We start from the raw sequence: 89588 nt of genomic DNA, 5'->3' as shown, positions 1-89588 counted from the left end.
AGAGCCACATCAAGAGCCGACTGCCGGTCGTTGTCTGGCGTCGGCTCCCTTGTAGGAGCGCACCATGTGCGCGACAGCCACACGGCGCGGTACGCCGCAACGCTGCGGTCGCGCACAAGGTGCGCTCCTACAAGGGTGCGCATGCCGTGGATTGCGACGGCGGGCCGCTCTTTGTAGGAGCGCACTTGTGCGCGACCACCTGACGAAGCGATACACCCACGCGCCGCGGTCGCGCACAGGGTGCGCTCCTACAAGGGAGGGCGCACGCTTGTGGCTTGCCGAGGGGCTATTTGTGGGAGCGCACCCTGTGCGCGACAAACCTACGGAGCGGGGTACCCATGCGCGGCGATTGCTGGAGATCAAAGCAATCGCCACTTCACAGCTCAAACCTCAATTAAGAAACAACCTCTCCGCCAACTTCGCCAGCGGCTTCTCCATCGCATTCTGCAAACGCGGCGGCAGTTCCAGCGGCTTGAGCAACATCTTCACCGTCATCTCCGCGGGAATATTCCGCCGCAGCAGATCCTGCGCGCGGCCGGTGACGCGCTTGAACTCGGCGTGGTTGCCCTGGTGCTGCGGATAGCACTGGTTGAACACATGGCGCAGGGCGATGTCGCTGTCTTCGCCGCGGATTTCGTTGAGGCGGCGCAGGATGACCCGAAAGATCTTGTAGCGTCCGAAGCCCTCGCGTTCGCGATACAGGCGGTAGTGCTGGTAGAAATTCTTGTAGTGGCGTACTTCGTCGCTCTTGATATGACCGGTGAGCTGCTTGAGCACGGGCTCGTCGGTGATGTCGTTGAGGGCGCGGTAGAGGCTGGCGGTGCCGGTTTCCACCACGCAGCGCGCGGCCAGTTCCAGGCCGCGGCAGGGTTCCAGTTCATCGGCCGTGCACACCGCGCCGTATTCGGCCCAGAACGAGGCGAAACCCTTGTCCCAGTCAAATTCCGGCCACACCGCTCTCACATAGGCGGCGAGGGCGCGGCCGTGTTGCAGTTCCTCGTGTTCCCAATGCTGGCTGAGCCAAGTCTGCAGGGTTTCGTCGCCGGCGAAGTGGTCGACCAGGTTGTGCGTATACAGGTCCGAACCGCTCTCGACGAAGGAGGCGCTGCACAGCAGGAAGAACAGGTCTTCGTTCTGGCGTACACGTGGGATGTCGATCCGGCTGAAGTCCAGGTTTTCGAGGGTCCAGGGCAACGATTGGGCATAGCTCACGCGGGCTTTCCTGTGCGGGGCCGAAGGGCTGGCTGGCCGCGGGGCGCGGCGCCAGCCTGGCATGACGAACGTGTGACAGCATACGACGAGACGACGACGCGGGATTAACGAGCGCCGACCCGCCGGGCCGTCGACGGGCTCAGCGCACCACGGTCACCGGCACGTGGGCGCGTTCCAGCACGTCGCTGGAGACCGAGCCGAGCAGCCAGCGCGCGAGCGCGCCGCGCTCGGTGTGGCCGATCACGATGTGATCGATGGCGTGGTTGCGTACCTGCTCGAGCAGGACGTCGCCGGGGCTGCCGCGCACCACTTCGGCATCGATCAGGGATGCCGTGCCGGGCACCAGCTCCTTCACTTCGTCGAGCAACTGGGAGCAACGCTTGCCGCCCTGGTCGGCGATCATCAGCGCGCAGGTGTCGGCGCTGCCTTCGGTCACCTGCAATACCGACACCACGCGGACGCGGCCGCCGGAAGCCTGCGCCAGTTGCACGGCAAAACGCAGCGCGCGTTGCGATGTGGCGGAGCCGTCATAGCCGACCAGCGAGTACTTGGGCATGCGCTACCTCGGGCACGGGCAGGCTCGCTGGGTCGGGCCGGGATGCCGGGCGGCCCGAAGCGCATTGGCCTGCGGTCTTCTGAATCCGGGACCAGCGTAATCCTCGCCGCGCGCCTGCGCTACGGCTGATGCGCGCCGTCGGGCAAACCGATGCAAGTGCATGTCCCGCGTACGCAACGTACGGGAGTGACACGCTTTTTTTAAGCTCCAAGACAGCGTTGCCGCGATGCCGTTAACGAAGCATCCAGCTATTTGCACACAGCGTTCACGGGAACTGCCGACCATGGAGGTGCTACGGCGGACAGGTGCAGGCACTGGGCTGACCACAGTGGCTGAGATCGTCCGAAGTCCTCATTCACTGCAAGGAGATGAAAATGATCAAGCGTTCAATGGGTATGGCGGCTCTCGTACTGGCCTGCGCCGGCGCCATGTCGATGGCACCGGTCAGCGCGGCCCGCGCGGCGGAAGCCGAAGTGAAGTGCGATCTCTCCTTCAGCATTTCCGGATGGTCGCTCATCTACAAGCATGCCTCGGGCAGCGGTACGGTGGTCTGCAGCAACGGCCAGAAGGCCAAGGTGAAGATCTCGGTCAATGGCGGCGGCATCACCGCCGGCAAATACCGCATCGACAACGGCAAGGGTGACATCACCCACGTGCGCAGCATCGACGATGTGTTCGGCAGCTATGCGCAGGCCGGTGCCGAGGCAGGCGTGGTCAAGAGCAGCGAGGCGCAGGTGTTGACCAAGGGCACGACGTCGCTGGCCCTGCATGGCACGGGCGAGGGCGTGAACCTCGGTGTTTCGGTGGGCGCGTTCGAGATCGAACGCGAGTAACCCGCCATCGCACGCGTTATCCAGAGGGCGCCGCATGGCGCCCTTTGTTTTGCAGCGCGTAAACTGGGCCTGAATTTCTTCGGAGTGTCCCGATGCGTCGCCTTTCGTTCCTGTTGATGTTGAGTCTGCTGCTGGGCCTGCTGGCTCCGGCCTACGCAGATGAGCCCGCCGCCACCGTGCCGCAGGTCGGTCAGAAAGCGCCTGATTTCCGCCTGCAGGACCAGAACGGCAAGTGGCACGCGCCGGCCGATCATCAGGGGCGCTGGGTCGTGCTGTATTTCTATCCGAAGGACTTCACGCCCGGTTGCACCACCGAGGTCTGCGCGTTCCGCGACGATGTCGCCAAGCTGCGCCAGCAGGGTGCCGATGTGTTGGGCGTGAGCCTGGACGATGTGAAGTCACACGCGGAATTTGCCGCCAAATACCACGTGCCGTTCCCCTTGCTGTCCGATGCCGACAGCAAGACGGCGCAGGCCTATGGCGTGCTCGCTTCCAAGATGGGCTTCAAGTACGCGCGCCGCACCACCTTCCTGATCGATCCGCAGGGCCGGATTGCCAAGGTCTATCAGGACGTCGATCCGGAGAAGAATTCGGCCCAGGTGCTGGCCGATCTGGCCACGCTCAAGGCGTCTTCCTGATGCCGCTGATGCTGCGCAGTGATAGCCGCCGCGACGGCTTCGCGCCGTGGCGCATCGTGGCCTGGCTGATCCTGTTGCTGGCGGCCTACGGTTGCCTGCAATACGCGCTGCACGCCACCCAGTTGTGGCGTGTACTGCAACCGCTGCCAGATTCCAACACGGGCGACATTCTCCAGCTGCACAAGATGCTGGCCTGGGATGTGCTGTATTTCGCCGCGTCGCTGGTGCTGGTGGTGATCTGCGCGGGCGCCATTCTTCGCCAGGGCTGGGCACGGCCGTCGCTGCAGCTGGCCAGCGTGCTGCTGGCGGTGGGTTGGGGCCTGGTCGGCGGCCTGATGCTGTTCTTGCAGTGGCGGGATTTCAGCCAGGCGGTGGCGCTGACCAACGCCCAGGACACGCTCGATACCGCCTCGCAAATGGCGATGGCACACATGCATCGCTCATTCCTGATCGCCGTGGGGATCAAGTTTGTCGGTGTGCCGGTGCTGCTGTGGCTGGCCTGGTGGCTGGGGCGCCCGTCGGTGCGCGCCCAGTTCCGCTCGCGGCGTTGAGCGCGTTCGGTTCAGGCCCGGTTGCCGCGGCACGGGTTATCGCTTCGGCAACGTTTGCTCCGGGGCTTCCCATGTACCTGCGCCGCCTGTCCCTTGTTGCCTCCCTGTCGCTGGCCAGCCTGGCCTTGCACGCACAGGATCTGGCGACCACCTGTCACGCCACCAGCAGTTACGACCTGACCATCGCACCCGATCGCCTGCTGTTTGATCGCCCGCAGCCGATGCCGCGCCAGGTGGAACTGCACGACGGCAGTCTGCGCACCGACGGCAGCAAGGTCGCCCTGCGCCCGGACGAGCAGGACCGCCTGGCCTTGTTCGAGCGTGAACTGCGAGCCCTGGCGCCCCGCGCCAAGGCGGTGGCGGCCAATGGCGTGGACATGCTGGCGGCAGCCATGCACGACGAAGGCGCCCGTCTCTCGCTGGACCCTGCGACGCGGTCAGAACTCGACCGCCGCGTGGCGTCCCGTGCGGCGGAGCTCAAGCAGCGCCTGGCGGCCAGCAACAGTACCCACGACTGGCAGGGCAATCTGGCCGACCAATACGCCAACCAGCTGGCTTCCGACCTGATGCCCCTGCTGGCCAATGATCTGGGCCAGCAGGCCATGAATGCTGCGATGACCGGCGACCTGCAGGCGGCGGCCAATCTGCGTGATACCGCCAGCGACCTCACCACCCAGCTGCGGCCCCGGCTGGAACAGCGTATGCAGGCCCTGGGGCCGCAGGTCCAGGCCTTGTGCCCGGCGGTCCAGCGGCTGGCTGAATTGCAGCAGGGTATCCGCGGCGCCGGCGGCCAGCCACTGAACCTGCTGGACGTGGGCCAGTAAAACCTCCGCTGAGCGAGCGTTTCGTCTGGACCCGAGATTAACCCTACGCTAAGTGGCGAAGGACGAGGATGGCGCCTGCATTCGTTTTCAGCTGAGCAGGAGGCGACCTCGTGTCGCGTGCACCGCATTACAACGCCCTCATCCGGCGTGGCATCGATGACCGGGACCTGTACCGCCGGGCCCTGGTCCAGGTTCGCGAACCCGGACTGCAGGCCTTGCTGGCCGAGAACCTGCACACCCTGGATGCGTTGATCGGCGACCTGCAGGCGCAGATGCATGCCGCTGGCCGAACGCCGGCCCGGCACGGCACTTTGGCTGGCTCGGTGCGTGGCGCGCTCGCCGACATGGTCACCGGCATGGCCTCCAACCGCGATTCGGCCTGGGTCCACTATTTGGCCCGCCATGAGTGCGCGCTGCTGAACAGTTTCGAGCAGCAGATGGCGCTGGCCTCGGATGAATCGGCGCGTGTGCTGAGAGTCCAGTTGTCGCGCCTGCACGGCATCCATAAGGATATGCACTGCCTGGCCGGTACCACCCACGGTTGACCGGTCGCCCATCCTGAGGAGCGCGCGTGCCGACCCCCACGGACGTGCTGGAGTTCTGGTTCGCCGGCGATTCCCAGACGCATTGGTATGAGCGCGACGACGCCTTCGATGCGGCGATTCGCGAGCGCTTTGCAGACACGCTGGACGCGGCCCGCCGCGGCGATCTCGATCATTGGGCGCAAACACCCCACGGCTGGCTGGCCCTGCTGATCGTGCTCGATCAGTTCAGCCGCAACCTCTACCGCGACGACGCCCGCGCGTGGTCGGCTGATCCCATGACGCAAGTGCTGGCGCTCAATGGCGTCGCCCGAGGCGACGACCAGCAGCTGACGCCGATGCAGCGCGTGTTTGCCTATATGCCGCTCGAACATGCCGAGAGCCCGGTGTTGCAGGGGCACTGCGTGCAGCTGTTCGAACGGCTGGTGGCTGGCCTGCTGGCGGATGAACGCCCGCGTTTCGAGAACTTCCTGGACTACGCCCGGCGCCATCACAATGTGGTCGAACGGTTCGGCAGGTTTCCCCATCGCAACGCGGTCCTCGGTCGTCTCGATACGCCTGAGGAGCGGGAGTATCTTGCGACGCCGGGATCGGGTTTCTGAGCGTCACCAACGACACGGAGTTCATCATGCGCCGCTATCTGTTCATCGCACTCTTGCTGTTGAGCGCCACCGCCACGGCAGCCGATACCTATCGGGTGGGCAGCGAAGTTCTGACCGTCGGCGACAGCGCAGCGCGCGCCATGCAGATGATGGGCAAGCCGGACTTCAAGGAGCCGGTGCAAAGCGACTTTGGCGGCTACCAGGGCGAGCGCTGGCAGTACATGCGCGATGACGGACGCGTCGTCATCATCACCATCCTCAATGGCAAGGTCTCGGACATCGCCGATCGCTCGCGATGAGCGTTTTGCATCCGCGTGAACGACGGCAGCAGACGATGCCTGCCGACAGCATGCCGCGGCTGTAAACCCATGCCCTGACCGGGTAGCGCATCGCTAAGGTGACTCTCCGCGCCAGCGCACAGGGAGAGGGCCGAGCGATGCGTCGAGCCATGGGGATGAGCATCTTGTTGTTCGCGTGCATGGCTCATGCAGGCAGCGGTACCTTGCGCGTGGGCAGCCAGGTGCTGGTCGTGGGCGACACAGCAACGCGCGTGCTGGAACTGCTGGGCAAGCCGGCGTACCGCACGCATGCCGCCGCCTCCAACGATCGTCATGGCGGTCGCCGAAAGAGCCACGGGAGCCGCGGCCGATCGGCATCGTCGGGCGGCGAGCAATGGCAGTACCGCCAGGGCCATCGCGTCGTCACCATCGTGATGGTCGACGGCAAGGTCAGCGCGATCCGCGACGAGGGTCGCTGAGCAAGATGGCGGCGCGGCCGCCGCTCATGCGATAACAGGCGCGAGGGTAGGGAGATCGCGTCATGTCCGAAATGACTGAATCGGCGGAACATCGTTCGCCAAGCCTGCTGCGTCCGCGTCAGCCGGGCATGCACGGCAAGGTCACCAATATCGAGCTGTTCTTCGATCTGGTGTTTGTCTACGCCGTCACGCAGCTGTCCCACACGCTGCTGCGCGACCTGAGCGTGCTGGGCGCCGTGCACGTCCTGCTGCTGTTCCTGTCGGTCTGGTGGGTGTGGATCTTCACCGGCTGGATCACCAACTGGCTCGACCCCGATCGCTTTGCCGTGCGCGTGCTGGTGCTGGCGCTGATGTTTGCGGGTCTGTTGTTGTCGGTGGCGCTTCCCGAGGCGTTCGACGGTCACGGCCTGATGTTCGCCAGCGCCTACGCCTCGATGCAGGTGGGGCGCTCGCTGTTCATGGTCTGGGCGTTGCGGGCGTCGACGCCGGCGGCACGCCTGAACTTCTATCGCATCACGCTGTGGTTCGCGGTGGCGGGCGTGTTGTGGGTGATGGGCGGCCTGGCGACGGACGCAGCGCGCCTGGCGTGGTGGACCATCGCCCTGGCCATCGAATACATGGGGCCGGCGGCGTACTTCTACGTGCCGGGCCTGGGTCGATCCAACACGCGCGAGTGGGACGTGGAGGGCGGCCATCTCGCCGAGCGCTGCAGCCTGTTCGTGATGATCGCGCTCGGTGAATCGGTGGTCGTGATGGGCAGCTCGTTTGCGGAAGGTACGCGCACAGCCGATCTGTGGTTTGCCTTCCTCATGGCCTTCGTCGGCTGTGTGGCGATGTGGTGGATTTACTTCGACCTGGGCGTGGAGCGCGGCAGCCGTTCGATCATCCAGTCGACCGATCCGGGTCGCACGGCACGGCTGGGCTATACCTATCTGCATCTGCTGATCGTGGCCGGCATCGTGGCCTGCGCGGTCGGCGACGAGTTGAGCCTGGCGCATCCGCTCGCGACGGCGCAAACGGCACAGATCGCTGTATTGCTGGGCGGACCGGCGCTTTACCTGCTGGGCAATGGGCTGTTCAAGATGACCGTCAACCACACCAATTTCCCGCTGTCCCATCTGGTGGGAGTGGGTTTGCTGGCGGCCCTGGCGTGGCCTGCGCATGCACTGCCGGTGGTGGCGCTGGCAACGGCGACGACGCTGCTGCTGGTCGGCGTCGCATTGTGGGAAACCATCTCGCTGCGCAATCTGCGACGCGAGCTTTACGCCGCGCAAGCACAGGAGTAACGACGCTTACGTCGCGGCGCGGCTGCGCAAATCGTCGAGCAGTTCCTGCGCCGTCCATGTGCGCCGCGCCTGTTCGACCTGGTGCACGAGTTCCACCAGTCGCGCATTGACCGGTGCGGCGACCTGATGCGCTGCGGCCAGACGCACGACTTCGCCGTTGATGGCCTCGACCTCGGTGGAGCGTCCGCGCTCCAGGTCTTCCCACATCGACGAACGCGCCACCGGATCGATCGCCAGCAGACGCGAGGCTAGCCGGCGGAACCAGCTGTCCGGCATCTCCAGCACCCGCGGCAGCCACGCCGGCGGCAGCGGCGTGAGCTTGGCCGGATGCATGCCTGCGGCATCGAACACCGCCAGCGCTTCGCGTTGCGCCAGGGCCAGGCAGCGACGCCAGTCGCGCTGCGAGAGTTGTTCCTTCAAGGGCAGGTTGGACAACGCGTTCAAGGCGTTGTTGAGGTTGAGCAGCAGCTTGGCCGACAACACCGCGGGCATGTCGTTGCGCGCCATCAGCGGCAACCCGGATGCTTCGAACACCGGCAGAAAGGCCGCCAGTGATTCGTGCGCCTCCACCATCAGCTCGCCACCGGAACCCTGGTGGAAATCGCCGGGGACGCGTTGCAGCACGTTGAACGGCACCATGCCGGCCAGCACCGGATGGCCGGGCAGGGCATCGCGCAGGATGGCGGCGTTGTGCAGCCCATTCTGGAAGCTCACCACGGGCACGCCAGGCGCAATCACTCCCGCCAGTTCACGCGCCACCGTTTCGGTGGCCGACGACTTCACGGTGACCAGCACCAGGTGCGCCTTGGCGGCGGCGAACGGATTGACCTGCAATTCCACCTCGCGTGCGGCGATGTGTTCGTGGCCGCCCAGCAGGTCGCTCCAGTCCAGGCCGTGGATGCGCCAGGCGTCGATGACGCGGCGGCGGCCAATGCAGGTGATGCGTGCATTGTCGTGCAGCCGGGCACCGAGGTAGCCGCCGACGCTGCCCGCGCCGTAGATGGCGATGCGCGGCAGGGCATGCACGCTCATGCGACGGCCTTGGCCGCGGCGCGACCGGCGATGCGGCCGGAGTACAGGCAGCCGCCGAGGAAACTGCCTTCCAGTGCGCGATAGCCGTGAAGACCGCCACCGCCAAAGCCCGCCGCTTCACCCACGGCATAAAGCCCCGGCATCGGCTGACCGTCGTGGCCGAGCACGCGCGCGTCCAGATCGGTTTCCAGGCCACCCAGCGTCTTGCGCGTGAGTATGTTCAAGCGCACCGCGATCAGCGGTCCGTTCGCCGGATCCAGCAGGCGATGCGGCTTGGCCACGCGCACCAGTTTGTCGCCGCGATAGCGACGCGCGTTGTGGATGGCCATGACCTGGCCGTCCTTCGTGTATGGGTTGTCGAACTGGCGGTCGCGCGCTTCGATCTCCTGGCGGATATGCGCGAGGTCGAGCAAGCTGTTGCCGGCAAGTGCATTCATGCCGGCCACCAGTTCTTCCAGCGTGTCGCGCACGATGAAGTCGCGGCCATGCTGCTTGAACGCTTCCACCGGTGCGGGTGCGCCCTTGCCGACGGCGCGTTTGGCCACCTGCCGCCAGCTCTTGCCGGTGAGGTCGGGATTCTGCTCCGAGCCGGACAAGGCGAACTCGCGGCGGATGATCTGCTGGTCGAGGATGAACCAGCTGTAGTCGTGACCGGTGCGGCGCAGATGTTCCAGCGTGCCCAGCGTGTCGAAGCCCGGCCACAGCGGTCCGGGCAGGCGGTTGCCGGCGGCATCGAACCAGAACGACGAAGGGCCCGGCAGGATGCGGATGGCATGCTTGGGCCAGATCGGATTCCAGTTTTCGATGCCTTCCACGTAGTGCCACATGCGATCGCGATTGATCAGGCGAGCACCGGCGCTTTCAGTGATGCCGAGCATGCGGCCATCCACGTGCGCCGGCACGCCGCACAGCATGTGCGCGGGCGGCGGCCCGAGCCGCTCCGGCCAGTTGCGGCGCACCAGCGCGTGATTGCCGCCGATGCCGCCGGAGGCCACGATCACTGCCTGCGCGCGTTGTTCGAAATCGTGCAGCACATCGCGCGAACTGGGCTTGCCGCGCGCCATGCCGTCGGCCGCGAGCACCTTGCCGCGCACGCCCACCACGGCGCCGGCTTCCACCATCAACTCATCCACGCGATGGCGGAAGCCGAAATGCAGCAAGCCTTTCGCCTGCGCTTCGCGGGCGCGACGCACAAACGGTTCGATCACGCCGGGGCCGGTGCCCCAGGTGACGTGGAAGCGCGGCACCGAATTGCCGTGACCGATGGAACCGTGCCCGCCGCGCTCGGCCCAGCCCACCACCGGAAACCAGCGCATACCCATGGCGTGCAGCCAGGCGCGCTTTTCGCCAGCGGCAAAGTCCACATAGGCCTCGGCCCAGCGACGCGGCCATTGGTCCTCGGGGCGATCGAACGCCGCCGTGCCCATCCAGTCGGCCAGTGCCAGCGCATGCGAGTCGCGCACGCCCATGCGCCGCTGTTCCGGCGAGTCGACGAAAAACAGTCCGCCGAAGGACCAGAACGCCTGTCCCCCCAGGCTTTGTTCCGGTTCCTGCTCGAGCACCAGCACGCGCTTGCCGGCATCGGCCAGCTCCGTGGCGGCCACCAGCCCGGCGAGGCCGGCTCCCACCACGACCACATCGCACCCTTCCCGCATCCCCCGCCTCCCCGTGGCGATTTGCGTCTTCGGAACTTAGCGTGCCTGTCGGCGCATTCCTATGCGCGCTGCGTCATAGCCCGGAAGTCCCGGGTGACTGGTGGCAGGGCATGACCTCAAGCCCATGCCTGGCGGCGGTGCGGTGCTGCATCGTGACTTTCGAAGCCCACGGCATGGGGCACACGGAAGGGGAACGACATGCGTACCACCATGATGGCTTGCGCGCTGGCAGCTGGACTGGCCTTGGGCGGCGCGGCGCACGCGCACGATCTGGAGGTGCATGACGGTCATTGCGGCTATTCGACGGCCTACGATGTGCAGGTGATGCCCAGCGGCATCGGTTTCCACCGCGACGACGGCAAGCCCGCCGACGTGTTCATGCATGACGGCCGCCTGCGTGTGGATGGCCGCGACGTGGCGGTGAGCAACGAGGATGCCGCACGCCTGCGCGACTACGAGCAACAGGTGCGGCTGCTATTGCCGGAAGTGGCCGGCATCGCGCGTGAAGGCGTCAACATCGGTTTTGCCGCCATGCGCACCGTGCTGCTGACCTTCGCCGAGAATGACGACGAGCGTCGCCGCATGGTGGGGCGTCTGGACGAAAACCATCGCCTGGCGTTGGCCCGCGTCGATGACGGGCTGGGCAAGGGCGTATGGAAATCGAACGACATGGAAGAGGTCGTCGAAAAGAGCGTCGAGAATTCCGTCTCCGATCTGGTTTCCAAGGTGGCCGGTGAGGCCGTCTCGGCGGCGCTTTCCGGCGACCAGAGTAAGGTGGCCGCGCTTGAAGCGCGCGCCGAGTCGCTGGACAAGAGCATCGACCGCGAAGTCAACAAACGCGCCGACGAACTGGACAAGCACGCCGATGCGCTGTGCCCGAAACTCAGTTCGCTGGACACCCTGCAACACCAGTTCCAATTCCGCCTGCAGGACGGTTCGCGCCTGCAACTGCTGGCGTACGACAAAGAACACAACAAGAAGCTGACCACAGCCACGGACAGTGCCCGCGCCGGCGGAGGCGAATCCGCGCACTGATCCATCGTCAGGGCTCCCCTGCCAGACACTGGACCGCGTCGGTGCTGTCGACGCGGTCATTTTTCGTGGGCGCAACGGAACCTTGATTGTTGCGCTGCTACCCTCGCGGGGTTTTTTCGTCGAGAGAACCGCGATCCATGCACGATCTTCTGGCCCGTCTGCCGCTTTCCGAAGCCACCATTGCGGTGCTTATCAATATCGGCCTGGCCGTCTTGCTGCTGCTGGTTGGCATATGGCTGGCCGCGCGCGTGGCCAATATCGCCCAGCGCGCGATGCATCGGGCGAACGTGGACGTGACGCTCAGCGGATTTCTGCGCAACCTCATTTATGGCGTGCTGATCGCCTTGCTGATCGTGATGGCGCTGCAGCAGGCCGGCGTGCCGTCGGCGCCGCTGGTGGCAGCGCTGGGCGCGGGCGGCCTGGCCATTGGCCTGGCCTTGCAGGGATCGCTGAGCAATCTGGCCTGGGGCGTGCTGTTGATCGTGTTTCGACCGTTCCGGGTGGGCGACTACATCCAGGCCGGCGGCGTGGAAGGCACGGTGGAAGCGGTGAGCCTGATGCACACCATGCTGACCATGCCCGACAACCGCGAGGCGGTCGTGCCCAATGCCAAGATCGGTTCGGACGCCATCATCAATTTCAACCGGCGCGGCACGCGTCGCTTCGAGGCGAAGGTGCGCGTGGGCTACAAGGACGATCTCGGCAAGGCGATGGAGTTGATCCGCGGCCTGTTCGACGCCGACGCGCGCATCCTGAAAGATCCTGCGCCGGGCGTGTGGACCGAGAGCCTCAGCGACAGCGGCGTGGTGCTGGTGCTGCGCGCCTATACCAAGAGCGCCGATACCTGGGGCGCGCAGACCGACCTGCTGCGCGCGCTCAAGGAGCGTTTCGAGGCGCAGGGCATCAGTCTCTCGCCGCCCCCGCAGTCCCTGGTGATGCTGCAGGGACGACCGTCGGAGCAGACCAGCTGACCAAGTGGAATGCTGCGGCCGGGATCGTGGTTGCGGCAGGCCCGGAATAGCTAGACCAAAGTCTTGCATACGTATGCGAATGGTGCCTTCAAACGATCCAAAAGCGTCCAGAACGGGGTCTCGTTCGCTATCATTGAAAACCTTACGCGGCCGTCATCCCCGCCGGCTCGCCATCGCCATCCGTAGGAGCAACCATGGCCGACCTTAAAGAAGCACGCGTTCCCGATATCGGCAGCGAGAACGTGCCGGTGATCGAAGTGCTGGTGAAACCCGGTGACAAGGTCGCCAAGGAACAGGGCCTGGTCACGCTGGAATCGGACAAGGCGACGATGGAAGTGCCGGCCCCGTTCGCGGGCACGGTGAAAGAACTCAAGCTGAAGGTGGGCGACGAGGTGTCCGAGGGCACGCTGATCGCCATCATCGAAGCCGATGGCGAGGCTGCCGCGCCTGCTCCCAAGCAGGCTGCCGCGCCGGCCAAGGCCGAGGCGCCCGCCAAGGCGGCGCCTGCGCCGGCTCCCGCACCGGCGGCTGCCGCACCGGCCCCCGCAGCCGCTCCGGCTGGCGGCGGTGGCGTGCAGGAAGTGAAGGTGCCCGATATCGGCAGCGAAGACGTGCCGGTGATCGAGATCCTGGTGAAGGTGGGCGACACCATCACCAAGGACCAGAGCCTGATCACGCTCGAATCGGACAAGGCCACCATGGAAGTGCCTGCCCCGTTCGCGGGCGTGGTGAAAGAGATCAAGGTCAAGATCGGCGACGAGCTGTCCGAAGGCAGCGTGATTGCGCTGGTGGAAGCTGCCGGTGGGGCCGCTGCGCCCGCACCGGCTCCCGCTCCCGCACCGGCAGCCGCCAAGGTCGCCGCGCCGACGGTCGAAGAAAAGCCTGAGCCCGTCGGTGGCCGCAGCGTGCTGCCGGGCAACGCGCCCGAAGGCGATGTGGCGCCCACCGCGCGTCCGCCGTTCGACGCCGGCATCGTGATGCCGGGCGATGCCCCGTACGCCAGCCCCGCCATCCGCGCCTTTGCGCGCGAGCTGGGCGTGGACGTGCGCCAGGTGAAGGGCACCGGTCGCAGCGGCCGCATCCAGCGTGAAGACATCACCGGCTACGTGAAGCACGCACTCGCCTCGGGCGCGCGTCCCACCGGCGCTCCCGTTGCTGCAGGCGGCGGCCTCAATCTGTTGCCGTGGCCGAAGGTCGACTTCAGCAAGTTCGGCGAGATCGAAGAGAAGCCGCTGTCGCGCATCCAGAAGATCTCCGGCGCCAACCTGGCGCGCAACTGGGCGATGATCCCGCACGTCACCCAGCACGAAGACGCTGACATCACCGAGCTGGAAGCCTTCCGCAAGAAGCTCGGCGAAGAAAACAAGGATCTGAAGATCACCCCGCTGGTGTTCCAGATCAAGGCCGTGGTCGCCGCACTGAAGAAATTCCCGCAGTTCAATTCCTCGCTGGACGTGAGCGGCGAGAAGCTGACCCTGAAGAAGTACTTCCACATCGGCATCGCGGTGGATACGCCCGATGGCCTGGTGGTGCCGGTGATCCGCGACTGCGACAAGAAGGGTCTGCTGGATCTGGCCACCGAACTGGGCGAGATCTCCAAGAAGGCGCGCGACAAGAAGCTCGGTCCGAACGACATGTCCGGCGGCTGCTTCTCGATCTCCTCGCTGGGCGGCATTGGCGGCACCTCGTTCACGCCGATCGTCAACGCCCCGGAAGTGGCCATTCTTGGCGTGTCCAAGGCTGCCATGAAGCCGGTGTGGAACGGCAAGGAATTTGCCCCGCGCCTGATCCTGCCGCTCTCGCTGAGCTACGACCACCGCGTGATCGACGGCGCGCTCGCCGCGCGCTTCGCCACCTACCTCGCACAGCAGCTGGGCGACATCCGCCGCCTGCTGCTCTGACGCGCTCTTAGCTCCCTCTCCCCTCCGGGGAGAGGGCTGGGGTGAGGGGCGGCTCTAGCGTCGCCCCACATGCGTAGCGAACAAGAACTAAGGATTCCCCATGGCAAGCACCATCGAAATCAAAGTCCCCGACATCGGCGGTCACGACAACGTGCCGGTGATCGAGGTGCTGGTGAAGGTCGGCGACACGGTCGCCAAGGAACAGAGCCTGATCACGCTCGAATCGGACAAGGCCACGATGGAAATTCCGTCGAGCGCCGCCGGCGTGATCAAGGAACTGAAGGTCAAGGTGGGCGACGAAGTATCCGAGGGCGCGCTGATTGCCGTCTTGGAGGCTGCGGAAGGCAGCACTTCTCCCTCTCCCCAGCGGGGAGAGGGCCGGGGTGAGGGGTCGGCCTCGCCTCAGTCGCCCGCTGGCAACGTTCCCGCGAGCACCCGCCCCTCACCCCAACCCTCTCCCCAGGGGGGAGAGGGGGCGAAAGCGCCGCAAGCTGCTGGCGCATCGGGCCGCACGCCCGACATCGAATGCAAACTGGTCGTGCTCGGCTCCGGCCCCGGCGGCTACACGGCGGCGTTCCGCGCGGCCGATCTGGACGTCGACACCGTGCTGGTCGAGCGCTATGCCTCGCTCGGCGGCGTCTGCCTCAACGTGGGCTGCATCCCGTCCAAGGCGCTGCTGCACGCGGCCGCCGTGATCGACGAAGCCGAGGCCATGGCTGCGCACGGCGTCACCTTTGGCGCGCCCAAGCTCGACCTGGACAAGCTGCGCGACTTCAAGACCAAGGTGGTCGGCAAGCTCACCGGCGGCCTGGCCAGCATGGCCAAGCAGCGCAAGGTGCGCACGGTGCAAGGCGTGGGCACCTTCGTGTCGCCCAACGAAATGGAAGTCCAGACGGCCGAAGGCACCAAGCTGCTGCGCTTCGAGCACGCCATCATCGCCGCCGGCTCGCAGGCCGTGCGCCTGCCGGCCTTCCCGTGGGATGACGAGCGCATCATCGATTCCACCGGCGCGCTTGAGCTCAAGGACGTGCCGAAAAAGCTGCTGGTCGTCGGCGGCGGCATCATCGGCCTGGAAATGGCCACGGTGTATTCCGCACTCGGCAGCGAAGTGACCGTGGTCGAGTTCATGGACCAGCTGATCCCCGGCGCCGATGCCGACCTGATCAAGCCGCTGGCCCAGCGTCTGGCCAAGAAGCTCAAGGGCGTGCACCTCAAGACCAAGGTGGTGGAGGCCAAGGCCGGCAAGAAGGGCATCGAGGTCAGCTACGAAGGCGAAAGCATTCCCGAGACCACCGTGTTCGATCGCGTGCTGGTCGCCGTGGGCCGCTCGCCCAACGGCAACAAGATTGGCGCCGACAAGGCCGGCGTGGCAGTGACCGATCGTGGCTTCATCAACGTCGACACGCAGATGCGCACCAACGTGCCGCACATCTATGCCATCGGCGACCTGGTGGGTCAGCCGATGCTGGCGCACAAGGCGACGCACGAAGCACGCGTGGCCGCGGAAGTCGTGGCCGGCATGAAGAGCTATTTCGATGCGCGCGTGATCCCGTCGGTCGCCTTCACCGATCCGGAAATTGCCTGGGTCGGCGTCACCGAGCGCGAGGCGAAGGAAAAGGGCCTGAAGATCGGCGTGGGCAAGTTCCCCTGGGCAGCCAGCGGACGCGCCATCGGCATCGACCGCACCGAGGGCTTCACCAAGCTGATCTTCGACGAAGAGACCCATCGCATTGTCGGTGCCGGCATCGTCGGCCCGCACGCGGGCGACCTGATCAGCGAGCTGTGCCTGGCCATCGAGATGGGCGCGGAAGCGGCCGATATCGGCCTCACCGTCCATCCGCATCCCACGCTGGGCGAGTCGGTGGGCATGGCGGCCGAAGTCTACGAAGGCACCATCACCGATCTGTATATTCCGAAGAAGAAAAAGTAAGCGACTGCTAGTGATGCAGACGAAGAGCCCGGGATATCCCGGGCTCTTCTTTTTTGGCCAGGCGATCAGTTCGATTCGGTGAACTGGATCGACGGCGTGGAGCCGCCGCTGGCGGTGCAGCTGCCGAGGTTGAGGTTGTTGCTCTCGCCGGTGGAGCCGGAGTTGGCCACGCAAGACGGCACGGCGGTCGAGCCGTCGGTGACCGCGAGCTTCACGGTGATGGATGAGCCGCTGTTGAACTGCGCTTCCGAACCGCCCGCATTGCCGACCACGTTGAACTCGCCGACCTTCCACACGCTGGCCAGCAACAGCACGCTGTCCTTGCCGCTGGAGCTATAGGCCGTGGTGCCATTGGTGAAGACCACGGTGTCGTTGCCGCCAGCGGTAACCGTGCCGGTGAGCTTCACGTTGCCCAGCTGCGTGGCCGGCACGTCGGGCGCCGACGCGGCGGCACTGTTCTTGTAGCAATCGCCTTCGCCGTCGCTGCCGAAGCCGCTCGGGCAACGCGAGCTGCCCCAGCCGATCAGCCAGTACTGCATGAAGACGGCGGCCGAGCCCTGCACCTCGTAGTCGGGCGCATAGACGAACTGCTGCCACACCGTGCAACCCGAATGGCTCTTGCAGACCGAGGTGGTGTCGTCGAAGCTCGAGTTGATCTGCAGCGAGTACTCGTTCGCGCCCAGGATGCCGCCGCCGCCATAAGCCGCCACGCCCACGCCCTTCTCCGAGGTAACGCCCGTCACCGACGGGAAGCTGCCCACGGCCTGCGTGATCAGGCTGCTGGTCTGGATGGTGTAGTCATTGCCGTTGCCCGCGGTCTGCGCGGCGCCGCTGTTGAACAGCTTGAAGCGCGGCACCGGCGCGACGCGCGGCTGCAGCGCGTGGCAGGCAGCCTGGTGCCAGATGACGCTGGGATAGGTGGCTTGGAAACAGCCTTCCGACGGCGTGGCGATATGCGCCATGCTCTCGCGCCAGCTGGCCTGGGCCTGTTCTTCCAGCGAACCGATGCGGTTCGCCGTTTGGGCGGAAACGACGGCAGGCAGGCAGGCGGCGGCAATCAGGCCGGCGAGAAGAGCGATCTTGGTTTGTGCACGCATGGATATCTCCCTGGTACGCGAATAGCTATTGGTTTCGGCCCCGGGGAATTCCGGTGGCCGATCACAGACAACAACTAACCCTCACGCCAGCAACGGAACGTTGCAGCGAGTCATACGGTTGCGTTGGTCCTTCCGGACGGAAGGAGTTGGAGCGATCACGTTTCGATCACGAACACTCGAAAACCCCGGTGATGGCGAGTGCTCTGCCGGGCTTGGTAACGCATAAAAATCGCTGTTGCAAATCGAAATAAAGTGCGTCTTTCGCTGTAAGCAATTCGACAGCGAGGCTTGCATCGATCAAAGCGATGCGAGCTGTTGAGTACAAACAAGTTCTTCCTGCGCGCATTAGGTGAACTTGCGCGTACTCATTTCGATGCCGTCGCAAAATTGCACGGGCACGAATGGCGTCATTGCGACGACCTGGGAAAGCCTGCCTCGACGTGCTTCGCACCCGTCGCAGAGTGCCTAAAACAAGCGGTTTTTGTGATGCGCGCAATGTCTGTGACGTGATGCGCACTTTGCGAACGACGATGTAGCGAGTTGTGACCGATGCGTGAAGTCTTTCGATGCGATGCATGCAACACGAGCCTTGCGGCATGCAGTGCGCAGTTTCGTCGCGTTGTATTGCAGGGTCACTGCGGTCAGGTGAAGCGATGCGGCGCCGCCGTGCGACGGCGCCTTGTATCGTCGAAGCGGATCAAGGCTCCGTCTTCGCCAAGGCCGCCTTGATCGGCTTGGACGCATCCTGCATGTACGCGATGGTCTCTTTGGAGCTGTTGATCATCTGCTGCGACACACTGAGGAATTCCACCGGGTCGACGTCCCTGCCCAGGTTGATGCGCGTCTGCAGGTTGATCATCCGCGGCGCGTCGAGTGCCACCGTCGCATTGTGCGTGGTCCAGCTGGCGGCATCGCGTACAGCGGCGTATGCGGCGGTGTATCGGTGCAGGCGCTCGACATTGATCCAGGTGGCCGACTGGTTGGCGACGGCGACGTCCCAGGCCTGCGTGTTGAACGCGGGCCAGTTGATGCTGAGCCGGAAACCGCCTTTGAGTTCGCGGATGTGCTTGTTGATCTCGGCATCCGGCAGGCCCTTCTGCACGTCATCGTTGATGGCCTTGTCGATGGCGATCAGTGGTGCGAGCTTCTTCTCGTCGGTGTCGATGGCCGACTGGATGTCGCGCAGCATGGTGTCGAGCTCCGAATCGATCTGCGTACTCGCATACTCGGCGGCGTGCCGGTGGTGCGCGCCCTCGATCCACTGTTCCAGGCCCAGCGCGGTGAGGATGCTGAGCACGATCATCAGGTAGTGCTGCAGGAATTCGCGCAGCGAATGCATCTTCACTTTGGGGACTTCGAAATGCATGTTGAATTCTTCCATCGCGGTCATCAAACGCGCGGTGCCGCGGGCACCGCATTCAAGGATAGGTTTCGTAGCCCAGTCGATCCAGCGTGGGCTGCAAGATGGGCAGCACCGGCTCGAACATCTCGCGATAGGCGTGCCAGCGGTTGACCGCCTTGCGATGGATGCCCTCGGTGACCTGCGCATAGCTGGGCGTACTGATATAGCCCTTTGCCCGTGCGTGCTCCGCGAAGCGCGCCATCGGCGCGCTGTCGTCCAGTTGCAGAAACTGGCCGAGCTTGGCGACGTGATCGTCGAAGCGCGACACCACCGATTCGTAGCGCCATTCGAGTACGCGCGGCGCGAAGACTTCGACATGGCGGAACCAGTGTTCGAACGCATCCACGTAGCCACGCGCCAGCCGCTCCAGCGAGGAACACAACACCATGAAGGCCGGCGAGCGGAACGCCTGCATATAGCAACTGAGCAGCACATCGCAGGGATGGCGCAGGCACAGGATGATGCGTGCTTCGGGAAACAACCGCATGATCATCGGCAGGCACAGCATGTTCAGCGGATTCTTGTCGACCAGCTGGCGGTCGCCCAGGTCCGGCGCGACCCGCCGCACGACGTCGGCGTAGATGCTGCGCAACTGGTCCGCATTGCCTTGGGTAAGTCCGGCCAGATCGGCCGGATAGGTCTGCCCCGCCAGCTGCATGCGCTTGATCAGCTCGTAGATGAAGGCACGCTCGTCCATCGAACGAAAGCGGGGATGGGCGTCGAGCATCTGCTCCAGCAAAGTGGTGCCTGAGCGGGGAAAGCCGACCACGAAAACCGGGCTTTCATCGCTGCGAGGAGCACGCAGGGCGGACCAGCGATCATGCGCGAGCCGGCCGACGGTGTGCTCCACCATCTCGAGCGGTTGGCTACCTTCTTCCAAAAGCTCCGGCACGAAGTCGTGGGCAAAACGCAGCTGCGCGGCGTGTGCGTCCTGCAGCGCCTGCCAGGCCTCGTCGCGCCGCCCCTGCTTGTCGCGGATGCCGGCGAGGCTGAAGGCCGCATTGGCCTGCAGGTGGGCATCGCTGCGTTCGCCTTGCAGTTGCTGGAACAACTGGGCGGCATGCTCGCGCTCGCCCTCACGGGACGCGATGCTGGCGTGCACCTGGATGCCGGCATGGCGCAGCTCCCACTCGGTGGGCGGCAGCGAGCTGAGCATGTCCAGCGGCAACTGGGTCAATTCGGCGCGAGCCTCGTCGAGGCGATTGCTGCGCTCGTACATCGAGGCGCGCAGTGCGGTGATCCGTTGCATCAAGGACACGCGCTCTGATCCCTCGGGCAGGATGGCCTGGGCCAGGCTGCGGAAGGCGCTGTCCTGGTAGCCCAGGCTCGACAGGATGGTGGCCAGGATCAAGGCCTGGTCGGCCGTCTGTGGCGGCCAGTCTTTTGCGCCTTCGAGCATCACTTCGGCGCCGCGGGTGTCGCCGCAGAAGTGGCAAGCGTAAGCAGCCTGCAGGCGGGCCTCGATGAAGGCGGGCGCCAGCGTGACGGCTTCAAGCAGGATTTCGCGGGCCAGCAGCCAGCGTTGTTGCTGCGCGTAGAGCAGGCCGAGGTTGTAGCAGACTTCCGCTTCGTGCGGCGCGAGCTCGAGGGCTTTGCGCAGTGCCTGTTCGGCGAGGTCCAGCGCCGACGTCTGCCGGGCGACGATGCCGAGGTTGTTCCAATACGCGGAGACGTCCGGACGCCGTTGGGTCAGTTCACGGCATAGCACCAGGGCGTCGCTGAAGTGCCCCGTCGCCTGCTGTGCAGCGCTCAGTAGCAGCAGGCTGGTTTCATCGGCCACGGACAGCTCGCCGATGGCCTGGCCCAGGGCCAGTACGCGGGGCATGTCGCCGGCGTTATAGGCGGCGAGCATGCTGGCCGCCAAGGCAGTGGGCGATGGATGTGCAGACGTGCTCATCGCCCGATCTTAACAGCGGCGTGGCCGCAGCGAATGCTGCGGCCACGCCTTGTTGCCTGCTTAGAACTTCACGGTGGCGCGTGCCCAGTAGTAGCGGCCCATTACGTCATACGTTGCCGTATCGACGTTGTAGTTCAGGCCGTTCTGGTACACCAGCGGCGGGATGCGGCCGCTGAGGTTGTCGATGCCCAGGTCGATCTTCGTGTGGATCGCTGCCCACTCGTAGCCTGCCTGGATGTTGTGGTACGTGATGCCGCCCATCGGCATCGACACGGCCTGGCCGGTATCGGCGTAGGACGTGAGGTTGCTCAGGTGGTTGATGTAACGGCTCTGCCACTGGGCGCTCCAGTTGCCCAGCGCCCAGTTGATCGTCAACGCACCGCGCCAGCGGCTGATGTTGCCGAACTGCTGGGTGTAGGTGCCGGCATAGTTGATCGTCTCGGCACCCGGTGCGCCCGGGGTGGCGTCGTTCTTGAACGTATCGATGTACGTACCGCTGAGCGACGTCTTGAAGTTACCCGGGTTCACGCCGGCCACATCGAAGTGCGGGATGGCGTAGTTCAACGTGAAGTCGACGCCGCTGGTGCTGAGGTTGCCCAGGTTCACGTACGGCGTGTTGACGTAGTTGATGCCACCCGGGATCGAGGTGCCGGTGCCGTAGCGGTTGATGAAGGGGCAGTACGGGCTGCCGTTGTCGGCGTAGCACTCATTCAGCACGGTCTGTGCCTGAATGATGGTCAGCATGTCCTTCAGCGTGATGCGCCACAGGTCCACCGTGCCCGACGCGCCTTCCAGCCAGCTCGGCGAATAGACGAAGCCCAGGTCATAGGACTTGCCCTTTTCCGGCTTGAGCGTGCTGCCCACCGTCGCCGCACCCGAGTAATGACCCGCGATCTGGGTGTTGAGGGTGCTGGTGTAGTTGGTGTTGGGCGGCATGAACTGACAGGCCGCTGCGTGCTGCTGCAGCTGGGCTGCCGACAGGTTGTAGCACGGGTCGTTGACCGTCGGGTTGGTGATGGTCTGGCCGTCATACAGTTCGTCCAGGTTCGGCGAGCGGAACACCTGCGAAACGGTGCCGCGGACGAGCAGGTCCTGGATCGGACGATATTCCACCGCGAACTTGCCGTTGGTGGTGGTGCCGGTGGTGCTGTAGTTGGACGTGCGCAGGCCAAGGTCGACGTTCAACGAGTACGCCCAGGGCTGTTCGGAGAGCAGCGGGATCAGCGTTTCGGCGTAGATTTCCTTCACGTTGATGCTGCCGCTGGCCGGCGAGCCGCAGGCTTCCTGCAGCACAACGCAGGTACCCTTCGTCACGTCGAGCAATGCATCGCTGGTGACGGTGTAATCCATCGTGTTCTTGCGATACAGCACGCCGGTAGACAGCTGCATGGTGCCGGCGGGCAGATCCCACAGGCCGCCCGACGCGTTGGCCTGGACCTGCTTCATGGTCTGCGTCATCGCGTAGGTCGGGTTGCTCACGCCCTTGGCGAGCTGCGCGCCCACCGCGGGATCGGCCTGGTCAAAGATGTTGGCGCCCGCGTCGATCGCCGCCTGCAGGGCGGGGATGTTCACCTCGTTGAAATTGGTCTGCACGCGATGCGTGCGGCCGTAGTCGACGCTGGCGTCCCAGATCCAGGAGTTGTTGCCACCGAAGTCACCACGCAGACCGGCATTGACCTGCTGGTTGTCGGTGCTGAAGGTGTGCACGCGAGCGCCCACGCCGGTGAGGCGCGTGCTGATCAGGTTGTTGCCCTGGACTGCCGGATCACCGAACGGCACGCCGAACGGGTTGTTCGGATTGTTCGCGGCCACCGACCAGCCGTCCGTACCGCTGGTGGGCGCGGGCGCGTCCTGGCCGGACGAATGCGTGTGGTTGTAGAACGCATCGCCGAAGAAGGTGACGTGATCGTTGATCTTGTAATTGCCGAGCACGAACAGATTGGTGCGCTCGGACTGCGTCTGGATGTAGTTGAACGCGTTGTAGTTGTAGACGTCGCTGGCGTTGTTGAAGCAGCGATAGTCGCTGGGGCTGCTGCCGTTGCCGCTGGCCAGCGTGAGCAGGCCGGAGGTGCAACCGGCAGGCAGGTTGGGATTGCCCGCAGGCAGCTGGAACTTGCCGGTGGGAACGGTATGCGAGCCGGAGACCTGCGGGCCGGAGCTGTACAGCGACAGCTGATGCGCCGAGAAGCTGCGGCGCGTGGCGATCACCGGATCCTGCTTGTTGTAGTCGATGCCTGCGACGATATTGCCCTGGTCGCCGGTGGCGCCCACGGTGAACTGGCCACCATGACGCTGGCCATCGCCGTGCGAGGAGATGCCGTCGTTGACGCTCAGCTCGGCGCCCTTGTAATCCTTGCGCAGGATGAAGTTCACCACGCCGCCGACCGCATCCGAGCCATAGACCGTGGAGGCGCCGTTGGCCAGCACGTCCACGCGCTCGATCATGTTCTGCGGAATCATGTTGAGGTCGGGGTTGGCCAGGCGCTGGCCGTCGATCAGCACCAGGGTACGGTCGGTACCCAGGCCGCGCAGCGATACGCGTGCCGCGCCGTCGCCGCCTTCCAGCGTCGGGCTGGCGACGCCGCCGCCGTTGCTGTTGTTCTGCGTATTGGTCGCGTTGCCCGAAACACTGGGCAGCTGCTGGATCACATTGCCCAGCGTGGGCGAGCCGTTGTTGGTGATCGCCGTGCGATCGATGGTCACCACCGGGTTGGCGGTTTCCGCATCGACGCGGCGGATCAGGGAGCCGGTGACGGAAACGGCGGTAAGCGTCTTGGCCGTGGACTTGCTTGCGGCCTGGTCGGCGGTTCCCTGAGTCTGTGCGTTGGTTTGGGCTTGGTCGCCCGTTGCGTCCTTGTTTGCGACGTCCTCGGCCTGGGCCATCACGGCCGTGGAAGCGATACCTACGGAAAGCGCTAAACGTACCGCTATCGATAGTCGATTGTAATTGGACTGCATGGTTGTCTCCCCGAATTCGTAGGCAAAAGAGTCCCCGCTATAGGCGCCTAGACGTCTACAGGTGTTGCACCGCTTGATGGGTTCCCCGAGTCCACTGTTTCAGGAAAATGAGATCGAGACAAGACCTCTTTAACAATTCTTTCGGCCTAGGTTTACTTCCTTGCGTGGTTTCAGTTGAAACCAATCGCTCCGAACAGGTCGCTTTGCGCGACAAAACTGTCCGCCTCCACGAAGCCCGCCAGTCCTACGCCGACCAGGCGGTAGCGGGATTCCGACGGTCGCTCCACGCGGTCGCGCAAGGCACAGGCGATGTCGGCCAGCTCCCTGGCCGAGTCCGGACGTGAAGCTGGCGTGAGACTACGTGTCAGCGTGTGGAAGTCTGAGGTCTTGAGCTTCAGGACCACGGTGCGAGCGACGCGCGCGTGCTCGCCCGAGGCCTCGCGCTCGTGTGCAGCCCAGGCTTTTTCAGCCAATCGCCGTATATGCGGCTCGATCTCGTCCAGGGTCAGGTCGTGCTCGAAGGTGTCTTCCGCCGACACCTGCAAGGTGGGGCGATCGGGCTGCACGGGATGGTCGTCGATGCCCAATGAGAGCTCGTGCAGGCGTCGACCCCAGCGTCCCAGGCGCTGCTCAAGTTCGAGCGCGTGGAAGGTGCGTACGTCGCCGACGGTGGCGATGCCCAACTCGGCGAGCCTGGCTTCCATCACCTTGCCCACGCCGGGCAGGCGGCCGACCGGAAGCGGCGCGAGAAAGGCAGCCACCTGATGCGGGCGCACGACGAAGATACCGTCAGGCTTGCGCCAGTCTGACGCAATCTTGGCGAGAAACTTGTTGGGTGCGACGCCCGCCGATGCCGTGAGCTGGGTTTCTTCGCGAATCGCCGCCCGGATCGCCTCCGCCGTGGCCGTCGCCGAGGGCAGCCTGGTCAGGGTGGTGGTGACGTCGAGATAGGCCTCGTCCAGCGACAGCGGTTCGATCAGCGGCGTGTGGCGCGCGAAGATCTCGCGCACCTGCCGCGACACCGCCTTGTAGCGGCTGAAGTCGGGCGGCACGAAGATGGCCTGGGGGCACAGCCGCTCCGCGCGCACCGCAGGCATGGCCGAGCGCACGCCGAACTTGCGCGCCTCATAGCTCGCCGCACACACCACCGAGCGCGCACCGCGCCACGCCACCACCACGGGCTTGCCGCGCAACGAGGGATCGTCGCGTTGCTCCACCGACGCGTAGAACGCGTCCATGTCCACATGGATGATCTTGCGGGGTCGGGCGGACACAGCGGAGCGGGTGGTGGGAGAGGGGCATAGTCAAACACGAAACGGCCTGTCCGGCGCGTGGCATGTCGGGCACAGGGTGCCCTCCCACAAAGGGCCGGTCACATCGGGAGCCACGTCTCCTCAAATCGCGAGGCCACTGTGGGAGCGCACCCTGTGCGCGACTCGCGTTCCCTCATTGCCACAAGGTATGCAGACTCTCGTCAATCCGCTCGTCCTCAAACTCCACGAAGCGATTGAGATCAAACGTGTCCAGACGAAAACGCTGCGCCGCCGTGAAAAAGGCCATCAGCGACAGGATGCGTTGCGGATTGCGCGCCCACGGCGGCACATAGACCGCGCGGGCGATCAGGCCGTCGTGCAGATAGGGACTGAGCGTGATGACGTCGGAGGTGGTCACGCGGCCGGCAAACAGCATGGGCAGCATTTCCGCATGGCCGGCCTGCAGCACTTTGCGGATGAACACGTAGATGATCATCACGCCTTCCAGGTAGGCGCCATCCTTGGTGAAGCAGATGCGGCCCTTCGGATCGCCGCCGCGGAAGATGCGCGCGGCGCTCTGGTAGCTCTCGGTCGGCGTCTGCCCGGCTTCGAGAAAGCCGCGGAACACCTCGATGAAGTCGGCGCCGTCCAGCGCGTTCTTCACCGCGACCACGCGCAAGGCGATGCGCCGCAGCCGGTTCAGGTCGATCGCACCGGTGATGATTTCCGAGAAGGTGGCCAAGCCCTCCTGCGTGCGCGTGGTGCGCGGCGCGCCCAGTCCCAACGACTTGAAATACGGCTGGTGTTTGCCGTTGAGCGAGGTGGCGGTGTGCACGAAGGCTTCGTGTTCGGTGAGCTGCTCCAGGTCCAGCGCGGAAAACAGCGCGGTCGAGCGCAGGTTGATGCTCTTGCTGCCGGCGGTCGCCTTGGACGGCAGATCCGGATCCAGCACCACGTCAACCTTGTCCTTGTCGAAGAACGGGCCCAGCCGTTCGCGCAGGCGCCGGGCGAATTCTTCGGCGGGGATGTCGGCCGCGACGCGCGGAATCTCCTCGCGGTGGATCAGGTCGTCGCTGATGGCGAGCAGATCCTTCGCGGCATCGACGGCATTGGCGGTCTGGCTGCGGTACGTCGCGTCGGGGCGGCCGTAGAGCGCGGTCGAGCACTGGGTAAAGCGTTCGGTGCCGATGTTCATCAGCATCTGCGCGGCCGTGCGATAGCTCCACGCCGTCTTGAACAGCCAGTTGCCGATGGGATGCGCGCGGTCGATCTTGTCCATGATCGCCTTCAGCGTGGCCGCTTCGCTGCTGAGGTCCGGATGGCGCACCGGCGGCTGCGGCAGCACCGGATTGCCCTTCTCCCATGAGGCGAGGAAGGGCGCCTCCATCGAGGCCGGCCAGTCGATGGCCTTGAGCACGCGGATTTTCTTGCCCACCGCGAGCAAGGCGCGATCGCATTCGAGCAGGGGGCCAAGGATCTTGTCGTCTTCGGGACGAACGGCGCTTGCGACGGTGCTCATGAGGCCTCCTCAGTGCCGGCCGGGCGTGTGGCCAGCGTGCAGCGACGGAAAGTCCCACTTTGCCCACTCGACCGTGACGTGGCGGCGAAGGCCCGCCAGCGGCGAGAAAAAAACGGCGTTCCTCCAGCATGTTGCAGCGAGATGTCGAACAGTCGCCGCCAGTCGGCTATCGTCCGGAACTCGATCCGTCGCGTAGGAAGCCGTGCCGCCCCATGACCGCTGAGACTTCTTCCGCGTATCTGCGCCGCCTGGGCACCTGGGACGCCGCGGCCATCGTCATCGGCGGCGTGATTGGCGCCGGCATCTTCCGCAGCGCCTCCACCGTGGCCGAGCGCACCTCCTCCGGCGGGCAGCTGCTCACGCTGTGGGCGATCGGCGGCCTGCTCACGCTGGCCGGCGTGCTCTGCTACGCGGAGCTCGGTGCGCGGCGGCCGCAGGCGGGCGGCGTCTACATCTATCTGCGCGAAGCCTATGGCCAGCTGCCGGCGTTTCTGTTCGGCTGGACCATGGCGCTGATCAACTACCCCGGCAGTGTCGCCGCGGTGGCCACCACGTTTGCCGACTACACCTGCGCCGCGGTCGGGCTTTCGCCGCAGCTGTGGGTGAAGCCGGTGGCGGCGGGCGCCATCGCGTTCATCGTAGGCGTCAACTTCTTCGGCATCCGCGCCGGCTCGCGCATGTTGAACGTGTTCACGCTGTTGAAGCTGTCGGCGATCGCGCTGGTGGTGGTCACCGGTGTGATTCTGGCGCACGGCCAGTTTGGCAACGTGCTGGCCACCGACACCACCAAGTCGCTGCCACCCGGCGCCTTGCTCGGTGCCTTGCTGCCGGTGTTGTTCACTTATGGCGGCTTCCACTACCTCAACGATCTGGCCGGCGAAGTCCGCGAGCCGCAACGCACGCTGCCGCGCGCGCTGGGCCTGGGCTTGGGCGGCGTGGTGGTGTGCTACGTGCTGGTCAATTTCGCCTATCTCTCGGGACTGGGGCATGCGGGCCTGGCGGCAAGCCAGGCGCCGGCAGCGGACTTGATGCGCCACTTGTTTGGCGAAAGCGGCGCCACGCTGATCGCGGTCGGCATCGCCTGTTCGACCTTCGGCTATTGCAGCATCGCCATCGCGGGCGGTGCACGCGTGCTGCAGACCATGGGCGCGGACGGCATGCTGTTCGGCCCGGTGGGCCGCATCCATGCGCGCTCGCACGCGCCACGCGTGGCGCTGGCGGTGCTGGGCGGCTGGGCCATCGTGCTGGTGGTTTCCGGCAGCTTCGGCCAGCTGGTCGACTACACCACGGTAGGCGAGTGGTTGTCGCATGCGTTCGGCATCTCCACGCTGTTCTGGTATCGCCGCCGTTTCCGCAACGAGCCGTCGCCGTATCGGGTGCCGTTGTATCCCGTGTTGCCGCTGCTGTTCGTTTGCACGGTGATAGGCGTGATCGTGGCGACTGCCATCCATTCGCCAGGCGATGCGCGCATGAGCCTAGTCTTGATTCTGGTCGGCGTACCCGTCTACTACGCGTGGCGTGCATGGCAGCGGAGAGCGGCATGAACATGCCAGTGCAAAAACATGCGTCGACCCAGCAAGGCGGCCTTCAGACGCTGCAGGCATACTGCCGCCATTTCCCTGCACCGAGCCGCCGATGAACCGGATCGTCTTCCTTGCCATCGCCTGCCTGCCGGTTCTTGCGGGTTGCCACAAGGCAAGCGATACCGACCGGGCCGATCTCAGTCACGCGTCCGCGAAGCCTGCTCCAGCGGCGAGCGCTCCCGCTGCACCGTTAGCCGCGCCAGCGCCGCCGTCGCCGCAGACCACGCTCGACCACGTCGTGCTCGACGGCAAGCCGGTCACGGTGCAGGGCATGTCCCTGCAGCGCTATGTGTTCCAGCCCGCGGCGCAACCGCAGGTCACGGTGATGCTGGACAAGGGCGACTGGTCCAAGGAAGGCTCGCTGCGCGTGGACATGCAGAACGCGATGTCGTGGGCGGTGACGCTCACGGTCGACATCGATGGCGCCAAGCCAGGCGATCATCTGCATGCCACCGTCGGCATACCCGCCGGTCCGCCGCAGACGCTGGTCATCCCTCTGCACGCCACCTCGCCGCGTGCGATGGGCATGCAGGTCGGTCCGCCGATGCCTTATATGGCCGGCGGCAAGCGCGTGTTCGTGGCGACCACGGTCGAAGGCAAGCTGGACCTCGCTCATGTGAAAGCCGTGCGCCTGGGCACGCCTGCACCCACGGCGGCGCAGACGCTGTTGTTCGGCAAGATCGAGACCTCGCTCGGCGACCATGATCTGCGCGACGCCTATACCGGCATCGTCGATGCGTGGGGCCAGTACACGCGCGGCCAGTGGCCGGGCAAGGTCGATACCGACGAGGTGCTGCGCGGTGGTCGACCCAAGAGCAAGCCGGGCGCGCCGGTCGATGCGCCGGCGCCACGCAAGGGCTTCGACCGCTATGGCGGCCGCACGGATCTGCCCGCATTCAAGGCCACCGGCTGGTTCCGCACCGAGCAGCACGATGGCCGCTGGCAGCTGGTGACGCCGGACGGGCACGCGTTCTTCTCGCTGGGCGTGAACGTGGTCGATGACGACGGCGGCCGCACGATCGTCGAAGGCCGCGAATTCATGTTCAAGGATCTGCCGCGCGACAGCGGTCGCTGGGCGCCGTTCTACGGCACCACCGGCAAGACCGCTGGCGACCAGGCCGCATCGGCCGGCATCGGCTATCACCATGGCAAGTGGTTCGACTACTACTCCGCCAACCTGTTCCTGGCCGATGGCCGGCATTGGCGACAGGCGTGGCGCACGCGCACCATCGAGCGCCTGGACAACTGGGGCTTCAATACCCTGGGCAACTGGAGCGACGACGCGCTGAGCCAGATGCATCGCATGGCGTATACGCGTTCGGTGAACATCGCCAGCGTGTTCGGCAACGTCTCCAGCGGCTACGACTACTGGGGCCGCATGCCCGATCCGTTCGACCCGCGCTTTGCGCAGGCGGCCGATGCCGCCGCGGCACAGGCGGCGAAGGAAGTGCGCGACGATCCCTGGATGCTGGGCTATTTCGCCGACAACGAACTGGCCTGGGCCGGCCAGGGCCCGCAAGGGCGTTGGGGTCTGGCGCAGGGCACGCTGCGTGGCGAGGCGCGCAGCCCGGCAAAGCAGGCCTTCATCGCCGAGTTGAAAAAGAAGTACAGCACGCCCGCGAAACTGGCGACGGCATGGGGCATCTCGCTCGATTCGTGGGATGCGCTCAATGCCACCAACTTCGCCGCGCCCAATCCGGACGAGACACACGCGGCCATTGCCGACGATTACAGCGCATGGCTGCGCACGTACGCGGATCAGTATTTCCGCACCGTCGCGCAGGCCATCCACAAGCACGATCCGCATCACCTGTTTCTCGGCGGACGATTCGCGGTGCACACGCCCGAAGCGGTGGCCTCATGCGCGCAGTTCTGCGACGTGGTGAGTTTCAACGGCTATGCCGATGTGCCGGAGCATGCGTTTGACGCAGCGGCGTTCGCCAAGCTCGACAAGCCGGCCTTGATCACCGAATTCCATTTCGGCTCCGACGACCGCGGCCCGTTCGGCAAGGGCGTGGTGCCGGTATGGAACGAGCAGCAGCGCGGCGAAGCGTATGCGCACTATGTCGCCGACGCGGTGGCCAATCCGGCCATCGTGGGTGTGCACTGGTTCCAATACGTCGACCAACCGGTCACTGGCCGCGTGCTCGATGGCGAGAATGCGCATATCGGCCTGGTGGCGATCACCGATCGGCCGTTCACGCATTTCATCGAAGCGGTGCGCGCGGCGAATCGCAAGACGGGTTACTGACCAGCGGCGATACCCTTGTAGGAGCGCACCCTGTGCGCGAACCCAGATCGCGAGGAACTACCTAGCTCCGCGGTCGCGCACAGGGTGCGCTCCTACAAGAGAATGAAGGGATCAGGCGCGATCAGGCCAGGCTGGTCGCCGCCCCAAACGCCACGGCCATCATCACCGCCACCGCCATGCACGCACTGGCCGGACGGATGCGATGCGCATCGATACGCGGTATCAGTCGCCACAGCACGAACACGCCGACGAGCATGTCCACCACCAGCGCGCTGCGCAGCAGTGGCGAGGCGAGCAGCAGTGCGTAGGGCGGTTTGGTATGGCCCTCGTGCACGGCGACGGCAGCGACGATCAACAGGCCGATCAGAGTCCACACCAGGCACGCCAGATACGTGCGGTTGAACACCACCGGGCAACGTTCCGCCCAACGCAGCACCGACCAGGCGAGTAGCGCGAAAAACAACGCGCCGATGCTGCTGTAGAGCACCCACCAGAGGAGCGTGCTGATCAGGGTGAGGAGGGTGGTCATGCCGCTTTCCTGTTGCTTGGTTCGTCATTCTGGCGCACGTGAGTTAGTTGCTCAGCGGTGCGCTTTAGAGCGCGTCATTCCGGCCTGCGCCGGAATGACGGATGGGGTAGGCGCGTCAGATACCCACGCGCCGCAACAGCTTGTCCATCAACCATGCCGGCCCCACCAGCAGATACGCCAGGTCGGTGAAGAAGCTCGGCCGGCGGCCTTCGATCGCATGGCCGATGAACTGCCCGATCCACGCCACCACGAACACGCCGATACCTGTGAGCAGCAAGTTGTGCGCGCCCAGTGTGCGGTAAGCAAACTCGGTGAACAGGCACAGCAGCACCAGCACCACGAACAAGGCGGCCGCGAGGCGGCGGGACTTCCTCCAGTACCAGGTGAACGCCAGTACCAGGGCAAGCACGGCCCAGAAACCAGGCCGCCCGATCATCGGCGGCACCGGGATGGTCCACATCATGGCGATCGCGCACCACAGAATCAGCGGCACGCAGATCCAGTGCAGCAAGCGGTTGGTCGGGTTTTGATGATCGCTGCTGTAGCTGTCAAGCCAGCTTTGCATGCCTTGCGTCGAATCGGTTGCTGCCATCGTTGAGCCCCCCGCTCATGAAAAGAGATGGGACACCGGCCACGCTCGCGCTCCCCTGGCCCATGTCCCGCTGTCCACGAACGCTAGCACGCCCAAGCGCGCAATCCATCCCGTGCGATCAATCGACGCTGATATTGGCCAGGCGCTGCAGCGCTTCGGCGTACTTGGCCGAGGTGGCGGCGATGACATCGGCGGGCACGTTCGGGCCGGGCGCGGTCTTGTTCCAGTCCAGCGTCTCCAGATAGTCGCGCACGAACTGCTTGTCGTAGCTGGGCGGGCTGATGCCGACCTGATAGGACTCGGCCGGCCAGAAGCGCGAGGAATCGGGCGTGAGCATTTCGTCCATCACGTAGAGCTTGCCGCTCTCGTCAGTGCCGAATTCGAACTTGGTGTCGGCAATGATGATGCCGCGCTCGGCCGCATACGCCGCGGCCCACTTGTAGATGGAGAGGGTCGCCTCGCGCACCTGTTCGGCCAGCACGGGGCCGACGGCGGCCACTACCGCGTCGAAGCTCACGTTTTCATCGTGGTCGCCCACGGCGGCCTTGGTCGACGGGGTGAAGATCGGCTCCGGCAGCTGCTGCGCCTGCTTGAGCCCGGCCGGCAGCTTGATGCCGCACAGCGAGCCGGTGGCCTGGTAGTCCTTCCAGCCCGAGCCGATGATGTAGCCGCGGGCGATCGCTTCCACCGGCACCGGCTTCAGGCGGCGCGTGACCACGGCGCGCTTCTCGTACAGCTTCAGGTCGGTGCCGGCGGGCAGCACCTCGGCCAGCGGCACGTCGAGCAGGTGGTTGGGCACCAGGTGCGCGGTCTTGGCGAACCAGAAGTTCGAAATCTGCGTGAGCATTTCGCCCTTGCCCGGAATCGGATCGGGCAGCACCACGTCGAACGCCGACAGGCGGTCGCTCGCCACGATCAGCAACCGGTTCCCAGGCAGCGCATAGACGTCGCGCACCTTGCCGCGATGGATCAGCTCAAGGCCCGGAAGATTCGATTGCAGCAGGGTGGTGGGCACGTCGTTCGCTCCTGGAAGGCCGACCTGGCGGGGCAGGCCGGAAAATCGGCGGTGCGACCCCAACGGGTCGCGATCAAGCCCGCCATTCTACCGGGTGGCGCCTGGGAGGGAGGTGTTGCGACGTCAGGCCCCTCCCGGCAGGCCTAGGGGCGGCTGCTAGACTGGGCGCTTTTTGAGCCCGGGTCTTTGTCATGGTCCAGCCGCCCAGCCACCGCCGCCGCCTGTTCCGGCGCCTGCCGCTCGCCCTGTTGGCGTGGATGGCCGTGGCTTCGGTGCAGGCCGCCACGCCGACCAAGCCGGCGCGCCTGGGCTTGTGCGCCGCCTGCCATGGCGAAACCGGCATGGCGCAGATTCCAGGCGCGCCCAATCTCGCCGGGCAGAAACTCGATTACCTGCGCGAAGCACTCAAGCAATACCGCGACGGTCGTCGCAACGTGCCGTTGATGCGGGCGGCGATCGGCCCCATGAGCGATGCCGACCTTGATGAACTGGCGCGCTGGTATAGCGCGCAAACGCCGTCGCCCACCCAAGGCAACCCATGAATTTCACCTGGACCATCTGGCTCGCCCTCTTCGGACTGATCTTCGGCCACGGGCTGCCCGGCGCTGTGGTGGGCGGCATCACCGGTTTCATCATCGACAGCCTGCGCCAGGGCCAGCGCCGTCGCGCCACGCCCCAGGCCGGCGGTTACATCAGCCCGCTATTTGCCTTGCTGGGCGCGGTGGCCAAATCCGATGGCCGTGTGTCGGAGGCGGAAATCGCCATCGCCGAGCGCCTGATGCAGCGCATGGGCCTTGAGCAGGAGGCGCGCAAGCAGGCCGTCACCGCGTTCAACGCCGGCAAGCAGCCGGAGTTCAACGTGACCCCGGCGATCGAGGAACTGCGCCGCTGGGTGGGCCTGCGCCGCGACCACGCCTTCCCGGTGCTGGACGTGGTGATCGAGACGGTGATCGCCGAAGGCAATCCGCCGCCGGAAAAAATGGCCATCCTGCGCCAGCTGGCCTTCGCGCTGCGCGTGAGCGACATGGAACTGATGGCGCTGATGGCGATGAAGGGCTACGCCTGGAACGCCACGGGCGGCGGTTCGCGTGGCTATGGTCAGCGCGGCAACGGCGGCTACGTGCCGCCCCAGCGCAATACCAACGGCCCCGATCCGTACACCGTGCTCGGCATCGCGCGCGACGTCGACGATCGCAGCGTCAAGCGCGCCTATCGCAAGCTGATTTCCGAACACCACCCCGATCGCCTGGGCGACCTGCCCGAGGCCATGCGCAAGCAGGCCGAATCGCGCGCCAGCGAGATCAATGCTGCCTACGAGCGGATCAAGGCCGAGCGCGGCTTCAAATAAACTAAGCCGTGACCTGTAGGAGCGCACCCTGTGCGCGACCGCAGACCATCACGTCACCGGCGGGTCGCGCACAGGGTGCGCTCCTACAGGAATCGAATCATGAGCAAGCAAACCAACGTCATCGCCCCGTCCATCCTCTCCGCCGACTTTGCCCGGCTGGGCGAGGACACCGCCAAGGCGCTCACCGCCGGCGCGGACTGGGTGCACTTCGACGTGATGGACAACCACTACGTGCCCAATCTCACCATGGGCCCGATGGTGCTCAAGGCGCTGCGCGATTACGGCATCACCGCGCCGATCGACGTGCACCTGATGGTCAAGCCGGTCGACCGCATCGTGCCGGACTTCGCCAAGGCGGGCGCCAGCGTGATCAGCTTCCACCCGGAAGCGAGCGAACACGTCGACCGCACGCTGGGCCTGATCAAGGATTCCGGCTGCCAGGCGGGACTGGTGTTCAATCCCGCCACCTCGCTGGACTGGCTCGACTACGTGATGGACAAAGTCGACCTGATCCTGCTGATGTCGGTGAACCCGGGCTTTGGCGGGCAGAAATTCATCCCCTCCGCGCTGGACAAGCTGCGCGAGGTGCGTCGTCGCATCGATGAAAGCGGCCGGCCGATCCGCCTGGAGATCGATGGCGGCGTGACGGCGGCCAATATCGGCGAGATTTCGGCGGCGGGCGCGGATACCTTCGTGGCCGGCTCGGCCATCTTCAACGCGCCCGACTATCAGGCCGTGATCGCGGCCATGCATCAGCAGCTGGCCGCCGTGCGCGGCTGATCAGCGGTTCCGGACAGAAAAATCCCGGCGCTGTTCGCGCCGGGAGAAGTTTCGTCGGAACGACGTGTGAGGAGACCACACAACGGCCGCTGATCCACGGCAAGAATCCGCGACCGTCAGAACTTCTGACCGGGATTTTGCGATTTGGTTCCCGTCGAGACGTCATCATCTTTCGATAGCGCTTTGTTAACGCTAGAAAAAAATCCCCGCCGTTGGGCGGGGAAGGAACGTGCCTAGGATGGGAACACGGTAGTTACATGGGTTGCCAATCTGGGTCGGGCTCGTCTGCCCCGGCGGCCGGCGCGCTTCCGTGCGCGCCAGCCGCTTCCATAGCTTCCACGGGTAAGGCAAAGAAGGGGTCGTTCAGGTCGAAGTCGCTGCTCATAGCGGGTCTCCTCAGTGCAGGCTCATGACCAGGCCCAGTAATAGTCCACCGAGCGCCAAGACCACGCGAAGCGGTTCAAAGCCGCGCAATTCCGCGTTCGGGTCGACGTTGGCTTGATCGGTGGGACGCATCACGGGACTCCTGCAAGGACGAGCCCATTGAGCGACCGGCAAAGGCATAGGGCGGGACCCGGATATGGCAAAACGCGGGCAAGATCGGCCCGGCCTCGGGCGGCCATGCCCGAGCGTGACGCCCGTCGCGTCTTCTATGGCGGCCAGCCGGCCCAACATGGCGAAACGCGGGCATTGCGGGGCGATGGCTTGCGCGGCATGGGCCCAGGCTTCACGCTGCGCGGCGTTGCCAGGGCATCCTCAGGAGTGAAGCATGGGCCGCAGTATCGCCATCGTCGAAGACGAGCCGCTGATCCGCGCGAATTACGTCGAAGCGCTCAACCGCTTCGGCTATGAGACGCGCGGCTACGGCTCGCGGCAGGAAGCCTCCAGCGCGTTCGCGATGCGCCTGCCCGAGCTGGTCATCATCGATATCGGCCTGGGCGACGAGCCCGAGGGCGGCTTTGACCTGTGCCGCGAGCTGCGCGCCAAGTCGGCCACCCTGCCGATCATCTTCCTCACCGCGCGCGATTCGGATTTCGACGTGATCTCCGGCCTGCGCCTGGGTGCGGACGACTATCTGAGCAAGGACACCAGCCTGCACCAGCTGGCGGCGCGCATCGCGGCGCTGTTCCGCCGCATCGAATCGCTGAAGGTGCCGGCCAGCAGCGAGACGGTGATCGAGCACGGCCCGCTCAAGCTCGAATCCGAGCGCATGCGCATCACCTGGAACCACGAAGAAATCCCGCTCACCGTCACCGAGTTCTGGATGGTGCACACGCTGGTGCGTTTCCCCGGCCATGTGAAGAACCGCGACCAGCTGATGCGCGAAGCCGAACTGGTGGTGGACGACGCCACCATCACTTCGCACATCAAGCGCATCCGCAAGAAGTTCATCGCCGTGGCGCCGGAGTTCGACGCCATCGAAACGGTGCATGGCGTGGGTTATCGATGGAAGCCGTGATGAAGCGTTGGTGTTGGGGGCTGGTGCTGTTGCTGCTGGTATCCGTTGCGCAGGCCGCGCCTGCAGACAAGGAAGCGACCGTCTCGGGTGCCGCGGATCGGGATGTTCCGGCGTGGACCCTGCGGGCGCCCACGCCCGATGGCTGGACGCAGGACTGCTGCATGTACGCCAAGGCGATCGGCATGAACCTGGTGATGTACAAGGGCGAATGGACCGGCGAGCCCGAGCGCGTGATGGTGCTCAATGTGTGGAACGCCAAGCTCTCTTCGCTCGAAGCCGAGTTGCAGGACGACAGGCACCACTATCTGGACCGCGATCCGGCCGGCAAGGCGAACGTGTTCACCGTCGACAACAAGACGGTGAACTGCCGCGGCGTGCTGTTCGAAGGCAGCGACCACAAGGACGATGCAGTGGTTTTCTGCGATCCCGGCCTGGCCAGCGGCATCCGCTTCAGCTGGTCGATGACGCTGGCGCACGACGACGCGCAGAAGGCCGACCTGCTTGCCTTGTTCCGCCGCGTGGCCGAGCAGTCGCAATACATCAAGCAAGCGTCGGCCGGGCAGGGCGCTGCCAAGACGCAGCATTGAGCGGCGTTTTCAGTATCGTCGCGCCATGAACCTCCGCCACAAACTGCTGCTGGTCGCCCTGTGCACGCTGGCCCTGCCGGTGGCCGGCTGGCTGTACGTGCGCCAGATGGAAACGCTGTTGCGCGAGGGGCAGGCGCAGGCGCTCACCGCATCGGCGCGTGCCATGGCGCGCAGCCTGGTCGTCACCGATGCGCCGCTGCCGCCGGTGGGGCCCGTCTGGTACGTGCAGGACGCGAGCAATCCCATCACCATCGATGGCTACGGCGATGACTGGGCGCCGCTGACGCCGTGGAGCCAGCCGCTGGACAAGCGCGGCAAGCTGCTGCTGGCCGAGGATGCCGACTGGCTTTACCTGTATGCCGATGTGCGCGGTGCACTGCGCACGCGCGCCGATGCGGACGATTCCACCGCCTTGCGCGCTGATCATCTGGTGCTCAGCCTGGGCAAGGGCGATCAAGAGCGACGCTACCTGCTGGCCAGCGCGGCGCCGGGACAGCTGACGGCGCGTCCGCTCGACCCGCCGGTCGATGGCCTGCCCACGCGCATCACCGCGCAATGGCAGGAAGACGGCGGCGGTTATCGGGTGGAACTGCGCGTGCCGCGCAGTCCCGGGCTGGATGCGCTGGGCGTGGCCGTGTTCGATCCGGCGACCGGCGGCGATCCCACGGCGGTGCAGAGCAGGCCCCTGGTGACTTATTCCAGTGCGCTATCGAAGGAACTGGGCCTTCTGGCGCTCGATGGCGTGCAGGCGCGCGTGCTTGCGCCGCAGGGCTGGCTGCTCGCGCAGACCGGACGCCTCGCCACGCCAGCGTCGGCGCCGGGCGATCAGCCGGGCTGGTTCGCCTCGCTGGTCTATCGCTCCCTGCTCGCCAATCAGGTCGACGACGCGGAGTTGTGGACGCAGGACGTGCCGCGTCTGGACGTGAGCGAGGTACGCGAGGCGAGTGCAGGCAAGCCGGCGACGTTGTGGCGACAAGGCGAAGCGCGCGGCAGCGTGGTGCTGGCGGCGGCGGTGCCGATCGAACGCGACGGCCAGGTACGCGGCGTGCTGCTGCTGGAGCAGGCCAGCCGCGCGGTGCCCTTGCTGGCCAATCGCGCCCTGCTGGGCCTGCTGCTGACCAGCTTCGGCGTGTTGCTGGTGGCCGGCGCCATCCTGCTGATCTTCGCCACGCGCCTGAGCATTCGTCTTGGCCGCCTGCGTGACGCTGCCGAACGCGCGCAGTTGAACGATGGACGTCTGGACGGCCCCTTCCCGATGACCTCATCAGAAGACGAGATCGGCGACCTGGCGCGCAGCTTCGAGCGCCTGTTCGAGGTGGTGGGTGGTTACACCGATTACCTGCGCACGCTCGCTTCCAAACTGTCCCACGAATTGAATACGCCGCTGGCGATCGTGAAGTCCTCGCTGGACAACCTCGAGCACGCCTTGCAGGCCGAACACGCGATGCCGCCGGACGCGGCGCCGTATCTTCAGCGCGCCCGCGACGGCGTGGCCCGCCTGGGCATGCTGGTGCGCGCGATGAGCGAAGCCAGCCGGATGGAGCGCTCCATCGCCGCGGCCGAACCCGAAGACGTGGACCTGGTCGAAGTCGTGCGCGGCTGCAGCGAGGCTTATCGGCCCCTGGCCGGCACGCGCCGCATGCAGGCGGTGTTGCCGCAGGAACCCTTGTCCATGCATTGCGCGCCGGAATTGATCGCGCAGGCCTTGGACAAATTGTTCGACAACGCGTTGTCGTTTACGCCGGAGGATGGTTGGCTGCGCCTGACACTGCGCGCCACCCACGAGGGCGCCGAGATCGAGCTGGCCAATCAAGGTCCGCCACTGCCGGCAGCGATGCAGGGGCGCTTGTTCGATTCACTGGTGAGTCTGCGCGACAAGGCCACGCCTGGCGATGCGCCGCACCTGGGCCTGGGCCTCTACGTGGTGCGCCTGGTCGCCGAACGCCACGGCGGCGTGGCATCGGCACGCAACCTGGACGACGGCAGCGGCGTGGCGTTTACGCTGCAGCTGCATGGGATGCCGCGGCAGAGGTTGTGACCTGAGGCGATTACCCCTGTGGGAGCGCACCCTGTGCGCGACGCTCTGTCGGTGGCCGTCGCGCACAGGGTGCGCTCCCACAGAGGGTGAGGGATCCGCCAACGGCATCGCGTTACTTCATCTCCCCCAACGTCCACCCACCACCACCCGGCATCACCGCGATCTGCCGCACCGTGGTGGCCGCGCAGCTGGCCGGCTTATCGGTGCACTCGGCCAGGGTGACGCGCAGGTGCTGGTCATCGACCAGGTCGAAATCGGTCAGCTTGGTATTGGCCAAACGGGTCGCTGTATCCAAGGCCGTGCCGATGAACACGCCGTTGTGGAAGACATAGAGCTGCAATGCGTTGGGCTGGCACTGCTCGTCGACCGAGACGGCGGCTTCTGCCACATAGGTGTCGCCCTTGCGCTGGGCGCGGCCGGTCAGCAGGCGTTGGCCGGTGAGCAGGAAGCGGTCTTCGTCGTTCTTCGGTGCGGCGGTCTTGGCCATGCATTGATTGCTGGCCACGGTGGCCGGCGCGCTTTTCGACAAAGGCTCCAGCGGTCTCGGCACATACGGCTGCGCCGCCAAAGTGGCCGCCGGCTTGTGCATCCACAGCGCGAGTGCGCCGACACTGATCAGCACGGCAACGACCGCCACCGCGCGCCCGCGCAGCAAGGGGCGCTGGAACAGATAGGCCAGCGTGCAAAGCGCCAGCAACAGCGCGACCGGTGAAAGCGGGTACCACAGCAATGCCAGCACCGCGAACAAGGCGGCAAACACGGCGGCGGTGGAAAACGCCTTGCGCAGCGGAGGCGGCGCGGTGGAGGCGGGCAGCGGCGGAGGTTCCGGCGGGGCGTAGCCGTGCTCGGCATCCAGCAGCAGCGGCTCGCTCAAGGGCTCGGTCGCCGGCGGCACATCGGCCTCGGTCGCAGCTTCCTGCGCGGGCAGCGGTGGCGGCTCCGCGCTGGTCGATGCAGGTGTCCAGGGGAACCAGCTCTGTCCGCCGTCGTGGCACCACTGGTCGCCCTCTTGCGCATAGCGGGCCAGCGCCGCCTCGGGCAGCGGGCCGCGCACCTGCTGGTCGCGGCGCAGCCAGATGAGCCGTTCGCCGTCGGGCCAGACATCCGCTTCCACGCCCATGCTGCGCAGTTGCGCCGCCTGCGCCTCGGCAGCATCGGCCTCCAGGCCGCGACGGATGATCAACGGCGCCCGCGAGAAAACGCGTTCGCGGAAGCCCGCCATCTCCATGCCGAAGGCAGCAGCCATGCGTTCGTGCACGGCGGTCGGGTCCTGCCCATCGAGCAGGCGACCGGAAAGTACCAGGCAACGGTGGTCCATACCCATCGATTTCCCCTGCGGATGCAGCCCTGTGCACCGATAACCCAAGGTTAGGCGTGCTGGCGCGGCTGAACAAGCGGCGCGAGGCCCAAACAGCCGGCAGATCGACAGCGGAGGCTTCGGTTCCCTGCCTCGCTGCCCCTACAATGCCCGTTCAAGCTTGGCCATCCGGATCCCCACGTGATTTCCCGAGACGATTTCGACGCGCTGGCAGCGCTCGGTCATACCCGTATCCCGCTGGTGCGCGAGGTGTTTTCCGACCTCGACACGCCGCTGTCGGTGTACCTGAAGCTGGCCGATGGCCCGTATACCTTCCTGTTCGAATCGGTCGAGGGCGGCGCCACCTGGGGGCGCTATTCCATCATCGGACTGCCCGCCAGGCGCGTGTACCGCTTCCGCGGCCACGAGCTGGAAGTGGAGGACGCCGGTGAAGTGACCGAACGCCGCCACGTCGCCGACCCGCTGGGCGAGATCGAAACCCTGCGCAAGCAGTACGACGTGCCGCGCCTGCCGCAGCTGCCTGCGTTCAGCGGCGGCCTTGTGGGTTACTTCGGTTTCGAGACGATCGGCTATATCGAGCCGCGCCTGGCGCAGTGGGATCGTCCGGACGAACTGGGCACGCCCGACGTGCTGCTGATGCTGGCCGAAGAAGTCGCGGTGTTCGACAACCTCAAGGGCCGCCTGTACCTGATCGTGCATGCCGATCCGTCGCAGCCGCATGCGTACGCAGCGGCACAGCGCCGGCTCGATGCGCTGGTTTATCGCCTGCGCCAGAGCGGCGTGTCGTATCCGCAGCTCAACCAGAGCACGGCGCTGGACGAAGGCGACTTCAAATCCTCCTTCACCAAGGAGGAATTCGAGGCGATGGTGGAACGCGCCAAGGAATACATCCGCGCCGGCGACATCTTCCAGGTCGTGCCTTCGCAGCGCCTGAGCGTGGGTTTCAACGCACGGCCGGTGGATGTGTATCGCGCACTGCGCGCGCTCAATCCCTCGCCGTACATGTACTTCGTCGACCTGGGCAACACGCAGATCGTCGGTTCCTCGCCGGAAATCCTGGCCCGTCTCAAAGACGGCAAGGTGGTGGTGCGTCCGCTCGCCGGCACGCGCAAGCGCGGCGCCACCGAGGAAGAAGACCAGGCACTCGAGGCCGAACTGCTGGCCGATCCGAAAGAACGCGCCGAACACGTGATGCTGATCGACCTGGGCCGCAATGACATCGGCCGCATCAGCGAAACCGGCAGCGTGGAAGTGAGCGAGTCGTTCGTGGTCGAGCGCTACTCGCATGTCATGCACATCGTCTCGCAGGTGCAGGGCAGCGTGCGCCCCGAGGTGGGTTACATGGATGTGCTGAAGGCGACCTTCCCGGCCGGCACGCTCAGCGGCGCACCCAAGATCCGCGCACTGGAAATCATCCAGGAGCTGGAACCGTACAAGCGCAACATCTACGCCGGCGCCATCGGCTGGATCGGCTGGTGGGGTGATGCGGATACCGCCATCGCGATCCGCACGGCCGTCATCCAGGATGGACGTCTACACGTCCAGGCTGGCGCAGGCATTGTTTACGACTCCGATCCTGCCTCTGAGTGGGAAGAAACGATGAGCAAGGGCCGTGCGCTGTTCCGCGCCGTGGCCCAGGCAGCCAAGGGCCTGTGAGCATGCGCGGCGTGCGACGCGGAGCTGCCTGGTCGTGTGCGCTGGGTCTGGGCAGCAGCCTGCTGGTGGCGCCGCTGCATGCACGCGAACCGCAGGCAGCGCCGGTCTGGCGCGACGATGCCACTTCGCGACTCGAGGCGTTGGCGCTGTTGCAGTCGCTCAACGCCGAGCTGCTCAGTCACCCCAGCGCCACGCTCACGCTGGAGCGCTGGTGTGCCGCGCATCAGCTCGCGCCGGTCGCCAAGATCGTCGCCGAGCGCGTGCAGGGGCAGGACAAGCCGCTGCCGCCGGAGGCGCGCGGTCAGCTGCAGATCAGTGCGGACGAACCCGTGCGCTATCGCCGCGTGCAACTGGCCTGCGGCGAGCACGTGCTGTCCGAAGCGGACAACTGGTATGTGCCCTCGCGCCTCACCGACGCGATGAATCGCGAATTGGACAGCACCGATACGCCATTCGGCAAAGTGGTGCAAGCCTTGCACTTCCGCCGGCAGACTTTGTCCGCGCAATTGCTGTGGTCGCCGTTGCCCGAAGGCTGGGAAAGCAAGACCACGCTGCCGCCTGCCAGCGACGCATCGCTGGTGATGCCGCCGCATGTGCTCGAGCATCGTGCGTTGTTGTTCGATCAGGCCAATCGCCCCTTCAGCCTGGTCGTCGAGACCTATACATCGCAAGTTTTTGCCTTCGCTCCGCCGGCGTTGCCTCGGCCATAAGTTAGATATCGAACCCCTCGTTTTTTTTTAGCGTCTCCGATAAAAATGCGCGACGCAGTCACGGGGGCTGACTGTCTTGCGTCGAACTGTCGTCTGACAGTGCGTTCGTGCAATACGAACGCGATGCGCATTACCGCCACCTGTTTCAACCGGCGCTACGGACGTCCATGGGGGGGACGTCTGGGAATGCGCGGGACCAAGTCAGGGGAATGACATGAAGCATTTAGGGAAGAAGGCCGTCGTGATGGCGGGTGCCTTGAGCGTGTCGGCGTGCGCGTCGATCATCGGTGGCCCCTATCAGAAGGTGCAGGTGGATACGCGTGCGGCGAACCAGAGCATCCATGCCGATTGCACGCTGAGCAATGGCACCGACCCGGTGCGCGTGACGACGCCTGGTACGGCGGTGGTCCATCGCTCGTCGCACGATCTGAGCGTGACCTGCCAGAAGGACGGCAAGCAGATTGCCCAGCAATCGTATGACTCCAGCCTCCGCGGCATGGTGTGGGGCAACCTGATCATCGGCGGCGTGGTGGGCCTGGCCATCGATTTCGCGGACGGCGCCGCGCATCACTATCCGGACAAGATCACCATCGCATTGCCTTCGGCGTATGCGCTGGCCTCGACCTATCCGAGCGTCAACGCGACGCCGGGCGCGACGTACGCCACGCCCACGGCCGATGGCCTGGCCAGCCTGGACGGTCGCGTGAGCAAGAGCATGTTCAACGCCGCGCAGAACGTGGCGGCCTCTCGCCAGTGCGATCGAGCCATCCACGTGGTGATGGTCGATGGCAACAGGGCGATGTTCCGTTCGCAGTGCCCGGCATCCACCGATGTGCAGATCGAGTGCGCCGGCGATGCCTGCGTGCCGCTGCAGCAGGCCGGGATCGCCGCCAACTGAGCGGCAACTGCGTGAGGGAGCCGGGTTCTGTCCGGCTCCCTGGCCTTTTCGGATTATTCCGATGTTTTCCCCGGTGCGCGCTGGCTAACGTCTAGAAACCCCGACCCACAGTGCAGGCGCAAGCCTGGCACGGAGTTTCTTCATGGACGCCCCCATCATCGAATACCTGGTCTCGCGCCAACAGGGCGAAGGCTGGCGCGTGTTGCGCGACGGCTCGCCCGTCGGTCGGCGTTGCGTGCTGGTCAATGCGCTGGAATTGGCCACGCTGCTGGCCGAACGCGAAGCCACGCGCGGCGGCAGCGGCACCCGCGTGATGATGGCGCGCCAGGACACGCATCGCTTGCCCGGCTATCGCCCGTGGCGCAGCACTCCCTGATTCAACGCGGCAGGAACGGCTGGCCGATCGCCAGCGCGGTGCGATAGGGCTCAGGATCGTTGCGGTTGCTCAGCAGGATCACCGTCAGGTGCTGCTTCGGCCAGCGGATGATCACGTTGCGAAAGCCCATGCTCTCGCCCGAATGCCATAGCACGTCGCCGTGGATGCGCCAGCCGTAGCCGTAGCTGTCGACGTCGGCTTCGTCGCTCACCTTGTTCTGCGCACTGAAGGCGATGCGGCGCGACCCATCGGACAGCAGGCGATGATCGTAGAGCGCCGCATCCCAGCGCGCGAGATCGTCGATCGACGAGTAGATGCCGCCATCGCCGCGTGTCGCGCTGGTGGGGCTCTGGTCGGTCCGCGACCAGTGCCCGTTCTCCTCGCTGTAGCCGTAGGCGCGATGCGCCACTTCAGGGCCGCCGCGCACATAGAGCAAGGTGTGCCTCATGCCCAGCGGCTGGAAGATGTTCTGCGCGAGGAAATCGGGTAACGGTTGTCCTGATGCGCGTTCCACGACCAAGCCCAGCAACACGTAGCCGCCATTGCTGTAGCGATACGCGGTGCCCGGCGGAAAATAGCTGCGCGGTTCGGCGGCAAGCATGCGCAGCACGTCGGCATCGCTGATCTGTGCGGTGGCGTTGGCGGGCATCAGGTCTTCATAGTCGATCAGGCCACCAGCGTGGCTGAGCAGTTGCCGGAGCGTGATCTGCTCGTGCGCGGCAGGGAGTTCCGGCAGCCAGTGGCGAACATGATCGTCCAGGCTGAGTTTGCCGCGTTCGGCCAGGAGCAGGATGGCCGCCGCGGTGAATTGCTTGCTGACCGAGGCGAGCCGGTAGTTGCTGGCGGGCGTGGCGGCTTCGTGTGTTTCGAGGTTTGCCCATCCGTAGCCGCGGCTGACCAGGGGTTTGCCGTCCTTGATCACCAGCAAGGACGCACCCGGGACGTCGCCCTGGTAGCGGGACATCAAGTCGTCGACCTCGCTCGCATGCGCGAAGCGGGCGCAAAGCAGTGCAGCCGCACACAGTAGAACCCACTTGCGCATCGGATCAGGCCTCGTCTCTGGCCGGGCAGCTATTGCACCGGCACGTCGTAGATGGTGTCGGGGCTGGGCTCAGGGCTCAGCGTGTAATGCCACCACTCCATCGCGTAGTTGCGGAAACCCTCCCGCTCCATCGCGCGCTTCAACACCTCGCGGTTGGCGTGCTGCGCCGCGCTGGCTTCGGGCGTATCGGTGTTGGCCAGGGTGCCGAAGTAGTCGAAGTCCGTACCCATATCGAGCGGCGTGCAGTGCGCATCGGTGGCATCGCATTGCATCAGCGTAAGATCCACCGTGGCACCGCGGCTATGGCCGGACACCGGTGCGATGTAGTCGCCCAGCAGCGCACTCTTGTCGAGCTTGGGGTAATGCGCGGCCTTGGTGCGCTGGTCGGCGAGGTCGCCGGCCCAGCGCACGAAGTGTTGAACCGCGCGCGCCGGTCGATAGCAGTCGAACAGCTTCAGCCGCTGGTGCTGTGCACGCAGATCGCTCTCCACGCGCGCCAGGGCTTCGGCGGCGGGCTTGAGCAGCAGGCATTTGGGCGCGAGGTAGCCCTCCACTGGCGTGCCGACAAAGTTGTCGCTGCCGGCGTACTTGATGTCTTCGGCGATATCGGGTGCGAGCTGGCGGATATCCACCAGGCCTGCCTGGGCAGCCGTGTTTGCGGGCGAAAGCCGGGGCGTGCCATCGGCATGGGCGAGTGCGACGAGGGCGAGCAGCGCGAAGCCGGGGATGAAGCGAGGGCGATCACTCACAGCCGCGCTCCCGATGAAAGGTGAGATCTTCGAAGTCGTAGCTGAAGTCCGCGGCGGGATCGACCTTGCTCATGTGCAGGCTGCCATGGGCGTCGCCGGGGAAGTTCAGCCACGCGTCGGCATCGCCGTGATCCCAATGCACCAGGAAACGCTGGCCGGCGCGCATGACCGTACCCGTCAGCCGGGGGGATTTGGTTGCGACGAAACGCAGTGCATCGCCTTTCGGGCACAAGGTGATGGCGCCGAACCAGGGGGCGCGCCATTGGCCCCACTGGTTGCGCAGTGCATCCGCCTTGGCCGGCTGCGATGCAGGTGGGGTGCTTGCCTTGCGGGTGGTGGCCGCGGCTTGATCGAGTTGGTCGGCGTACCAGTTGACGTCGTGCGCATCGCCGGGCGAGGTGAATTGCTTGGTCAATGCCTCCACCAGCACCGTGCGCGCGTCTTCCGCCTCGCTGTTGATCAGCACGACGAAACCGGCTTTGCGATCTGGCAGCAACGTCATGGCCGAATACATGCCCGACAGCGTGCCGGTATGCGACACCGTGTGCACGCCATCGACATCGGCGATGCGCCAGCCGTAACCATAGGCGTAGAGACGCGTGCCATCCCAGGCGCGCCGCCGCGCCGAGATCGGCATGGGCGTGTACGGCGTCCACAGGATCTGGCGCTGTTCGGGCGTCAACCACTGCAGTTGTTGCGGCGTTGGTGCAACCCAGTTGCGTGCCCACGCCAGCATGTCGGTGAGGCTGCAACGCACACCGCCGGCCGCGGCCGACGTGATATCGGGGATCTGCGCATCGTCGGCGTTGATCACGAGGTTGCGGTCATGCTCCCGCGTATGCGGCTGGGCCACATTGCCGACATCATCGCGATGCCATGCACCGATCTGGCAACGCGTTAGGCCGAGTGGCTGGAACACTTCACGACGCAACAGGGCGTCGTAGCGATCATGCCCCGCTGCCGCGGCCACTTCGCCGGCGACGACATAAAGCAGGTTGTCGTAGGCGTAGCCGGCGCGAAAGCTGTACGCGGGTTTGAGATAGGCCAGCGCATGCACGATGTCCTCGCGCGTGAACTCGTTCGGTTCCGGCCACAGCATCAGGTCGCCCGCGCCCTCGCGCAGGCCGCTGCGATGGGTGAGCAGGTCGCCCACCTGCATATGCTCGGTGACCCAGGGATCGGCCATGCGGAAGCCGGGCAGGTAGCTGCGCACCGGCGCATCCCAGCGCAGCTTGCCTTCCTGCACCAGTCGGGCGAGCAGGGTGGAAGTCATCGCCTTGCTGTTGGAAGCGATCTTGAACAGCGTATCGGGCGTGATCGGCTGGCCGGAGCCAGCCACGCGTTCGCCGAGCGTGCGCGTATAGATCAACTGGCCATGGTCGATCACACCGACAGCCAGTCCGGCCAGGTGATAACGCGCCATCACCGTATCGACGATGGGATCGAGCTGCGCAGCGGTCGGCGAGTCAGCCGCGCTGGCGACGCTGGTGGCGACGACCAACCCGATCGCCACCATCCATCGCAGCATTTGCTCAGCTCGCATGACCCGCCGTGGCGTGCTTGGTCACTTCGTCCCATACGCGCAGCAGGTTGCCGCCCCAGATCTTGGCGATGTCCGCGTCGCTGAAGCCGGCGCGGTGCAGTGCGGCCGTGAGGTTGCGCGTCTGCGTGGCATCCGACCAGCCGGCAAGGCTGCCACCACCGTCGAAGTCGGACGCGATGCCGACGTGATCGATGCCGGCCACCTCCACCATATGCTTGATATGCGCGACGTACTCGTCGACCGTCGCCGGCGGGAAGGCCGCGTCGATGCGTTTCATGCCATCGATATACGCGGGCAGGTATGCGTGCTTCTCGCTGTCGAATGCCTTGTCGCCGGCCTGCTTGGCCACCTGCGCCTGCAGCGCTTTCACGGCCATCTCGCGACCGGGGTCGAGCTTGATGAACTCGCCCACGGCCACCGCCTGGATCACGCCGCCCTTGGCGGCGATGGCGCGCAGCAGGTCATCCGAGAGGTTGCGCGGATGGTTGACCAGCGCACGCGAGGACGAATGCGAGGCGATCACCGGCGCGGTGGACAAGGCCAGCACGTCGCGCACGCAGGCATCGGAGGAGTGCGATACGTCGACCATGATGCCCAGCTCGTTTTCGCGCTTGACCACGCTGCGACCGAACTCGGTGATGCCGTATTCGGGCAGCGGGGTGTCGCCGAGCTCCGCTTCCGGCGTCGAGCTGCTGCACAGGTCGTTGTTGCCCATATGGGCGAGGCCGACGTAGCGCGCGCCGCGCTTATAGGCCAGGTCGAGGTTCCTGATGTCGTGGCCGAGCGAGTAGCCGTTCTCCACGCCGATCATCGCCGACAGCTTGCCTGCGGCCTTGTTGGCGCGTACCTGCGCCGGCGTGGTGGCGAGACGGATCTGCTCCGGATAGGTCGTCAGCATCAGGTCGATCGCGTCGTACTTGCGTTTCGCCTGGGCCACGGCGTGCGCGTAGCCGGCCGGCGTCAGCGGACCCTGGTCCACGTAGACGATGAAGAACACGGCGTCGAGGCCACCGCGACGCATCTTGTCCAGGTCCACCTGCATCGGCGTCGACTTGCCAAAGTCGAAGCGCGCTTCATGCATATACGCAAAAGGAATATCCACGTGCGTGTCGAGCGTGATCGGCGGGTCCTGCTGCGCCTGGGCGGGAGCGCTGCCTAGGGCGAGTGCAAGCGCGATGGCGCCGCCGAGTAAGCCGAGAGTCTTCATGCGGTTTCCCAGTGTTTGGCCGGCTGCTCGCCGGCGACCATGTCTTCGAAGCTTTGGCGTTGTCGCACGACCGCGTAGCGGCCCTTGTCCACCATCACTTCGGCGGCGAGCGGACGCGAGTTATAGGTGGAGGCCATCGAGGCGCCGTACGCGCCGGTGGTGCGTATCATCAGCAAGTCGCCGGGAGCGCAGGCGGGCAGGGCGCGTGCCCTGGCAAAGGTGTCGCCGGTTTCGCAGACCGGTCCCACGATGTCGTATGAAGTCATCGGGCGTGCGTCCCCGGCTACCGGCGCGATGTCGTGCCATGCATCGTACAGGCTGGGCCGGGCCAAGTCGTTCATGGCGGCGTCCAGCACCAGGAAGGTCCGTTCGTCGCCCTGCTTGAGGCGGATCACCCGGGTCAGCAGCACGCCGGCTTCGCCCACCAGGTAGCGGCCCGGTTCGAACAGCAGGCGGCCTGCAAAGCCGGCCAGCGCCTCGCGTACCAAGGCGACATAGGCAGCCGCATCGATCGGATGGTCATGGCCCTGGCGATAACAGACGCCCAGCCCGCCGCCCACGTCGATGCTGCGGATCGCATGCCCCTGCGCCGCCAGTTCGCGCCAGAACGCCGCCACGCGCTGCAGGGCCTGCCGAAATGGATCGAGCTGGAGGATCTGCGAGCCGATGTGCACATGCAGGCCATCGAGCTGCACATGGCTGAGCGCGTCGCGCCCGGCAAACCAGTGCCGCGCCTCGTCGATGCTCACGCCGAACTTGTTCTCGGCCCGGCCGGTGGAGATCTTGGCGTGGGTAAGCGCATCCACGTCGGGATTGATGCGTACGGCGGCGCGAGCCTTGGCACCCAGCGCCTGCGCCACGCGTTGCAACGCCAGCAGTTCGTCATGCGATTCCACGTTGAAGCGCAGCACGCCGATCTTCAAGGCGTCGGCCAGCTCCGCTTCGGTCTTGCCTACGCCGGAGAACACGATGCGCCCGGCCGGTATGCCGGCCTTCCGTGCGCGCCACAGTTCGCCAGCCGAGACGATATCCGCACCGACGCCATGTTCATGCATCAGGGCAAGCACGCCACGATTGGGGTTGGCCTTCACCGCGAAGCAGATCAGGTGATCGGTGCCGTGCAGGGCCGACTGCAGGGAGGCGATGCGTTCGCGGATCGCACTGGCCGAATAGACATACAGCGGCGTGCCCAGGCGATCGGCCAGCGCGTGGAGGTCGACGCCGTCGAGCGTGGCATGGGGTGAGGCGAGGGTGTCCATGATGGGTGAACCTGCAGCAAAAAAACGGCAGCCTGCATGACGCAGGCTGCCGGTGGGGAGGGACTCATCAGAAGTCCACGGACACCGTCAACTGCGCAAAGCGAGGCGACTGGAAACGCAAGGGCTGTTCGAAGGTGGAGCTGGTGCTGTTGGAAATGGTGGTCTGCAGGTCCTGGTCCACCTGGATGGTGCGCTGTTCGTTGAGCAGGTTGTAGACCGCGAACTTCACCCGCAGCTGGCCGACGTCGGCCAGCTGGCGCAGGTAGGTGATGCTGGCGCCAAGGGTGTAGGTCCACGGCATGCGGCCGTACTTGCCGCGCGGCGAGGATTCGTACACGCGATCTTCCGAACGCGCCGCGTCGCAGTTGGCCACGCAGATGTAGTAGCTGTGGTAAACGGTGGCGTCATACGGGTTGCCCACGCCGAATCCAGTGATGGGGCCGCCGGAAGCGATGTTCGCGTCGCCCGCCACCTGCCAGTTCGGCGTGATGGCATAGGTGCCGCGCAGCTTGAGCTGATGACGACGGTCGTTGGGCAGGTAGCCGTCGCCACCGAAATTCACCCATGGATCATCGAAATTCTCGGTGCGGCCGGTGTCGTCGAAGTTGGTGTCGGAGTTGACCGGACCCTCCGCGTTGCCGCGGTTCCACGACAGCACGTAGGACGCATTGAACGACCACTTGTTGTCCCATGCGCGATCGAGCTGGAATTCCAGCGCGGTGTAGGTGCGCTTGGGATTCACCCAGCCGCGCTGGCCGAGGTAGTTGCCATCCTCGTCGTACATCGCCCAGCCTTCCTTGGAGGTATCCACGGTGACCCAGCCATCGGCGGTGCCATCGCAGTTGGTGTCGCCCCACACGGTGTTCTTCTTGCCAGGATTGCCCATCACCCAGCCGATGTAGCCGTCCGGGCCGCATTTGCCGGTGGCGCTGATCTCCATGTCGTCGATGGCGTTGTGCAGCTTGCGGTAGGTCGCGTTGACGCCCCACGACCATTTGTCGTTGAGCATCTGCTGGAAGCCCAGGATCAGCTCGTCCTGGTAGACCTGCTGCATGTCCTTGTTCACTTCCGAACGCAGGTCGTGCACGGTGCCGTCGCCCTGCGAGGTATCCACGCCGCCCAGCTGCGGGCCAAGCACGGGGATGGCGTACTGGTTGCCATTGGCATCAGTCAGCGTCTGCCAGCCACCGAAGGCGTAATAGGTGCGCTGGTCGAGCAGGCCGCCGGCCTGCTTGATGTTGATCACGTTGGCCACCGGCAGGTAATAGCGGCCCAGGTTGCCGTAGAGCTTGGTGGTGCCGTCGCCCTTGACGTCCCAGGAGAAGCCGAAGCGCGGCGCCCACATATTGTCCATCTTGATATAGCTGCGGCCGGCGGCGTCCATATTGTCGAAGCCGTCGCGGCGGATGCCGGCGTTGAGCAGCAGGTTGGGCGTCACCTGCCAGTTGTCTTCGAGATAGAAGGCGTTGTTGGTGGTGTCGAAGTTGCCGGCGATCTCGTAGCGCCGTGCGCGCACATAGCCGTTGTAGCCCGGCGGAATCACGCCGCCGCCGTTGGGGTTGGGAATGGTCGAGCCTGGCGTGGCCGCATACACGTTGTAATAGATCGCGCCGGGGCCCGGGTAGTGGCGGCTGTAGACCGAGTCGTCGTCTTCGTGGTCGTAGCCGAAGCGCAGCAGGTGGTCGTCCAGCTTCCATTCGAAGTCGGCGCGGCCTTCCTTGCGCTTGTCGTTGCGCTTCTCCACCGCAGTGTTGGTGGTGCAGCCCAGCGGCACGCCGGGCTTGGGCACGGCGGTTTCAGCAGCGACGTGGTTGCAATCGAGGTCGGTGAGCGCACGGTTGAACGATTCGCGCTTGTTCTCGCCGTACAACACCTTCATCGACAGATTGTCGGTGAGGTAGTTGGTATAGGTGAGCGACCAGTTCTTGCCGCCGGTGTCGGTATAGATGGTGTTGGTCTTGGCGCCGATGGTGTGCGTGTCGTAGTCGTAGTTGTAGACCGTGCCGACGTTCTTGCTCTTGTCCGAGAAGGCCATCAGCGAGAGCAGGTTGCTGTCGTTGATATGCCAGTCGATGGTGGTGCCCCAGAAGTCGGGACTGGAGCTGTTGCTGGTGAGCGTGGTGCCCTCGTCGTTGGTGTTGCGCGGGTTGTCGCCGCGCTGTTCCACCATGGCGAAGATGAAGAGCTTGTCCTTCACGATGGGGCCGGACGCGTAGATGTTGGTTTTCATCAACGAGTCGCGGTCTTCACTGGCGGTGAGGTAGCGGTTACCGTTGGCGTCGTAGCGATCCTCGGCCTGCGCGTGCCAGGCACCCGGCTCCATGGTCATTTCCACGCCTGCGTGGAAATCGTTGGAACCCGAACGCGCCACCGCGTTGATCACGCCGCCGGTGGTGCGGCCAAACTCCACCGAATAGCCGCCCGTCTTCACCTGGAATTCCTGGTAGAAGTTGAACGGTGCCTCGGAATAGCCGTTGCGGTTGTAGAAATCGGTGACGTTCAGGCCGTTGACGTAGATGGCGTTCTCCGCCACCGACGAACCGCCGAACGACAGGCCGCCGAACGCCGATGCGCCTTTCACCACGCCCGGCGCGAGGTTGGCCACCGCGGCGATGTTCTGATCCACCGGCAGGCGGCGCAGCTCCTCGCGCGAAATATTGGTCGACGACTCGGTCGAGGTGACGTCCACCGCCGTGATGATCGATGTGCCGGTGACATTGATCGCCGACAGGTTCGTCGCGTTGTTGCCGCCGAGGTTCACCGTGGTGGCATTACCCAGCGTCACCGTGACTGGCGTGGACTGCGTGATGGTCTTGCCGTCCTTTTCCACCGACAGCGAGTAATCGCCGATGGCCAGGAACGGAATGCGGTAATTGCCTTTCTCGTCGGCGGTGACCGAGCGGGTAAAACCCGTCTGCGCACTGCTGATGGTTACCACGGCGCCGGCCTCGGTATGGCCGACCACGGTGCCGTCGTTGTTGCCTGCCTGTGCGGGTGGCGCGGCCATCGAAGCCAGACCCATCCCCAATGCCACGCACAGCATGGTCCTGCGAAAAGTACGACTGACCATTTCCCCGTCTCCCCCGGTTCTGTCGTCGTTGATGTAAAGACGGCTTATCTGTCGGCGCGCTCAGTCGCCGGCAGCAGCTGCCATGTGAAGTCGTAATCCCACTGATCGAAGTACAAGTTGCCGCCACGCCACTCGAGCTCACCGCGCTGCGAGTCCACCGTCTCCGAACGGAAGTACTGCTTGGCGGGCACCAGCGGCTGGCTGAAATCGCTGTTGAAGGCGATCCGGTAGGCGTCCAGCCCGCCGAGGTAGAACCACTGCAAGGCCGCGTCGTCGCCTGGCGCCGGATGCAGCTGGCCGAAGGTCACGTCCATCGGCACCCAGCCATAGGGCGCCAGATAGAGCTGGCCCCAGTCGTGGATGTTGTTGTACCTGCCGTCGGAGAAAATGAAGCCCGACTGCCAGCGCGCGGGAATACCGTTCAAGCGCAGCAGCGCGATCAGCAGCATCGTTTGCTGGCCGCAATCGCCGTGGCCGGCGTGCAGGGTGTAATCGCTGAGATTGCTGATGGTGGAATATTCGCGCGCCCCGGCCCAGGGAATCTGGTCAACGGCGGCAAACAACTTCTGCGCGATGCGATACGGGTTGGTCTCGTTGCCGACCGCCTTGCGCGAAAACGCGCGCAGGTCGTCGGTGAACACGATGTGCGGTGCGCGCTCGGCGATGAAGGGGGCGAGTTCAGGCGTGATCTTCGCCGGCACTACCTTCGACGCATCGATATCGTGGTACTGCGCGTAGATGGTCAGCTCGTAAGTGACGGCAAACGTGGTGGGCTTGCCCGCGACGGCGGCCTTTTCCAGGTACGCCGTGCGTTGCATCGTGCTGGCCGGTGCGACTTTTGCTCCGGCAGGCTGGCTGTCGACGAGGCGCACGCCTTCCTGCTGCCCCGGCAGCTCGCGCGGAAACGGCAGCCAGGCGCGTATCGTCTCGCCGGCGGGCACGGCATCGGCGTTGACCGTGACGGTTTCGGTGACCCGCACATGGTTGGGCGTGACGCTGCTGCGATGCGTGGCGAGCGCCTCGCGTCGCGCATCGCGATGGTGATCGTTGAGCGTCTCCATCGGATCGTCGTTGGCAGGCGCGGGATGCGCGCGTCGTGCCGCGGCCTCCGGGCTGAGCAGGAACAGGTTCCCTGGCGCGCGCTTGAAGTACAGCGTGCGGCCGTCGATCACCTGGTGTTCGAGCAGGCCTTGCTGATCCCAGCGCGCGAACTCCGCGTCGGTGAGGTCGGGAACCTGTTTCCGCAGCCGCGCCTTGGCGGCATCGGCGTCGAGCGTGAAGTCGAGACGGATGCGGCGCATGCGTTCGCGCTGGAACAGCAGCGCGTCGCGTGCTTCCGGCGTGAGGCCTGGCTGCGCCAGTGCGCTGGTGATGTCGGCCTCGGCCGCGCTGAACTGCCCCGCATCGATCTGCGCAATGGCATGCTGCAGCGGGGACTGAGTGGCCGCCGATGCGGCACCGGCGAGCAGCAGGCAGGCAAGCGCCGTCGCCAGCGAATGGCGCCGACGTCGCAAGGATGAGATGGGTCGCACCGTCTGCACCTGCCACTTCCCCGTAAGAAAAAGCGAAGTCGCTGTGTAGCACGCTTGCAATCGACGGTCAATAATTTATGCTTCGATACGACATCGTCTGAATCAGATATTCCAAAGACGAGGCGATCGGGGAGTCAAAGGGGACGCATGATCCACACGGCCTGGCCTTATCTCGCTGTCATGTTGCTGGCAGCGGGCCTGTTTCCCGCCCTGGAGCGGCGCTACAAGTGGCGTTTCTTCGAGGTTTTGCCGCCGATCGTGCTGACCTACCTGCTGGTGACCGCGCTGGCCGTCACCGGCCTGTGGCAGGTCAATGCCGAGATCCGCGCCACCCAGGGCATGCTGATCGAGCACCTGGTGCCAGCCCTGTTATTCCTGCTGATGATCAATTGCGATCTGCGCGCGATCTACCGGCTGGGACCGCGCGTCCTTGCGGTGTTCTTCGTCACCATGGCCTGCCTGTTCATCGCCTTCGTCGGCACCTTCCTGATGTTCCGCGTCTGGCTGAAGGGCGATGCCTGGCAGCCGCTGGCCGCGCTGTCGGGCAGCTGGATCGGCGGTACAGCCAATATGGTGGCGGTGAAGCAGGCGATTGGCATGCCCGATAGGCTGCTGGCGTTTTCGCTGCTCACCGATGCGCTGTGCTACTCCATGTGGGTGGTGGTGCTGTTTGGCCTGGGCCGCGTGGCCACACAGTTCAATCGCTGGACGCGCGCCACCTCCAGCGCGGACATGGTGGTGGAACCCTCGCGCAGCCATGGCCCGACCACCTCGGAGAACGTGCTGCTGTGGCTGGGTATGGCCTTGCTGGTGGCGGCCTTGTCGGCATGGCTGGCCGGTCGCCTGCCAGTGACCGAGATGGTCTCGCCGACCACCTGGACCATCATGCTGTCGACCGCGTTCGGCCTGGTGGCCGCGCATACGCCGCTGGCGCGGTTTGCCGGTGCCAGCACCATTTCCAGCGCCATGCTGATCAGCGTGGTGGCGATCCTGGCGTCGCAAAGCAACTTCGACGGCATCGGCTCGGCGCCGCTGTATCTGATGTGCGGCGTGTGCATCATCGCGATCCATGCCGTGCTGCTGGCGCTGGCCGCGCGCGTATTCCATTTCGATTTGTATCTTTGCGGCATTTCCTCGCTGGCCTGCATCGGCGGCGTGGCGGCCACGCCAATACTCGCCGCCAGCTACTCGCGTTCGCTGGTGCCGGTGGGCATCCTGCTGGCCTTGCTCGGTTATATCCTCGGTACAGGGTTTGGATTGCTGGTGGCGTCGGTGATGTCGTCGCTGGCCATTGCATAGGAATCACCATGCGACTCATGCCTCGCCTGACGTTGTGTCTGCTCGCCGCGCTGGCCGCGGCCCCGGTACTGGCGGACCAGCGGCCCGACGCCGTACCCGTGCCGCCTTCGGGCGTGCTCGGCATCAGCAACAACGCGATGCTGGGACCGGAGTTCTGGATCAAGCAGCTGGTGCAGCCTGATCGCGTGCTTGCGGGCATCGATGCCGTCGGCGCGCAGAACGCGAAGCTGCTAAAGGTCGATGCCTCCATGCACGATCTGCATGGCGTCCCGGCCAACGTCGATCGCGCCATGGTGACTGGCTGGATCAACGACCTTTCGCAGTATCCCAAGCGCCCGTTGTTTGACGACAAGGGCCAGCCGGTGCCCGACAGCTTGCGCGCGCAGCTCACCGACGCGCTGGCGCTCGATGCGGTGCCGGCCCAGCAGACCAGCCGCTACGGCATGATCGTGCAGCGCGCGGCCCTGCGTACCTATCCCACCGATACGCGTGTGTTCACCTCGAAGGACGATACGGATATCGACCGCTTCCAGGAGACCGCGGAATTCCCCGGCACGCCCGTGCTGATCGCCCACACCAGCCGCGATGGCCGCTGGCTGTTCGTGGTGAGTGAGCGCTATGCCGCCTGGACGCATCGCGACAACGTCGCCGAGGGTTCGGCGATGGACGTGCTTACCTATGGCACGCGCCTGCCGCAACGCGTGGTGACGGGTGGCACCATCCACACCGTGTTCACGCCGGAGCAGCCGGCGGTATCGCAGCTGCAACTGGATATGGGTGTGGCCGTGCCGGTGTTGTCCGATCATCCGGCCGATCAGCCGGTCAATGGACAGTCGCCGTACGCGTCGTATGTGGTCGATCTGCCCATCCGCCAGGCCGATGGCAAGCTCGCCTTCTCGCCGGCATTGATCCAGCGCAATGCCGATACGCAGGACAACTACCTCCCGCTCACCGAAGCCAACATTATCCGCCAGGCGTTCAAGTTCCTCGGCGAGCGCTACGGCTGGGGTCACGATTACGACGGCCGCGACTGCAGCGGCTTCGTGTCGGACGTCTTCCGCAGCATGGGTGTGCAGATGCCGCGCAACACCAGCAAGCAGGCCATCAGCCCCGGCCTCACCCACCAGGCCTTCGGCGACAAGGACAGCCACGACGCGCGCCTCAAGGCCGCGATGGCCTTGCAGGTGGGCGACCTGGTCTATATCCCCGGCCACGTGATGATGGTGATCGGCAAGCTCGATGGCGCGCCCTACGTGATCCACGATACCGGCGGCATGTCCTATCGCGACGGCAAGGGCGGCATGCGCCACGTCAAGCTCAACGAAGTGTCGGTGACGCCGCTGCTGCCGTTGATGTATGACGACAAGCACACCTATGTCGATCGCATGACCAGCATCGTGCGCGTGCATCCGTGATCGCCTTGCGCCCCCATTTTCCATTGAAGACAGGAAGCTTCCGCATCCCATGAAGATCACCGACATCCAGTTCGGCATGCTGCGGGTGCCGCTGAAGACGCCGTTCAAGACGGCGCTGCGCACCGTCAACCAGGTCGAAGACATCGTGGTGATGGTGCATACCGACAGCGGTCAGATCGGCTACGGCGAAGCGCCGGCCACGGCGGTGATCACCGGCGACACGCACGGCTCGATCGTCGATGCGATCCGCCATTACATCGCGCCGCGCCTGGTCGGCCAGGAGATCGCCGACCTCAATCGGCTGACCCAGCTGATCCAGAGTTCGATGGAGAAGAACACCAGCGCCAAGGCAGCGGTGGAAATCGCTCTCTACGACCTGTGGGGCCAGCTGTACAAGGCGCCGCTGTACAAACTGCTCGGCGGCGGCGATCCGGTGATCACCACCGACATCACCATCAGCGTCGACTACATCGACAAGATGGTGGCCGATTCGGTGAGCGCGGTGGAGCGCGGCTTCGAGTCGCTCAAGATCAAGGTGGGCAAGGATATCGGCGTCGATATCGAGCGCGTCAAGGCGATCTATGCCGCGGTGGAAAACCGCGCCTTGCTCCGCCTCGACGCCAACCAGGGCTGGACCGCCAAGCAGGCCGTCTACGCGCTGCAGACGCTGGAAGACGCCGGCGTGCGACTGGAGCTGGTCGAGCAGCCGGTGAAGGCGCGCGACCTCGAGGGCATGCGCTACGTCACCGAACGCGTGCACACGCCCATCATGGCCGACGAAAGCGTGTTCGGTCCGATGGAAGTGATCGACCTGATCCAGATGCGCGCCGCCGACATCATCAACATCAAGCTGATGAAGACCGGCGGCATCTCCAACGCCATCCGCATTGCCGACATCGCCGGCATGTACGGCGTGGAATGCATGATCGGCTGCATGCTGGAAACCAGCATCAGCGTGGCCGCAGCCGTGCACGTGGCGGTGGCCAAGTCGGCGGTGATCACCAAGGTGGATCTGGACGGCCCCTCGCTGTGCCAGTACAACCCGGTGGATGGGGGCGTGGTCTTCAACGAGTCGGAGATCTCGGTCACCGAGGCGCCCGGGTTGGGTATCCGGGAGATTCGTGGCTTGGAAAAGCTGGAAGCTTGATATGTCGCCCTTGGTGAAAATCCGCTCCGAACGCGACCAGATGTCCGCGGTCGAGCGGCGCATCGCCGATTTCATCCTGGAAAACGCCCAGCTGCTGCGCGACTACTCCTCGCAGCAGTTGGCCAACGCGCTGGGCATCAGCCAGTCCAGCGTGGTCAAGTTCACCCAGAAGCTGGGCTTCAAGGGTTATCCCGACCTCAAGTATTCGGTGGGCGAGGCCATTGCCCGCGCCGACAACGGCGATGCCACCCATGTCGCCACGCAGGCGAAAGCGGCCTTCGACGAATCGGCCTCGGGCAATCTGTGGCGGCGCAAGGCCGAGTCGGAAGAAGAGACGCGGCTGATCAATGCCCCCGAAACCCTGCAGGCCGTGGCCGAAGCGATTGCCACGGCGGGCACCAAGGGCAAGGTCTTCATGATCGGGCTGGGCGACGACGATATTTATGCGCGCAGCTTTGCGCTGCGCTTGTCGCTGCTGGGCGTACCGTCGATCCACAATTTCGACGCCCCGCGCATGGCGGCCAGCGTGTCCGCCGCCGGTGCAGGCGATGTATTGCTGGTGTTTTCCGAGCACGGCAATCATCCGGCGCTATGCAAGATCGGTCGTTTCTTCCGCGAGCGCCGCGGCCGCCTGATCACCGTGACGCGGCATACCTCCAACCCGCTGCGTGCGATCGCGGACCTCGCGCTGCTGGTGTCCGCCCACGACGATCGCCCCTACATCCAGCCGGTGCTCTACCAGTCGGCGCTGCAGCACCTGCTCGACGGCGTCTATGTGCAGCTGTGCGAGGGCGATGAGCAACGCCATGTCCAGCTGCTGTCCAATCTCGAACGCGTCCAGCAGATGCTGGAGCCCTGATCCCACCACTCGCGGAATCGCATGACTTCTCCAGCCCGTCGCTTCGTGATTCGTCGTCTCCTTGCCACCGCGCTGGGCCTGACAGCGGTGATGCCGGTGGCTACGTCGTTCGCCACCGAACAGTCGCTGGCGTGGCAGTCCTCGCGCCAGATGGTGCTGGTGATCACGCCGGACTGGAACGCCGATCACGGTGTGCTGCGTGCGTACGAGCGCTCAGGCAACACCTGGAAGCCGATCGTGGATGCGCAGGCGGTGACCGTGGGGCGTTCGGGTTCGGCCTGGGGTATCGGCTTGAATGCGGCGCAGGCCGATGGTCCGCAGAAGCACGAAGGCGACGGTCGCGCCGCCGCCGGTGTGTACCGCGTGGGTGAAGTCTTCGGTTACGCTGCCAAAGCCGATACTCACATGCCTTACGAGGCGATGCAGGACACCGACTGGTGCGTCGATGTCGATGGCTCGCCGTACTACAACCAGATTGTCGATACGAAGAAAGTGGGCGAGAAAGCGGTGGAAGGCGCCAGCGAACCGATGCGCCGCGACCTGCATCTGGACGGCGACCAACGCTACAAGATCGGCTTCGTCATCGAGCACAACGCCAAGGGCAAGCCGGGCGGCGGCAGCTGCATCTTCGCACATCTGTGGAAATCGCCGACCGATGCCACCGCCGGCTGCACCGCGATGCCCGAGCCGGTGATGCGCCGTCTGCTGAGCTGGATGAAGCCCGAGGAGCAGCCCGTGTTCGTCCTGCTGCCGCAAAGCGAATTTGAGCGGCTGCAAGCGTCATGGCAGCTGCCGTCGCTGGGCGCACAGCCTTGAGTCCGACCTCGCGGGTCCTAATCGGTCTGGTGTTGGGCGCGGCGGGTGGCCTGGGCCTAGCCGCCTGGTGGCCTGACGCCGCATTGCCGGTGGCCGATGCCGTGCAGCCGTTTGGACGGCTATGGCTCAACGCGTTGCAGATGACCGTGGTGCCGCTGGTGTTTGCGCTGGTGGTGGTCGGCGTGAACACCGCCAGCGATGCGGCGGCTTCCGGACGCATCGCGCGGCGCGCCATCGTGGCCTTCCTGCTGATACTCACCGGCGGCGCGCTGTTTGCGGCGGCCGTGGCACCGCGCCTGTTCGCGCTGTTTCCGCACAACCCAGCACTGACCACCGCGCTCGACAGCGCGGTGGCCTCGCATGCGCCGCCCATCACCGCCGCCGTGGGCTGGGCCGAATGGTTCAACGGCATCGTGCCTGCCAACGCGATCATGGCCGCGGCGCAGAGCGCCATGCTGCCGCTGGTGGTGTTTGCGCTGTTCTTCGGCTTCGGCCTGACCCGCATCGACGCCACGCGGCGTGCGCTGGTCGTGTCGTTTTTCCAGGCCATCGCCGACACCATGATCGTGGTGGTGCGCTGGGTGCTGTGGGTGGCGCCGCTGGGCGTCTTCGCCTTGATCCTTGCCGTGTGCGCCCGTGCCGGCCTGCATATGCTCAGCGCGCTGGGCATCTATGTGCTGGTCGAATGCCTGCTGTATCTCGCCGTCACCTTGCTGATGCTGCCTGTCGCGATCATCTGGGGCGGCGAAACACTGCGGCGCTTCGTGCCCGCGCTGATTCCGGCTCAGATCGTGGCGGCAAGCACGCAGTCGTCGCTGGCCTCGCTGCCGGCCATGCTCGAAAGCGCGGAGCGCCGTTTGGGCTATCCGCCGCAGGTCAACGCGCTGGTGTTGCCGATGGCGGTCAGCTTGTGCCGCCTCACCAGTCCCATCCAGTACGTCACGTCGGCTTGTTTCATCGCGTGGGCGTACGGCATCGATGTGGGCGCCGCGCCGCTGTTTGCCGCGGCCTTGCTGGCCGTCGTGATCAGTCTCGGCTCGGTGGGGCTGCCCGGCGCGGTCAGCTTCATGGCGACCAATCTGCCGGTGGCCCAGGCCATGGGCGTGCCGGTGGGGCCGCTGGGCCTGATGCTCGCGGTGGATGCCTTGCCCGATGCGCTGGCGACCTTGGGCAATGTCACCGCCGATCTCACCGCCACCAGCGTGGTGGCCCGTCAAACCGCCCGGGATAGCGCCAAGGCATGAGTACGCTGCACGACGTCGATGTGATCGTGATCGGTGCCGGCATGGCCGGCGCTTCGGTCGCCTATTTCCTCGCGCCGCATGCGCGCGTGCTGGTGCTGGAGCGCGAAGAGCACGCCGGCATGCATTCGACCGGGCGCTCGGCAGCGCTGTTTTCCGAGACGTACGGCTCCGAGCAGGTGCGCGCGTTGACGCGCGCGGCGCGACGTTTCTTCGATCGTCCGCCCGAGGGTTTCGCAGGACACCCGATTCTTTCACCGCGCGGCTCGGTCAGCATCGGCACCGTCGACCACATCGAAAAGGTGCACGCGCTGCATGCGCAGATGGCATCGCGCACGCAGGGCTTGTGCGTGGTGGATGCGGCGTGGCTGCGCGAAACGGTGCCGGTGTTGCGCCCCGACGCTGCCCATATCGGGCTCCACGAGCCCGGCGCCTGCGATATGGATGTGCACGAATTGCACCAGGGCTTCCTGCGCGGCGTGCGGGCGCGGGGTGGTCAGCTCCGCTGCAATGTCGATATCCGCTCGATCGAACACGGACCCGGCCATTGGTTTGTCGACGCCGGCCACGAGCATTACCGCGCTCCCTTGCTGATCAATGCAGCTGGCGCGTGGGTGGATCAGATTGCCGCGCTGGCGGGCATTGCGCCGATCGGCATCCAGCCGCGCCGGCGTTCGGCGTTTCTGTTCGAAGCGCCGACGGGCATGGACACCTCGCGCTGGCCCTTCGTCATGGACGTCGATGAAGGTTTCTACTTCAAGCCGGACGCCGGCCTGCTGCTCGGCTGTCCCGCGAACGCCGATCCGGTGATGCCGCACGACGTGCAGCCGGAGGAGCTCGATATCGCCATCGGCATCCACCGCATCGAAGAGGCGACCACGATGACCATCCGCCGCCCCACGCGCACCTGGGCCGGCCTGCGTTCGTTCGTGGCCGATGGCGACCTGGTGGGCGGCTTTGCGCCCGGCTCCAGCGATTTCTTCTGGGTCGCCGCGCAAGGCGGCTACGGCATCCAGACCTCGGCCGCGATGGGCGAGGCCTGCGCGAATCTCGCCCTGGGGCGTCCGCTGCCCGCCCATTTGCAGGATGCGGGCGTCACCGCCGACATGCTCGACCCCCGGCGCCTGAAAGGCTGAGTCCGGCAAGCGCTTCCGGGCGCGTGCCGGCCGGACAACCTGCGGGGCCGATGCCGGCACTCATGGTGTCGGCAGCCTGGCCGCCGTCCCCATATCCAGCGCATCCCGACAATTCCATGCTGCATCGCCGCGACGGCCGCCGCTACAATCGGGCAGGTCGGCGCCCGCGCCGACATCCGCTGACGGCAGGGATACCTGGCGCCATTCCGCGCCAGCGGTGCGTTGCTTGGTATAACCAAATCAAAGAGTTGGTCCCCGTATGCTGCTGATGATCGACAACTACGACAGCTTCACCTTCAACCTCGTGCAGTACCTGGGCGAGCTGGGCCAGGCGGTGAAGGTGGTGCGCAACGATGCGCTCGACATAGCCGGCATCCGGGCGCTCAAGCCCTCCCACATCATGATTTCGCCGGGACCCGGCACGCCGGACGATTCGGGCGTGTCGCTGCAGGTGCTGAGCGAGCTGGCCGGTGAGATTCCCGTGTTCGGCGTCTGCCTGGGTCATCAGGCCATCGGCCAGGTGTTTGGCGGCAAGGTGATCCGCGCCAAGCAGATCATGCACGGCAAGACCTCGCCGGTGCGCCATCGCGGCCAGGGCGTGTTCGCCGGGCTGCCCGATCCGTTCGAGGCCACGCGCTATCACTCGCTGGTCGTTGAGCAGGCATCGCTGCCTGATTGTCTCGAAGTAACGGCCTGGACGGAAAATCCGGACGGCAGCATCGACGAGATCATGGGCCTGCGCCACAAGACGCTGAAGGTCGAGGGCGTGCAGTTCCATCCCGAATCCATCCTCACCCAGTACGGCCACGATTTGCTGCGCAACTTCCTCGGTCTGCCGCTGAAGCTCGCGGCATGAACGTGGCCGGCAACGTGGGTCGCCGCGTCACCATCACGCCGCAGGAAGCGCTACAGCGCACCATCGAGCACCGCGAAATCTTCCACGACGAAATGATCGAGCTGATGGGGCAGATCATGCGCGGCGAAGTGAGCCCGCTGATGACTGCCGCCATCATCACCGGCCTGCGCGTGAAGAAGGAAACCGTCGGCGAAATCACCGGCGCGGCGCGCGTGATGCGCGAGCTGTCGGCCAAGGTGGCGCTGCCTGCGCACGAGCACTTCGTCGACATCGTCGGCACCGGCGGTGACGGCGCCTCCAGCTTCAATATTTCCACCACCTCGATGTTTGTTGCCGCTGCTGCCGGTGCGCGTGTGGCCAAGCACGGCGGTCGCAGCGTGTCGTCCAAGTCGGGCAGCGCGGATGTGCTCGAGGCGCTGGGCGCGGTGATCGATCTGCCGCCTGCGAAGGTGGCGCAGTGCATGCAGGAAGTCGGCATCGGCTTCATGTTTGCGCCCAACCATCATCCCGCGATGAAAGTAGTCGCACCGGTGCGCAAAGAGATGGGCGTGCGCACGCTGTTCAATATCCTCGGTCCGCTGACCAATCCGGCCGGTGCGCCGAATATTCTGATGGGCGTGTTCCATCCCGATCTGGTCGGCATCCAGGTGCGCGTGCTGCAGGCGCTGGGCGCGAAACATGCGCTGGTGGTGTGGGGACGCGACGGCATGGACGAGATTTCGCTGGGCGCGGCCACCCTGGTGGGCGAACTGCGCGACGGCGAAGTGCGCGAATACGAAGTGGAGCCGGAGGATTTCGGTCTCGCCATGGCCTCCAGCCGCAATCTGCGCGTGGAGAATGCCGAAGAGTCGCGCGCCATGCTGCTGGAGGCCCTGGAAGGGCGTCGCGGCGTGCCGCACGACATCGTATGCCTCAATGCCGGCGCTGCGCTGTACGCTGCCAACGTGGTGGATTCCATCGCCGCGGGCATCGAGCTCGCACGCTCAACCATCGCCAGCGGCGCTGCTCGTGCAAAAATGGACGCCTTCGTCGCCGTGACACGGCGCCTGGCGGATGCGTCCTGACGCTCACGCTACTTTCATCCCCTTTCCCCGCAAGCTTTTGCCATGACCGACATCCTCCAGCGCATCCTCACCCGCAAGACTGAAGAAGTGGCCGAACGCAGCGCCAGGCTGCCGCTGGCCGAACTGTCCTCGCGTGTGGCCGATCTGCCGGAAACCCGCGGTTTTGCCGCCGCCATCGAGGCCAAGGTGGATGCCGGCCTGGCCGCCGTGATCGCTGAAGTGAAGCGCGCGAGCCCGAGCAAGGGCCTGATCCGTCCGGATTTCGATCCCGCCGCGATTGCCCGCAGCTACGAGCTGGGCGGTGCGGCCTGCCTGTCGGTGCTCACCGATAAGGATTTTTTCCAGGGCAGCGAAGACTTCCTGCAGCAGGCGCGCGAGGCCTGCTCGCTGCCGGTGCTGCGCAAGGATTTCGTGATCGATCCGTATCAGGTGTACGAGGCCCGCGTGATCGGCGCGGACTGCATCCTGCTGATCGTGGCGGCGCTGAGCGATTCTGCGCTGCTGGATCTGTCGATGCTGGCGGCCGAACTCGACCTGGACGTGCTGTGCGAAGTGCACGACGCCGAGGAGCTGGAGCGAGCGCTCGCGCTGCCGGTGCCGCTGATCGGCGTGAACAACCGCAATCTGCGCACGTTCCACACCTCGCTGGATACCTCGCTGGAACTGCAGCAGCTGATGGAATACGACCGCATCCTGGTCAGCGAATCGGGCATCCACACGCCCGACGATGTCGCCACGCTGCGCGAGGCGGGCATCAATGCATTTCTCGTCGGCGAAGCCTTCATGCGCGCCAACGATCCGGGCGCGGAACTGAAGCGCCTGTTCGCCTCGGCCTGAGTCTCGGGCAGGTCGACGTATGAGCACAGGGGAAACCAGTCTGGAGCCGGTGGCGGCGGAGGCGGCTGTGGCCGCGCCGCGCACGGTGTTGTTCGATTTCGACGGCGTGCTGATCCACGGCGACGCCTTCTATCTATTCATGCGCGATCGCTTCCAGCGATCGTGGCTGCGCAAGCTCGGCGCCTTGCTAGCGCTGCCGTGGATGCTGCTGGTCGTGCCGTTTTCCAGGCGTCTGGCCGAGCGTGCGCTGGTGCACGTGGGCCTGCTCGGTCTCAACGAGCGCCGCTACCGCGCGGCGGCCGAAGCGTTTGGTGCAAGCCTGACGCGTCGCCCCAAGCAGTTTTGCCGCGACGGCCTGAACGCCCTGCGCCGCCATCAGGCCGCGGGCGACCGCGTCATCGTGGTCACCGGCTGCGAGCACGTGCTGGTCAGCCATATCCTCGCCCAGCTGGGCCTGGGTGAAGTGGACGTGCTGGCTTCGCAGCTGCGTCCCGGACCGCTGGGCATGCGCGTGAAGCTGCACAATGTCGGTCGCCGCAAACCCGCGCAGCTGGCGGCTTTCGGGGTTGGCGAGTGGCATGTGGCCTATAGCGACTCGCTGGTCGATGCCCCCATGCTCAAGCCTGCCGCGGAAGCTGTGCTGGTCAACGGCACGCCCAAGCTCTGCAAGAAGCTGGAGCGGGCACTGGGGCGCACCATCACCCGCGTCGACTGGTTCTGACCCGCGACCGGTTGATTGTGGGAGCGCACCGTGTGCGCGACACCCGGTCGCGACGCGCTCCCAACCAGGGCCGTCGCGCACAGGGTGCGCTCCCACAAGGGCAGCTTAGCGACACGCGTTGATATCTACTCCATGGTTCGAGGGTTGTCGGATGTATCTCCCTACGCTCGCCCAGCTGGCGCTCGGCAGCCGGCTCAAGTCGCTCAGCGACCACTTCTACGCGGCCGTCGACGAGGTCTACCGCACCTGCGGGGCTGGCGTTGAGTCGCGCTGGTTTCCGGTGCTGCGCTTTTTGTGGGAGAACGGCGAGACCACGGTCAGCGACGTGGCCCAGGCCATCGGGCAGACGCATTCGGCGGTGAGCCAGCTGGCCGACAAGCTGGTCGATGCGGGCCTGGTCTGTCGCAACAAGGATGCCCAGGACGGTCGCCGCAGCTTGCTGGGCCTGACCGACAAGGGCCGCGCCGATCTTTCCGCGCTGGGGCCGATCTGGGTCGCCGTGCGCCGAGGCATCGTCAAATCCCTGGGCGAGCAGGAGCTGGAGACCTTGCTCACCGCCCTGTCGGCGACCGAAGCGGCCGTGCAGGAGCGCCCCGTGGTCGACGCCATGCTGGCCGAATATGCGGCGCTGACCACGGCCGCGCTGGAAGTGGTGCCCTACGAGGCGGCCCTGAAAGAGCATTTTTACCGGCTCAATGCGCAGTGGCTGGAGCGTCACTTCCGCATCGAGGAGATCGATCGCCAGATGCTGGGCGACCCCGAGCGCCACGTGCTGGCGCCAGGCGGGGCGATTTTCTTTGCGCGGCTGGCGGGCGAGGTCATCGGCACCTGCGCGCTGCTGTGCGAGTCGCCGGGCGTCTATGAGCTGTCCAAGATGGGCGTGGACGAAACCTTCCGCGGCATGGGCGCCGGCCGGGTGCTGCTGGCCGCCGCCATCGCCGAATTTCACCGTCGCGGCGGCCGGGAGCTGTTCCTGGAGTCCAACAGCCGCCTGAAGACGGCGCTGCGCATGTACCAGCAGGCCGGCTTCGTGCTGCAGCCGTCGGTATGGGCCGGCTCGCACTACGAGCGGGCGGATGTGTACATGATCTACCAGCCGGACCATCGCCAGGCCGCCAAAGCCGGGGCGGCCCGGGGCTGAGTCTGGCACCGGGGCACTGAAAAAAAACCCGGCCGTGGCCGGGTTTCTTCGTCTGGGCCCAGCCTGGATGAGACTCAGCGGGTGCCGCGCACCACGATGGTTTTGCCCGCCACGTCGATCATGCGCTGCTCCTCGAGCTGCTTGAGCACGCGGCCCACCATCTCGCGGGAGCAGCCCACGATGCGGCTCACTTCCTGGCGGGAAATGCGGATCTGGGTGCCTTCCGGGTGGGTCATCGCATCAGGCTCCTGGCACAGGTCCAGCAGCGTCTTGGAGATGCGGTTGGTGACGTCCATGAAGGCCATGCGGCTGACCTGGCGAGAGGTGCGCAGCAGACGGTGGGTCAGCTGGGAACCGATGGCGAACAGGATCTTCGGACATTCCTCGCGCAGCGGACCTTCCATCAGCTGGAACAGGCGCTCGTAGCTGATCTCGGCCATCTCGCAGGCCGTACGGGTACGCACCAGCGACTCGCGCTGCGCCTGTTCCACGAACAGGCCCATCTCGCCGATGAACTGGCCACGGCTGATATAGGCCAGGATCAGTTCGCGGCCTTGTTCGTCCTCCGAACACACCGCCAGCGAGCCCTCCACGATGTAATACAGCGTATTGGCGGGATCGCCCGGGCGGATGATCGCGGTCTTGCCCGGATAGCGCCGGCGATGGCAAAGCGCAAGAAATCGCTCCATCGACGCCGGGTCCGGTGCGAAATTCGCTGGCGCCTGTGACCGTTCAAAAGCCTGCTGTAGCTGATATTTGAGTTGCGCCACGTGAGATCCCGTTGATTCAAAACGGGGGCCGCAAGCGTCCCCCGGTAGTCCAAACCTTACCCCTCCGGGCATTATGGCAAACTAACCTGAGCTTCCGGAGGTTCAGTTTTCCTTTTTTTTGCCGCATACTTCACGGTCTTTCGGACGCGATCCCTTTGTCGCGCTCCCGTCACAAGGGTCGTGGAAGCTTCGGGCTTTCACGTCGAATTATCCAGCGGGGACCCTTGTAGCTAACCCGCCTCTACTGCTGGCCCCATCCCCGGCCATGGAGAGTCGTTGTGGTTAAACCGCTTCCGCGCCTGCGTTTGCAAGGCTTCAACAATCTGACGAAGGCCCTGAGCTTCAACATCTACGACATCTGCTATGCGGTGTCCGAAGAGCAGCGCCAGCGTTACATCGAATACATCGACGAGCAGTACGACGCCGATCGCCTGACCCAGATCCTGACGGATGTGGCCGAAATCATCGGCGCCAACATCCTGAACATTGCACGCCAGGACTACGATCCGCAAGGCGCGTCCGTCACCATCCTCATTTCCGAGGAGCCGGTGGTGGAGAAGCTCGGCCGCGACACCATCTCCGACGCGGTGGTCGCGCACCTGGACAAGAGCCACATCACCGTCCACACCTATCCGGAAACGCACCCGCACAACGGCATTGCGACTTTCCGCGCGGACATTGATGTCGCCACCTGCGGCGTGATCTCGCCGCTGAAGGCCCTGAACTACCTGATCGACAGCTTCGAATCGGACATCGTCATCGCCGACTACCGCGTGCGCGGCTTCACCCGCGACGTGAAGGGCAAGAAGCACTTCATCGACCACAAGATCAACTCGGTGCAGGACTACCTGGCCAAGCACATCCGCCAGAAGTACGAGATGTTCGACGTGAACGTGTACCAGGAAAACATGTTCCACACGAAGATGCACATCAAGGACTTCGACCTTGATACGTATCTGTTCGAGGCGCATGCCGACGACCTCTCGTTCAAGGAGCGCCAGCGCATCGAGTCGCTGCTGCGGCGCGAGATCGAGGAGTTGTTCCACGGTCGCAACCTGATGTAACGAAAAAACCCGCCGAAAGGCGGGTTTTTTTCTGAGGCGGCGTCGCTGCTCCGTATTTGTGGGAGCGCACCCTGTGCGCGACAAGCCTACGGAGCGGTACCCCTCAAGCGTGGCAGTCGCGCACAGGGTGCGCTCCCACAAGGGCGGCCATTCAAACCCGATACGCCACCGCCTTCATCACCATCGACGTCACATGCATCACGCCGGGTATCGGGAACGGCAGATCGATGCCGCCGCGCTCGCGCGCGTTGTGCGCATGGCGGATCTCATCGGCCTGCATCTGCGACAGCACGGCGCGCGAGCGCTCGTCCTGGGGTGGCAGCTTGTCGAGATGTTCCTCGAGATGCGCCTCCACCTGTCGTTCCGTTTCCACCACAAAGCCCAGGCTCACCGGATCGCCGGCCAGCGCCGCGAGGGCGCCGATGGCATAGCTGCCGGCGTACCACAGCGGGTTGAACAGGCTGGGGCGGCTGTCCAGTTCCTTCAGGCGATCGGCGCACCAGGCCAGGTGGTCGGTTTCCTCGGCGGCGGCGTGCTGCAGGTGTTCGCGGATGTCCTCGTTGCGGGCCAGCGCGGCCTGCCCGTCGTAAAGCGCCTGCGCGCAGACTTCGCCGGTGTGGTTGATGCGCATCAGGCCAGCGGCGTGACGGCGCTCGGCATCGTCCATGTCCGCTTCGTCATAGGCATCGGCCGGCGAGGGGCGTCCGGCTTCCGGTGCGCCGGACACGGTTTCCAGCGCGCGTTCGATGCCGGACAGCAGGCGGTCGAGCGGGGAGAGCGTGCGTGCGTTCATGGCGAAATCTCCAGTTGCTGCGCGAGCAGGGTCAGCGGATGCATGGTCGGCCACTGCTCGCCTTGCTTATCCATGCCCGCAGCCAGATGCAGGCGACAGCCGATATTGGACGACAACAGCTGCTGGGGTGCCAAGCGGGCGATTTGTCCAAGCACGCCCTCGCGCAGACGCGCCGCACGCTCGGGAAACTCCAGCATGTGCGATCCGGCCGCACCACAGCAGTGCGGCGGACGCGGCAACATCGCCAGATCGAGCGACGGCACCTGCCGCAGCAGGTCCTGCAGGGCTGATTCGCTGCGCGCCACATTGAGCTGCGTGCAGGGAAGATGCACGGCGACGCGGCGTTCCAGCGGGCGGAAGACGAGCCGATCCCGGCGCTCCGCCAGCAGCGTGACCGGATCGCTCACGGTGACGTCGGGCAGCGCGCGGCGCAAGGTGCCCAGGCAGCCGGGCGTCACACTGATCAGCTGCGTGGCGCCCGAGCGTTGCCAGCTGTCGCGCACGCGTTCGGCCAGGCGATCGGCGGTGTCCATGTCGCCGCCGTGCAGGTCCATCGCGCCACAGCAGAAGGCGGGCAGGCGTTCCACCCGATAACCCGCCGCCTGCAGCAGGGTTATCGCGGCGCGCTCGGCGGCTTCGTCTTCAACGCTGGCCACGCAGCCTGGAAAGAGCGCCACGGCGGGCTGGTCGGCGTGCTGGTTCTTGGGCACTGGCGGGGCGGCCACATGCGCCGGCTCGGACCAGGTTTCCAATGCGGAGCGCCATGCCGAGGTGGCCGGCAGGCGGTCGGCAAGACGCTGTTTCCAGTGCGCCAGGCCGGTGGATCCGCCCACGCGAGCCGCCAGTCGCAGCAGGCTCGGCTGCTTGAGCATGGCCAGCAATTGCTTGGGGCGCCGAGGCGACGGGCCGATCAGCGCCCGGGTTTCCACCAGCAGTTCGTCGTATTTGACGTTGGCCGGGCACACGCGCTGGCAATTGAGACAGCCCAGGCAGTGGTCCAGGTGGATGCGCAGGGCCTCTGTCGGCTCCGCATCGCCCCGCGCCAGCGCCGCCGCAATGGCGATACGGCCACGCGGGGACTCCGCTTCATTGCCGTCCAGACCGTAGGTGGGACAGGTGGGTAGGCACAGGCCGCACTGCACGCACTGGTCGGCAAGCGAGGCGATCTTCTGTTTTCGAGTGTGTGGGGGCTTTTCAAGCGCCATGCTGGTCATGCTATCATTGCCAGCTCGCATCCCACCGGTCGGTGGGCTTGCGCGATTGATGAAAACTCCGTTATCATCTCGCGCCTTTGTTCCACCGATTATGTGAACCGCCCTCGAGGCGGCAGACTAGGTATTCTGAAATGAAAACGTTCAGCGCCAAGCCGGAAAGCGTCAAGCGCGATTGGTTCGTGATTGACGCCACGGACAAGACGCTCGGTCGTCTGTCGACCGAGATCGCCCGCCGTCTGCGTGGCAAGCACAAGCCGGAATTCACCCCGCACGTCGACACCGGCGATTACATCGTCGTGGTCAACGCTGAGAAGGTGGCCGTCACGGGTGCCAAGCTGGACGACAAGATGTACCACCGTTTCACCGGTTACGTCGGCAACCTCAAGACCATGAGTCTGAAGGACCTGCTCGCCACGCATCCGGAGCGCGTCATCGAAATCGCCGTCAAGGGCATGCTGCCGAAGAATCCGCTCGGCCGCGCGATGTACCGCAAGCTCAAGGTGTACGGCGGTGCCGAACATCCGCATACCGCTCAGCAGCCGCAGGCGCTGGAACTCTAAGGAATCATTATGGCGATCCAGCAGAACTACGGCACCGGCCGCCGCAAGACCTCCGCCGCTCGCGTGTTCCTGCGCAAGGGCAGTGGCGCGATCACGGTCAACGGCAAGACTCTCGACCAGTTCTTCGGTCGTGAAACCTCGCGCATGATCGTGCGTCAGCCGCTTGAGCTGATCGAAGCGACCGACAAGTTTGACGTCAACGTGACCGTCGCCGGCGGCGGCATCACCGGCCAGGCCGGTGCGATCCGCCTCGGCATCGCTCGCGCCCTGATCGAGTACGACGAAAGCCTGAAGTCCCAGCTCCGCAAGGCTGGCTTCGTGACCCGCGACGCCCGCGAGGTCGAGCGCAAGAAGGTCGGTCTGCATAAGGCCCGCCGCGCTACCCAGTTCTCGAAGCGTTAATTCTCCTCGGAGAGTTGCTTCGACGGTTCGGTGCACCAAGTCAGAGCGCACCGCTCCGCAGGGTTTTGGGAGATCGTCTAACGGTAGGACAACGGACTCTGACTCCGTTTATCTAGGTTCGAATCCTAGTCTCCCAGCCAACATCAAGGCTCCGCTTCGGCGGGGCCTTTTTGTTTTTTGGGCCTGCATGAGCGTTTCGAACTCGCGAAAAAAACGGGCGCCCTGGGGCGCCCGCTCTCTTTGAAGACGTCCTGGCTGCCTGCGTCGATCAGTTCTGCGCGCCGAGGATCTGCCAGCCCGCAGGGTAGGTGAAGTTGCCACCTTCACCAAAGCCACGGACCGGAAAGATGGTGAGGAAGCCGGGGTTGTCGGTGGAATTGACGGCGTTCCCCGTGGAATTGGACCAGACGAACGAGGTCCAGTTGGGGCTGGCGTAGGCAGTCGTGGCAAAGTTGATGTGGTCGTCGGCAGGTACTGTGCTCGACAGGTTGGCATCGGCAGTGAATGTCGTGCCGATGGGATTGCCGTTGGCGTCGGTCTGCACTTGCCATGTCCACACCTGCATCTGGCCGGTGTCGCTGTCGATGAGCACCAGATCCATGTCGCCTCCCGTGCCCAGGCCGTTGCTGACCCCGGCAATGTGGTAACCGGCAGGCAGGTTGCCGACGAAGTACGAGGTGAAGGCAGTGCCATTGTTGCGCCACAGGTAGACGTCGTTCGCATCGCTGGTCCACACCAGATCCAGCTTGTCGGGCGAGCGAAAGTACCCAACGCCGGCGACGTGGTACGCGCAGTTGACGTTGTAGGTGGACATGCCAATGCGCTGGCCATTCTTCATCAGCCAGTAGCCGAATTGACAGGTGTCCGGGTTCGACCAGAGCAGGTCGTCGGTGCCATCTCCGTTCACGTCGCCGGCGCCGATCAGCTTCCAGCCGGCGGGATAGGTGCCAAGGTAGGTGGACGAAAAAGCGTTGCCCGTGCTGGTCCATAGATAAAGGTCGTTGGCCGGGCTGGTCCACATCAGGTCAGCCTTGCCGTCGCCGTTGAAATCGCCGACGGCATTGATCACGTAGCCCGGCGTGACGTTGTAAGTCTTGTATCCGCTGCGCGTCAGCGAGAACCCGTTGTCTTGCAGGGTCCAGTAGGCGAATTGGTTGCCCGCAGGATTGACCCAGAGCAGGTCGGACGTGCCGTCCCCGTTGATGTCATCGACGACGTGCTGCCAGGAAATGCGGGCGTTGCGGTTGGCGTTGGTGCTTGGGCGCAGTACCGGGCCCTGCACGCTGTCGGCTGCCGCGGTTGAGGTGAGAATGGCAGACAGCGCTAGACCTGCCACGACTTTGATGGCGACGTTTTTCAACTGGTTTTCCCCTTGGTGCACTCAAGCACAAATCAAGCCGGCCCTTCCCCGGGCGGCCCCCTCTTTCAAGCATAGCCTACGGAAATGGCAGCCTGCGACTGCCGGACGTCGCTGTCGCCAAGGGTAGTCATGGCGATTGAGAAATCCTCTGATTAGGTCTCAGGTGGGTTCCCTTACCCATCACAGCATGTTTCCATTGCGTAATAATGCGCCGAAGGACTACAGCTGCCCGGGTGCGTACCCGGTGCTGCGGATCTCATTCCTGGATCACGGATTCAAGCCTGGTCTGCGCGCTCCACCTACCGCGAGGGGCCGATGAGCCATTGTGACAACCCAGCCATCATCGGACAGCCTGCGTCGTACGAGCTCAGCATTGTCACGACCCTGTACCGTTCCGCGCCTTACCTCGAACAGTTCCTTGAGGCCTGCAGGCACGCCGCTGCGTCCGTGGGGGTCGCCCGCTACGAGATCGTCTGCGTCGATGACGGTTCACCGGACGAATCGGTGGAACTGCTCAAGGGATTGCGTGCATCCCATCCGCAATTGCGCATCGTCGAACTCAGTCGAAACTTCGGTCACCACCAGGCAATGATTGCCGGTATGCAGCAGGCGAGGGGGGAGGTTGTCTACATCACTGACTGCGACCTTGAAGTAAATCCCTCCTTCCTTGTCCCGTTGTGGGAAAAGCGCCTTCAACAACACGCGGACGTGGTGTTCGGCTATCAGGAAGCCCGCAAGGGTGGTGCCATCGAGCGCAAGGGCGGCAGCCTGTTCTGGCGCTTGTTCAACGCCATGAGCGATACGCGCGTACACGAGGACATGGTGACCGAGCGATTGATGTCGCGCCGCTACGTCGATGCACTGCTCTCCCTGGGCGATCGCAATATCTTTCTCGGCGGCATGATGGCGTGGGCCGGTTACACGCAGATCGGCGTCCCTGTGGTCAAAACGCAGCGCAAGGGGGCATCGACGTATACCTTCGCCAAGCGATTGAGGTTACTGGTCCAGGCCGTCACCTCGTTCTCTGCGCGACCACTCTACGCCAGCCTGTGGGTAGGCAGCGTGGCACTGGGCTTCTCGGTCGCCCACGCCACCTTTATCGTGGTCAACAAGCTGCTCCATCCCGCCAGCACACTCTCGGGTTTTCCATCGATCGTCGCGATACTGACCGGCATGTTTGGCGTGATCATGTTGAGCCTTGGGGTCATCGGCACGTACGTCGCGCGCATTTTCGTGCAGACGCAGGGTCGTCCCATCTACATCATCAAGAACATCGAGTGAGCACGGCCGACCATGAACATTGAGCAGGATCGCGACGCCTACGTCTCCGGTTTCACTTACTACGACGACAATATTCTTCTGCTTAAAGCCACGCTGGAGCAGATCTTGCGTCGCACAAAGGAGATGAAAGAGCTCCGGCTACTAAGCCTTGGCGTTGGCCATCGTTACGTCGTCAAAGGCTTGCTGGATGCGCTGGGCGATCGTCTGGCCAGGTATCTCATCGTCGAGGGTTCCACCGAGATCATCGAGTTGTTCAATCAGGAATTGATGCCGCCGCCGCAGGTGGAGCTGGTGCATTCCTATTTCGAGGATTTCAATACCGATGAGCGATTCGACGTCATCGAGATGGGTTTCATCCTGGAGCATGTCGTCGATCCAGGCGTAGTGTTGAGCCGCTTCCGCCAATTCCTGGCACCCGGTGGGCGCATGATGATCGCCGTGCCGAACGCCTACTCGATGCATCGCCTGATCGGTCACCAGGCCGGCCTGATGGACAATCTTCATTCGCTTAGCGACGCTGACCGCGCACTGGGACACCGCCGCTATTTCGATCCCGCGCAACTGGAAGCGCTGATCGGCGAACACGGCCTGCAGGTCGTCGACCGTGCCGGCCTCATGTTCAAGCCGTTCACCACGGGACAACTCACCGCACTGAACCTCGACACCCGGATCCGGGACGCGATGAACGAAATAGGGTTCGCGCTACCTGATATCTGCAACGGCATTTTCGTCGAAGCCCGCCCATGCCCCTGACGGTTCTGGCCGTAGCCGGAGGCGGCTTCCAGGGCGAATCGCTGGCGCAGACCATCCGCGCCGTGCCGCAGGCCCGGGTGATTGTGCTCGACACCGTCGCCGACAACCTCGGCCGCACGTTCGCCGACCTGTATCTCGTGGCCCCACCCATCGCGCAGGCGGAGCGTTTTGCCGCCTTCCTCGATGCGGTCATTCGCAAGGAGCGCGTTGACCTCGTGCTGCCTTGCTCCAATATCGTTCTCAAATTGCTGGCATCGTTGCGCGAACGTGTCGAAGCAGCTGGCGCGCGATTGTGTGTGTGCGACGCGGCACTGCTTGACGTCCTGCTGGACAAGCAGCGCTGTTATGAGGCGTTGCTGGAGGCGGCTATTCCAGCGCAGCAACCGATGACGCTGTCGGCGAGGGCCGCGCTTCCGCTCTACGGCAAGCTCCGCGATGGCTGGGGAGGGCGCGACACGATGGTGGTTCGCACGCAAGAGGAGCTTGCGGCGCTTGATTTCGAGCGCCTCAATCGCACCCATTGCTGGGTTCCGTACCTGGACAGCTTCGAAGAATTTTCCGTCGACCTTGCCATCGGTTTCCGCGCCGAGGTGTCGCCACTCACGCTGCGAAAACGCGTCAGGGTCTCAGGCGGCTTTGCGGTAATCAGCGACTCGGTCAGCGACGGCCGCGTGGAAGCGATCGCAGCCGAGGTCGCCCGGTGGATGGGGCAGCAGGGCGGGCGCGGATTGTTCAACCTGCAGATCCTTCGCCTCGACGACGATACGTTCTACGTTTCAGATATCAATCCGCGCCATGGAACGTCGAGCTGTCATGCCGCCGCGGAAGGCAACAACCTCGTGGGCTTCCTGGCAGGGGAGCCGGCTGCCGCATCGCGAACGCCAGTGCGAACCGTTCGATCGCTGCAGCAAAAGAGCATGCCGCTTCCTGGCAGCCGCCGCTGGAAGGGCGTGGTGTTCGATCTCGACGACACGCTGATCGACCACAAGCGTTGGATGATGGACAAGATGCGCGCCGCCGCACCCGCGCTTTCCCAGCTGGTATCGCCAGAGGCGTTGCTGCGCGAGACTTATGCCATCGTCGAGGAGGGGCATCACGATCGACTGATCGACCTGCTGGCCGAGCGACTGGCGCTGAGCGCGTTCCATGACCGCTTGCTTGAGGCCTATCGTGCGGGAGCGCCGGAAAAGGCGTGGCTATTTCCCGAGGTGATCGATGTCCTGACCTCGCTTCGTGCCACCGGCTATCGTCTGGGCCTGCTGACCGATAACCCGCCTGCCTCTCAGCGCGCCAAGCTGGCGACGTTGCCGGAGTTGCACGGACTTTTCGACGCAGTGGTGTTCACCCGGGAGCAGGGAGCAGAAAAACCGCACGCCGGCGGTTTCCTCGCTGTTGCAGAAGCCCTCCAACTCCCGCCCGATACGCTGCTCATGGTCGGCGACAACGTCGCGCGCGACGCCATTGGCGCCGTGAACGCGCGATTCGATGCGTGTCTCCTGCTTTGCCGTCCGGGCGGTCGACATCAGGTCAACAATGAACTGCTGCGCCAGTTCTACCCGCAGGTGGAGGCGCGCGTATGGACTTGCGCGGACCTGCGTGCCCTGACGGTGGTTTGCGGCAATCCTCTCGATTCGTGACCTGAAGACCCATGCGCGCAGCCATCATTCAATCAAGCTATATCCCGTGGAAGGGCTACTTCGACCTGATCCACGAAGTAGATACATTCATTTTTCTTGATGACGTGCAATTCACCACGCGGGATTGGCGCACGCGCAACCGGATCAAGACGGCCAACGGTCCGCAATGGTTGACCATTCCGGTGGGCAATCGCACCGACCAGCTGATTCACGAAGTGGAGATCAAGGATTCGACGTGGCAGCGCAAGCACTGGGCGAGCATCCGCCACAACTACGGCAAAGCGCCGTTTTTCAAGGATTACGAGGCGTTCTTCGCTGAGGTCTATCTCGAACGGGATTGGACTTCGTTATCGGCATTGAACCAGGGTCTCATTCGCCGTATCGCGACGGAATGCCTCGGCATCAAGACCGTAATTCGGGACTCCCGGGAGTTCCCCGCGGAGGGGAAGCGACAGGATCGCCTCATCAGCATCCTCCAGCATGCCGGTGCATCGCACTACATATCCGGTCCATCAGCTCGAAACTATATCGATCCGCTGCAGTTCGAAGCGGCTGGCATCACGCTGAGCTATCACGACTACCCGTCTTACCCGGTGTACCCGCAGCTGTATCCGCCCTTCGAGCACGCCGTTTCCATTCTTGACCTTCTCTTCAATACCGGTCCCCAGGCCAGCTATTTCACCTGGGGCTGGCGTGGGTAATTTCATGGCCTATCTCTGTATCGCATTGACCATACTCTTTACCGTTTATGGGCAACTGGTCATCAAATGGCAGGCCGGTCTCGTCATGGTCAGGTATCCGCTGATCGCGGGGCAGTTCCAATACATTCTGCGCATGCTCATGAACGCCTGGGTGCTCAGCGGGCTGCTTGCGGCTTTTCTCGCTTCGTTGTGCTGGATGGTGGCTGTCACGCGGCTCCAGCTGAGCAAGGCCTACCCATTCATGGCGCTCAATTTCATTCTCGTGGGCATTGCGGCTGTGCCGCTGTTCGGTGAGTTGTTCACCTGGCCGAAGGCAGTGGGTCTTGTACTCATTGTTCTTGGCATCGCCATCTCCAGCCAGGGATAGTCCATGATTCCCTTCAACAAGCCTTATATGACCGGCGGCGAGCTTGGATACATCGCAGATGCCTACGGCAATCGGCAGTTGTCCGGCGATGGCCTGTTCACCAGGCGCTGTCACGAATGGCTCGAGCAGCGGACCGGTTGCAGGAAGGCATTGCTGACCCATTCGTGCACGGCCGCGCTTGAAATGGCTGCACTGTTGCTCGACCTGCAGCCTGGCGATGAAGTGATCATGCCGTCCTTCACGTTCGTGTCGACGGCGAACGCGTTTGTCCTGCGCGGAGCCGTTCCCGTCTTCGTCGACATCCGGCCAGATACGCTCAATATCGACGAGGCGCTTATCGAGGCCGCCATCACATCGCGTACCCGCGCCATTTGCGTCGTGCACTACGCGGGCGTGGGCTGCGAGATGGACGCCATCATGGACATCGCCGAGCGGCACGGCTTGTGGGTCGTCGAAGATGCCGCCCAAGGCATCTTGTCCGAATACAAGGGACGGCCGTTGGGCAGCATCGGTCACCTCGCAGCGCTGAGTTTTCACGAGACGAAGAACATCATCTGTGGCGAAGGCGGCGCCTTGCTGGTCAATGATCCTCGTTTTGTCGAGCGAGCCGAGATCATTCGGGAAAAGGGCACCAACCGCAGTCGCTTTTTCCGCGGACAGGTGGACAAATACACATGGGTGGATGTCGGCTCATCCTATCTGCCCAGCGAAATCCTGGCGGCGTTTCTCTACGCGCAGCTGGAGATGGCCGATGCCATCACGCAAAAGCGCGTCGCGCTTTGGAATCGCTACCAGGCATGGTTCAGCGGGTTGTCGGTGAGGGACGTGACTGCACCGCAGATCCCAGATTCATGCACGCACAACGCACACATCTACTATCTCCTCCTGCCAGATCTTGAGCGCCGCAGCGCGTTCATCGCTGCCATGAAGGAGCGCGGTGTCCAGTCGGTGTTTCATTATCTCGCGCTGCATTCTTCACCTGCGGGCAGGCGATATGGCAGGCACAGTGGCGAACTGGCGGTGACCGATTCAATCAGCGAGCGCCTGGTGCGCATGCCCCTTTGGCTAGGCCTGGAAGAGCATCTGGAACATGTCCTCGAGAGTGCACAGCAAATATTGTCCGCCCATGGCTGATGTCTCCATGAACCTGCCCGGGCAGAACGTCCGACATGGGTGACGCCATGCCGCCTGGCCGACCCCTCGGTGGTTTGAAGGTGGCACCCTGTGCGCTGGGCACGCTGGTGGTGCTGCTCATTTTCCTGTTCGACCGACGCTTTGGTTCATTCCTGGGCGATGAGGGGTACCTCTGGTACGGCGTGCAGCGCGTCCTCATCGGTGAGGTGCCCGTTCGTGACTTCATGAGCTACGAGATTGGGCGCTACTACCTCTCGGCCGGTGTGCTTGGCCTTTTCCATGATCACGGGATTCTGGCCCTGCGCGCCAGCCTTGCGCTGTGGGCGGTGCTGGGACTCTCTTTGGCCGTTTCACTGGTAGCCAAGGCTTGGAACGAAAGGCGTTGGCCATGGCTGCTTATGCCTGCCGTGCTGATTGGCATCTGGATGGCGCCGCGACACAAGATCTTCGACATTGTGATCTCGATCGTGCTGGTGGCGGTGGTCGCCCGGGTGATTGCCCGTCCGTGCACTCGTCGTTGGTTCTGGCTTGGCATCGCCACCGGCGCCGCGGCGCTGATCGGGCAGAATCACGGCGCCTATGCGCTGGTGATCAGCGCCCTGGTATTCCTGGTGCTGCTCGTCGATTGCCGGCGGGATGTGAACTGGATACGCGATCCTGCCGCATGGGCAGCGGGCGTCGTCATCGGCTATCTCCCCGTGATCTGCTTTGCCCTGTTCGTTCCGGGATATGCCGTGGCGTCCATCGGCGCGCTGAAGTTCATCCTGATCGAATACAAGGGAACCAATCTGCCGATCCCGACGCCGTGGCCGTGGCATTTTTCCCTCGCCACGTTCCAGCTGCAGCCGTTTGCCGTCAGCCTGTTTTTTCTTGCTCTGCCGGCATGCGTCGCTCTGGGTGTTGCTTGGATCGCCCGCAGGGCGGTGCAGGGCTCCGTGCGCCGCCACCCGATCTTCGTGGCAGCCGTGCTCGTCGCCATTCCCTATATGAACGTGGCTTTTTCCAGGGCGGATGCGGGTCATCTGGCGCAGGCACTCATGCCGGCCTTGTTGATGGCGCTGACATGGCCGGGCGTGGCGCTCGGCAACGGTTGGCGGGCCAGGCTGCTGTGGCCGTCGGTACTTGCGCTTTTCTGCATCGCGGGCGCTGCCCAGATTCATCCGCGTGTCCAGTATCACTACGGCGCCGATTGGCAGAACATCACCATCGGTGGAGATCGGCTGAAAGTGGAGGCCGATACGGCCAACTTCCTGGCGTCCGTCCAGCATGCGCGAGAGACCTACGGGCTCGTACACGGTTCGGTGCTTTCCGTGCCTCTGACACCCGGTCTGAGCGCCGCACTCGGCGAGAAGAGTCCTCTATGGGAGATCTATCCCCTCTTTCCGCGCAATCAGTCCTTTCAGAAGGGCGAAATAGCGAGGTTGATGGCGCATCCTCCGGCGCTGGTGATCGTCTCGTCCGTCCAGTTGGACGGACGCTCTGACCTGGCCTATTCAGCCACGCACCCGGATATCTATCGCTACATCCTGGCCCATTACCAGCCAGTATCGGTGGCAGGCGCGCGCCCGGACTTGCAGTTCTACATCGCCCGCGATGGGCAGACACTCCCCACCGGTGCGGGTTCACTCTGACGAGGTGGGGCGGACAGCCAAAAAAAGAACGCCGACCCAGGGGCCGGCGTTCGTGACCGCGCGTGTGCCTGGCGCCGCCTGCTAAATCACCCGGTCACCCACCAACACAACATCCGCCGCCCTGCGCGCAAAGAGTCCGACGGTCACGATCCCCGGAATCTGGTTGAGGTCGTTCTCCAGCCCCACCGGATCGGCAATCTGCCAGCCGTGCACGTCGATCACCCAGTTGCCGTTATCGGTAAGCACGCCGTCGCGCCACACCGGCGTACCGCCGCGCTTGACGATCTCCCGACCGACCAGGCTGCGCGCCATCGGAATCACTTCGATCGGCAGCGGGAACTTGCCCAGCAACTGCACCTGCTTGCTCGAATCGATGATGCAGACGAACTTGGCGCTGGCCTCCGCGATGATCTTCTCGCGGGTGAGCGCAGCGCCGCCGCCCTTGATGAGGCGTTTATGGGTGTCGCATTCGTCGGCGCCGTCCACGTAAAGGTTCAGCGGGCCGGTCGCGTTGAGGTCGAGCACCGGGATGCCCAGACGCTTGAGATGCGCGGTGGACTGCTCGGAGCTGGAGACCGCGCCTTCGATGCGGTCCTTGAGGTCGGCAAGGGCATCGATGAAGAAGGCCACCGTGGAGCCGGTGCCGACGCCGACGATGGCTCCGTTTTCGACGTAGCGGATGGCGGCTTCGCCGGCCTGGCGTTTTTCGTTGGCGCTCATGAGTGTGGATCCGATAAGGGGTAAGCGTTATTCCATCGTCAGGATATGGCGCCATTCCTCGGCGCCCACCGGCATGACGGAGAGTCGGTTGCCTTTGCGCACCAGCGCCATGTCGGCGAGTGCGGGGTCGGCCTGCAGCTGCTTGAGCGTGATGGTGTGCTTGAACTTCTTGACGAACTTCACGTCCACCAGCATCCAGCGCGGATTGTCGCGCGAACTGCCGGCATCGAAATACTTGCTCTTGGGATCGAACTGGCTCGGATCGGGGTAGGCATCCGTGGCAACTTCGGCAACGCCGACGATGCCGGGTTCCGCGCAGTTGGAGTGATAGAAGAAAACCTTGTCGCCCACGCGCATGCCGTCGCGCATGAAGTTGCGCGCCTGGTAGTTGCGCACGCCGTCCCAGTGTTCCTGGCCCTTGCGCTTGAGATCGTCGATGGAAAAGGCGTCCGGCTCCGACTTCATCAGCCAGTACTGGGTGGTCTTACTCATGCGTGCGCTTCTCCATCTTCGCGCGTGGCGTGGCAGTCGATCAGTTCGCGATCGGTGGCGATGAAATCCAGTGGCACGTCCCACGGTTCTTCGTCGATCTGCGGCAATTCCTGGAACGCATAAGCGATGCCAACCAGCAGCGGCTCGGTGGGGCGCACCTGTTCGTTGAGGAAGGCAAAGGCGCGGTCGTAGTAGCCGCCACCCGTGCCCAGCCGGTTGCCGCGACGATCGAAGGCGGTCAGCGGCAGCAGCACCAGGTCGAGCTGGAAGGGCTCCAGCAGTTCGCTCGGCTCGGCGGGTTCAGGAATGCCATAGCGATTGGGCTGAACGTCCTGCCCCGACTGCCACGGCGCAAACCGTAACTGATGATTCGGGCCGATCACCGGCAGCAGGAATTGCTGTCCCCGCGTGGCCAGCGGCGGCATGATCAGATTCAGCGGCAGCTCGCCGTCGCAGGCCCAATAACCGGCCACGCGGGCATCGGTGAGGTATTCGGGCAGCTGGTCGAGGCTGCGGCGCAGTCCCTGGGCGGCGGCGATGCGCTGGGCCGGCGCCAGGGCGCGGCGCTGATCGGCCAGTTGCCGGCGTAGTTCGCGTCGCTGGGCATTGGCGTCCACGGTCGCGTCTCCTGCGGTGCGAGCGAGTGGCCTTTTGAACTTACGGCGCCCAGGGGCGCCGTAAGTGAAGGAATAGGTGGCGTTAACCGCGATGCCGCTGCCCACCGAACGACCTTGATCCACGATGGATCAGGTGGGAGGGCGACATGGTCTCGAGGCTTTCCGCACGCGGCGGACATGCACAACAACCGATGAAAAGCCGACCCGGGGCCGTATTTAGGAACAAGGCAAATGTAAGAGTGTGCTGGCGCACACCGCAGATAACGCCGTGACTATTTTATGTGGACGTCTAGCGCCGCTTCAAGCTTGCGACGCAGTGCAGTAATACCGTCAGTCACGCTCTGATCAGAGCCAGTGTGCTGCTTGCGCAGCGCGAGGAACTCATGGGTGACGCTGATCGCGGCAAGCACGGCAAGGCGATCGAAGCCCGGCGCCTTGGCGTTGGCACGCAATTCGCGCATCTTGCGATCGAGGTAGGCGGCCGATTCCAGCAGGCCTTCGCGCTCTTCCGGCGCGCAGGCGATCAGGAATTCGCGATCCACCAGCCGCAGGGCGACCGGTTCGTTGGCGGCGGTACCCACGTTGCTCTCAGCCATTGCTCTCAAGCGCCTTCAGTCGCTGGATCATTGCTTCGACGCGGCTGCGCGCCTGTTCGTTGCGCGCCATCAGGCCGGCCCGCTCGCTGGCCAGTTGTTCCTGGCTGTGACGCAGGCTGCGGTTTTCTTCCGTCAGACGGCGTACCGCGTCGATCAGGCGATCGACCTGCTCGCCGAGGGCGGCAAGCTCGTGCTTGACAGGATCTGGCTTGACGGAATCGGGCGCGCTCATGGGCCGGAACTATAACAGGAGGCCTGATCAAAACAGCAGGCTCGGCAACGTTTCCGGAACCAGTGCATTAAACTGCGAGCTTGTCTTAAGAGGAACCACGCCATGACCGCCAACGAGCTGATCGGCTACGACGAACTGGACGCTGCCGCCGCCCGTCTGCAACTGGCCGAAGACGCCAGTGGCTTGCATGGCTCGCTATGTGGATTCCTGGCGGGAGGCGGCCGGATCGGCAGGCAGTCGCTGGTCGAAGCCTTGCACCTGGATGCCGAAGCGGCCACCCCGTCGGCTGGCGACCAGGCCGTGCTCGATCGCCTGCTCAAGCAGACCCAGGCCGAACTGGCCGATCCGGAACTGGGCTTCGAGCCGATGTTGCCGGCGGACGATCGGCCGTTGACCGAACGGGCCGACGCCCTGGTCGACTGGTGTCGCGGGTTTCTCGGCGGCTTCGGCCTGGCCGGTGCGGAAACGCACAGCAAGTTGTCCGAAGAGGCGCAGGAAATCCTCAAGGACCTGGGCACCATCGCGGCCTCGTCGTTCGAGTTCGGCGATGAAGCCGAGGACGAGGATTCGCTGATCGAAGTGCATGAATTCGTGCGCCTGGGCGCCATGCTGTTGTTCGCCGAATGCTCCAACCGGGGCCCGAACAGCGACACCGTGCATTGACCATGTCGTCCGACGAATACGCCCGTCGCCGCCGCCAGCTGATGCGCATGGCGGGCGAGGACGCGGTGGTGCTGGTCGCTGCCGCCCCCGAGCGCGTGCGCAACGCGGACGCCAACTGGCCGTACCGGCAGGACTCGGACCTGCACTACCTCTCGGGTTTCCCCGAGCCCGAAGCCGTGCTCGCCCTGATGCCTGGCCGCAAGCATGGGGAGGCCGTGCTGTTTTGCCGTGAGCGCGACGCCGAACATGAGCGCTGGCACGGCGAGTCCATCGGTACCGACCGCGCCGTCAGCGAGCACGGCATGGACGACGCGTTTCCCATCGACGACATCGACGACATCCTGCCCGGCATGATCGAGGGCAGGGCGCGCGTGTACTGCCATTTTGGCCGCGAGCCGGAGTTCGATGCCCATCTGCTGGGCTGGATGCGTCGCCTGCGCCAGCTGCGCGGCGGCGGCGTGGTACCGAAGGAATTCGTCGCGCTGGGGCATCTGCTGCACGATTTGCGTCTGTACAAATCGCGTGGCGAGCTGAAGCTGATGCGCTCGTCCGCCACCATCGCGGCCGAGGCGCACCGGGCGGCGATGCACGCGGCCATCGCGGGGCGCCATGAATACGAAGTGGAAGCGGAAATCCTCCGCGTGATGCGCCGTCACGGCGCGGTCCCCGCGTTTCCGCCCATCGTCGCCAGTGGCGCCAATGCCTGCGTGATGCACTACACCGCCAACCGCGCCGTGTTGCGCGATGGCGACCTCTTGCTGGTGGATGCGGGCGCCGAAGTGGACTGCTATGCCTCCGACATCACCCGCACCTTTCCGATCAGCGGCCGCTACAGCCGAGAGCAGCGGGCCCTGTACGAAGTCGTGCTGGCGGCGCAGCTGGCAGCGATCGACGAAGTGCTGCCGGGGCGCGCCTTCAATGCCGCGCACGAAGCCGCCGTGCGGGTGATCAGCGAAGGCCTGTGCGCGCTGGGCCTGCTCAAGGGCACGGCCGACGACGCCATCGCCGAGGGCAGTTACAAGCGTTTCTTCCCCGCCAAGACCGGCCACTGGCTGGGCCTGGACGTGCACGACGTGGGCGACTATCGCGTGGATGGCGAGCCCCGCGTGCTCGAGCCCGGCATGGTGGTGACAGTGGAGCCGGGCATCTATGTGCCGCCGGGCGACTTCACCGTGGCCGAGCGCTGGCGCGGCATCGGCATCCGCATCGAAGACGATGTGGCGGTGGTCAAGGAAGGCAATGACGTGCTGACCCGCGACGTGCCCAAGGATGCGGATGAGATCGAGGCCTTGCTGGCCTCGCGATAGCCGACCTATCCCTGTGGGAGCGCACCCTGTGCGCGACTGCGTCAAGCTTGCAGGCCGCGACAGTCGCGCACAGGGTGCGCTCCCACAAAAAGAATGGTCGCCTCACTTGGCGGCCGGACGCGGCTCCTTGCGCTCGTGCGCCTCATCGTCCGCATGCACCTCGTACCACATCGCATTGAGGATGCCGAACGCGCAGGCAAGGCCGAGGCCGAGCATCCAGGAGAAATACCACATGGCGTCGTTCCTCTCTCAGTAATTGCTGCCGGAATGGCGTACGTGCTCCAGCGTGACGCGGCCGCGCACCACGTGGTACACCCAGCTGGTGTAGATGATGATCAGCGGCATGAAGATCACCGTCATCGCCAGCATCAGGCCCAGCGTGCCCTTGCTGGACGATGCATCCCACACCGTCAGGCTGGAACGCGGATCCAGTCGCGAGGGCAGCAGGAACGGAAACAGTGCGAAGCCCGCGGACAGGATCGTGCCCGCCACCATCAGGCTGCTGCACAGGAAGCCGCCCAGTCCCTTCTTGCCGACCGTGAGCTGCACCCCGATGGCACCGGCGAAAGCGACCACGGGTGCAAGCCAGAACGAGGGGTGCTCCAGGTAGCTGGCAAACCAGCTGCTGCCGTGCGCCACCTGCTTGTACAGAGGGTTTGACACGCCATCGGTCACCACCGGACCCACGATCGCGTAACCCGCCACGCCGTAGGCGAGCCAGATGCCGGCGGCGACATAGACCACCACATAGGCCAGCGTGGCCCAGCGCGCGACGCGCACGGCACGATCAGCCACGACATGGTCGGCCTTGTAGGCCGTCCAGCAGGCACCGTGCGCCAGCAGCATGCTCAGCGAGACGAGACCGGCCATCAGCGCGAAGGGGTGCAGCAGCTCGAAGAAGCTGCCATGCCAACTCATGCGCAAGTCGTTGTCGAACTGGAACGGCGCACCGAGGAACAGATTGCCGAAGGCCACGCCAGAAATCAGCATCACCACGATGCCCGACGCCGTCAGCACGCCATCCCACAGCGTACGCCAGCGCGGATCGTGCACCTTCCCGCGAAAGTTGAAGCCCACCGGCCGCAGGATCAGGGCGAGCAGGACCAGGAAGATCGCCAGGTACATGCCGGAGAACGACACCGCGTACAGCTGCGGCCAGGCCGCGAACGCCGCGCCGCCGCCCAACACGAACCACACCTGGTTGCCTTCCCAGGTGGGCTCGATGGTTTCCAGCATCACCAGTCGTTCGTCTTCGGTCTTGCCCAGCACACGCAGCAGCGCGGCGACGCCGAAGTCAAAGCCATCCATGATGGCGAAGCCGATCAGCAGGACGCCGAGCAAGGCCCACCAGATCACGCGTAGCGTTTCGTAGTCGAACATGATGTTCTCCTCAGGCGCCTGCGTGGGCGGCAACGTTGGTGATGGGGGGCACCGGTTCGGAAGATGGCCACAAGCCAAGGCCGTCCGGTCCCTTCTTCGCGTACTTCACCATCAGCACGGCATCGATGACGGCCAGCACGCTGTAGAACAGCACGAAGCCGCCCAGCGACGTCCACACCTGCCCGGTGGTGACGCTGGACACGCCCAGCGCAGTCGGCAGCACGCCTTCGATGGCCCAAGGTTGGCGCCCGTATTCGGCCACGATCCAGCCCAGCTCGGTGGAAATCCACGGCAGCGGCAAGCTCCACAGCGCGAGCTTGAGATACCAGCGGCGCTTGTCGAGCTGGCGCTTGCTAGCCTGCCAGAACGAGAAGGAGAACAGCAGGATGAAATAGAAACCCAGGCCCACCATGATGCGGAACGACCAGAACAACACCGGCACATTCGGGATGGTGCTGTCCGCCGCCTTCTGGATATCCGCCGGCGTGGCCTTGCGCGGATCGTCCATGAAGCGCTTGAGCAGCAGGGCGTAGCCCATGTCCTTGTCATGCGCCGCGAGGATGGCCTGGGCCTGCGCGTTGTTCTTGTCGTCGCGCAAGACCAGCATCGCGTCGTACGCCTGGATGCCGGTGTTGATGCGTCCCTTGGTGTCTTCCACCAGGTTGGCGATGCCGGGTATCGGTTTGTCGATCGAGCGCGTGCCGATCAAGCCCATCACCCACGGAATACGCAGTGCGTAATGGGTGGTCTGGTTCTCAACGTCCGGCAGGCCAAACAGGGTGAACGAGGCCGGCGCCGGTTCGGTTTCCCACATGGCCTCGATCGCGGCCATCTTCATCTTCTGGTTTTCCGACACGGCGTAACCAGATTCATCGCCCAGCACCACCACGGAAAGCGCCGCAGCGAGGCCAAAACTTGCGGCCACCGTCATCGAGCGCTTGGCGAAGTCGGTGTTGCGACCGCGCAGCAGATACCACGCGCTGATCGAGAGTACGAACATCGACCCGATCACATAGCCCGCACTCACCGTGTGCACGAACTTGGCCTGCGCCACCGGGTTGAACATCACTTCGCTGAAGGAAGTCACTTCCATGCGCATGGTCTGCACGTTGAACGCCGAGCCCACCGGGTTCTGCATCCAGCCGTTGGCGATCAGGATCCACAGCGCGGAGAGGTTGGTGGCGAACGCGAGGAACCAGGTGGTGAGCAGATGCGCCACGCGCGACATGCGGTCCCAGCCCATGAAGAACAGGCCGACCAGGGTCGCTTCGAGGAAGAACGCCATCAGTCCCTCGATGGCCAGCGGCGTGCCGAACACGTCGCCCACGTAGTGCGCGTAATACGCCCAGTTCATGCCGAACTGGAATTCCATGGTCACGCCGGTGGCGACGCCCATGGCGAAGTTGATGCCGAACAGCACGCCCCAGAACTGCACCATGCGCTTCCAGACTTCGCGTCCGGTCATCACGTAGACGGCCTCCATGATGGCCAGGATCCACACGATGCCGAGCGTGAGCGGTACGAACAGGAAGTGATAGAGCGCAGTCAGCGCGAACTGCAGGCGTGAGAGCGTGACGACCTCGGGATCGATGATCATGGGTTGCCTGCTTGCGATGAGGAAGAAGAGGGCGCCGGCGCGAGCAGATGCTCGATCGCGGCGGGACGGGTATCGGGGCGTGCGTAATATGCGGCGACCGCCCACCAGACCAGGGAAATGAACACGATCTTGGCGAGCACCAGCACGATCAACTTGCGCGCCAGGCGCCGCAGCGGTGGCTTCGGCAAGTCAACAGGAGCCGACACCGGCATGGCCGGCTCGGCGGACGGCATGGACATGCAGCAAGCCCCTAGCTGTACCTTGAGGCGAGCATACGCAACCGATGTGAAGCTGTCGTGCGGAGGGTTGCCGCAGTGGCGGATCGCCGCTGGGGCGCTGCGTCACAGCCCGTGGACGGCGGCTCGGGCGGGTGTTTCTACCTAGGGCCCGCCGTGGTGTGGCGGGCCCTGGAAACCGACGAACGCTTCAGGCGATTTGCGCGAACGCATCGCGGGTCAGGTTCTCTGCGTCGCCCTCGGTGCAGACCACGTCGTCTTCGATGCGGATGCCGCCATAGGGACGGAAGCGCTCCACGCGCCCCCAGTCGATCTCGCTGGCGACCGGCTTGGCGCGCAGTTCCTCCAGCAGCATGTCGATGAAGTACAGGCCGGGCTCGATGGTGACCACCATGCCTGCTTCGAGCACACGCGTCATGCGCAGATAGGGATGGCCCTGCGGGCGGGCAATCGTGCCTCCCGTTTCGGACGCCTGAAAACCGGCGACATCGTGCACCTGCAGGCCGATGGGGTGACCCAGGCCATGCGGGAAGAAGGTGGAGGTGACGCCCGACGCCACCGCGCTTTCGGCACTCATGCGCACGATGCCGTGCTCGCGCAAAACCTCGGCCAGCACGTGATGCGCGTGGATATGCAGTTCCGGATAGCTTTGGCCAGCACGTACCTTCGCCGCAAAACCCTGCTGCGCGGCGTCGACGCTGTCGATCAGCGCCTGGAATTCGGCGTGGCCTTTCGCTGCATACGTACGCGTGATGTCGCTGGCGTAACCTGCGGCGCTGGCGCCGGCATCGATCAGGAAAGAGCGGCTTTCAGCGGGCGGCTTGCGATCGAAGTGCGTGTAGTGCAGCACCGCGCCGTGCTCATTGAGGCCCACGATGCTTGCATAAGGCAGCTCGGCATCGTTCTGCCGTGCGGCGGTGAGATACGCCAGGTGGATGCCGAACTCGCTTTCGCCGGCACGGAACGCCTGCTCCGCCGCGTGATGGGCACGCGCGCCGATGCGGCTTGCTTCGCGCATCAGTTCCAGTTCGTAAGGCGTCTTGTAGGAGCGATGCCAGTGCAGGTAGTCGAGCACGGCCTGCGGGTTGTTCGCTTCGGCGCCCGGCACGGTCGGACACTCGGGTCCGAGGATGGCCCGACGGGTCTTGGCGTCCGGCAGCAGGGCTACGGCATCGGTCGCTTCGCGCACGATCTCGATATCGAAATGTTCCACCCAGTAGCCGCTTGGGGCAGCCGGCACGACGTGCCAGTAATCCTTGGGCTGCAGGAAGATCAGCTTGGGCTTCTGGCCTGGCGTATAGACGATCCAGCTACCCGGGGTGTCCGTCAGCGGCAGCCAGTGGCGGAAATGCGGATTGGCGACGAAGGGGTAGTCCTGGTCGTCGAGGAACTTGCGCAGCGGTGTGCCCGCGGCGATCACCAGGTGATCGAACCCGCCGCCCAGGGCTAGCGCCTTGTCGGCACGTTCGCGCAGGGTGGCGAGGTGCTGGGGATAGAGCGAGGCGAGGCGGTCGTGCATGGTGACTCCGGGCGGCGGCGCCTGGCGGTGTTGGGGC

Annotated in this window: 85 protein-coding genes, 1 tRNA gene and 1 other RNA gene; 50 read left to right on the top strand and 37 right to left on the bottom strand. The window is 64.9% G+C overall.

Annotation, left to right across the window (positions count from 1 at the left end; all coding sequences use genetic code 11):
- Positions 1-390 precede the first annotated feature (390 nt).
- On the bottom strand, positions 391-1212 hold the full coding sequence (locus tag Y882_RS14660; protein WP_046972679.1) for a ferritin-like domain-containing protein: 822 nt from the start codon (positions 1210-1212) through the stop codon (positions 391-393).
- Between the two features lie 139 nt (positions 1213-1351).
- Complete coding sequence (locus Y882_RS14655; protein ID WP_046972678.1) at positions 1352-1768, bottom strand: universal stress protein; 417 nt, start codon at positions 1766-1768, stop codon at positions 1352-1354.
- A 374-nt stretch (positions 1769-2142) separates the two neighbouring features.
- On the opposite strand from Y882_RS14655, the gene Y882_RS14650 reads away from it, so the two are divergent.
- From Y882_RS14650 to Y882_RS14610, 9 genes are all read left to right on the top strand, one after another.
- Positions 2143-2601, top strand: coding sequence for a hypothetical protein (locus Y882_RS14650; protein WP_046972677.1), 459 nt, complete (start codon positions 2143-2145; stop codon positions 2599-2601).
- A gap of 92 nt (positions 2602-2693) precedes the next feature.
- Complete coding sequence (locus Y882_RS14645; protein ID WP_046972676.1) at positions 2694-3239, top strand: peroxiredoxin; 546 nt, start codon at positions 2694-2696, stop codon at positions 3237-3239.
- Positions 3239-3790, top strand: coding sequence for a hypothetical protein (locus Y882_RS14640; RefSeq protein ID WP_046972675.1), 552 nt, complete (start codon positions 3239-3241; stop codon positions 3788-3790). Before Y882_RS14645 ends, Y882_RS14640 begins: the two co-directional genes overlap by 1 nt.
- Before the next feature lie 71 nt (positions 3791-3861).
- Positions 3862-4614 carry a DUF2884 family protein gene (locus Y882_RS14635; RefSeq protein ID WP_046972674.1) on the top strand — a complete coding sequence of 251 codons (753 nt, stop codon included), beginning with the start codon at positions 3862-3864 and terminating at the stop codon, positions 4612-4614.
- 110 nt (positions 4615-4724) lie between these two features.
- Positions 4725-5159, top strand: coding sequence for a DUF2383 domain-containing protein (locus Y882_RS14630; RefSeq protein ID WP_046972673.1), 435 nt, complete (start codon positions 4725-4727; stop codon positions 5157-5159).
- Positions 5160-5185: 26 nt separating this feature from the next.
- A complete protein-coding gene (locus Y882_RS14625) occupies positions 5186-5758 on the top strand; it encodes a DUF924 family protein (protein WP_046972672.1) in 573 nt (190 codons plus the stop codon).
- Positions 5759-5784: 26 nt separating this feature from the next.
- A complete protein-coding gene (locus Y882_RS14620) occupies positions 5785-6057 on the top strand; it encodes a DUF2845 domain-containing protein (RefSeq protein WP_046972671.1) in 273 nt (90 codons plus the stop codon).
- Between the two features lie 155 nt (positions 6058-6212).
- Positions 6213-6515: a DUF2845 domain-containing protein gene (locus tag Y882_RS14615; protein WP_052950035.1), complete on the top strand. Its 303-nt coding sequence runs from the start codon at positions 6213-6215 to the stop codon at positions 6513-6515.
- Between the two features lie 62 nt (positions 6516-6577).
- Complete coding sequence (locus tag Y882_RS14610; RefSeq protein WP_082121129.1) at positions 6578-7801, top strand: low temperature requirement protein A; 1224 nt, start codon at positions 6578-6580, stop codon at positions 7799-7801.
- 6 nt (positions 7802-7807) lie between these two features.
- Here Y882_RS14610 and Y882_RS14605 read toward each other — a convergent pair whose 3' ends face one another.
- Entirely contained in the window at positions 7808-8833 is a 1026-nt protein-coding gene (locus tag Y882_RS14605) for a 2-dehydropantoate 2-reductase (RefSeq protein WP_046972669.1), read from the bottom strand.
- Complete coding sequence (locus Y882_RS14600; protein ID WP_046972668.1) at positions 8830-10488, bottom strand: FAD-binding dehydrogenase; 1659 nt, start codon at positions 10486-10488, stop codon at positions 8830-8832. The genes Y882_RS14605 and Y882_RS14600 overlap by 4 nt, the downstream gene beginning before the upstream one ends.
- Positions 10489-10686: 198 nt before the next feature.
- On the opposite strand from Y882_RS14600, the gene Y882_RS14595 reads away from it, so the two are divergent.
- From Y882_RS14595 to lpdA, 4 genes are all read left to right on the top strand, one after another.
- The gene (locus Y882_RS14595; protein ID WP_046972667.1) at positions 10687-11523 is read left to right on the top strand and encodes a DUF2884 family protein; all 837 of its coding nucleotides are present in this window, start codon (positions 10687-10689) and stop codon (positions 11521-11523) included.
- 137 nt (positions 11524-11660) lie between these two features.
- Complete coding sequence (locus Y882_RS14590; protein ID WP_046972666.1) at positions 11661-12494, top strand: mechanosensitive ion channel family protein; 834 nt, start codon at positions 11661-11663, stop codon at positions 12492-12494.
- Positions 12495-12688: 194 nt separating this feature from the next.
- Positions 12689-14395 (top strand): dihydrolipoyllysine-residue acetyltransferase, encoded by a 1707-nt coding sequence (gene aceF / locus Y882_RS14585; RefSeq protein ID WP_046972665.1) that lies wholly within the window; start codon positions 12689-12691, stop codon positions 14393-14395.
- 100 nt (positions 14396-14495) lie between these two features.
- Positions 14496-16325, top strand: a complete 1830-nt coding sequence (gene lpdA / locus Y882_RS14580) for a dihydrolipoyl dehydrogenase (RefSeq protein ID WP_046972664.1) — start codon at positions 14496-14498, stop codon at positions 16323-16325.
- Positions 16326-16390: 65 nt separating this feature from the next.
- Here lpdA and Y882_RS14575 read toward each other — a convergent pair whose 3' ends face one another.
- The 7 genes from Y882_RS14575 to Y882_RS14550 all read right to left on the bottom strand — a co-directional run bounded on the left by Y882_RS14575 (position 16391) and on the right by Y882_RS14550 (position 26451).
- Positions 16391-17422: a hypothetical protein gene (locus Y882_RS14575; protein WP_156171492.1), complete on the bottom strand. Its 1032-nt coding sequence runs from the start codon at positions 17420-17422 to the stop codon at positions 16391-16393.
- Between the two features lie 166 nt (positions 17423-17588).
- Positions 17589-17999: a hypothetical protein gene (locus tag Y882_RS20275; RefSeq protein ID WP_162207424.1), complete on the bottom strand. Its 411-nt coding sequence runs from the start codon at positions 17997-17999 to the stop codon at positions 17589-17591.
- A 120-nt stretch (positions 18000-18119) separates the two neighbouring features.
- Positions 18120-18788 (bottom strand): hypothetical protein, encoded by a 669-nt coding sequence (locus Y882_RS14570; RefSeq protein WP_162207423.1) that lies wholly within the window; start codon positions 18786-18788, stop codon positions 18120-18122.
- Positions 18789-18840: 52 nt separating this feature from the next.
- Positions 18841-20721, bottom strand: a complete 1881-nt coding sequence (locus Y882_RS14565) for a tetratricopeptide repeat-containing sulfotransferase family protein (RefSeq protein ID WP_244466352.1) — start codon at positions 20719-20721, stop codon at positions 18841-18843.
- Between the two features lie 60 nt (positions 20722-20781).
- A complete protein-coding gene (locus Y882_RS14560) occupies positions 20782-23679 on the bottom strand; it encodes a TonB-dependent receptor plug domain-containing protein (RefSeq protein WP_046972662.1) in 2898 nt (965 codons plus the stop codon).
- Positions 23680-23849: 170 nt separating this feature from the next.
- On the bottom strand, positions 23850-24953 hold the full coding sequence (gene dinB, locus Y882_RS14555; RefSeq protein WP_082121128.1) for a DNA polymerase IV: 1104 nt from the start codon (positions 24951-24953) through the stop codon (positions 23850-23852).
- 172 nt (positions 24954-25125) lie between these two features.
- Positions 25126-26451: a peptidase MATCAP family protein gene (locus tag Y882_RS14550; protein ID WP_046972661.1), complete on the bottom strand. Its 1326-nt coding sequence runs from the start codon at positions 26449-26451 to the stop codon at positions 25126-25128.
- A 212-nt stretch (positions 26452-26663) separates the two neighbouring features.
- Between Y882_RS14550 and Y882_RS14545 the strand changes: the two genes are divergently transcribed.
- The gene (locus tag Y882_RS14545) at positions 26664-27995 is read left to right on the top strand and encodes an APC family permease (RefSeq protein WP_046972660.1); all 1332 of its coding nucleotides are present in this window, start codon (positions 26664-26666) and stop codon (positions 27993-27995) included.
- Positions 27996-28086: 91 nt separating this feature from the next.
- Entirely contained in the window at positions 28087-30285 is a 2199-nt protein-coding gene (locus Y882_RS14540) for a hypothetical protein (RefSeq protein WP_046972659.1), read from the top strand.
- A 121-nt stretch (positions 30286-30406) separates the two neighbouring features.
- Here the strand turns inward: Y882_RS14540 and Y882_RS14535 are convergent, their stop codons facing one another.
- From Y882_RS14535 to Y882_RS14525, 3 genes are all read right to left on the bottom strand, one after another.
- Positions 30407-30814 (bottom strand): hypothetical protein, encoded by a 408-nt coding sequence (locus Y882_RS14535; protein ID WP_046972658.1) that lies wholly within the window; start codon positions 30812-30814, stop codon positions 30407-30409.
- Positions 30815-30929: 115 nt separating this feature from the next.
- Complete coding sequence (locus Y882_RS14530; protein ID WP_046972687.1) at positions 30930-31379, bottom strand: Mpo1 family 2-hydroxy fatty acid dioxygenase; 450 nt, start codon at positions 31377-31379, stop codon at positions 30930-30932.
- A 145-nt stretch (positions 31380-31524) separates the two neighbouring features.
- A complete protein-coding gene (locus Y882_RS14525) occupies positions 31525-32421 on the bottom strand; it encodes a phosphoribosylaminoimidazolesuccinocarboxamide synthase (protein WP_046972657.1) in 897 nt (298 codons plus the stop codon).
- A 257-nt stretch (positions 32422-32678) separates the two neighbouring features.
- On the opposite strand from Y882_RS14525, the gene Y882_RS14520 reads away from it, so the two are divergent.
- The 6 genes from Y882_RS14520 to Y882_RS14495 all read left to right on the top strand — a co-directional run bounded on the left by Y882_RS14520 (position 32679) and on the right by Y882_RS14495 (position 38633).
- Positions 32679-32963 (top strand): c-type cytochrome, encoded by a 285-nt coding sequence (locus Y882_RS14520; protein ID WP_211259191.1) that lies wholly within the window; start codon positions 32679-32681, stop codon positions 32961-32963.
- Positions 32960-33769 carry a co-chaperone DjlA gene (gene djlA, locus Y882_RS14515; RefSeq protein WP_046972655.1) on the top strand — a complete coding sequence of 270 codons (810 nt, stop codon included), beginning with the start codon at positions 32960-32962 and terminating at the stop codon, positions 33767-33769. The genes Y882_RS14520 and djlA overlap by 4 nt, the downstream gene beginning before the upstream one ends.
- A gap of 99 nt (positions 33770-33868) precedes the next feature.
- Complete coding sequence (rpe, locus tag Y882_RS14510; RefSeq protein WP_046972654.1) at positions 33869-34549, top strand: ribulose-phosphate 3-epimerase; 681 nt, start codon at positions 33869-33871, stop codon at positions 34547-34549.
- A gap of 769 nt (positions 34550-35318) precedes the next feature.
- The gene (pdsR, locus tag Y882_RS14505; RefSeq protein WP_046972653.1) at positions 35319-36008 is read left to right on the top strand and encodes a proteobacterial dedicated sortase system response regulator; all 690 of its coding nucleotides are present in this window, start codon (positions 35319-35321) and stop codon (positions 36006-36008) included.
- Complete coding sequence (locus tag Y882_RS14500) at positions 36008-36595, top strand: hypothetical protein (protein ID WP_046972686.1); 588 nt, start codon at positions 36008-36010, stop codon at positions 36593-36595. Before pdsR ends, Y882_RS14500 begins: the two co-directional genes overlap by 1 nt.
- A 25-nt stretch (positions 36596-36620) precedes the next feature.
- A complete protein-coding gene (locus tag Y882_RS14495) occupies positions 36621-38633 on the top strand; it encodes an ATP-binding protein (protein WP_046972652.1) in 2013 nt (670 codons plus the stop codon).
- 112 nt (positions 38634-38745) lie between these two features.
- Here Y882_RS14495 and Y882_RS14490 read toward each other — a convergent pair whose 3' ends face one another.
- Positions 38746-39957 (bottom strand): hypothetical protein, encoded by a 1212-nt coding sequence (locus Y882_RS14490; protein ID WP_156171489.1) that lies wholly within the window; start codon positions 39955-39957, stop codon positions 38746-38748.
- 174 nt (positions 39958-40131) lie between these two features.
- Here Y882_RS14490 and trpE point away from each other — a divergent pair, with 174 nt between their 5' ends.
- From trpE to Y882_RS14470, 4 genes are all read left to right on the top strand, one after another.
- Positions 40132-41607: an anthranilate synthase component I gene (trpE, locus tag Y882_RS14485; protein ID WP_046972650.1), complete on the top strand. Its 1476-nt coding sequence runs from the start codon at positions 40132-40134 to the stop codon at positions 41605-41607.
- A 2-nt stretch (positions 41608-41609) separates the two neighbouring features.
- Positions 41610-42317 carry a hypothetical protein gene (locus tag Y882_RS14480; RefSeq protein WP_046972649.1) on the top strand — a complete coding sequence of 236 codons (708 nt, stop codon included), beginning with the start codon at positions 41610-41612 and terminating at the stop codon, positions 42315-42317.
- A gap of 214 nt (positions 42318-42531) precedes the next feature.
- Positions 42532-43215, top strand: coding sequence for a hypothetical protein (locus Y882_RS18970; RefSeq protein ID WP_156171487.1), 684 nt, complete (start codon positions 42532-42534; stop codon positions 43213-43215).
- A gap of 142 nt (positions 43216-43357) precedes the next feature.
- Complete coding sequence (locus tag Y882_RS14470) at positions 43358-43591, top strand: hypothetical protein (protein ID WP_046972648.1); 234 nt, start codon at positions 43358-43360, stop codon at positions 43589-43591.
- Between the two features lies 1 nt (position 43592).
- Here Y882_RS14470 and Y882_RS14465 read toward each other — a convergent pair whose 3' ends face one another.
- The 7 genes from Y882_RS14465 to Y882_RS14435 form a co-directional block, all read right to left on the bottom strand.
- Positions 43593-44633 carry a serine hydrolase domain-containing protein gene (locus Y882_RS14465; protein WP_082121127.1) on the bottom strand — a complete coding sequence of 347 codons (1041 nt, stop codon included), beginning with the start codon at positions 44631-44633 and terminating at the stop codon, positions 43593-43595.
- A gap of 29 nt (positions 44634-44662) precedes the next feature.
- A complete protein-coding gene (locus tag Y882_RS14460) occupies positions 44663-45382 on the bottom strand; it encodes a M15 family metallopeptidase (RefSeq protein WP_046972647.1) in 720 nt (239 codons plus the stop codon).
- Entirely contained in the window at positions 45375-46925 is a 1551-nt protein-coding gene (locus Y882_RS14455; protein ID WP_244466351.1) for a serine hydrolase domain-containing protein, read from the bottom strand. The genes Y882_RS14460 and Y882_RS14455 overlap by 8 nt, the downstream gene beginning before the upstream one ends.
- Positions 46915-48132 carry a dipeptidase gene (locus Y882_RS14450; protein ID WP_046972645.1) on the bottom strand — a complete coding sequence of 406 codons (1218 nt, stop codon included), beginning with the start codon at positions 48130-48132 and terminating at the stop codon, positions 46915-46917. Before Y882_RS14450 ends, Y882_RS14455 begins: the two co-directional genes overlap by 11 nt.
- On the bottom strand, positions 48129-49391 hold the full coding sequence (gene lysA, locus Y882_RS14445) for a diaminopimelate decarboxylase (RefSeq protein ID WP_046972644.1): 1263 nt from the start codon (positions 49389-49391) through the stop codon (positions 48129-48131). Before lysA ends, Y882_RS14450 begins: the two co-directional genes overlap by 4 nt.
- A 67-nt stretch (positions 49392-49458) precedes the next feature.
- A complete protein-coding gene (locus tag Y882_RS14440; RefSeq protein WP_046972643.1) occupies positions 49459-52461 on the bottom strand; it encodes a TonB-dependent receptor in 3003 nt (1000 codons plus the stop codon).
- Between the two features lie 44 nt (positions 52462-52505).
- Entirely contained in the window at positions 52506-53993 is a 1488-nt protein-coding gene (locus tag Y882_RS14435) for a transglutaminase-like domain-containing protein (RefSeq protein WP_425479466.1), read from the bottom strand.
- Between the two features lie 147 nt (positions 53994-54140).
- On the opposite strand from Y882_RS14435, the gene Y882_RS14430 reads away from it, so the two are divergent.
- From Y882_RS14430 to Y882_RS14375, 12 genes are all read left to right on the top strand, one after another.
- Complete coding sequence (locus Y882_RS14430; protein ID WP_046972641.1) at positions 54141-55292, top strand: DUF819 family protein; 1152 nt, start codon at positions 54141-54143, stop codon at positions 55290-55292.
- 8 nt (positions 55293-55300) lie between these two features.
- Positions 55301-56707, top strand: a complete 1407-nt coding sequence (locus tag Y882_RS14425; RefSeq protein ID WP_046972640.1) for a C40 family peptidase — start codon at positions 55301-55303, stop codon at positions 56705-56707.
- Between the two features lie 49 nt (positions 56708-56756).
- Positions 56757-57854 (top strand): dipeptide epimerase, encoded by a 1098-nt coding sequence (locus tag Y882_RS14420; RefSeq protein WP_046972639.1) that lies wholly within the window; start codon positions 56757-56759, stop codon positions 57852-57854.
- 1 nt (position 57855) lies between these two features.
- Positions 57856-58713, top strand: a complete 858-nt coding sequence (locus Y882_RS14415; RefSeq protein ID WP_046972638.1) for a MurR/RpiR family transcriptional regulator — start codon at positions 57856-57858, stop codon at positions 58711-58713.
- Between the two features lie 21 nt (positions 58714-58734).
- Entirely contained in the window at positions 58735-59529 is a 795-nt protein-coding gene (locus Y882_RS14410; protein ID WP_052950029.1) for a L,D-transpeptidase family protein, read from the top strand.
- Positions 59526-60773: a dicarboxylate/amino acid:cation symporter gene (locus Y882_RS14405; RefSeq protein WP_046972682.1), complete on the top strand. Its 1248-nt coding sequence runs from the start codon at positions 59526-59528 to the stop codon at positions 60771-60773. Before Y882_RS14410 ends, Y882_RS14405 begins: the two co-directional genes overlap by 4 nt.
- Positions 60770-61906, top strand: a complete 1137-nt coding sequence (locus Y882_RS14400) for an NAD(P)/FAD-dependent oxidoreductase (protein WP_046972637.1) — start codon at positions 60770-60772, stop codon at positions 61904-61906. Before Y882_RS14405 ends, Y882_RS14400 begins: the two co-directional genes overlap by 4 nt.
- Positions 61907-62165: 259 nt before the next feature.
- The gene (locus tag Y882_RS14395) at positions 62166-62762 is read left to right on the top strand and encodes an anthranilate synthase component II (RefSeq protein ID WP_046972636.1); all 597 of its coding nucleotides are present in this window, start codon (positions 62166-62168) and stop codon (positions 62760-62762) included.
- Positions 62759-63826, top strand: a complete 1068-nt coding sequence (gene trpD, locus Y882_RS14390) for an anthranilate phosphoribosyltransferase (protein ID WP_046972635.1) — start codon at positions 62759-62761, stop codon at positions 63824-63826. The genes Y882_RS14395 and trpD overlap by 4 nt, the downstream gene beginning before the upstream one ends.
- A gap of 42 nt (positions 63827-63868) precedes the next feature.
- Entirely contained in the window at positions 63869-64663 is a 795-nt protein-coding gene (gene trpC / locus Y882_RS14385) for an indole-3-glycerol phosphate synthase TrpC (protein WP_046972634.1), read from the top strand.
- Positions 64664-64682: 19 nt separating this feature from the next.
- Positions 64683-65384 (top strand): HAD family hydrolase, encoded by a 702-nt coding sequence (locus tag Y882_RS14380; RefSeq protein WP_046972633.1) that lies wholly within the window; start codon positions 64683-64685, stop codon positions 65382-65384.
- Positions 65385-65535: 151 nt separating this feature from the next.
- Complete coding sequence (locus tag Y882_RS14375) at positions 65536-66525, top strand: bifunctional helix-turn-helix transcriptional regulator/GNAT family N-acetyltransferase (RefSeq protein WP_046972632.1); 990 nt, start codon at positions 65536-65538, stop codon at positions 66523-66525.
- 74 nt (positions 66526-66599) lie between these two features.
- Here the strand turns inward: Y882_RS14375 and crp are convergent, their stop codons facing one another.
- Positions 66600-67295, bottom strand: a complete 696-nt coding sequence (gene crp, locus Y882_RS14370) for a cAMP-activated global transcriptional regulator CRP (RefSeq protein ID WP_046972631.1) — start codon at positions 67293-67295, stop codon at positions 66600-66602.
- Positions 67296-67573: 278 nt separating this feature from the next.
- Here crp and speD point away from each other — a divergent pair, with 278 nt between their 5' ends.
- Positions 67574-68359: an adenosylmethionine decarboxylase gene (gene speD / locus Y882_RS14365; protein WP_019465856.1), complete on the top strand. Its 786-nt coding sequence runs from the start codon at positions 67574-67576 to the stop codon at positions 68357-68359.
- A 151-nt stretch (positions 68360-68510) separates the two neighbouring features.
- Here the strand turns inward: speD and coq7 are convergent, their stop codons facing one another.
- Positions 68511-69152, bottom strand: coding sequence for a 2-polyprenyl-3-methyl-6-methoxy-1,4-benzoquinone monooxygenase (gene coq7, locus Y882_RS14360; protein WP_046972630.1), 642 nt, complete (start codon positions 69150-69152; stop codon positions 68511-68513).
- Entirely contained in the window at positions 69149-70357 is a 1209-nt protein-coding gene (locus Y882_RS14355; RefSeq protein ID WP_244466350.1) for a (Fe-S)-binding protein, read from the bottom strand. Before Y882_RS14355 ends, coq7 begins: the two co-directional genes overlap by 4 nt.
- 140 nt (positions 70358-70497) lie before the next feature.
- Here Y882_RS14355 and rplM point away from each other — a divergent pair, with 140 nt between their 5' ends.
- From rplM to Y882_RS14340, 3 genes are all read left to right on the top strand, one after another.
- Positions 70498-70926: a 50S ribosomal protein L13 gene (gene rplM, locus Y882_RS14350; protein ID WP_046972628.1), complete on the top strand. Its 429-nt coding sequence runs from the start codon at positions 70498-70500 to the stop codon at positions 70924-70926.
- Positions 70927-70935: 9 nt separating this feature from the next.
- Positions 70936-71328, top strand: a complete 393-nt coding sequence (gene rpsI / locus Y882_RS14345) for a 30S ribosomal protein S9 (RefSeq protein ID WP_046972627.1) — start codon at positions 70936-70938, stop codon at positions 71326-71328.
- A 66-nt stretch (positions 71329-71394) separates the two neighbouring features.
- Positions 71395-71468, top strand: a tRNA-Gln gene (locus Y882_RS14340).
- Positions 71469-71596: 128 nt separating this feature from the next.
- Here Y882_RS14340 and Y882_RS14335 read toward each other — a convergent pair.
- Positions 71597-72688, bottom strand: a complete 1092-nt coding sequence (locus tag Y882_RS14335; RefSeq protein WP_046972626.1) for an FG-GAP repeat domain-containing protein — start codon at positions 72686-72688, stop codon at positions 71597-71599.
- 315 nt (positions 72689-73003) lie between these two features.
- On the opposite strand from Y882_RS14335, the gene Y882_RS14330 reads away from it, so the two are divergent.
- Genes Y882_RS14330 through Y882_RS14295 form a run of 7 tightly spaced genes read left to right on the top strand, consistent with a single transcriptional unit; the run spans position 73004 to position 80192 of the window.
- Entirely contained in the window at positions 73004-73969 is a 966-nt protein-coding gene (locus tag Y882_RS14330) for a glycosyltransferase family 2 protein (protein ID WP_046972625.1), read from the top strand.
- A 12-nt stretch (positions 73970-73981) separates the two neighbouring features.
- The gene (locus Y882_RS14325; RefSeq protein WP_046972624.1) at positions 73982-74722 is read left to right on the top strand and encodes a class I SAM-dependent methyltransferase; all 741 of its coding nucleotides are present in this window, start codon (positions 73982-73984) and stop codon (positions 74720-74722) included.
- On the top strand, positions 74713-76359 hold the full coding sequence (locus tag Y882_RS18965) for an HAD-IA family hydrolase (protein ID WP_052950027.1): 1647 nt from the start codon (positions 74713-74715) through the stop codon (positions 76357-76359). The genes Y882_RS14325 and Y882_RS18965 overlap by 10 nt, the downstream gene beginning before the upstream one ends.
- An 11-nt stretch (positions 76360-76370) precedes the next feature.
- Positions 76371-77060, top strand: a complete 690-nt coding sequence (locus Y882_RS14310; RefSeq protein WP_046972622.1) for a WbqC family protein — start codon at positions 76371-76373, stop codon at positions 77058-77060.
- A 4-nt stretch (positions 77061-77064) separates the two neighbouring features.
- Complete coding sequence (locus Y882_RS14305; RefSeq protein ID WP_046972621.1) at positions 77065-77427, top strand: EamA family transporter; 363 nt, start codon at positions 77065-77067, stop codon at positions 77425-77427.
- 3 nt (positions 77428-77430) lie between these two features.
- Positions 77431-78561 carry a dTDP-4-amino-4,6-dideoxygalactose transaminase gene (gene rffA, locus Y882_RS14300; protein ID WP_046972620.1) on the top strand — a complete coding sequence of 377 codons (1131 nt, stop codon included), beginning with the start codon at positions 77431-77433 and terminating at the stop codon, positions 78559-78561.
- Positions 78562-78596: 35 nt separating this feature from the next.
- Complete coding sequence (locus tag Y882_RS14295; RefSeq protein WP_046972619.1) at positions 78597-80192, top strand: hypothetical protein; 1596 nt, start codon at positions 78597-78599, stop codon at positions 80190-80192.
- Positions 80193-80273: 81 nt separating this feature from the next.
- Here Y882_RS14295 and rpiA read toward each other — a convergent pair whose 3' ends face one another.
- From rpiA to Y882_RS14270, 6 genes are all read right to left on the bottom strand, one after another.
- Entirely contained in the window at positions 80274-80912 is a 639-nt protein-coding gene (gene rpiA, locus Y882_RS14290) for a ribose-5-phosphate isomerase RpiA (protein ID WP_046972618.1), read from the bottom strand.
- 27 nt (positions 80913-80939) lie between these two features.
- A complete protein-coding gene (locus Y882_RS14285; protein ID WP_046972617.1) occupies positions 80940-81404 on the bottom strand; it encodes an EVE domain-containing protein in 465 nt (154 codons plus the stop codon).
- Positions 81401-82021 carry a 5-formyltetrahydrofolate cyclo-ligase gene (locus Y882_RS14280; RefSeq protein ID WP_046972616.1) on the bottom strand — a complete coding sequence of 207 codons (621 nt, stop codon included), beginning with the start codon at positions 82019-82021 and terminating at the stop codon, positions 81401-81403. The genes Y882_RS14285 and Y882_RS14280 overlap by 4 nt, the downstream gene beginning before the upstream one ends.
- A 79-nt stretch (positions 82022-82100) precedes the next feature.
- A non-coding RNA gene (gene ssrS, locus Y882_RS19365) (6S RNA) lies at positions 82101-82287 on the bottom strand.
- 6 nt (positions 82288-82293) lie between these two features.
- Positions 82294-82617: a cell division protein ZapA gene (locus Y882_RS14275; RefSeq protein ID WP_046972615.1), complete on the bottom strand. Its 324-nt coding sequence runs from the start codon at positions 82615-82617 to the stop codon at positions 82294-82296.
- Positions 82610-82849, bottom strand: coding sequence for a TIGR02449 family protein (locus Y882_RS14270; RefSeq protein ID WP_046972614.1), 240 nt, complete (start codon positions 82847-82849; stop codon positions 82610-82612). Before Y882_RS14270 ends, Y882_RS14275 begins: the two co-directional genes overlap by 8 nt.
- Before the next feature lie 102 nt (positions 82850-82951).
- On the opposite strand from Y882_RS14270, the gene Y882_RS14265 reads away from it, so the two are divergent.
- Entirely contained in the window at positions 82952-83512 is a 561-nt protein-coding gene (locus Y882_RS14265) for a UPF0149 family protein (protein ID WP_046972613.1), read from the top strand.
- 2 nt (positions 83513-83514) lie between these two features.
- On the top strand, positions 83515-84819 hold the full coding sequence (locus Y882_RS14260) for an aminopeptidase P N-terminal domain-containing protein (protein ID WP_156171485.1): 1305 nt from the start codon (positions 83515-83517) through the stop codon (positions 84817-84819).
- A 102-nt stretch (positions 84820-84921) separates the two neighbouring features.
- Here Y882_RS14260 and cydX read toward each other — a convergent pair whose 3' ends face one another.
- The 5 genes from cydX to pepQ form a co-directional block, all read right to left on the bottom strand.
- On the bottom strand, positions 84922-85053 hold the full coding sequence (gene cydX / locus Y882_RS14255; RefSeq protein ID WP_046972611.1) for a cytochrome bd-I oxidase subunit CydX: 132 nt from the start codon (positions 85051-85053) through the stop codon (positions 84922-84924).
- A gap of 15 nt (positions 85054-85068) precedes the next feature.
- Entirely contained in the window at positions 85069-86199 is a 1131-nt protein-coding gene (gene cydB, locus Y882_RS14250; RefSeq protein ID WP_046972610.1) for a cytochrome d ubiquinol oxidase subunit II, read from the bottom strand.
- A gap of 10 nt (positions 86200-86209) precedes the next feature.
- Positions 86210-87796 carry a cytochrome ubiquinol oxidase subunit I gene (locus Y882_RS14245; RefSeq protein ID WP_046972609.1) on the bottom strand — a complete coding sequence of 529 codons (1587 nt, stop codon included), beginning with the start codon at positions 87794-87796 and terminating at the stop codon, positions 86210-86212.
- The gene (locus Y882_RS14240; protein WP_052950025.1) at positions 87793-88035 is read right to left on the bottom strand and encodes a hypothetical protein; all 243 of its coding nucleotides are present in this window, start codon (positions 88033-88035) and stop codon (positions 87793-87795) included. Before Y882_RS14240 ends, Y882_RS14245 begins: the two co-directional genes overlap by 4 nt.
- 187 nt (positions 88036-88222) lie before the next feature.
- Positions 88223-89551 carry a Xaa-Pro dipeptidase gene (gene pepQ, locus Y882_RS14235; protein WP_046972608.1) on the bottom strand — a complete coding sequence of 443 codons (1329 nt, stop codon included), beginning with the start codon at positions 89549-89551 and terminating at the stop codon, positions 88223-88225.
- Between the last annotated feature and the right edge of the window lie 37 nt (positions 89552-89588).

Source organism: Dyella japonica DSM 16301, from assembly GCF_001010355.1.
Lineage (GTDB): Bacteria > Pseudomonadota > Gammaproteobacteria > Xanthomonadales > Rhodanobacteraceae > Dyella > Dyella japonica.
The sequence above is the reverse complement of the archived record's forward strand: the minus strand, read 5'-3'. Positions and strand labels throughout refer to the sequence as shown.

What these genes read in the sequence shown, in the direction of transcription:
- Y882_RS14655 (WP_046972678.1), bottom strand. Translation starts at nt 1,768, where the DNA reads ATGCCCAAGTACTCGCTGGTCGGCTATGACGGCTCCGCCACATCGCAA.
- Y882_RS14650 (WP_046972677.1), top strand. Translation starts at nt 2,143, where the DNA reads ATGATCAAGCGTTCAATGGGTATGGCGGCTCTCGTACTGGCCTGCGCC.
- Y882_RS14645 (WP_046972676.1), top strand. Translation starts at nt 2,694, where the DNA reads ATGCGTCGCCTTTCGTTCCTGTTGATGTTGAGTCTGCTGCTGGGCCTG.
- Y882_RS14640 (WP_046972675.1), top strand. Translation starts at nt 3,239, where the DNA reads ATGCCGCTGATGCTGCGCAGTGATAGCCGCCGCGACGGCTTCGCGCCG.
- Y882_RS14635 (WP_046972674.1), top strand. Translation starts at nt 3,862, where the DNA reads ATGTACCTGCGCCGCCTGTCCCTTGTTGCCTCCCTGTCGCTGGCCAGC.
- Y882_RS14620 (WP_046972671.1), top strand. Translation starts at nt 5,785, where the DNA reads ATGCGCCGCTATCTGTTCATCGCACTCTTGCTGTTGAGCGCCACCGCC.
- Y882_RS14615 (WP_052950035.1), top strand. Translation starts at nt 6,213, where the DNA reads ATGAGCATCTTGTTGTTCGCGTGCATGGCTCATGCAGGCAGCGGTACC.
- Y882_RS14610 (WP_082121129.1), top strand. Translation starts at nt 6,578, where the DNA reads ATGTCCGAAATGACTGAATCGGCGGAACATCGTTCGCCAAGCCTGCTG.
- Y882_RS14605 (WP_046972669.1), bottom strand. Translation starts at nt 8,833, where the DNA reads ATGAGCGTGCATGCCCTGCCGCGCATCGCCATCTACGGCGCGGGCAGC.
- Y882_RS14600 (WP_046972668.1), bottom strand. Translation starts at nt 10,488, where the DNA reads ATGCGGGAAGGGTGCGATGTGGTCGTGGTGGGAGCCGGCCTCGCCGGG.
- Y882_RS14595 (WP_046972667.1), top strand. Translation starts at nt 10,687, where the DNA reads ATGCGTACCACCATGATGGCTTGCGCGCTGGCAGCTGGACTGGCCTTG.
- Y882_RS14590 (WP_046972666.1), top strand. Translation starts at nt 11,661, where the DNA reads ATGCACGATCTTCTGGCCCGTCTGCCGCTTTCCGAAGCCACCATTGCG.
- aceF (WP_046972665.1), top strand. Translation starts at nt 12,689, where the DNA reads ATGGCCGACCTTAAAGAAGCACGCGTTCCCGATATCGGCAGCGAGAAC.
- lpdA (WP_046972664.1), top strand. Translation starts at nt 14,496, where the DNA reads ATGGCAAGCACCATCGAAATCAAAGTCCCCGACATCGGCGGTCACGAC.
- Y882_RS14575 (WP_156171492.1), bottom strand. Translation starts at nt 17,422, where the DNA reads ATGCGTGCACAAACCAAGATCGCTCTTCTCGCCGGCCTGATTGCCGCC.
- Y882_RS20275 (WP_162207424.1), bottom strand. Translation starts at nt 17,999, where the DNA reads ATGCATCGCATCGAAAGACTTCACGCATCGGTCACAACTCGCTACATC.
- Y882_RS14570 (WP_162207423.1), bottom strand. Translation starts at nt 18,788, where the DNA reads ATGCATTTCGAAGTCCCCAAAGTGAAGATGCATTCGCTGCGCGAATTC.
- Y882_RS14565 (WP_244466352.1), bottom strand. Translation starts at nt 20,721, where the DNA reads ATGAGCACGTCTGCACATCCATCGCCCACTGCCTTGGCGGCCAGCATG.
- Y882_RS14560 (WP_046972662.1), bottom strand. Translation starts at nt 23,679, where the DNA reads ATGCAGTCCAATTACAATCGACTATCGATAGCGGTACGTTTAGCGCTT.
- Y882_RS14550 (WP_046972661.1), bottom strand. Translation starts at nt 26,451, where the DNA reads ATGAGCACCGTCGCAAGCGCCGTTCGTCCCGAAGACGACAAGATCCTT.
- Y882_RS14545 (WP_046972660.1), top strand. Translation starts at nt 26,664, where the DNA reads ATGACCGCTGAGACTTCTTCCGCGTATCTGCGCCGCCTGGGCACCTGG.
- Y882_RS14540 (WP_046972659.1), top strand. Translation starts at nt 28,087, where the DNA reads ATGAACCGGATCGTCTTCCTTGCCATCGCCTGCCTGCCGGTTCTTGCG.
- Y882_RS14535 (WP_046972658.1), bottom strand. Translation starts at nt 30,814, where the DNA reads ATGACCACCCTCCTCACCCTGATCAGCACGCTCCTCTGGTGGGTGCTC.
- Y882_RS14530 (WP_046972687.1), bottom strand. Translation starts at nt 31,379, where the DNA reads ATGCAAAGCTGGCTTGACAGCTACAGCAGCGATCATCAAAACCCGACC.
- Y882_RS14520 (WP_211259191.1), top strand. Translation starts at nt 32,679, where the DNA reads ATGGCCGTGGCTTCGGTGCAGGCCGCCACGCCGACCAAGCCGGCGCGC.
- djlA (WP_046972655.1), top strand. Translation starts at nt 32,960, where the DNA reads ATGAATTTCACCTGGACCATCTGGCTCGCCCTCTTCGGACTGATCTTC.
- rpe (WP_046972654.1), top strand. Translation starts at nt 33,869, where the DNA reads ATGAGCAAGCAAACCAACGTCATCGCCCCGTCCATCCTCTCCGCCGAC.
- pdsR (WP_046972653.1), top strand. Translation starts at nt 35,319, where the DNA reads ATGGGCCGCAGTATCGCCATCGTCGAAGACGAGCCGCTGATCCGCGCG.
- Y882_RS14500 (WP_046972686.1), top strand. Translation starts at nt 36,008, where the DNA reads ATGAAGCGTTGGTGTTGGGGGCTGGTGCTGTTGCTGCTGGTATCCGTT.
- Y882_RS14495 (WP_046972652.1), top strand. Translation starts at nt 36,621, where the DNA reads ATGAACCTCCGCCACAAACTGCTGCTGGTCGCCCTGTGCACGCTGGCC.
- Y882_RS14490 (WP_156171489.1), bottom strand. Translation starts at nt 39,957, where the DNA reads ATGGGTATGGACCACCGTTGCCTGGTACTTTCCGGTCGCCTGCTCGAT.
- Y882_RS14480 (WP_046972649.1), top strand. Translation starts at nt 41,610, where the DNA reads ATGCGCGGCGTGCGACGCGGAGCTGCCTGGTCGTGTGCGCTGGGTCTG.
- Y882_RS18970 (WP_156171487.1), top strand. Translation starts at nt 42,532, where the DNA reads ATGAAGCATTTAGGGAAGAAGGCCGTCGTGATGGCGGGTGCCTTGAGC.
- Y882_RS14470 (WP_046972648.1), top strand. Translation starts at nt 43,358, where the DNA reads ATGGACGCCCCCATCATCGAATACCTGGTCTCGCGCCAACAGGGCGAA.
- Y882_RS14465 (WP_082121127.1), bottom strand. Translation starts at nt 44,633, where the DNA reads ATGCGCAAGTGGGTTCTACTGTGTGCGGCTGCACTGCTTTGCGCCCGC.
- Y882_RS14455 (WP_244466351.1), bottom strand. Translation starts at nt 46,925, where the DNA reads ATGCGAGCTGAGCAAATGCTGCGATGGATGGTGGCGATCGGGTTGGTC.
- Y882_RS14450 (WP_046972645.1), bottom strand. Translation starts at nt 48,132, where the DNA reads ATGAAGACTCTCGGCTTACTCGGCGGCGCCATCGCGCTTGCACTCGCC.
- lysA (WP_046972644.1), bottom strand. Translation starts at nt 49,391, where the DNA reads ATGGACACCCTCGCCTCACCCCATGCCACGCTCGACGGCGTCGACCTC.
- Y882_RS14440 (WP_046972643.1), bottom strand. Translation starts at nt 52,461, where the DNA reads ATGGTCAGTCGTACTTTTCGCAGGACCATGCTGTGCGTGGCATTGGGG.
- Y882_RS14430 (WP_046972641.1), top strand. Translation starts at nt 54,141, where the DNA reads ATGATCCACACGGCCTGGCCTTATCTCGCTGTCATGTTGCTGGCAGCG.
- Y882_RS14425 (WP_046972640.1), top strand. Translation starts at nt 55,301, where the DNA reads ATGCGACTCATGCCTCGCCTGACGTTGTGTCTGCTCGCCGCGCTGGCC.
- Y882_RS14420 (WP_046972639.1), top strand. Translation starts at nt 56,757, where the DNA reads ATGAAGATCACCGACATCCAGTTCGGCATGCTGCGGGTGCCGCTGAAG.
- Y882_RS14415 (WP_046972638.1), top strand. Translation starts at nt 57,856, where the DNA reads ATGTCGCCCTTGGTGAAAATCCGCTCCGAACGCGACCAGATGTCCGCG.
- Y882_RS14410 (WP_052950029.1), top strand. Translation starts at nt 58,735, where the DNA reads ATGACTTCTCCAGCCCGTCGCTTCGTGATTCGTCGTCTCCTTGCCACC.
- Y882_RS14400 (WP_046972637.1), top strand. Translation starts at nt 60,770, where the DNA reads ATGAGTACGCTGCACGACGTCGATGTGATCGTGATCGGTGCCGGCATG.
- Y882_RS14395 (WP_046972636.1), top strand. Translation starts at nt 62,166, where the DNA reads ATGCTGCTGATGATCGACAACTACGACAGCTTCACCTTCAACCTCGTG.
- trpD (WP_046972635.1), top strand. Translation starts at nt 62,759, where the DNA reads ATGAACGTGGCCGGCAACGTGGGTCGCCGCGTCACCATCACGCCGCAG.
- trpC (WP_046972634.1), top strand. Translation starts at nt 63,869, where the DNA reads ATGACCGACATCCTCCAGCGCATCCTCACCCGCAAGACTGAAGAAGTG.
- Y882_RS14380 (WP_046972633.1), top strand. Translation starts at nt 64,683, where the DNA reads ATGAGCACAGGGGAAACCAGTCTGGAGCCGGTGGCGGCGGAGGCGGCT.
- Y882_RS14375 (WP_046972632.1), top strand. Translation starts at nt 65,536, where the DNA reads ATGTATCTCCCTACGCTCGCCCAGCTGGCGCTCGGCAGCCGGCTCAAG.
- coq7 (WP_046972630.1), bottom strand. Translation starts at nt 69,152, where the DNA reads ATGAACGCACGCACGCTCTCCCCGCTCGACCGCCTGCTGTCCGGCATC.
- Y882_RS14355 (WP_244466350.1), bottom strand. Translation starts at nt 70,357, where the DNA reads ATGGCGCTTGAAAAGCCCCCACACACTCGAAAACAGAAGATCGCCTCG.
- rplM (WP_046972628.1), top strand. Translation starts at nt 70,498, where the DNA reads ATGAAAACGTTCAGCGCCAAGCCGGAAAGCGTCAAGCGCGATTGGTTC.
- rpsI (WP_046972627.1), top strand. Translation starts at nt 70,936, where the DNA reads ATGGCGATCCAGCAGAACTACGGCACCGGCCGCCGCAAGACCTCCGCC.
- Y882_RS14330 (WP_046972625.1), top strand. Translation starts at nt 73,004, where the DNA reads ATGAGCCATTGTGACAACCCAGCCATCATCGGACAGCCTGCGTCGTAC.
- Y882_RS14325 (WP_046972624.1), top strand. Translation starts at nt 73,982, where the DNA reads ATGAACATTGAGCAGGATCGCGACGCCTACGTCTCCGGTTTCACTTAC.
- Y882_RS18965 (WP_052950027.1), top strand. Translation starts at nt 74,713, where the DNA reads ATGCCCCTGACGGTTCTGGCCGTAGCCGGAGGCGGCTTCCAGGGCGAA.
- Y882_RS14310 (WP_046972622.1), top strand. Translation starts at nt 76,371, where the DNA reads ATGCGCGCAGCCATCATTCAATCAAGCTATATCCCGTGGAAGGGCTAC.
- Y882_RS14305 (WP_046972621.1), top strand. Translation starts at nt 77,065, where the DNA reads ATGGCCTATCTCTGTATCGCATTGACCATACTCTTTACCGTTTATGGG.
- rffA (WP_046972620.1), top strand. Translation starts at nt 77,431, where the DNA reads ATGATTCCCTTCAACAAGCCTTATATGACCGGCGGCGAGCTTGGATAC.
- Y882_RS14295 (WP_046972619.1), top strand. Translation starts at nt 78,597, where the DNA reads ATGGGTGACGCCATGCCGCCTGGCCGACCCCTCGGTGGTTTGAAGGTG.
- rpiA (WP_046972618.1), bottom strand. Translation starts at nt 80,912, where the DNA reads ATGAGCGCCAACGAAAAACGCCAGGCCGGCGAAGCCGCCATCCGCTAC.
- Y882_RS14285 (WP_046972617.1), bottom strand. Translation starts at nt 81,404, where the DNA reads ATGAGTAAGACCACCCAGTACTGGCTGATGAAGTCGGAGCCGGACGCC.
- Y882_RS14275 (WP_046972615.1), bottom strand. Translation starts at nt 82,617, where the DNA reads ATGGCTGAGAGCAACGTGGGTACCGCCGCCAACGAACCGGTCGCCCTG.
- Y882_RS14270 (WP_046972614.1), bottom strand. Translation starts at nt 82,849, where the DNA reads ATGAGCGCGCCCGATTCCGTCAAGCCAGATCCTGTCAAGCACGAGCTT.
- Y882_RS14265 (WP_046972613.1), top strand. Translation starts at nt 82,952, where the DNA reads ATGACCGCCAACGAGCTGATCGGCTACGACGAACTGGACGCTGCCGCC.
- Y882_RS14260 (WP_156171485.1), top strand. Translation starts at nt 83,515, where the DNA reads ATGTCGTCCGACGAATACGCCCGTCGCCGCCGCCAGCTGATGCGCATG.
- cydX (WP_046972611.1), bottom strand. Translation starts at nt 85,053, where the DNA reads ATGTGGTATTTCTCCTGGATGCTCGGCCTCGGCCTTGCCTGCGCGTTC.
- cydB (WP_046972610.1), bottom strand. Translation starts at nt 86,199, where the DNA reads ATGTTCGACTACGAAACGCTACGCGTGATCTGGTGGGCCTTGCTCGGC.
- Y882_RS14245 (WP_046972609.1), bottom strand. Translation starts at nt 87,796, where the DNA reads ATGATCATCGATCCCGAGGTCGTCACGCTCTCACGCCTGCAGTTCGCG.
- Y882_RS14240 (WP_052950025.1), bottom strand. Translation starts at nt 88,035, where the DNA reads ATGTCCATGCCGTCCGCCGAGCCGGCCATGCCGGTGTCGGCTCCTGTT.
- pepQ (WP_046972608.1), bottom strand. Translation starts at nt 89,551, where the DNA reads ATGCACGACCGCCTCGCCTCGCTCTATCCCCAGCACCTCGCCACCCTG.